The following is a 111205-nucleotide window of genomic DNA, read 5'->3' on the forward strand; positions in this document are numbered from 1 at the left end:
GGAGTTCGCTCTCAGAGCCGATCCGCTCGGTATCCTCTTCGCACTGCTGGCAAGTCTGCTGTGGCTCGTGACGAGCTTTTACAGCATCGGCTACATGCGTGGGTTGTCCGAACACCACCAGACCCGGTACTTCGCGGCGTTCGCGGGCAGTGTCTCCGCAGCGATCGGGGTCGCGTTCGCTGCCAACCTCCTCGTTCTCTTCGTCTTCTACGAGTTGCTCACGGTGGCGACCTACCCGCTCGTCGCACACGACGAGACCGCCGAGGCACGAGCAGCCGGTCGGAAGTATCTCGCGTACACCTTCGGGGGCGGCGTCGCGGTGCTTGCCGGAGCGCTACTGGTGTTCTGGGCCACCGGAACCACGGCGTTCACACCCGGGGGCATCGCCGCCCTCGCTAGTGCCGATCCGGTGGTGGCTCGCGCCGCGTTCGGTCTCCTGGCCGCGGGATTCGGCGTGAAAGCTGCGCTCATGCCGCTCCACTCGTGGCTCCCCGACGCGATGGTCGCCCCGACGCCCGTCTCGGGACTCCTGCACGCGGTTGCAGTCGTCAAATCGGGCGTGTTCGGCATCGCACGCGTCATCCTCGACGTGTACGGTCCCGACCTGGCCGCTAGCCTCGGCGTGGGAATCGCACTGGCAGCCGTCGCCACGTTCACACTCGTCGTCGCGAGCGTCATCGCACTCCGCCAGGACAACCTCAAGCGGCGGCTCGCGTTTTCGACGGTGAGTCAACTGTCCTACATCGTCCTCGGGTTGGCTGTCCTCAACCCGTTGTCGCTCGTTGGCGGCCTCCTGCACATCCCGGCACACGCGTTCATGAAACTCACCCTGTTCTTCTGCGCGGGGGCGATCCACGTCGAGACCCACACAGACGACATCAGCAACATGGCCGGTATCGGGCGGCGGATGCCGCTGACGATGGTCGCCTTCGGCGTGGCGTCGCTGGGAATGGCAGGCATTCCACTGGTTGCCGGATTCGTCAGCAAGTACTTCTTGCTCATCGGAACCATCTCGGCCGGGGACATCGTGTTCACGGCTGCGTTGCTCGTTTCGGGTGTTCTCAACATCGCGTACTTCTGGCCCGTCGTCTACACCGCGTTCTTCGAGTCTCCGGGAACAGCCGACGAGAAGCCCGTCGTTGAGAACAGCCTCGGCGGCTGGTTCGGCGGACACGACACCGCTACGGACGGCGGGGAGAGACAGACCGACCCCCAGCCCGACACCAACAGTGCTCCTGCAGAGGCCGAACGCGACGACCACGGCTACGCGGAGACACACGAGGGACAGGGCGCTGCGGACGACAGGGAGGCCGCCGAACACATCCGCCCCGAACACGGCGACGACGCCGCTCTGGCGTGGGAACACCGTCGCTGGAACGGCGAAGAGTCGACGTGGTTCATGCTGGGGCCGATTCTGTTTGCGATGACCGGTTCGATAGTCCTCGGTGTCGTCCCCGATACCGCCGTCTTCCTGCAGATCGTGCGCCTGATCGTCGAGAACGTGACGGGGGTGGTCGTCTGATGGTCGACCCCGTCGTCCCGCCGTTCGTGCCGGTCCTGTTGGCTGCTGCGGTGCTCCCGTTCCTCGGGCGGCGCGCCGGTCACGTGCTGGGTATCATCGCCACGGGCGTCGTCGTGCCGTACGTCTGGCTGACAGCCGGCGGTCAGCACCTCCAGGTGCTGCTGTTCGGATTCGAGGCAGTGCTGTACAACGTCGATCCGTTCTCGACGTTGATGGGGCTGATCTTCGGGTTCATCGGCGCAGTGGCCGTCCTCTACTCGTGGTACACCGAGGCGTCGTCACTCCAGACCGCGTTGGCACTCTCGTACGTCGGGACGAGTCTCGGTGCCGTCTTTGGCGGCGACTGGCTGACGTTGATCTTCTTCTGGGAGCTCATGGCGGTCACCAGCACGCTGCTCGTCTGGCACTACGGCGGCCGAGCGGTGCGTGCAGGATTTAGATACGCGCTGTTGCACGGTCTCGGTGGGACGCTCCTGCTGGGCGCTGTCGTCTGGCACTACGTGGAGGTCGGCTCGTTCCTGTTCTCGGCCGCGCCGGGCGGGATGGCCGGGGGGGTCGCCCCCGTCCTCGCTGCGGTCGGCATCGGGGTCAACGTCGGGTTCATCGGTCTTCACGCGTGGCTCCCGGACACGTATCCGCGCCCACACGTCGCCGCGAGCATCTTCCTGTGCGTGTTCACGACGAAGACCGGGGTCTACGGGATGTACCGCGCCTTCCCCGACGGCAACGTCGCCATCGCCTACATGGGTGGGCTGATGGCCGTCTTCGGCGCGACCTACGCGCTCTTCCAGAACGACATGCGCCGTCTCCTGTCGTATCACATCCAGTCACAGGTCGGCTACATGGTCGCCGGCGTCGGCATCGGGACGGCACTCGGTCAGGCCGGTGCGATGGCTCACGTTTTCAACCACATCCTCTACAAGGCGCTGCTGTTCATGACCGCCGGCGTCGTCATCTACCGGACCGGCAAGGAGAGTCTGAAGAAACTCGGCGGGCTCGGTCGCGAGATGCCCGTGACGGCAGCCGCGTTCACCGTCGCTGCACTCTCTATCGCGGGGTTCCCGCTCTTCAATGGCTTCGTCAGCAAGGGAATCATCATCTCGGCGAGCCACTACGACTTCCCAGCGGGTCCCGTCGCACTCGGTGACTTCCACACTCTAGAGGTGTTGTTGCTCCTCGGCGGTGTCGGTACCTTCCTCTCGTTCATCAAGTTCGGCTACTACGCGTTCTTCCACGGCGAGTACGACGATAGTGTCGCCGACGCCAACCGTGGCCAGACCGTCGCGATGGTCTCACTCGCCGTGCTCTGTATCTTCTACGGCATCTTCGACGGTGCACTGTTCGCCTTGCTCCCCTTCGACGTGACCGACGCGTCCGTCGTCTCGAACGTGTACGTGACCTACACGGTCGATCACGTCGTGGAGGGAGTGGTGCTCGCCGCAATCGGTCTCGTCGGCTTCGTGCTCATCAAGAAGCCACTGTCGTCGATCAGTCACGTTCCCGACATCGACAGTCTGTACAACCCGGCGGCGCTGTACGGGACGCGTGCGATCGTCGTCGGCATTACGGAGTTGTACGCCGTCGTTGACCGGACGGCTGCGACAGCAACAGGTCTCGTCGGCGACATACTGAGAGATCCAGAAGCAGTCCTAGAACGATTCACGGGGCGAGATAGTATCCAGCTGAGAGTGGATATTGGCACGAGCGTTGCGCTTGTGACGCTCGTTATCGTCGGTGTCCTCGTACTGATGTTCGCCTGATCCCGGACCAGACTGTCGATCGGTAGGGAGGACCACGAGACCGTGAATCCAATCCTACGGCGACACAGTTCCACGCTCAACAGGAACGGCAACTCTCACGCGGCGTGAGTGGAACCGCTCCAATTTGGGTCAGAGATGGGTATCGATTCGGAACGATCCGGGCGAATGTTCGGAATAGGCCTTTGACGACCCCGATCGATCGAATGACCGGTGGAACCACCAATGGCTTCCGAAGATACAATCGCCGAACGCATCGAAGCGGGCGAGAGCTTCGCCGACCTCGGTGAGTTCGAGTTCGACAACACAGCCCACGAACAGGACGATATCGATCGTGAGAACGAGACGACACAGGGCCTGCTTACTCGTGTTGGCAGCGCCTTGGATCGGCGATCGTTCATGAGCAACACGGCGAAAGCGGGTGTCACGGCGGTTGCGCTCGGCACGCTCGGTGCCGGCACCGCGGCAGCTGACCACCAGCCGCCCGTCTATGGTCTCACGCTCGTCCCCTCCAAGCAGGACAAAAACGAGAAGGACGCGAACATGGAACACGCGGTCGCGTTGGTCGCCGTCGAGGACGGCACCGCGAACGCGCTCGTCCCGGTCGATCTCGACTCGGGTGCGATCTACACCGATCGGAGCAGCAGGATCGACGGTGTGAGCGGCGACACCCTGCTCGTCGGGATCGATTACCGCCCGTCCGACGGCAAGCTCTACGCACTCGGTGAGGACGGCACCCTCTACACCATCGGGATGCCGAGCAAATCCGGAGATTCGGTCTCAGCCAATACTGTGGGGTCGGCGGACTACCCCGATACGGATCTCATCGACGGTATCGGATTCGACTTCAACCCGGTCGCGGACGCGATTCGGGTCGTGACGACCGACAGCGACAGTTTCGTCACGAGCGCCGACGACGGCTCGATCGTCCGGCAGGACCCCGATACGTTCTACATGGACGGCGACGACAACGCCGGCACCGCCCCACAGCTCAGCGCCGCGGGGTACACCAACAGCGTCGCGGACCCGAGCGATACGACGCTGTACGATATCGACAGCAATCTCGACGTGCTCGTCCAGCAGGACGCGAATCCGGACTCGGACACCACCAGCGGACTGATCACCATCGGCGACCTCGGGATCGATGCCAACGCCGTCAACGGCTTCGACATCTCCGGCACCGACGGAGCCGCCTACGCGCTGATCGCCGTCGACGGTGAGACCAAACTCTACCGCATCGATCTCGAAGTCGGCTCGGCGATGCCCGTTGCCAAGGAGGACGACAAAGGCGACGCGAATGGCATGGGTGACATGGGCGACGTCACCGACGTCGACATCCTGAACTTCGCGCTGGCGCTCGAACACCTCGAAGCCGCCTACTACAACGAGTTCCTCGACGAGTACTCCGAGAGCGACGTCGAGAACGCCGACGCCATCGGCAAGCAGTTCGCGAATCCGAAGCTCCGGTACGCGACCTTCCAGGAGATCAGTTCGGTTCGCGATCACGAGGAGGCCCACGTCGAGGCGCTCACCCAGACGATTCAGGATCTCGGCGGCACGCCGGTCGAACCCGCCGAGTACGAGTTCCCGTACTCGAACCTCGAGGAGTTCGTCAAGTTCTCCGCCCGCGTCGAGGCGGTCGGCACGTCGGCGTACGCCGGTGCGGGACCGCTCATCGAAAACGACGACGTGGTCGCAGCGGCGCTGTCGATCCACTCGGTCGAGGCGCGCCACACCAGCTACTTCAGGGCGCTCATTCCCGGCAGTTCGATGCCGAACGCCTTCGACATGGCACGCAACATGGACCAGGTGCTCGGTATCGTCAACCCGCTGATCGTCTCCGAGTAGTCACCTTTCTACGATTTTTATCTCGGCGCTCAGCGAGCTTTTCTCGGCTGACGCCGCCGTCGTTCGTCGCTCAGCGGTCCAATGGCGAGTCGAAGGAGACAGCCAGCTAGCGGTCGTCATCCCCACAAAACGAGCCTGACGGGCTCAGTTCAGCGTCCAGATCGCGTAGTTCAACGCCGTGGCGAAGGTGACCCACGCGAGATACGGTACTAGCAGGGCGGCGGCGCGGCGATCGACGCGCGAGAACGCGATCATGGTGGCGACGATCGCGACCCACAGCGGCACGATCACGGCGAGTCCGAGGATCGGAGATTCGAGCCCGAAGAAGGCGGGCGACCACGAGAGATTGAGCACGAACTGAACGGTGAACAATCCGAGCGCGATTCGAACGATACGGCGGTCGAGACCAGCGCGCCAGATCAACCACGCGGCGACGCCCTGGAGGGCGTAGAGCAGCGTCCAGACAGGACCAAACACCCAGCTCGGTGGGGTGAAACCCGGCTTGTCGAGAGTCGCGTACCACGTCTCGATCTGCGGGGCCGTGATCAGCCCGCCCGCCGCACCGAGCACGACGCAGGCCCCGACGACGCCCGCAATCGTGACGAGTGGTCGACGTTCGGGGAGCGCGAGCCGCCCGTCGTGGGTGGTCGACATGGGTCGTCTACGCGGGCCGAGCAGTTAGTGCTACCGTCGGGCTGGGTCACGGCTACACTCGCGAAACCGTTCGGTGAGACGACGAATCGGCGCTCCGTGAACGGTACGCAACTGTTTTAGGCGAACGCGGGTATGACGGGATACCATGAGTACGCTCGAAGCCGAGTACCGACTGGAGTACTTCGAGGAGGAGGGGTTCACCAGAAAGGAGTGTCCCGACTGTGGCGATTTCTTCTGGACACGCGACGGGGATCGCGAGACCTGTGGCGAGCCGCCCTGTGCGGAGTACGCGTTCATCGGGAACCCGAGCCTCGACGAGGAGCAGAGTCTGGAGGAGATGCGCGAGGCGTTTCTCTCCTTTTTCGAGGATCACGATCACGAGCGGATCGAGCCGTATCCGGTGGCCGCGAACCGCTGGCGCGACGACGTGCTGCTGACACAGGCGTCGATCTACGACTTCCAGCCGCTCGTAACCTCCGGCGAGACGCCGCCACCGGCGAACCCCCTCACTATCAGCCAGCCCTGTATCCGGATGCAGGACATCGACAACGTCGGGAAAACCGGCCGTCACACGATGGCGTTCGAGATGATGGCCCACCACGCGTTCAACGCGCGCGAGGACCTCGACGATCCCGACCAGTACGCCTACGAGGGTGAGGTCTACTGGAAGGATCAAACCGTACGGTACTGTGACGAGTTCTTCGCGGCGATGGGTGTCGACATCGAGGAGATCACGTATATCGAGGACCCGTGGGTCGGCGGCGGCAACGCCGGGCCCGCGATCGAGGTCATCTACCGAGGTGTCGAACTCGCCACGCTCGTGTTCATGTCGATGGAGCAAGACCCCGACGGCGAGTACGAGTTGAAAGACGGCAACACCTACTCGCCGATGGACACCTACATCGTCGATACGGGCTACGGCCTCGAACGCTGGACGTGGGTTTCCCAGGGCACGCCCACCGTGTACGAGGCGATCTACCCCGACATGATCTCGTTTCTGAAGGAAAACGCCGGGATCGATCACACCGACGAGGAGGAGGAGATCGTCACCCGGGCGGCGACGCTCGCGGGGCACATGGACATCGACGAGGCCGAGGACGCAGAACGCGCCCGCGGGACGATCGCCGAACAGATCGGCGTCGACGTCGACGAACTCCGCGAGCTGCTCGAACCGCTCGAAGCCATCTACGCCATCGCGGATCACTGCCGGACGCTGGCGTACATGCTCGGCGACGAGATCGTGCCCTCGAACGTCGGGACGGGGTATCTCGCGCGGATGGTGCTCCGACGCACGAAACGTCTGTGCGATACGGTGGGCGTGGACGCACCGCTCGACGAACTGGTGGACATGCAGGCCGAGCGGCTGGACTACGAAAACCGGGACACAGTGCGGGATATCGTCCGAACCGAGGTCGAGAAGTACCGCGAGACGCTGGAGCGCGGTGGGCGACGGGTCCGCCAGCTCGCCGAAGAGTACGCCGAACGCGACGAGGCGATCCCCACCGATGAACTGATCGAGCTGTACGACTCGCATGGTATTCAGCCCGACATGGTCGCCGAGATCGCCCACGAGAAGGGTGCCGAGGTATCGGTGCCCGACGACTTCTACAGCCTCGTGGCCGAACGACACGGTGACGAAGGGGTGGACGAGACGGCAGAGGCGGCGGTCGACGATCGAATCGCCGACCTCCCCGAAACCGAACGGCTCTACTACGACGATCAGGAGCGTACGGAGTTCGAGGCGATGGTGCTTGACACCTTCGAGCGCGACGACGGCGGGTACGACGTGGTGCTCGACCGCACGCTCTTCTACCCGGAGGGCGGCGGTCAGCCCGCCGACACCGGGTCGCTGTCGACCGACGACGTGACCGTGGAAGTCGAGGACGTCCAGCGCGAGGGCGACGTGATCGTCCATCACGCCGACGGCGATCCCGGCACTGGTGAGTTCGTCCGTGGTCGGATCGACGGCGGACGACGGCAGCAGCTCATGCGCAATCACACTGCGACCCACATCGTGATTCACGCCGCGCGACAGGTGCTCGGCGACCACATCCGTCAGGCCGGCGCACAGAAAGGTGTCGAGCGTTCACGGATCGACGTCCGCCACTACGATCGGATCGATCGTGAGCAGGCAAAGGCGATCGAACACCGCGCCAACGCGATCGTCCGGGAGAACGTCTCGGTCACCGCGGAGTGGCCCGACCGCCACGACGCCGAGGACGAGTACGGGTTCGATCTCTACCAGGGAGGGATCCCACCTGGCGAGCGGATTCGACTGATCCACGTCGCCGACGACGTCCAGGCCTGTGGGGGGACCCACGTCGCTCGTACCGGGGACATCGGTACGATCAAGCTCCTGAACACCGAGCGCGTCCAGGACGGCGTCGAGCGGCTCGCGTTCGCGGCGGGCGAGGCAGCGATCGAAGCGACACAGGACACCGAGGACGCACTCTCGGGGGCGGCCGAGGCCTTCGACGTCACGCCGAGCGAGGTGCCCGAGACCGCCGAGCGCTTCTTCACCGAGTGGAAGGAACGCGGCAAACGCATCGAGGATCTCGAGGCCCAGCTCGCCGAAGCGCGCGCAGCTGGTGACGTCGGCGAGGAGGTCGACCTCGGTGATGCGACGGCCGTGATCCAACGGATGGACGCCGATCCCGACGAGCTCCAGGCGACCGCGACTGCGATCGTCGAGAGCGGTGATGTCGCCGTCGTCGGGAGTGGGGCCGACGGCGCGCAGTTCGTCGTCGCCGTCCCGGACGGCGTTGGGATCGACGCGGGCGACGTCGTCGGCGAACTGGCTGCACGGGTCGGCGGCGGCGGTGGCGGCCCACCGGATTTCGCCCAGGGTGGCGGACCCCAGACCGAGGAGTTGGACACAGCGCTCGAGGCGGCTCCAGACGTGCTTCGCCAAGTGCTGAACGCCTGAGACGGTTGAAACCGGATTTCTGTGATCGAGTACGTGCCCAGTAGCGACACCGCCTCGGCCGCTCGTCGACCACAGTATCGTTCTTTCGAGGGAGTACCGCTCAGCACTATCGGGACTGAAAGAGGGACGCAGACCGGTCGATAAACTATTTATCGCGATACAAAATCTCCTGATCGGCCGTGAGGTTCGGCGCTTGCGTATCTACAAACCGTCCGATCGCACGAATTGGATTTTTGAGCGATCTGGAGCGGTCGGTGTAACCGACCCCACCCTCAGACGCCGACGCTGGTAACGACGAGTCGAATCCCGATGACGATCAGCATGACCAACACGAATCCGTCGATGAATCGCTCCGGCAGCAGGTGGCGGATCCGCTGGCCGCTCGCCACGCCAACGAGTCCGACGAGTGCCGCACCGACCGAAAGCCACACGAGCGCCCCCGAACCGTAGAGATCGAGCACCCATGCCGCGCCGACGCGGATCGACGAAATCCCGAGGAAAATCAGGGCGAGCACACCCACGAAGATCGACCGGTCGAGGTCGAGGCTGTCGAGATAGGCCACCATCGAGACACCGACGTTACTCGCCCCGAAGATCAGCCCGCTACCGAAGCCGATTCCGAGTTGGGCGGTCGGGTGCTGTTCGAAGGTATTCGACGTGACATACCGCCTGCCCGGAATCGGGACCACGTCCTGTGTGAACACGACGTAGCCTACCGTGAACACACCGAGCGCAAACGTGAGCAGCGCGGTCGGAATCCACTGAAGGATGGCCATCCCCACGACGGTTCCAACGGTGGCCGCAACGATGAACGGCAGAAATCGACGTCCACAGGTCCGTAACTGGTCACGACTGAGTTCGCGCACGAGAGGGATGTTCGAAACGAACACGGGGATGATCATGAGGACGACAGCCTGCTGTGGTTCGAGGACGGCTGCCGATCCGACCGTCCCGATGAGCGCATAGCCGAATCCAGTCACGCCAGTAACGGCTCCGGCGAAGAACACGACGATCGCGATGGGAACGAGAACGTCCGTCGAAACGCCGAGCACCATATCGCTACAGCGTTCCTGCTTTGACGTTTGTCGATCGACCGCACGGAGAAACAGCACGATTCCAGTGAATCGTCGGCTGTAGTGCAGAGTTACCGATCGGATCGTGTTTCGGTCGAGAAGCCGATCGCTGCGTGTGGTCCGTTCCAAGACGGTTGGGTCTGGGAACCACCACAGCGACACGGAGCGGTGGCGAGATCCCGAACCCGCGGGTCGTTCGTGGCGATCCACGGTCACTCGCCGGGGTTGAAACTCCGAGCAACCCACGGACGCACTCTCCGGCGTGAATACCTCGCTTCACGTCATCGCTGACTGCAGTTTCCTCGCCGGAGTACTGATGGCTGTCTTCGTTCATCGTGGATTCGCCTCGGTTGATATCCCTACACACAGTGTCGAGGTATCTTAACACTGGGGACAGTTTGTCCGCCACACCGCAGCAAGCAGCGCCCTATCGCTGCAAACAGCGCCACATCGCACGTTTGTGACAGAAGGATATGCGATGCAGTACGGCCATAGTGAGAGCAGTGTTCCGCGAGAACACGCCTTCAAACACCAAACGATTAGTTCCACTGCGAACATCGTTCGGCAATGGCCGACGCAGACGACTCCGACCCGGAGGCAGTTCGGGATGCCATCGAGCGATCCAGAAGCGGTGCTCCGGCAGCCGGGGCGGTCGTTCGCGATCGGTTTTCCACGGACGAAGTCTTCCAGCGAATCATCGCCGAAGCCGACGAGGAAGTCACCTCCGGCAGGCGTGAACTCTTCTTCAGCGCGCTCGCCGCCGGTTTCGCCATCACCATCACGTTCTTGCTCTACTCCTCGATGACGGCCGCGACGAACGACGACCCGGTGTTGAGCGCCCTGCTGTATCCTCTCGGATTTATCTACATCATCATCGGCGGCTATCAACTCTACACGGAGAACACGCTGCCGCCTGTTGCGCTGACCCTCGAACGGCTGACGAGCATTCCGAAACTGCTACGTCACTGGCTCATCGTCCTCGCCGGCAACTTTACCGGGGGTGCGCTCGGCGCGGTTGCGCTCACGTGGGGCGGCGTGTTCTCGCCCGAAGCGGCGCAAGCGGCCTTCGACCACGCCCAGCACGGTATCGAGACGTCGGCATGGGCCCTGTTTTTCAAAGCCGTCTTCGCCGGGTTGATCGTCGCCGGCGTCGTCTGGATCGTGTACGCCTCGCGCGATACGATCTCGCGGCTCGTGGTCGTGTACATGGCCTTTCTCGCGATCCCGCTGGGCGACCTCTTTCACGTGGTCGTCTCGTTCACCGAAATGCTGTATCTGGTGTTTGCGGGAGATCTCGGTCTCACCGTCGGAATGACGCAGTTCGTCATTCCAGTGCTGCTCGGTAACACCCTCGGCGGCATCGTGTTGGTGACCGTCGTCAATTACTTCCAGACGACCGAACACCGTCTCAAATCCGCCCGGTTCGAGGGCGCTGACCGCCAGCTCTCGATACGGGAGTGGGCGCTCGGCGGTCTCGCCGGTCGTTCGTACGTTCCGATTCTCGACACCGCGGAAGGGGCCGTGCCCGACGACGCCTCTTACCGGGTACTGGTCCCGATCGGCAACCCGCGCACCGAATCCGGAATCGTCGAGCTCGCGTGCCTCCTCGCCAGCGAGCGCGCGCCCGCAACCGTTCACGCCGTCCACATCGTCCAGACGCCACAGGCGTCGATGAGCTACGACCGCGACCAGCACGAACGCATCGTCGCCGACTCCGACGAACGAATGGAATACGTGCGCGAGACCGCGGAGTCGTACGATGTTCCCTGTGAAACCTCGACGATCGTCTCCCATCGCTCGTTCGAGGAGATCTTCGATACCGCGGCGCGCGACCACGCGAACCTCGTGGTGATGGGCTGGGGGGCCGATCGACTATGGGGAGCCGCTCGCACGGAGCGCCCGCTCAACGAACTGACCGGCCAGCTCTCCAGTGACGTCCTCGTTCTCAAGGATCGGGGTCACGACGCCTCGCGGGTTCTCCTGCCGACCGCGGGCGGGCCGCCATCCGATCTGAGCGCCGAGGTCGCGCGAGCGCTCCGCTCGAGCGCCGGTTCGGACATCACGCTGCTTCACGTCGTCGACGGTCCCGACGAGCGCGAGGCTGGCGAGGAGTTCCTCGAAGACTGGGCCGCGGACCACGACCTCACCGACGCCCTGTTCACGATCGATGACTCCGGCGACGTCGAGGGAGCAATCGGTCGTGCGGCCGTGGATCACTCACTCGTGCTCATCGGGGCGACCGAGGAAGGGTTACTCTCGCGGCTCGTGACCGACTCGCTGTACTTCGACGTCGTCGACGAGGTCGATTGCTCGGTGTTGCTCGCCGAGCGGCCGGGCGGCCGCACCGTTCTCGAACGGCTGCTCGGACGGCCGTGACTGCTGTCCCAAACGTTGTCGAAATCGATCCGGAACTTCCCAATTTGTTGCTAGATCGGTGATTCCATCCGTGATGAGCACGAACGGAGGAATGAACGTCGGGCACCGCTGTCGCTGGAGTCAGTTTCAGACACGTTCATATGGCTGTTCGGGGTGTGACAAATCTGACAAACAAATCTCTGCGTGACGAGGAGAAGTGAGTAGTCCCACCAGGACTACCTTGCAAACCTTGATAATCCAAACGTGTTTCCGGGGGTGTATGGTCGACGCCACCGACGTCCAGGGCTACCGAGACAAGTACGACGGTCAGATGGAGCGGCTCGACGAGGCCGACATCGACGATCGCGATCGCGACGCCATCGAGCGCTTCATCGTCCACTGCCGGACCAACGACTCCGACATCGACTCGCTGGGGACTGTCGTCGGTCACCTGAATCGACTCCGCCTCTCCGCCGAGCGCTCCCCGACACCGCTGGTCGAGCTCGGGAGCGTCGACGACGTCAACGCGTTCAAGCTCCACCTCGAGGACGAGCACGGACTCTCCGAAGGCACCATCCGCAACTACACGAAGGCTATTCGGAAGTTCCTCTCCTACCGCGATCTCGACTTCGCTGACGACGTTTCGGTCGGTGCGCCGCCGAAGCGCCGTCACGATCCCGACGACGAGATCGACCAAGACGAGCTCGGTGCGCTGCTCGACGCCAGCGCGAATCCGCGAGACAAGGCCATGATCGCGCTGCTCGCCGACACCGGCCTCCGGATCGGCGCGGTGCTCTCCCTCCAGATGCAACACGTCGACGTCCAGGGCCGACGTGCGACGGTCACCATCAACGAGGACGCGAACGTCAAGGGCGACGACGGGACCAAGCCGCTCACCTGGTCGCGAGGATATCTCGCGAACTGGATCGATGTCCACCCGCGGCCCGGCGATCCTGACGCCGCCCTGATCCACAAGCTGCGCCAGTGGAACGAGGATGACGACGCTGCACTCATCCAGCAGTACGCCGGCCGGATCATCACCGAGACCGCCGGCCGTGCCGGACTCGATCCCGACCGCATCGAGGCCCGGCTGTTCCGCTCGACCACGATCTCTCAGTGGATTCGCGACGACATGGGCGAGCAGGCGATCAAACACCGCACCGGCTGGGAGAAGGACTCCCGGATGTTCGAAGTCTACTCGCGCGTCACCGACGAGGAGATGAACGACGTCGTCTTCGATCACTACGGAATCGACGCCGCCGACGGCGGGGGTGAATCGGGCCCACCGCTCGAAGAGTGTCCGCAATGCCGGACACCGCTGCGCGGTGGCGAAGCGTTCTGCCCGGGGTGTGCTGCGCCGATCTCCTCGAGTGCGAGCGAAGCGACCGACGAGACGTCGTCGGCGCTGCGGGAGTTCATGGTCGAGGCCGACGATGCCGACGCTCGGGCGGCCGCGGCGAGTGCGGCCGAGACCGCGGAGAACGACCCCGCGTTCGCGAGCGCCTTGATCGACGAACTCGAAAAGCTCGAGTGAGCTACTCATCGTCCTCTCCCGCAGCGGTCTTGAGCGCCCGGAAGATCGCGCCGATCTCATCGTCGCGCTCGGCGAGGTCGTCGACGGTGTCGCCGTGCTCGTCGTAGACGTCCCCGGCGGACGGGCTGGCAGCGCGGCTCATCCGATCACCCGGATCCGGTAGACCGTGAGCACGGCCCCGACGGTCGCCGCGCCGATCATGATGCCACTCGCGGCCATCTCGCCGACGTGCATCGCGACGAACCCGAGCAGTGCGGCGACGATCGTCACCGCGTCCTGGGGGTGGATCTGTTGGTGAGTGTTCATCGCGAATCACCGCCGAAGCCCTTCCCTCCCGAAGGGGTGCGCTTGATCTCGGAGTCGAGCCGATAGACCGCGCCACGCTCAAGCTCTCCCTGGAGAACTTCCTCGACGTCATCCATCGTCGCACCCGAGATCTCGGCGACGCGCTCGACCAGCACCTGCCGGTCGAGGCCACCCGGCCGAGCGTCTGAGAGGACGTTCCCGATGACAGTCGGGAGGGCCGGCTGGTCGGTGCCCGTGGCTAGGCTCATGACGAATCACCATCACCAACCGCACGCTCGATCGGCACTCTCGCGAGCCGACCGGCTGGATACGCGTACTCCTTGCCGGTGTTGTGAACGCCCTCGACCGCCCGCGGGACGAACACGCAGTTGAGTACGCGGTCGTCCATCCGGACCGGCAGGTAGGGGTGGGCCTTGTAGTTCAGCAGGTCGAACCCCTCATCCTCGTAGTATGCCGGCAGCGACGGCGCGGCGACGCTGGTCACGAACAGCGGTTGTCGCGTCACCAGGTCGATCGCGACGTCGCCGGCCTCGAGCTCGCGGTAGTGGTCGGCGGCGTTCGTGGCAAGCGTCTCGCGGGCGTCGCGGACGGCGTCGTCGAAGGTGTTGTCGATCGCGCCCTCTGGTTCCGATTCGTTCTCGCGATCGACGTCGTCGCGTGGATCCTCGTCGGATGTCTCGGACATGCGAGATTTTCCGCCGTCGGTCATTAGCACCCCGATGTCGACGTGTTCGGCCCAGTGCCGCGACGCGATCTGCTTCGCGTGCTCGGCGATCAAGTGCGTTTTCAGCGGGTGGGCTTCGGGACGTGTCACCTCACAAAACTCGCACTTGTACTCGTCCGGATCATCGATATCGCCGAGGTCTTGGATGGGCTGGCCGCCGTCGGTCATGGCCTCCTCCTCGTTGCCGTCGTCGTGGTCACCGTGAACGTAGATCCGGACCTCCTGCGGACGAACGACCGCGTGCCCGTCGTCACGCTCGTACTCACCACACGCGTCGGGCGAGAACGGCGTGCCGTCGTCGGCGTGGATCGCCTCCGCCGCCGCGAGGATGTTCCCGCAAGCAGGACAGTAGCTCGCGTCGAGGTCCGTCATGCGCCCTCACCACCCTCTCGACCGCGGACGATCCACATCCCGTGGCGCTCGGTCTCGCCGCGTTCGATCACGAACTCGTTGGGTTGTTCCACCTCGCCGTCGACGACCTCTGCGAAGAACTGTCCGATCCGCCGCGAATCGATGCCGGTCGCCTCGGCGATCGCGTACGATTTTACGCGGATCGCATCGCCATCCCACTCGTACCGATCGCGGTAGCGTTCGCGGAGCTCGTCGACGACGACCTCGCGCACGGTGGGGACACCCGCGGCCGCGTGGATCGCCGCCCAGGGGACACCCGCGCCGTTGCGATAGTCGAGGCGGTGTCGGTCGTAGGGGCCGTAGTCAGCCGCGGTCCGCGCGCTCGGTGGGTACTCGAGATCGTTGTAGGCCCGGCGGACCTGGCGGACGACGTCCTCCAGAGGAACGTCCATGTCCGTTCGAATGGGTTGGGTTTCGGCGCTCATCGTACCATCTCCAGGTACTCCTCGGTCACCGAACGCCGGACGTTGCGGATCTGCTGCACCGGCACCGATCGCGCGGTGCCGTCGAGCTCCTGAAAGTGCAGCCAGCCAGGCTCGAACCTGGTGTGCTTCGATTTCGAGACGATCGGCGTGTTGCCCTGGCCGTGGTCGTAGATCCAGACCACGTCGACCGAGTCGCCGTCGACGAACGCCATCGGATCGTCCTCGTCGATCGCCTCGATACGCTTGGGGGGTGCTTCGCCGTTGGCGCTCGGGCCGCCACACTGGTCGGCCATCACAGGCCGGCCCCCTCGTCTTCCTCGTCGTCGCTGCCGGGCCCGAACGAGGCCTCGTCGATGCAGTCGTCGATCCGACGGGTGCCCTCCTCGGTGCCACCCCAGCCGCCGCCTGGGTAGCGATCGGGGGAGAGGTCGGCTGATTTTAGTGGGTCTGGATCGTGTTTTCGGGTGCCCTGGCTTTTCTCCAGGGTAGGCTTGAACACCCTTTCGCCGTCGCTGACAGCGGGAGTCAGCAGGCGGCGAATTTTCTGTGCAAAATTCGTTAGCGTTACGACCGGATTCGTTGTGTTAGCGGGCTTAGACGCTGTGCTGTGCCCACAACACTGATATTGCCGTGGTGCGTATGTTGTCATTGCTTGAACACCTATCGTGTCGCCTCTGGCGCACACCTGGGTTAGAGGTGGTCAAGCACGCCGTCGGGCTGCATCAACAGCCCGGCACGATTCTTCCGAACCATGCGTGACGCCCTTGACAGTCATGTTCATGAAGCCGTGGGGTAAAAAGCTTCCTGTTGTGGACTGCACAATGTTTTTAGTAGAGGAACCTCTACTGAGAGTCGAGAGCAAAGTTGCCATCCGATAGTTCACGACATATATTGGAACAACGGTAGTGTTATGCCGAAACAAATACGACAGCCGGACGATATGCGCCAGCGAGCGGGGTGGATGAAACAGCACGATGACCCTATCCTGGAGTACATCCGGGACAAGGGCGCCCTCTCCCCGCTCGCACTCTCGCGTGAGGGTATCGTCGTTCGGTTGGACATCGGCAAGCAGCACGCCAGCGATCGCTGTCGTGAACTCTGGCGCTACGGGCTGCTTATCCAAGTCGACCGCGGTCTCTACCGACTTTCTGACGCTGGCGAAGCGTATCTCGACGAAGATCTCGACGCCGTCGAGCTCGAGCGCAGCGACGAGGGCGCGATCGACGAGGACTGATCCCACTTTCGCCGCGGAGTGCATGGCCGATTACGTCAACTCACTACCGGGTGATAAGCGCAGGCGGCAATCTTCCACTTCATTGATTACACCAGTTGAATAGAGCAATCTACTATCACGAGAGTGTAATTTGACGCGACGAGCGCTGCCGCAGACTGTCTTAGTGTTTTGGTGTGTGGGATTCCGGAACTTCCGGAACTCGCCGATTGCCAATTCCAACGCCGTAGCTTTAAGACAACGCCACAACAGGATTAGACGAACCATGCTCGGCAGTCAAAGTGTTCGCGGCGTCGACCTGATGGACGGTGAGGAAGTGCTCCACGTCCAGCAACCAAGATGGCGCGATTACTTTTGGAGCACGACGATCGGGATCGTGGGTATCGCAGCGTTCGGTCTCGGTCTCCTCGTCCTCTGGTGGGTCTGGCGGCAAAAGCGTGCGAAGCGTCTGGTCATCACGAACGAACGGGTGATCCAGTCCTACACCACCCGGAAGAGCAGCGAAACCACCGAGTACCCGATCCGGAACATCGACCAGCTCGAAACCAGCGGCGAGCGCCGGAGTTGGATTGGCTCGAAGAAGGGCACGATCGCTTTCTCGGCGGGCGGCGGTGGTGAGCGCGTCGAACTCACAGGGCTCCGTGACTATGACGAGATGGCGACCACCATCAGAGAACAGCAGCGCAGGATCGCCGCGCAGTAGGTCTTCAAGAACTGCTCTTCTGGCGTAGTTTTAAGATGCCCTGACAGTATTGTAAGATGGACAATGGACAGACGAAAGTACCTTTCCGCGGCGGCACTCGCGACAGTCGGGCTGGCGGGCTGCTCAGGTGACTCAGGTGGTAACAACAGTTCGAACGGCAGCGGCGGTGGATCCAACGCGACCGAAGCAGCCACAGACACCCAGGCCGCGACGGCGACTGAGGCCGAAACCGAGATGACGACGACTGCTGGCAACGTCGAGACACAGGCGGCGACCGAAGCCGAGACGGCCGCCGGCGAAGAGACCACGATGGCGAGCAACGAGACCGAGGCCATGACGACCTCGGGCGACGAGCCCACGACCGGTGGGCCCCAGACCACCGGGAGCGCGACCAATGGGAGCGCGAACGCCACCGGGAACGCGTCGGCATCGTCTTCGGGCGGGTTCTCGGAGACCTTCTCCGGCAGCGGCACCTCGACGATCGAAGACCTCCAATTGTCACCGGGCCCAGTCACCGCAGAGTTCTCGGTCGGTAGCGAAGGCTACTACTCAGTGACCCTCGTCACGCTTGAGGGCGAGTCTTACCAGGACGTCTTCCTCGTCGACGGGATCATCTCCGGCGAGGGGTCGCAGGTCAAAACTGCTGCCGTCGGCGGGGGGTACAACCTCAACGTCGAGATCGAGGGCGACTGGGAGCTCACGATCGAGCAGCCCACCGACCTCCAACCCGAATCGCTGCCGATCGATGCGAGCGGCGATGGCATGAGTTATCTCGGCCCGTTCCAGTTCGACGGTCCGACGACGTTCCAAGGGTCACACGGCGGCGATGCGAACTTCATCGTCACGGGGATCCCCACCGACCCCTCGGGGGTGCAGGCATCAATCTTTAACAAAATGGAGAACTTCGAGGGTGAGACAACCGCCCGCGTGAGCGGCACGAAGTACATCAACGTGGTAGCGAACGGCGAGTGGTCGCTCTCGTCCGGGTAGCGCCCGCGACGCCACCGACGCTACAGCCGATCGGCCACACTCCAGTCATAGGCAGAGGGCTCGTCGAGCACTTCGATCACAATCCGATCATCAGTTTGAAATCGATTGACTTTCCGGTAGGCGAACTCCAGCGCCGCCGCCTTCGTATCCTGGCCTATTTCATGGGTTCTACGGTCATCTTTCCAGACAACACCCCATCCACCGCTCGAACGGGGGTGGACCGTGACTTTGTTTGGTGATCGGCCGAACAACCCGCGGAGTTTTTCCAACATAGATGTCTTATGGTACCGAGACGCATGAGGGTGCCGGCGGCCACTTCGAATCTCAGCGCTCACGCCTCGCGGCCGCGGCAGTCTACACAGACACCGTCTTCGAGATAGATATCAAGGACGCTGTCGCCACACTCTGTACATTCCTCGGTGATGCTATCGTCACCGGCACCATCTGTTGTCATAGTTCCTGCAATACGTGCCGGGGCTATATACATTCATTCCAGTTCCTCGGCAGTCAGCGCGTCCGCACTCGCGGCGACACTGTGGACGAGGAGCCCAAGTGTCCCGAGGAGGAGTAGCCCGAGCGCTGGGCCGACAAGCCAGAGGTCGACATCGAAGAAGGCGATCGCAGCATAGCCGATGACCCACACGACCGCGCTGATCACTCCGCCGAGGAAGAGCCCCTGCCCGACGGCGAGGCTATGGTTGTCGACCACCGTCAACACCTGGCCGTTCTCTGTAGGGCGTCCCGCATCGGCGACACTCCAGGTCGAAGTACTCCGGTTCCGGTGGGTTGTGGGTTGGCGGCGGGAAGTCGTGGCCGACCAGCGCGCATACGGCGCGGCCGGTCTTCTCAGCGAGACACGCTCGGCTAGCGGACATACTCACGCCTCCTATTGTGCGTCTAAAAAGTGTTCTGTGCCGATCAATTGTTTGGTTACTTGAACATACTCGCCGGATCGTCGGGGAGATCGAGCTGGCGCTCCTCCATCGCCTTCATGTGCCAGTGTTGCACTCGCGACTGATAGAGCTGCATTGCCATCTCGTCGATCGCGTCGGTCTCGTGGTCGCGGGCGATCTCCTCGGCATCGTCGACGCTCATCTTCATGAGCTTCTTGTAGAAATCCTTCATCGGTCGCGGGGATCCTCCACAAACTCGTAGAGCCCTCGGTTCACTTTCTTGACCCAGCCCGCGTCAACGAGACTTCCGAGCGCGTCGTTCACGCGCTGCTTTTCCATATCGGTAGCCTGGCGGATTCTGAGCGGATTCGCACGATGCTCGTCTTTGAACACGGCCAACACCTCCTCCTGTTGCCCGGTGGGATCGAAGTTCTCGTTAACCACTACTGATACGCTCATAGAGTCACCACATAGTCCTTTTCGACTTCCAGAAACAAGTAGCTAACGCAGTACAATCTAATGTCCGTTACTCCGTAACGCTTATGTCACCAGGGAATTGAGTATTCACTGTAACCCGAGACCGTCGCAGGAAGACGGCCCCGCGCCTTGAACGCGGGACCACGGGTTGCGAGGCAACCCAATGTCGACTGACGCACTCGCCGCTGATGAACCCAGCGGAACGACGGAAGCATCGACCGACGACAAGCGCGTTCTCGATCTCGACGACGTCGAACCCGCGAGCGTCCCCGGCGCGACGGTGATCTTCGCACCCGCCTACGACCGGACCGACGACGGCGCAGCGCTGGAGTACGACGGCGACGTCCCGATCGCGGCGGTCGGGGTGTACTCCGGTCGCGACGCTCGCGAAGCGCTCGCCGAGCACTACGACCCGGCGAACATCGACCGGGCGTTCCGCGTGGGCGAGTGGATGGTTCGGGAGAAGCCCCAGCGGGCGACCGCGGCGGTCAGCTGCGTCGAGAGCGCTCTCGCGACCGACGGGGGCGAGGACCGATGACGCTTCGATGCACCTGCGGTTCGGGCGCGCTCGAGATCACAAGCCAGTCCTATCACGGCGACAGCGCGTTCGAATCCTACGAGTGCCAGCACTGCGGCCGCACAGGGACCCTCGATCACGACGGAGCCACGGGGAGCACCCGCCTTTCAGGGTGTCTCCAGTGACGATCGACCAGTTTTCGGCCGGGATGAAGCTCCGCGCGACGTCGACGGGCGTGATCTACCGCGTCCAGTCGGTCGGCGACGAGCGCGTGATCGCCCGCGGCCCCTGGGGGTCGACCGGCGTTGATCGCGAGGCGCTCGAGGCGGACATCGAGACGGGAACGATCGAGATCGCGTCCTGGCCGTGAACGGTCAGGGACGAACGGACTCCGACGAGACGACGGTTCGGTGGGGCGATTCTTGCTGGCGACTTACTGACCGAGAGCCCCCTCTCGTCCGATTGGTCCGCATGTCCGACGCCGACGCGCTGCGCGCAGCTGGCGATGTGGTCTGGATACCGGAGCGCTGGACCGCCGATTGCGGCGATTTGAACGCATTCGCGGTCTGTAGATTTTCCACCGTTCGGAGACGACAATGCTGCCGCTGGTCGGCTACCTACCAGGTATAACCGGCATCCTTAGAACCGCTGAGAGCGTCCCACGATCGAACTACAGATCCGACCACCGATCGTATGGCCAGCCACCACTATGCGCTACCTGGGGATGACCTCGCACACCAGAGAGTTTTTATTTCATCCAAATAACATCGTCTCTGATGACGCATTCATACTTCCCAGGCAATTCGTCGCTGGTTCCAGCGATCGATACTGGCCTTTCAAAGCGTGGTGAAGCGTTATTACTCGCCATCGTTCTGACGGGTGGCCTGACGTTCGTCACACCGTTACTCTCGCTGTTTGTCGGCGTTCCCACACTCGCACTCGTGGCGCTGACTGGCGCGGGGTATGCGGCGCTTGCGCTGTTTCTCCGCCGGACAGTCGTCTCAATCTACGTTGCACTCATCGTCACAGTGACGTTTGCCGCGAACGTCCCGCTCGCGAGCACGGGCGAGTTCGTTGGCCACCTCGGACCGCAACTCTGGCTGGTGCAACTCCCGCTCGCGGGGGCCGTGGCGTTTCTCGTTGCCGACCTCTTCGCGGACAACCCCCGCGATTTCGACCCGTCAACCCCCGGACTTCTCTTCGGGGGGTTCGTCGTGTGGAGTTTCTTGGCGGCGATCTTCGGCGCAACCGCGCGGACCGATGCGGCGCTTTACTTCGCCTGGTTCGTCCTCCAGGGTCTCGCCGCGTTCGCTGTCACGCACCACGCCGTCAGGATTGACATCATCCGGCTGCGGACGCTCGTCGAGACGTTTCTCGTCGTCGTGGCGGCCCAGACGGCGGTCGCGGTGGTCCAGTTTTTCCACGGCGGACTGCTCGGTCTGAGCCGTCTCGGCGAGAGCGCGCACATCCCGATCTCGCCGGTCTCGCTCGGTCCACTTGGCGAGTTCGCTACCGGGACGTATGTTGCAGGGTTCACCGGGATGTCGTTCATCCTCGCGACACTCATCGTCCTCGCCGTGCCGATCGCGATCGTGCTCGCGCTCCGAACGGACGGGTGGCGTCGGTGGGGGTTGGTCGCCATTGTGATCGTGATGGCTGCTGTGTTGAGAATGACTGGCAGCGACGCCGCACGTGGGGGGATTGTCGTGGCAGCGCTCGCACTCGCCGGTCTGACTCTTGCCGTCTATGGGATGCCGCCCAAACGCAACGGGCGCGCACTGGTGAAACGATACGTCGTTATAGCCGCACTGACACTTGTGAGCGCCGCAGCGTTGTTTTATCCCTCGGCCTCGTCCGGCACAGGATCGCACCTCACCGACCTCAGCGGCAACGATGGTGGCACCGACGCGACCGGCGGAGGTGGCGGGGGTAACGCTGGCGGTGACGCGCCCACACAGCCAACTGGTGGACCGGACATCGAGGCGATACTCCGTGACCTGACAATTCCGCTGTTCGACATCGGGACGCTCGGCATTCGCCTCCAGCAGTATATCACTGGTATCGAGCTGTTCATCCAGTATCCGCTGTTCGGTATCGGCGGTGCGAACTTCCCGTACTATGCGACAGCGCGGGGTCTTCCCAAAGAAATCCCGTTGCATAACATCTACATCGCACTGCTCGCTGAGACGGGGCTTCCAGGGTTTCTCCTCTACGTCGGTGCCGTTGCGGCCGTTCTCTGGATGGGGTGGCGAGCGATCGCCTCCACGGCCGACTCGCTCGACCGAGCGCTTCTCGTGGGCGTCCTCGCCGGAATGATTGGTTATCTCGCCTTCGCCTTCTGGGATACGCTCATGCTGACGAAAGTCGCCGGGCTCTTCTCGTTCTGGATTCTCGCGGGCGGAGTGGTCGGCCACGCGCGACGACAGCCGTTCGAGTCTGAGAGAGGTTAGACCGTCCACCAGTCAGTGCCGTCGCAGACCAACTCTTCGGAGGCGTTGTTCGTGCCGATCGACGCTGAGGAGTTGCCGTCGATCGTACCGCCGCTAGGCGTCGTGATGTTGATCTGATTGCCGGCCGTCGACGACGTGTTTTTGAGGCCGACGTGACGCCCAGCAACAGCAGGAGGCAACTCTGCGGTTGCGCTATTGCTCGACGTATCGAAGAGCACGTACTCCCCATGTGACACAGTGTAGTCAGCCGTCCGCGGCCCCACGACAATCGCGCGGCGGATGGTATCGAAGGCGAAAAAGTCCGGCGACGACCCTCGCCAGTCGCTTTCGAGTCCTGCATACCCCACGGGGTGCTCGCTGTCGAGCGCGCCGTCGATCACGCCGATGTCCGCCGGTCCCGCCGAGATCCCCGGCCGGAGGTGGGGCTGGGGCAGGCGGGCGTTGCCAGCGCCGTCGCGCAGCCGGTAGATCGTGTCGATGTCGCCCGTCGTGACCGTGACGTTCGAGAGGTGCGTGGGATGGGTGCTCTGGATGTCGACGACCGTGTGCCCGCTCCCGACCACCGGCTCGGGCTCGTAGTTGAGCGAGCGGACGTCAAGGCTCGCGTTCGCGTTAATCATCGTACCCATCGTCCCCCCGCCGTTCAACTTCTTGACCGTCATCGAGATCCCGCCCGCCTCCAGTAGCGTCGACGGGCTTCCGGAGGTCGTGTCCACCGGGTAGGCGTTCACCCCCTTGAGACCGATCTCCAACCCGCCGGTGAAATGGAAGAGTGCCGGCACGTCGCCCGCGTCGACCTGCCCGACGCGGAATGGGCCGAACTGGCAGGCAAAGAGTCCGCCGTCACCCTTGAGCGCCTGTCCGCGGTGGTTGAGAATCCAGATGTTGCCGAGCTGGCCGTCGGTATAGAGCGGTCCCTGTGACGACTCGACGTGGATCGCCGGGGCGGTCGCGGCGACGTCCTCGCCAACGCCGAACACCTGAAAGCCCAAGAAGTCAGAGTTGCCCCCACCAACGACCTTGAGGATAGTCTCGCCGCTGCCGCCGTCGTAGTTGATGACTGAGCGATTCCCCCACCCGAGAATCGAGCAGTTTTTCGTGTCGGCGACGATCGTCGCGTCTTCGTGGACCGTGGAGGGTGGCAGGAGCACAGCCCCCTGACCGCCGGCCGCCTTTGCGATGTCGTAAGCGTCCTGGACGGGCGTCGTGGTCGCCGCGGGATCGATCGCGTCGCCCGACCCCAACCCCTCGCCGACGGGGACCACACGGCCGTCGAGCGAGCTCTGGACGCTCGCGTCGTCGACCGAGAGGTCGGACTCGGCGTTGACGCCCGGCTTCGAGAGCGAGGTCTCGGTGATGCCAGCGTGGGTCGGCTGCTCGCGAACTCGCACCCGGCGGATCGCCTGCCGTTCGTCGCTGGGCAACGAGGACGCCCCATTGCCCGGCACCGTAATGACCGCGACCGGCAATCCCGTGACATCCGCGAACGACCGCGGTGCGGGTCGGGCGGCGTTCCGGGGCGTTTCCTGGGTGCTCGCCACACCCTCGCCCCACGCGAGCCCTCCCTGCGTCCCGCGGAGCACGTCGACAGTCCCCGCGTCAGTGACGTACACCACGTCCCGCCGGGGCTGGCTGTCGCCGAGGTCTACGTCGACGGTCTGCTGGTTGATGTCAGACTGCTGGCCGTCGACGACCGCCGAGCCACTCGCGAGCGATAGCGCCGCGCGACCGTCGCCGAGTGTGCCGGTGTTTAGCGTGACCGTGAGTGCATCGTCCGCCGCATTCCGGGGGATATGCGTGTCTGTCCGCCGTTCTTTGATGTTCTCGACGAGCGCCCAGTCCGGTTGTTGGTTGTCAACTAAATAACTCATGCTGTCAGGGGTATGCGTTGGGATACTGCGACGAGTAGGCGTCGCGGCTGTTGCTTGCGCCGTCGCCGAACTCCGTGCCGTCGCCGAGTCGGGCGAGGCCGCGAAGCGCGAGCGGCGGGTCGTCGCGGCTCAGAAGCGTCCCGATCACGCCGTCGTCGAGCGCGCCAAAGGAGAGGGTGCGGTTGGCTTCGCCTGCGGCATAGGAATATTCCACACTCCGAAGGGGGAGGACTACTGGCGACAGCGGCTCCGGGGCCGCAGTATCAAACTCAGAGACACGGTGTGTATGCCCGGGTACGAGATCGCCGACGATCCCCGGCAGGGCGTCGATGTCACCCGAGATCTGATAGCTCCCCCGCAACTCGTCGAGTTTTGATATCGCGAACTCGCGACACGCGGCGTCGCTCGCGAGACCGGGCTTCGTGACCTCGAAAACCTTGCGCTCGCCGCCCGTGATCGCCCGGGCCTCCATGCCGGGGGCGGACGCCTCGCCGCGATACCGTCGTGCCTGCGCGGGATAGTCCGCGCCGTGGACGACGACGTCGGTGTGATAGTCTCCGGTGTCGAGCTGGGGCGAGACGCCGCCCTGCTCGGCGGTCCAGCGTGCCTCGCGGACCTGTGTGCCGGGCAAGAAAACCTCCACGAGCACGCCCGGACCGCGTTCGGAGTAGTCCACCGACCAGACCATGCCCGCATATCCACACAACTCCGCAAAGGCCGATAGCGGCGTCCCCGAGACCTCAAGCGGCGCATCGGCCGGGATGCGCGCGACCCGCTCACCCCGCACCGGCTCGGGCGGCACGACCACGACTCGGATCTCCCCGTCGGTGCGTGGGGTGATATGCTCGGCAGCGAACTCACGGATCGCGCGCCACGCCGCGATGCCCTGATAGGAGGCTTCGACACCGCCGGATTTGAGTCGCTGAAGCGGGCCGAACCCGGTAATCTGTGCCTGTTGGCTGCCCGTGTCCGCGTCGGGGGCCTCAAACTGCCCCGAGAGCACGCGATCGCCGTCGAAGCCGAGCACCCAGTTGGATTCTGCGAACCGGAACAGTCGCGGTTCGGCCGCGAACTCGACTTGGATCGACGACGCCGCGAGCGCCTCGTCGGTCGCCGAGAAACTCAGGAGTGCGCCGTCTGCGTCGCGCTCGCTGCCGGTGGTCGTGAACAGCAGGCGGTCGCTGGTCGTGCCGGGAGCGGGTGTCGGCTCCACAACGAGCCCCCACGAGTCGGTCGCCGCGAGGAGCTGGTCGGCGGACTTCTCGGTCGAGTAGAGCGCTCCCGTGACGCCGCCGTAGGTCGCCCCGGCCGGGCCGGAGAAGGTCGCGCCGCGGGCGGGCGTCGGTGTGATCTCGGTCTCAGTGCCGCCGTAGACGCTCCCGGTCGCGCCGCCGTAGGTCGCCCCCATCGCGCCGCCGAAGGTCACTCCGGTGTCGCTCATGGATCGATTTCGGCGTTATTCAGCGAGCAGCGGAAGGTGGCAGTGTAGCGGTTTGAGGAGTCGGCTGCGTTCGAGTTCTGGAATCTGAAAACCAGACGGTACGAATCGTTCTGCGGATCGGCGACTGCGATGTTGCCGGTCCCATTGGTATCGTAATCAACCGACTGGCCAGTCGAATAAACGCTGACCTGCCCAGAGCCCGTGTCGCGGACGATCTCAGCGCTAATGTCGTTCTCTACGACAGCCTGATTCGAGTTGATCGAAGATCGCCACACGACGAATCGATGATCCGGCGGCACAGTCAGAAACGACCGCTGCGGGTCGTCGGCGTTGTCGGTCCCAGGGATCGTCTCAGACTTGCCTGGAACCTGGATCGTGAGGTAGTTGCGCCGAAACTGGTTGTGAAAGGTGCCCCCGAGGTTTTGGCTGTTCTCGACGGTCGTGTCGAGCGGGTCAGCGAGGTCGACATCGAGTGCCTCGATCGACGGTTGGAGGTTGGTCTGCGCGACGAAATCCCCCGAGATGCCCTGCACGTCGTAGTTGCGGATGTCTTGAGCGGTGATACCCGTCGAGTCGCTCACGGAGGGGCGGACGTAGACGATTGCCCGGAGGACGCCGCCGACGAGCGTCCCATCGTCCGGCGCGGGCTGCCAAATGTTCGGAAACGTCCCTTCCTGACCGTCCTCGGCGTCCGTCGGGCGCTTCGGGGCTTCGTTGCCTTTCACGACTCCGACGCCGTTCGCCGTGGCCTCGATCACGTCGATCCGCGGGTTGTTCGTCGCCGGGTCAAGCTCGACTTTCTGGCTCGGGAGCGAGACGTCCTCTCCGCCGACGTTGATGGTGCCGTTGCTAACGTCGACGTAGATGCTCGACGTGTCGGTGGTGTTCGGCGTGACTTCCAGCCCACTTTTCCAGTAATCACCCCCGCTCGTGGCGGTGTAGATGCCGTTCAGGAGCAATGCGCGGATGCCGTGTGAGTTCTTAGCAACTGCTCTCATGTGTTAGATTCCTCCGTTTTCGAGGGCTTCGCGGACAGCGGCCGTATCGCTGTAGTCGCCGAGTTGCGCGAGGTACGCCAGTTCGACGTCGACGAGACACTGCTGTTCGGGCACTTCGGTCGAATCGTCGACGCCAGCAATCAGTCCCCAGACCCCGCGACCCGTACTGTCCCAGTCGGCCGGCCGGAGTGCGACGAGCAACGACCCACCCGGCGGCTGGCCATCGTGCGTCTCGGTGTACTCGACGCCTCCTCCCATCGGCTCGTGGAGAGCGTACAGCCCGGCGTAGTCCTGGTACGCAACGAGACGCTCGTAGCGGTCGATGTGGGGCTCAGTGCGGCCGTCGGGGACGAGTTTGAAACTCCAGGTGCCGGTTGTGCCAATGCTTGGTGCGGGCTGACTCTCCAGCAGGATCGACATCTCGATGACGTCGCTGCCGGCCGGGTCGATGCGCCATGCCGTCGTGTCCTGATTCTGACTCATCCTGAGTAGCTCTTCCGTTCGAGCGAGCGCTCGATCTGTTGCCACCACTCCTCGAAGGTGGTCGTCGCGATGTCATGGACGTCCTCCAGCCCGACGCCCTGGAACGCGCCGCTCTCGATCGTCTGGTCGATGTAGACGTCGCCGTTGCTCCCGCCGCTCCCCGCCGTCCCGGAGCGACCGGCACTCCCACTGGCTGCATCAGAGAGCATCTGATCAAGCCGACCGAGCGGCAGGACCGCCTCGTCGTCGCTGCCCTCGCCGATCATCGCGAACGTCGGCCCCGTCGCGATGCCACCCTCGGCGAGCTGGGGAATGTCGAAGGACTGACCGCCGATGGTCGCGCTCGGGATCTTCAACGTCCCGCCCCCGATCTTCTTGCCAGCGATCTTCTGGCTCGGGAGGCTGATCGAGTCGCCGCCGATCGTCACCTCGGGGACCGTGAGCTGATCGGGGAGCATGTCGTTGAACCCCGAGACCGCCCAGTCGGCGGCGTTCTCGAAGGCTGTCTCGATCCCGCGACCGACCTCTTCGAACGCCCCGACGACGTCGGATTTCGCGTCGTTTTTGATATACGAGGATATGTCGGAGATCAGGCCCTTGATGATCGAGTTTCCGCCGCCGATGATCTGGAAGGCAAAATTCTTGAACTCCTTCCAGACGCTGTTGAGAAGGCTGTAGGCGGCTGAGCTGAGATCGAACGTGCGGATGTACGTCGCGATCTCGTTGAACATATCGGGGATCAGTGACTGGCCGATCAATCCCTTGTAGAGCCCCTCAGCGGCTGCCATCACGGCGTCGAACAGGAACTCGCCGGCTCCCTTGAGATCGCTCCAGGCCTGATTTTTCAAGTAGGAGACGATCCCACCAACGATCCGTCCGAAGCTGTTTTTGAGCTTGGTAGCGCCGCCGGATTTCAACCAGTCGCCGATCCCGGAGATCGTGGACTTGACAGCCTGTCCAACGATCCCGCCGATCGCGAACAGCGAGAGGATGGTGAGACGAATACCCTTCCCGATCGCACGGAACCCCTGTTTGATCAGGCGAGTGCCGTTGTTCTGGAGCCAGTTGCGGATTTTCGGCAGCCCGTTCTTGACAGTTCGGCGAGCGGTGTCGATGATCGTGAGAACGGCGGGACCGATTTTGCGGCCGAGCGATCGGAACGCTCCCTTGAACAGCGTGAGGCCGCGCGTCTTGACCCACGACGTCGTCGACGAGATCGCACTGTTGATCTTCTTTTTCAGATTGAGCTGATCGAGCGCGTTTCTCGACTGTGTCGAGAGGAATCGGAACGCGCCCTGGAGCATCGGGACACCGGAGCTGCGGATCCAGCGGTTCGCTCCCCTGAGACCGCCACGCAGCTTGGGGAGAAGGTCCTTCTTGCCGAATTTGAACGCGTTCTTCCCCTGTGTCGAAAGGAACCCGATCGCACCCTTTGCCTTCTGGACGCCGGGCCCGCGAACCCACTGCCAGGCCTTGTTGAGTCCGCCCTTGATCTTCGGCAGCAGATTCTTCTTCCCGAATTTGAACGCCTGCTGTCCCTTCGTGGAAAGGAATCCGAGCGCACCCTTCGCCTTCTGAACACCGGGGCCTCGGACCCACGACCACGCCCCCTTTAGGCCACCTTTGACTTTGGGGAGCAGGTCGGATTTGGCGAACTCGAAGGCGTTCTGGCCTTGTGTGGATAAGAATCCGAGCGCGCCTTTCGCCTTGGTGACGCCCTGCGTTCGGACCCACGACCAGGCTGCGGAGAGGCCGCCGCGGATCGCCGGTACGATCTGCTCGCGACCAAATTCGAATGCATCCAGCGCCTGCGAGGCGAGGAAACCCAGGGCCTTCTTCCCGAGCTGGACGCCGCTCGTGCGGATCCACGTCCAGGCACGCCCGAGTCCCTTCCGCACCACCGGAACGATGTTCTCGCGGCCGAACTCGAACGCCGCGAGTGCCTGGGTGGCGAGGAAGGCGAGCGCCTGCTTCGCGAGACCGACGCCGTTCGATCGGACCCACGTCCAGGCCTTGCCGAGGCCCGACCGAACGGCGGGGAGAATATGCTTCTTGCCGAAGCTGAAGGCGTTGACAGCCTGGCGGCCGAGGAATCCGAGCGCCTTCTTCGCCAGTGAAACTCCCGTCGAGCGAATCCAAGTGAGCGCGCCGCGAAGGCCCGATCGGATCACGCTGTCGACACGGGAGAGTGCTCGCGAGAGGTCGCCGACCCCACCCGCCGCGGCGGCGAGATCGTAGAGGGCGACGCCGAGGCGGCCGATCCACCCCGCGAGTGGCTGGAGTTTCTGCGCAGTTCTGAACACCGCTTGCCCGAAACGGGCTACCGGGCCCGCAGCCCGCCGTCCCGCCGCAAACAGCGCCGACAGCGCCGGCACCAGATTCGTCGCGATGAAGTTGCCGAACTTCGTCATCGCCGGCAGCGCCTTTCGAGCGACCGACATGAACAGCGACACGAACTTGGGGATGATCGTGAACGCCGCGCCACCGAGCGCTCGCAGAGCGGACGTAAACGGCTTGAGATTGCCAGTCGCGTCGAGCAGCGACTTGACGAACGGGACGATCGCGTTCAGCCCATCTTTTATCAGCGGGATGAACTGGGAGCCGAACTGGACGATCAGTGGCTTCAGTTCGGCCTTCAAATCTGCGAGCGTCTTTTTCAACCCCTTCGTCTCTTCATTAAAAGCGAGGAGGCCGGAGCCGAGGATCGCCCCGAACGCCATCGCGAGCCCGCCGACCGCACCGGCGGCCAGCGAAAGTGCCGGCAAGAGCGGGGCGAGCGCGGCCGTGGCGAGCCCGGCTACGCCGATAAACCCCAGGAAACTCACCGTCAGCCCCTTGATGCTCGACGAGGCGAGCGCTCCGGCAGGACCCATCCCGAACAGCGCCGTCGTGAACAGTCCCGCCCCGCCCGATGCCGCGGCCGCTTTCGCTCCGGTTTGAGTGGCCTCGTCACCGACCGATTCGATCGAGGAGCTGGCCGCCCGCGCCGGCATGACTGTGTCGCCCATCTCGTCGGCGACATCCGAGACCTCCGACGCGAGTGTCGCCGTGGGGGGCGTGCTCGTGGCTGCCGATCCGCCGACGTCGTCGATCCCTTCGGCGGCGGCGTGCGTGCCCATCGAGAGTTCGCCGACCTCTTGGGAGAGGTCGTCCACCTGCGACGAGAGGCCCTGGACAGCCACCGAGTTCGACGCGGATACTCGGCCGAGGCTCTGGATTTCGTCGTTTGTCTCGTCGATCATCCCCTCCATCGTGTCGAACGCGCCCGCGTTCCCCAGAACGGTGCTTTCGATTCGGTCGAGCTGCCCGTCGAGGCCGCCGAGGTTCTTATCGAGCGATGACGCATCGTCGCTGGCGTCGTCCATCGCGTCGCCGGCGCTCTCCATCCCAGAGGTGAAATCCCGCTCTCCCTGGAGCACGATGTTCGCGAGGACTTCGCCTTGAGCCATTGTGGAGGGTATTCAGTTCAGTTTGGACTGGAGATCGCCAGCCTGGTCGCTGCGCTCATCGAGACGCTCGCCGAACTCCGTGACCACGAACAGCCGCTCGGCACGTCCGCACTCGCCCAGTTCGTGGGGCCACTTGCCGTAGGCACGGCAGAGTTCACCGAGAGCGGTTCCGGCGTCGCTCCGCGCGAAAGGAGAGCGCGCCTTCAGTGCGATCCTGGTAGTGGTGGTACGTCGCGAAGACCACCTCCACGCGGAACCCGTCGGGATAGTTGTCGCGGTCGGCCCACCACTCGCGATCGAGTGCGTCACCGGCAGTGATCTCGGCGAGGAACCCGTCGGCCCACGCGTCGAAGTCGTCGAGATTCTCGAACAGTTCGGCTGCCTCGTCGTCGAGTTCAGCCTTCAGCGCCTCAGCGTCCTCCGCGTCGACGTCCTCGGCGGCCTGCTCGACCTGCGCGATGAGTGTGATCCGATCCTCGACCGCTGCCTGCTGCTCCTCGGTGAGCTTGACCATCTCGACGGGGATAGTGGTCTCCTCGGCGAGCCCTTCGAACGCTTTTGCAGTCCAGGTCTCGTCGAGAGACTGCTCGATCGCAGCGAGGGTGTCTTCCTGAGTGGCGTCGTCGATCTCGTCCCAGTTGCGGACGTCGTCATCCTCGCTACCGTCAAGCGACTTCTCCTGCATCGCGTCGACGAGCGTGTCCTGCTGCTCGGGGTTGCCGAGCTCGTCCCAGGCCTCGCGATCTTTCGAAGTCTCGAAGCCCACGCCGCCGTCGCCACCCTCCGCGGCGCTCATTTAGAGCGTCCCCCCGAGGCCGAGCCGGACGGGGCGCTGGCGGAGGTGCCAGACGATCGAGATCGTCGAGTAGTCGTCGACGTTGATCTCGCCGCCGTCGTGCGCCACCACGTAGTTGCTGGCTCCGATCTGAGCTTTGTAGTCGCCCGCGTCGTAGGCGGCCTGATCGGCGTAGACCGAGATCCGGAACGCCTCGTTGCCGTCGCGGCCGGGGTCGTAGGTCCCGCGCTCTTTGTTGTCCTCGGTGAGGAGTCCGAGCGCCTGGAGCTGGGCGGGCCCAGTGAGCATGTTCGCCGCGTGGGAGATCTCCCAGGCCTCGCTCACGGGATCCTTCTGGAGGATGAAGTCGCCGTGCTCGCGGTTGTCCGCGATCTCGGCGTTCGGACTCATCTCGATCGAGTCCGTTGTGGAGCCGACAACCGTCCACGTCGGGGCGGTCGCGGTGTGGTCGTCCGTGGTCTCGATGACGATGATGTCACCGACAATGCGCTTGTTCTCCGCTACGGTGGATGTCATGGATGTGTCTACCTCGTGTCAGTACGGATGCTTCGCTTCCTTCTTCAGCCGCAGATCGATGCTGCCGACCGTCTCGTCAGTCCGTTCGGTTTCGAGCTCGAACGCCGTCGTCTCCTCGACGTACAGGTACTCGCAGGTGCCGTCGAGCGATCGATCGTCGTACAGTGACGACTGGACCGCGCCCATCTGGGCGATCGTCTTCCGGAGGTTCGACGCGTAGTCGCGGGGGTCGTTCCGGTCGAAGACCGAGACGTTGACGTTGATGTCGTGGAGTTCCTCATCGCGATCGCTTGCCGCGTCGTCGCGCACCTTCCGGAACTCCAGCACCATCGCGAGCGGGTACTCCACGCCGGCGGGTCGCTGCTGGCCCTCGATCACATACGGTTGCCCGTCCGGATCGAGACCCCACTCGATCGCCGCCGCTTCGACCTGAACGACCAGGGCGTCGAGCGTCTCCTCGTACCACGCCGCCCAGTCGAGCGGGTCGGCGGCCTGGCCGGTACCGGGCGGGTGCTCCATCGGGTTGATGTCCGCCATTCAGTCGAACACCCCCCGATTGCGGAGCACCTGCTCGGCGATGTCGTCGGCCTCGGACTGAGTCTCCCGCAACGGTTCGCTCACGAAGTCGTGAGCTTCCGTCCCGTAGCGGGCGATCGACCAGTAGATCGAGTCGAATCCGCCAGGGTAGTTGTTCCGACGCGCCCACCGCGCGAGCGCTTTGTTCTGGCTCGGATCGCTCGATCCGGGCGGGTGGGGGTCGGACCCTTTCAGGTACGGCAGGGTGTAGTCGACACCGCGCTGGCCGCCAGCGACGACGCGCATCCCGCCACTACCGCTCTCGACCACGCGGATCGTCCCCTTGAGCCGGCCAGTGTTCGTGCCGACTGCGCGTTTCATCCCGCCGACGGCGTACTCGCCGATCGCCCGCTGGACCGCCCGCGCGTGTGCGGGCATCGCATCGGCGAGGTTGTGGAACTCGTCGGCTTCTTCCTCGAGCTCGGCAGCGAGTTCGAGATCGATGCGGACGGGCATTCAGTTGCCCACCCCCACCTCACGATGAGATTTCAGCATCCCACGGATCTCGGCGTTCCAGGCGACGGGGATGTTGACCGCCATCTCGAAGCTGTCCGCCTGGACCACCATCCCCTCGCGTTTCTGGGCCATCCCGACGACCGTGTGGTCGACGAGCTTCATCTCGGCCTCCCGGACGGCGGGCGGCGGAGTCTGGTAGCCGTGGTCGAGATCGACCTCAATATTGCCGTACCCGGGCGGCCACTCCGCCTCGGCGACGTGGTTCCGGGCCGCAGCCGAGTGCCGACCGACTGCGCCGCTCGTTGCGGGGTAGTCGCTCGGCCCCGCGCGGACGGGACTCGCCCGCCCACCCGTCCGCACCAGCGAGCCCGACGCCGGCTTGACGTGCCAGGAGTCGGTGTCAATCGATGAGCCGTCGATCCGGACCTCCTGGACGTCACGCACCGGCGACGGTAGCGAGAGCACCGACGTCCCGCGCTCGCCGTCGAGCGTGACCGTCTCTCCCTCGTGGAGTTCGAAGTCGCGCCGACAGTAGTCGTCGATCCGACCCTTTGCTTTCGACTGGAGCTTTTCGAGGAAGTCCTGCCAGTCAGTGGTGCCGTCGCCGTCCTCGTCGGCCGTGGTCGAGAGCCCGAGGCTCTGTGGATCGGTCTGGATGTAGCTGGTGAGCTCGTCGGGGTTGGCGTACACCGTCTCTCCCGACGAGGTCGTCGGCACTACGCCGACCCTCCGCTATCGAGGCGTCCTTCGAGTATCGACTCTGCCGCCGCGTTCTCGTCGCGGTACGGGGTCGGACAGTCTTCGCCACCGTCCCGTTGTACCGACGTGAGGGCGTGCTGGGCGACCCACCGAGGGACCTCGACCGCGTCGTGTGCGGCGCGGGCCGAGTCACTCATCGTCATCGGCCTCCTGCCAGCCGTAGGGGTCAGCCCCCTCGGTCTGGCCCGTGATCTGTGGGTAGCCGACGAGCGCGACGCCCTCCTTGTCGAGATCGCGACCGACCTGCTCGAAGTGATAGCACTCCGGGTTCGGACACTTCAGGTCGAGACCGATGTCATGGCCGTCGACGCCGCGCCTCCGGATCCGGTGGACGAACATCGGCAAGTCGCCGTCGCAGGCGTCACACCGGAGGTCGTCGGCGAGATCGTCGCGGTCGAACTCCCCGATCGGCATCCCCGCAACCCAGAGGTTGTCGCACTCCTCGCCCGCACCGACGTGGATGCCGACTCCCCGCTCACCGAGTTCGCGGAACGCCNCCATCAGAGATGTGTATAAGAGACAGCCTCCTGGTCGCGGAGCTCGGCCAGCTGCTCACGGATCTCGTCGCCACTCTGATTCGCGGCGATCCCATGGGCCTGGGCGTAGTCCTGGAGGTCGGGCTCGTCGTCGGCCCGGTACTCCACGTCCGAGAGGTCCTCGGGGATCTCGGGACGGTCCTCGGCCGGCGCGGCGAGATCCTCGTTGCCGGCGCGGTAGTCCGCCACGATCTCGGCGACGCGGTCGTCCTCGTCCTCGAGGATCGCTTCGAGAGACTTCTCGACCACCTCGTCGGTGACTGCTTCGAGATCGGAGCGCTCGCAGTTGCGCTGGGCCGTCTGGTTCGCCGTGAGGATCAGCGCCTCGGGCGAGTCGACGACCGCGTTGCCGATCTTGTGGACGCCCTGGCCCTCGATCCAGCGGTACGGGACGCCGTGCCGAGGGCCCTCTGGCGGGAGGTAGCCCTTGACGCCGTCGACCGCCATCTCAGGGAAGCCCCGTGAGCAGCGAGGTGTACTCGTGCGCGCCGGCGTCCTGAAGCATCGTCGAGTAGCGCTTCAGGAAGAACCGGTCGGAGTCCTCGGTCTTCGCGAGGGTCTCCATCACCGTCGACGCGAGGTCGTGTACCGCGTGGAACCGCATGTCGACGGTGAGCAGGTTCCGACCACCGGGGTTCGCGCTGGCGTCGTACGCCGTGTTCGGCATGTAGTCCGAGTGGACCAGCCGGTGACCGTCGATCATCACCGACTGCGCGCCGAGGTTGATCGCCCCCGTCGGTCCGCCCATGATCTCGACCGGGTCGTGGTCGTCGAGGGCGTTCTTCAGATCAGTGATGGTTTTGAGGTCCGTGAACGAGACCGTCGTCGAGAGGTTGCCACCCTCCTCGACGGCCCGGCGGACGTTCTCGCGGACCATCTCCGGCGTGATCGTCGACCCAGCGCCGGCGTCGGGCGTGCGGTCCTGGCCGTTGTCCTTCGCCAGCGTCCGCATCCCCTTGTACGCTCGCTCGTCGGTGATCGAGCCGTCGGTGGTGCCGTTCGTGGGGTCGCCGTTCAGGACGAGGTTCTCCCCGAAGTGAGCCATCGACGTCGACTTCGCCCGCTGCTCGACGCCCATCGCGTTCCGGAACCCGCCCGACGCGAGGTTCATCGGGCCCGAGACGCTGCCGGTGACGCGGTAGTACGTCATCGACTGGGTCTTTGGCTGCGTGGTGAGATCCGAGTCAGCAGGGACGTCGCGCTCGCCACCGATCGACGGCTGGGAGAGCTCAGTCACCGAGTCTTGCTCGACGGTGTTCGAGTTGCGCGCCAGCTTCGGGAGCATGTCCCAGGCCGGCGTGTTCCGGTCGGTGAGCCACGTCAGGTCGTTGAGCGGGTAGGTCGGGAGCTGATAGTCCGCGACGTTGAGGCCCTTCGCCGCGGCGACCTGGGCCATCGCCCCGCGGAGGCTCGCGCCGTCCTGCATGAGCTCGTCGATGGCGCGGTACTCGCCCTGGTAGGCCTTCTCCAGTTCCGGCCGGGCGTCGTAGCCCTCTTCGCCGGTGATCGCACCGAGCGGGTCGGAGATGACCGTCTTGTCCGGGATGTCCCCGAACGCTGCCGAGAACTCCTTTTTCGCGTTGACGGTGTCGCTTCGCGGCGTGGCGATGAGCGCGTCACTCATTCGTCGTCACCGCCCTCGCCACCAGCGGTTCCGGCACGCTTGATTGCGGCCGCCCGATCGCCGTTCGAGACGAGGTCGGTGCCGTCGTCCTCGTCTCCGTCACCGACGCCGTCGAGCTGGGTGCCGAAGCCCTGCCGGCCGGCGACGCCGTTCGACAGCTGGTCGATCTTCTTTTCGAGCGTGGCGATCTGTTTTTCGACGCCTGTCGCAGGTGCGCCGAGGTCCTCGGCAGTCTCCTCGTCGATCACGCCAGCGTCGACCAGCTGGTCGATGGTCTCGCCGTCGAGATCTCCGTCGACGTCGGGGTCGTCACCGTCGCCCGAGCCACCGTCGCCGCCGGCGGCGATGTCGTCGGCGACGTCTCCGAGCGCGTCCTCGACCGTGTCCTCGACGATCGAGCGTACGCCTTCGGTCGTGAGGTCCTCGCCCCCACTACCGCCGCCGTCCGAGCCACCGTCGTCGGGATCGGCGTTCTCAACCGCTTCCTCCGCGGCGGTCTCGGCCGCGTCCTCGGCGGCCGCCGTCGCGTCTTTCTTGATCGATGCTTCCATGTCGTCGAGCCGCTCCTCAAGTTCGTCTTCCATTTTGGTGTCCTCTGGTTCGTTGCCGTACGCGCCGCTACCGGCCGATTTCGCCACTACAAAACTCGCCGCCTGCACCGCCGGATCGTCGACGATCGAGACGTGCGTCGCCTTCTCGAGCTCGACCGTCCACGTCTCGCCCACGGGTGCGGGCGGGAGTTCGAGCGAGGGCCCGCCGCCCGCGAAGGAGTTCGCGACCGCTGGCTGTGCGCCCGCGCCGCCCTGCTGTCCGACGGGGCGGGCGATCTCCTGGATGTCGAGCTCGTTGCCGTCGTCGTCGAGCACCCGCGCGATCGGGCCGAACACCGACAGACCCTGATACGTCCCATCGGCGACGCCGGCCCACACCTCATCGTCGGCGATCTTCGCCGAGAGCATCCACGCGCCCTGCGGGATTGTCCGGTCGGCCTCCTCGAACGTGAGATCCTGTTTGGCGACCCACGACTCGGTGGGATGGCCCACCTCACCGCCGGCGTGCATCGCGTCGATCTCGCCGGACGGCAGGAACGACTTCGCAACCTCGGCGATGTTCTCCGCACGATACTCGTGGCGCTCCCGGTCGGGCTCACCGGGCACCAGAACCGGCGCGGTCACGATACGCTGGGCGCTGTCCTTGCGGACGATCGGACCGCCAACCGTAGCCGCGCCTGTCATCACTGATGCCGAGGAACTATACCCTCCTTAGTTCAGCAAAAGTGGACGGTTGCTGTGAAACCGCAAGCAGGCGAGCGTCTACCCCGAGTAGACGGGATGAACTAAGGAAGATAGCGCGCCGACTGGCGGCTGGGTCGCAAGGCCCACCACCCTCCCCCCGCTCGGAGAGGCGGGACGAACTGGAAAACCCACGTCAAAGAGCGTGGTCGAGACCTGTACGACGGCTGCACGTCGTGGTTGGTTTGTCACCTGCACGTTCCGCGGGCGCGACGCCGTGGCGGACGCTCCGACCGCTCGGCCATCCGCGCCCTACATTTTTGTCCCGTAGAACTATCAACCAAGAGGGTGTATAGTTGCGAGCATGGGCCTCATCACTGGAGTGATCCGGCTCGCATGGTTCCTGACGGTCGGCTGGCTGCTCGGCAGCGCATACTTCCTGCTCATGCTGCTATTGAGTCCATTCGGGACGCTGTCGAGTGGGCGCGTGCTCAACAACACGCAGTCGATCATGTTCCTGAAAACGGACGGCTAACGGTCGTAGAGTCCCGAGTCGTGGAGCCAGTCGTAGAGCGTCTGCTTCGAGACGCCGAGCCGTTTCGCCGCCGCCGTGCGACTCTCGGGACCGAGTTCGGCTCGGAGCAGCACTCGGTCGATGGACTGCCCCTTCTCGGCGGCGACCTCTTCCATCCGGCGTGACGGGTCCGCAGCCCACTTCCGGACCTTCGAAACCGTGGTCTGGGGCGCGAGAGTAAAGTCGCAGCGGCACATGATCCCCCACACCGACGCGCCGGGGAACTTCTCGTCGACGGCGGGCGGGCCGCCGTCCTTCGTATAGTCGACGGTCCAGGACTCGCCCGGCCCAACGGTGACGCCATCCATGTCGCGGTGGGACGGACGCACGCGGTGGTCCGACGAGTCGATCCAGGTGCGCGCCCAGCCGCCCACCTCGTCGCCAGTCGCCTCGGCGTACTCGGTGCGACCCTCTTTGGCTGCCTTGCCCAGCTGGTCGCGGGCGAGGCGTTCGGCCTCGTAGCCAGTCCACTGCTCGGAGAGGTCCTCGATATTCTCCTCGACGGTGGTGATCCGGTGGCCCTCGGTCCACGCCGTCTGGAGAACCTCGCGGAGATCGTCCTCGAGGCGCTGGCTGATCGGCTTCGTGATCTTCAGCGTCCGGTCGCGAATCCGCTCGACCACGCGATCGCGCACCTGGTCGAGGTCGACGTCCTCGATCGAGAGGCCGGCCTGCCGGAGTTCGGAAAGAATAGACTGCTCGCCGTCGGTGATCTTCTCGACCTTGTGCTCGACGACGACGTCGCGGACGTCCTCGGCGAACCCGATGCCGATCACCTGCTTGACGAGCTTCATCAGCTCGGGGAGGTTCTTCTGGGCGGCCACCTCCTTGGGCGACTTGCCCTGGTGGTTCTCGGTGGGGTAGCGGAGTAGCTGCTGGTTGCCTTTGATCTGCCGGCGGACGTCGTCGATCGCCGACTCGTAGACGTCCTCGACGTCCTCCTGGAGGGCCTCGATCTCGCCGGGTTGGAACGAGAACTGCCGGTAGTCGTCGGTCTCCCGCAACGCCTTCTTGCTGACGACCTCGGCACCCTCGGGGAGCCAGTAGCCCTCGTCGCCGGCGTAGCTTTTCGCGGCGGCCGCGTCCTGACCGCCGTCGCTAAAACCCGTATCGCCGCCGTCGTTGGTGGGCGTCTGGTTCTGCTGGAGGCCCTCACCACCGGGCCCCTGCGAGTTCTGGTTCTCGCCCTCAGGTGTGAGCCCCCCTCCGTCGTTTCCGCTGCTTCCGCTGCTCGATCGCGTCTGGGGCGTCCCGGGCTTGTCGCCCCATTCGACCGGATCGAGCCCGCGCTCCTCACGGATCTCGTTGACCGTCGTGACGCCGCTCTCCAGTTTGAGCTTGTTCGTCTCGGCGATTTCCCGCTTCTCCATGATGTCCCGGCCGGGATCGAACTGGAGTTTGATGTCCTCGGAGAACCACCGATGAAGGTACTGCGTGGTCCAGAGCTGTTCGAGGTTGTTGATGATCGCGCCGAGTGCCCGCTTCTTGTACTTCTGACGCTGGCTGACGTCGGTCGCCCGGGTCATCTCCTCGCCGATCGCGAGCCCCGTTTCACTGATCGGCGTCCGGAACGCCGAGGCGACGAGCTTCGCGTACCACTGCTGGCGATCGAGCACCTGGAGCTCGTCGTAGGTCATGTTGAACGGGACGAAATCCGCTTTCCCGCGGGTGTAGGGGTGCTTCATCTGCTCGCCCTTGACTTCGTTCTCCCAGTAGGTCTCGAACTTCTCGTAGTCGCGATCGGACCACTCGTCGCCGATCAGCGTGATCAGCCCGGAGGGCATCCCCTCCTCGAGTTCGCGGATCTCCTTGTCGACCAGCCCGCCCATGATGTTGATGAAGCGGCTGACCATCTCCACGGGCGAGTAGCCGTAGATCCCCGCACGGGTCTGGGTGGGCTGGAAGACGCCCCACATGACGATCTCGCGATCGAGCTCCTCGGGGTTGCCCCATCGCTGCTCGGCGCGTGGGTACTGATAGAAGCGCTGGAGGATCCGATGGTTGTCCCAGTCCGCCGTGAACGTGTTCGGGTCGAGCGGCACGGCCTCGGCACGGCGGCCCTCGACCTGGAGGTTCGTCACGCTCACGCAGTTGCCGACCTCGAGGAGATCGCGCGCCAGCATCGAATTGATGTCATCGAAGGACTCCGGGTTGGGGTTCGGATCTTCGAGGGCGCGTTCGGCCTCGTCGATCACGCCGCTGGCGACGCTGGTCTCCTCGTCGATCGGCACGACCGACCACGGAACGCTTTCGAGATCGCCGAGGATCGCGGCCATGTTCGACTGGACCACGCCCGACTGTGCCAGCTGGCGCAGCGAGAGCGGGTTGTACGAGCGCTGTCGGCCCTTGATCGGGCTCTCGATGTGCTCGGGGACCGACCCGCGTCGCATCCCGTTGTCGTCCTTCGAGACGGCGACCTCGGTCCGCGACCACTCGTTTTGGCCACGGTGGTAGACCTGGCCGCCCCTGTCGTCGACGTGGCCCGCGTCCTCGACGACGTCGCCGGACCACAGTCGCTTGGCTACACCATCGCGGAGTCGTTGGATCGGGGAATTTCGTGCCATCAGAGATCCCCTCTCTGTCGGCCCAGTTCGCGCATATCCCGCGCGAACTCCTCGCCCCGGCGAGGAGTGTTTTCCACCATGAGGTTTGTTGTGTTGGCTGGCTGGGCTTGCTGGGTAACAGCGGCAGCCGCTGCAGCGCCAGCAGCGCCAGTGCCGGGCGGGCCCGGCGGGTCGGGTGGGCCGAGATCGTCGGGCCGCTCATGACCTTCGAGCGCGCCCCGCAGGTCGGTAAAACTCCGTTTCTCGTGGACTTCGTCGCGCGCGTCGAGTTGATCGCGGTGCTCGTGGTCGCGACCGATCCAGTAGCCGACCCCTGCCGCGATCACCGCGCTTCCGATCCAGCCGATCGATTTTGTTATGTAGCTCTTTAGTTTCATGGTCTACATCTCCAGAGATCCGACGCGCGAGCCCCAGTGCTCACGTTGGGCTTGCCAGGCGGCGAGGCCGACCGAGGTGAACGGCTCGCCGTGGCCCTCGTTGGTTTCGACCGCGTCGAGGTCGTTCGTCACCACTGCTAACTGTCTCTTCTGTCTACCGTCGGGAACTAAAATCAGCCGACCGCTCGACGCGTAGACGTCCAGCGCGCCCGCCATCGAGTCCTTCGAGGTTCCCGACAGGCTGACCGGCTCCATCTCGTGGGGTAGCTTGCCCTGCTCCTCGAGGCTCTCGAACTCCCCACGAGTGTCGTCGTACGCGAGCCGGCGCACACCGAACCAGTCGATCGCGCGGCGGAGGTACTCCACCTGGCGCGTGTACGCCCAGCCGTCCATCCACTTCTGATGCAGTTGGACGAGGTGACCGCCAGGCTCACAGACGAGGTCGCCGTCCTCGTTCGGGAGCCACCGCCGCAGCACAGCGAAGATCGCGCAGTGGGCCGGGTGCTTTCGCTTGCCGATGTCGTGGCCGCCCACGACGCCCGTCACCGCTGGCGAGTCGAGCCAATCGCGCAGCTCGTCGGGCATCGGGTCGGTCGCGAGCGATCGATCCTCACCCCAGTCGACGAGCTCGGGCTCGATCAGCTCGCCGAGATCCTCGTCGGTGAAAAAGGCTACCTCGCTCGACTTCGGCGAGCACATGAACTCCTGATTGAATAGCTTCTCGCCGATCTCGCGCTTCCGGCTCATCAGCGCGTCGTAGTCCATCCACTCCGGCCAGATCACGCTCTCCGTCGCGTGATCCTCGATCGCCGGCTGGACCATGTACTCGTAGTCCGCGAGCAGCTCCTCGTCGAAGGTGAAGTCCTCCTCGGTCTGAGGGGTCGTGGTGACGTGGAGCTCCTCGCCGTCCTCGGTCTTCGGGATCGACGAAACGCCCGCTCGGAACACGTTGTTGATCTTCAGGATCTTCGTCGGGTTGAGATCGTTCTCGGGGTCCTGGAACGGGTCGTCGACGTAGACGAACCCGGCGTGGATCCCCCGAACGTGGCTCATCATCCCGTGCGGCGAGAGGGTGATCTCGTGGTCGCCGTCCCACGTCCACTTGCCCTTGGTTTCAGCCGTCGGTTTGAGGTCCTCGAGGCCGGCGAAGTACGGGTTGCGCTCGATCAGGTTCTTGATCGAGTCAGACCCTTCGCCGATGTGATAGCCGGCGCTCTTCTGCTTATAACTGAAATAGTGCATCTCGAATCTGGCGGGTCCGTCGGCCCACTCGGCGTCGTCCATCCCGTTGAACCGGGCCCGCCAGATTTTCCACAGAATATGGATGTAGAAGCCGGTGCTTTTCAGGTGGTTGCGCGGGCCGATGTCACAGGTCTTGTTGCCCGACTGGAGGTGCTCGAGACGACGTCGTACCCACGACCCTCTGGTGAACTCGTCGCCGGGCTCGTCATCGGGCCCGAACGACTGGCTGAAGATCAGGTCGGCGAAGGTTGGGAGATCTCGATACGTCGCCTTGTAGATCGCCGTCCTGGTGGTCCCGTCGAGATCTTCGGGCGAGGCCGCGGCACCGGTGGCAGCGCTCATCCGAGGAGCCGGGTGAGGCCGCCGTTATTCAGCAGGCGGACCAGGCGCTCGATCGCCACCGGCCGAAAGCCGAACCCGGCGGCGAGATAGCCAGCCACCATCGCGACCATCGCGTACGCTGGTTCCCTGGCGACGTCACGCAGCTGCTTGCCCTGGGCTTCGGACTCGCCGATCGCGATGAACGCCAGCCCCAGCATCGCCTCCGGTCGAGCAGCGACGCCCGCCGCGAATCCGAGACCCAGGCCGATCCCGGCGGCGTGCCACTCACCTCTCGTCGAGAGCAGGCCGCGCCAGTCGCCCTCTTCGACCTTGGTCGGGAGAAAGTCGCGCCACTCCTGCCACGAGAACGCTTTAGTCGTCGCGAACGCGTCCGGGTCATCGGCGTGCTCGAGGCACGGGCCTGTCTCGGCACTTCGGCCCCATCCCTCGGGATGCTGGCAGGGATCGCCACTCTCGGTGTCGGTGCTCCCGCAGACCTGTTGGGGTTGTGTCGGCATGATTAGGCCTCCTCGTACCGCTTCTGGTGGTTCGCGATGCGTCGAAACGCCCAGGTGCCGCCGATCAGCCCCGTAAGATACCCCCCGCCTTCGAGCGCGAGCGAGAGCCGTGTCCCGGCGAAAAACCCGCCCGTCGCGACGAGGACGAGGATCAGCCCCACTGAGGAGATCGCGCTCGCGTACCGATCCGAGACGGTGTCGTACCGGGGTGCGCCCCGGATCGCAAAGCCGTACCCGATCAGGAGGAATCCGGCGACGATACCGAGTGCCTTGACCGCGAGTCGGAGGTCGATCACGTCAGTCCTCCCCCTCGTCGTCGGCGGGCGGCACGATGTCGAACGGGAGCAGTGCGGTGATGTCGAGCTGGAGAGTCGCCCACAGAACGACCGCGAAGATCGCAAGTGTGCGGTCGGTGATCGGGCGACCGAACCACCAGCCCCCCGCGGCCATCACCACCAGCACGACCAGCGCGAACGCGCCGACGTAGTTCTTCAGCTCTCGTCGATTCATCCATACGCGGTCCTATCGATGGTGTGAGTGTCATGATCCATTGTCCGCCTCGCCAGGTTGCTTGTTCGAGTCGGTCGATTCGCTGCCGTCCGCATCGTTATCGAGGCGGTTGTGACTCGCCCCGACCACCGCCGTCACGATCTCCTCGGGGACCGAGTGCTCCAGGTCGATCGAGCCGCCGACGTTGACGTCGAGCTCGTTGTCCTCGATCCCGAGGACCTGTGCTTTCTTCTCCAGGTGCTCGGCCTGCTCCTCGCGACGGAACGCCCGCGCCTTCTCGTTGCGGACCTCCTCGAGGCCGACGAACTCGGTGGTGTACTTCGGCTCGCCGTCGATCCCCTTGATCGGATACCGCTCGCCTGGCTGGACGATCGTCGTCCGTCCAGTGAATCGGATTAGAACATCGCGACCGGGTGTCGCCCACTCGGGCCAGTCGGCGTCGCCCGGCTCGATTTGCTCCCACTCAGTCCACTCGAAGTCAGAGACGCGATCGCGACGAACCTGCTCGGTTTCGGGAAACACCCGCTGGATCGGGACCTCCTTGTCGGCGTTCGCTTCGGCCTCGCGAGCCCGATCGTGCTTGCGCTGGAGGGACTCGGCGATCCGGAGGTCCTCTTCTGCCATCCGGTCGCGGACCTTCTCGATCGTCTCCTCGGCATCGCTATCCTTGAAATATTTCCGAACAGTTCGCGGTTTGATGTCGGCGATGCCCTCTTCCTCGAAGTGGTCGGCGATCGCCTCAGCTGACCACCCATCAAGAAAGTGCAACTTCCGAGCGATATGTGCGCGACGCTCGCGCGAAAAAGCCATCAGCCGGGCCGGGGAGTAGCGAGCGCCATACGACGTTTAGAAGAATATTCTTTAAGAGATATAAATGCCGGGGTCAGTCCTCAGCGCACCACGGGCACCTCTCGTCGCCGTTGTCCTCGTAGCGCAATTCGCAGTCGGGACAGATCTTCAGGTGGTCGTCGTTCAACGGGATCGGATCGGCGTACAGCACCGTGACGAGCACCGGCGGGCCCGAGAGCCAGTCGCGCTTGAAGACGATCACCGAGTCGGTTGGGGCGTGGAGTCGGCCGTAGTCCGGGCCTGGGATGCCGATCGGTGGTGAGCGATCGAACTCGTCGGGGAGATCCCACGGGGCCCAGCCGCGTTGCTCGCAGCACACCCGCTCGGTCCAGCGGTCGTACGCGTGTTCTGTTAAAACCGGCACGAGTCACCGCGACACCTCCAGCAGCGCCTCGTATCCGTCGCGGACCGGGACGTCCGAATCGTCCGTCTCATAGCCCTGCCGGTCGAGCGTGCCACGAACCCGACCCTCATTCTTCGCAATCAGCACCGTGACCGTCTCCTCGCCAGTCCGGCGGATCCGATACGGCAGGCAGTCGATGTCTGCCAGGACCCGGTTGACATCCGCAACCAGCGGGTGCACTCCGTCGCCGGGATCGTCACCGACGTCCGCCGCGTCGGTGTCGGCGGTGCTGCTCATAGCGCCTCCAAGCAGCGCTCGATCTCCTCGAGGTCATATCGGGTGACCTCGCTCCATTCGACGCCATCGTAATAGGTGACGTCCGCCGCGTCGCCGGCGTGGTGCTCCGAGGGGATGCGTTCGACGCGAACGTCGTTGCGCTCGACGGCGTCGTACGCCTCTCGGCAGAGGTCCTCTGTAAGACGACGTCCTTCCGCGGTCGGGTGCGGGGCGAGCGTCAGCCGGAGCGATCGAGCGAACCGGGCGAAAGTGCTCGTCATCGACTCGGCGATGTTGTCGAGAGTGCGGCCGAGGTCCTCGAAGCCCACTCAGACCACCCCCATGATCGCGAGGGCGAACGCGGCGATCATCGCGACCGCGACCAGCACCAGCGCTGCGAGTTTCACGCGGTGATCGGAGTAGTACCGCCCCATCGCTGCGACCGCCGGTCGGAACGCCAGCCGCGGGGCCTGGGTGGGACAGACGTCAAGGTGCAGCTGGACACCGTCCCACTCCGAGCGCACACGGAGCGCCTGGTTCTGTCGATTCCGGGCGGTGACCTGGATCGGCTCGGGTTCGAACCCCCCGCTATCGAAGTGTTGTTGGACGCGCGTGCGCTGCTCCTCGTCGAGATCTCCGGGGAACCGGATCGCCTGCGCGACCACGTTGAATTGTGCCGACTGCGAGGCGTGCAGCAGATCCTCGTCCTCGGTCGCCGGCATGGTTTCGTAGCCCGACTGTTGGGAGCTCATAGCTCGTTGGCGAACCGGATGCGGTTCAGCCCACTACCGAGATCGTCGGGCCGGACATCGCGATCGCTCGTGACTGGCTTCCCACCGCTCGCGAACTCGACGCCGGCGTGGACGTAGACGTCGGCGGTGTTGGCGCGGTGGATGTACGCGTTCCGCGTCGTCTCAAGCCGGACCCCCCAGTCGATGTGCAACGTACCGCTGCCGTAGAGCGCGATATCCCGGACGAAACTGTCCTGGATGCGCGCGCCGACCGGCTTCCCGCCGAACCCATCGGGGAAGCGCATGTTCCGGTGCATCGCGGGGCCGACCTGCTGCGAGCGCGACCACGTCATCCCCTGGAACCGGAGATGTTCGTCTTTCCCGGTGTGGATGATGTTGTGGTTCGCGGTTACCTTCACCTGCGAGGGATCCTCGTAGTTCCCGCAGAAGACGATCCGAGCAGCGCCGCGGTTCTGAGAGAAGGCCGCCTGGATGGTGCCCGGAGAGTAGGTCCCGTCGGCGACTGCGAACGCGTGGACTGCCTCGTAGTCCTTCGAGATCGACTCGTACGCCTCGCGGTAGTCCTCGCTCGTCCGGATGACTTCTACATCCGACGGGTCGATGTACTGCGAGTCGGCATCGCCCGCGGCTTTCTGCTTCCGCGCCTCGATCGAGGGACCACGCTGGGTGCCGCTGGATCCACCGCCGCCCGAGCTCCCGCTCGAACTCGACCCGTCGAACGCCTTCGCGCCGTAGGCCGACGCCCGTTCCCAGTTCTTGTTGTTGATCGAGATCAGCAGGTCCTCGGGATCGTCCGCCAGGATCTCCGTCTTCTGGCCCCAGTAGCGCCACTCGTCGACGCCACTGACGACCCGGCCGATAGCCGTTCGGCCGTTGTGTCCGACGTGATCGCGACCGCCGGTACCGGACTTCGCCTCGATCCCGCCGTCGACAGAGACGTTGTATTCGTTTTCGCGGTTCGATTCGCTCTTGATCCGCATCGAGTGTGGCATTGGATTTGTTCGTTGGTTTGAGATGTTCGGCCGGCCGTGCTACTCGGATGAAGATTCAGACACCATCCGGCGGTGGCTTCGACTCCTCGCCACCCTTGCGATCGGCCGGCTCATCGAACGCCGCGTAGCACGACTGGCAGTGGAAGTCGTGACTGGTTCTCGACGCAGCCTTACCGTTGTTCGCGTTGGTGCGGACGCGTACTGACCCGCACTCAGGACACTCGTACCGCCACGGTTCGGATGGATCAGGACGACGGCCGTCCTTCTCCCGCGAGCTCGGGAAGACGCTCACGACGGCACCTCCCCAGAAGGGTTAAGTAGACTGCCACAGAACAGGACAGTACCAGCCGCGGTCGTTAGCTGTTGCTTTAGGTTGGTTAGACCGTCTACCTCTCTCTTCTCCTTCGAGGAGTTTGAAGAAGAAGATGAAGATGAGTATTTCAACCCTTCATCTTCATTTACTCTCATCGATACCGCGCCTCTCGCTCGTCGGGATCCTGACCGAGATCCTCGTCCAGAACGCCGGTCCAGTCGTGCTCGTGGTCGTGGAGACCATCCTCGAAGGCGTAGTCCGGAACGTCCGGATTCCGGTCTTTCAGCTCTCGAATGACGCCCTCGGGCTCCACACCACCGGTCGCCGCTGCGCGCCCGACCTTCGGATTCTCGACGTCCAGCCGCATCCCGTCGCGCCGCAGCTGCGACTCGAGTTCTTCAAGCTTCGCGTCGTACTTGTCCTCGCGCTCGGTGATCGATCCGAGTTTCTCATCTACGGCCTGGACCTGCTCCTCGAGCGTCTCGATCTCCGCGTCGATCTCCCGGCGCTTCTCGCGAACGTCGCGAAGCCGATTCTTCAAGTCGGCACGCTGCCGTTCGAGCCGCGATCGGTGGGCTAGCTCGGGCCCGAACGCGATCTCCTCCAGGCGCTCGCGGATCTCGCGACTGAGGCCACCGTAGTCGAGTTTCTGCTTCGCGGTGTCACGGACCGACTCCGGGACTTCGACGTTGATCCGAACCGTTTCCTCGTCGTCCATCACTCGTCACCTCCCGAACCGACGAACCGGTGCCGGGAGCCGCGATCGTGCTTGAACGCGGGTGACTTGACGAGGTCCTTTACCCGACGCTTCAACGTGTCCTTGCGCCGGATGTCGGTGTGCTCGCGGTAGATCTCGGTCAGCGATCGGACGTGGAACACCTGACCCTCGCGGCCGGCAAGCGAGTCGAGTACCGACGCGTTGCGAGAGTCGAACCGACCGTCGACGGACTGCTCGGATCCGTCCGAACCGCCCTCGAGTTCCTCGACGCGATCTTCGAGATCTTCAACTCGGTCGATCAGCTGGTCGAGCTTCTCGGCGTCGACGAGAACCTCACTCATGGAGATCACTCTCCCAGTCCTCGTCGCGCTCGGCCTGGCGACCTGCCTCGTCGGCATCGCCGATGAACTTGACCTCGTCCTCGCGGCCGATCTCCTCAATCAGCCGTCGGCGCTCGACGTCGCCGCAGGTGATCGTGCCGCGCTTGGTGAGTGCGTCGCGATCGATCTCTGCTTCAACAACATCCCCACCGTCGCTGCTGTTATCGCTACTCCCGCCGCTGGTGGATCGTCGAGCTCGTGGCTGTCTCTGACTCATGACTGACCTCCCGCGTTCGCAAAGTCACTCAGCCCGCGCTGGGGCGATTCGACATCCGCGCTGAGGTCGTTCTCGAACAGCGTCGTGAGACTCTTCGGGAGCCATGCGACCCGCCCTTCGGCGGCGAACCGCCACGCCGCTTCGGAGGATTTCACACATCGGCCGAGATAGACTGCTGCCGTGCCCTCGGCCGTCGGGAGATCCTTGTCGTTGGCCCACTCCTCGATGACGAGTGCTGCCTCGACGCCGTCGCCGAACGCCGACATGATGACGTCGACCTGCCGGTTCGACAGCCCGCGTTTCGTCGCCGCGAGATCCGAGTAGTTCTCGACGACGACCTTCGCCTCGGGATCGTCGCCGACCGTTCGATCGGGGCTCACGACGTCGCACCTCCCTTATTAGTTATACTGATGCTCGCTATACCTTTCTCGTCACCTTCCTCGAAAACACGACTCCACGGGATCTGAGCGACGCGGCGGCCCGATCGCCGCGCCGTCGCAGGCGACCACGTCGTGACGAGATCGTCGACCCACCAGGCGGGTCGCATGACGAGCTCGCCGACGCCCTCGCCCTCGCGACGAACGCCGAGGACGTACTCCCCGTCCTCAGAGAGCAGCTGCTCGTGGGCGCGCTCGCGGAGCAACCACCGACCGCGTCGCGGTGTGTCGTTCGGGATGCGGTACTTCGCGACCTTGACCTCGACCGGCGTGCCAGGTTCGACGTCGCCGAACTCGCCAGCCGCGTCGATCCGCTCGCACACGCGCGCGTCATACCACCAGGGCTCGTCGGCGTCACCGGAGATCCGTTCGAGCGGCCAGCGCTCGCACGCGGCCGTCTCGGCGGTCCGACCCCAGTCGGCGTTGTCGTTGCCCTCGGGCGGATGCGTCACTCCGATCCCCCCCCGTTACCGCGGTCGAGATACCGAATCTCGGTCCGGAAGCAGGGGATAGTGCCGTTCGTCGTGGTTGTGCAGGCCCCACCCTCGGGGTTGCGCTCGAAGAGACGGTCGCAGCGCTCGCACAACTGGACCATCTACGCCGCACCTCCATGCGCAGCCGCGGCGCTATCCGTTTGGATTATGTAAGAATTTGGAGTAGTCCCACCAGGATTCGAACCTGGGTCGAAGCCCCCAGAAGGCTTCAGGATTGGCCGCTACCCCATGGGACTGCAGTCGTTGCTACCTCACCGACCTACGTAAGCGTTGCGCGTTCGGTCGGCTATCAAACTCGGTCGGTCTCAGGCGAATCATCGATCCTCACGGACCGACGTGTACTTCCGGGCGAGACGTGGAGGGCGGGTATGTACGTCGGACGGTTCATCGTCGTCGGTCACGACATCGGCGCGTATCGGGTCTCCTCGCGGTCGTTCCCCGATCGGAAGATCGTCGATCGCGACGGCAGACTCACCGTGGTCCCGACCGCCGCGGCCGACGAGACCGACAACCCCTACGTCTCGTACAACTGCGTGCGTTCGACCGACCGCGGAGCCGTGCTCGGCAACGGCTCACACGTCGATCCGATCGCCGAGAAGCTCGCCCGGGGCTACCCGCCGCGCGACGCGCTCTGTCTCGCTCTGCTCGCCCTCGACTTCGAGAAGGACGACTACGACACTCCACGGATCGCCGGAATCGTCGGTGGGCCGGCGGACGAGGCGAGCTACATCGGGATCGTCCGCCGGGACGGGATCACCGTCGAGGAAGTCACCGAGCCGACGCTGGTGGCGACCTACGAGAAGGATCGACCGGAGGCGGTGGCGTTCGATGCTGCGGACGGTGACGGATCCGAGGGTGCTGCGGCGGCAGCGACAGCGGTCTATGACTTCGAGTTCGAACATCGGGTCTGTGCAGCCGGCGTCGTCCGAACCGAGGACGGGTTCGAGACGGCCATTGAGAACGGCGATTGAAGTCGGTCGGGATCCAACACCGGGCCATGCAGGTCGGTGTCATCTCAGATATCCACGCGAACCGGGTCGCGCTCGACGCGGTGTTCGAGGACATGCTGCCCGTGGACGGCGTGGTCTGTGCGGGCGACGTCGTGGGATACAACCCGTGGCCCGGCGACTGCGTCGATCGAGTGCGCGAGCGCGAGATCCCGACCGTGATGGGCAATCACGACCGCGCGGTGGCGAGTGGAACCGCGTTCGCGTTCAACGGGATGGCCCGCGCGGGCGTCGAACACGCGCGCGAGGAACTCGGCGACGACCAGCAGGACTGGCTCGGCTCGCTGCCCGACGAGCGCACCGCGTTCGACGGCCAGGTGAAGATCGTCCACGGCCATCCAGACGACCCCGACCGCTACACGTACCCCGACCTGTTCAGTGCGGAGCTGCTCGACGACGAGGACGTGCTCGTGCTGGGTCACACCCACGTCCAGCATCACGAGAGCTACGACGCGGGGATCGTCATGAACCCGGGTAGCGTCGGCCAGCCCCGCGACGGCGATCCGCGGGCAGCCTACGCGATCGTCGATCTCGACGCGATGACTGTGGAGGAGCGCCGGGTCGAATACAACATCGAACGGGTTGAGCGCGCGGTGGAGGAGGCGGGGCTGCCCGAGGAGATCGGATCGCGGCTCAGGAAGGGGCGGTGAACGTCTCCTGTATGGCCGACAACGCGTTCTCGCGGTCGTCCCAGTCGACGAACACCGCGACCGAGGTGGCGCTCGTGATCACGTCGTTGGCTGTGATGTGTCGTTCGGCGAGCGACTCGGTCATCTCGTGGACGATACCAGTGTGGGTCGGGAGATCGCCACCGGTGACGCGGATCGCCGCGCTCTCCTCGCCGACGGTCACGCTCGACAGCGCGCCCTCCTCGATCACGGTCTCGTGGAGAACGGTCTCGGCCGTGGCGGCGTCGTCGGCATAGACGTAGAACGTGACCGAATCGAGCCCGCTCGCCACTGCGTCGATGTTGATGTCGGCTTCGGCAAGCGCGCCCGAAAGCTGTGTCATGATCCCCGGCCGGTTGCGGATCGCCCGGCCCGCGACCGTGAGACACGCGAGCGGCGTCTCCTGGAGGTCGATCAGGGTCTCAAAGGTGCCCTCGATGCTCGTTCCGCCCTGGAGAAGATCGCCGTGCTGGTAGTGGACAACCCGGACGTCGAGATCCGAATCCTTGTAGTTGAGCGCGCTCGGCGCGATGACTTCGGCTCCGCGGAAGGAGAGATTTCTGAGTTCGTCGACGCTGATCTTTCCGACGTTTCTGGCCCCTTCGACGACCCGGGGGTCGCCGGTCATTACGCCCTCGACGTCGGTGACGATCACGACCTCGTCGGCGTCCATGTAGTTGCCGAGCATCACCGCGGAGGTGTCACTCCCGCCGCGGCCGAGGGTGGTGACCGAGCCCGCGCGGTCCTCCGCGAGGAAGCCAGCGACGACCGGAACGACGCCGCCCAGTTGGTCGGCGAGGGCTCGGGCGCGACGGGTGGTCTCCTCGACATCGACCTCGCCGCGCGAGTCGGTGACCACCGGCCAGTCGTCGCTCCCGGGTTCGAGGAACACCGCGTCGACCCCGCGGGCGGCGAGGGCGGCCTTCACCATCCGGGCGGAGGTGCGCTCGCCCATGCTGACGATCTCGGCTCTGTCGGCCTCGTCGGCGTCGAACTGGATCTCTCGGAGGAGGAAGTCGGTCGTGGAGCCCATCGCGCTGACCACGACCGCGATCTCGTGGCCCGCTTCGACCGCGGCGGCAACCGAGTCGGCCGCGCGATTCACCCGGTCGCCGCTGCCGAGGCTCGTTCCACCGAACTTGGCTACGACGCGCATCGACATCCCTCGTGGTCGTCGATCGACTTCGTGCGAGATTGGCACATGGTCGGCGGGTAGTTCTGGCTGGGGATAACTGCTTCCATCCCACGCGTTGGCGCGGACGGTAGTCCGGAACCGACCGACACAGGCGAGTGAGGTTTACGTCTCCCAGCCCACGAACGGAGTATGGAGGTGCGAGAGGCCGTCGAGGCCGACGCCGGACGCCTGGCTACGCTGGCGGATGCGCCGGCCGATACGATGCGGAACCTCGTCCACGACCGAACGGTTCGGGTCGCCGACGAGGACAGTGAGATCGTCGGATTCGTCAGTTTCGACGCCCGTCGCGACGCCGTTCACGTGACCCAGCTCGACGGGACGGGCGAGGCGGCGGCACGGTTGCTCGACGAGCCGGCACGGTTCGCGCGTGCTGAAGGGATGGCCGCCGAGCTACTGGTCGAGGAGTCGCGGGACGAACTTCAGCGCGCCGCGGCGGCCGCTGGCTTCGAGCGCGCCGGCTCCGGACCGCGGTTCGAGGGCGCGCCGACCGTCCGGTTTCGACTCGAACCGTAGTTTGCCGGACAACAGCGGTCCTGGTGTCCTGCGTCCGGGGTCCGAAAATCAAAGATTTTCGTCATCACGAAACGGCTTCGCCGTTTCGAACGACGCCGCGAACGCAGGGCTCAGGAGAGCGTGCTCTCCTGGTGGACGAGAAGCGAGACTGTGAGCACTGGAAAGCGATCCGTCGCGCTGTAGAAACCGCGCTCGTCGACCGTACTCCGACGACTCTCGCCGGGTCCGGTACCTCGACATCGAGACGGACGACGGCCAGACCAACCAAGTGCCCGCGAACGCTATGGATCGACAGTAAAACGATCCACCATGAGCGAAGGACGACTCAGTATGAGTGACGGCGAAATCCCAGGTCATTGGGGATGGATCGGTCTGGAACAGGGCGACCTACAGACGCCGAAGGCGATGATATGGGACGACGAAGAGGTGTTAGAGCCCACTCGGCAACTGGACGGGTTCGAGAACCCAGCGGGAGTGCAGATCATCCAGAAAAAGCGTCGCCATCGGTCGGCCAGCGGCTCGGTGTTGGACCAGCACTGGATCGACATCGTCGACGCTGCCACCGCCGATCGGGAAATACTGTTCACCACGGCCGAGATCGACCCTCGGCAACTGAGCAGGCTCACTCGGGAATATATGACGCTCGTCGACGGTCTTCATCGAAGTAACTGACAGAGTTTGTCAAAAGACACCACTAAACCCGGAAGTCGGTTCTAGAAATCACGTATATATCCCGAAGTCATGGAAGTTGTCGTATAACACACTCTATCGAAGTATTTTTGCTGTATTTAGGATTAGGGTTCGGAGTGACGAACCATCTACAGCGAGCGTGGCGACGATATCGGTCGATACCGATCGTGTATCGCATCGCCGTCGCGTTCGTCCTCGGTTCGATCGTCGGACTCGCAGTCGGGTCGCCGGCCCAGCGCCTGCAGCCGCTCGGTGACCTGTTCGTTCGACTTCTCGAGATGATCATCGTCCCGATCATCATCTTCACGCTGATAATGGCAGCCAGAGAGCTGTCTCCAGCAAATCTCGGCAAGATCGGCGGCCAGGTCGTGTGCCTCTATCTCGCCACGACCGCCGTCGCGATCGCTATCGGGTTGGGCGTGAGCAACCTCATCGAACCCGGGTCGAGCGTGACGCTCACGAGCGGGAGCGTGAACACCCAACAAGCGCCGCCGCTCGGCGAACAGCTGTTCAGTATCGTTCCGACGAATCCGATTTCCGCGATGGCGGAGGGGAACATCCTCGCCATCATCTTCTTCACCTTGGTGTTCGGGCTCGGGATGACGATAGTGAGAGCGGAGGCCGAGCCGGATTCTGCCGTTCGGAGCGGCATCGACACGCTGTTCGAGACGGCCGAAGCGGGCGCGGAAGTGATGTTCAAGATCGTCTGGGGCATCATGGAGTACGGTGTGATCGGCGTGTTCGCCTTGATGGCGTCGCTGTTCGGCGAAATCGGTATCGAGGCCCTCAGAGCGTACGCCCTACTGGCGTTCAGTCTCGCCTTCGCCATCAGCCTCCAGATATCGATCGTCTACCTCCTCGTGATCCTCCGCGGGCTGGTGGGTGCGTCGCCGCTCGCGTTCCTCCGAGGTGTCAAGGAGGCGATGGTGACAGCGCTCAGCATCCGTTCGTCCAGCGGGACACTCCCCGTCTCGATGTCCAACGCCGACGAGAACCTCCGTATCGACGACGGTGTGTACGGCTTTTCGTTGCCGCTCGGTGCCACGATCAACATGGACGGAACGGCGATGTATCTCGGGATCGTCGCCGTCTTCGCGGCGAACATCGCCGACGTGTCGCTGACGCTCGCCCAGCAGTTCTCCATTCTGGCCACGGCGCTTCTCGCCAGTATCGGCACTGCGGGCGTTCCGAGCGCGAGTCTCGTGATGATGACTGCCGTGTTGACGCAGGTCGGCCTCCCACTCGAAGTCATCGCGATGATAGCAGGTATCGATCCCTTGCTCGACCGTCTCCGCACGATGAACAACGTCGTTGGTGATCTAGCGGTGAGTACGGTCGTCGGAAAGTGGAACGACGCCATCGACCTCACGGCCGGCGTCTGGGTCGATGATCCCAGCGAGGGCGGTAGCGTTCCGAGCGAAACGCCGACCGACTGATACTGATCGTGACTTTGACACGGCATCGTCACTCGGCTCGTCTATCGAACACAGCACGCTGAAGCACCCTTCGTCGTCGCATCTATCGAAGCGAAAGTCGAGATGGGCCTGAGCTGTCGTTCGGTACTGTCCACGGCTCAGAACTTCTGGATCGTCAGGTCGAGCGTATCGAGGTCGAGGATCGGCGCGTAGCCCACGTCGGGGTCGATGTTGACGCTTTTCTGGAAGCTGGTCTGTTCCTGCCAGCAGCCCGAGTTGATCGCGAGCACGTTGTGGTACTTGCCGTAGCCGAGTTTGTGGACGTGGCCCGTATGAAAGACGTCGGGGATCTCCTCCATCACGAGGTAGTCGCGCTCTTCGGGGGCAAGTCGGGTGTGACCGCCGTACTGAGGGGCGATGTGGCGTTTCTTGAGGAGCTGGTACATCGCCTTGTGAGGTTCGTCGTAGTTGGCCTTCTCTTCGGGGAGTTCGGCGATCACCTCGTCGAGGCTGACGCCGTGGTACATCAGGATCGTGACGCCCTCGATCGTGACCGTCGAGGGGTTGCCCGAAAAGCGCGCATCGTGGGCGCTCATGATGTTCCGGAGCTCCTCGTCGAAGCCCGGCTGAGGTTCGGCGAGTCGGACGGCGTCGTGGTTGCCAGGGATGAGGAGGATCTCCATGTCACCAGGCACCTCCTTCAGCCGCTCGGCGAACGCCTCGTACTGTTCGTAGATGTCGACGATGTCGAGTTCCTCGTCTTGATCCGGGTAGACGCCCACACCCTCGACCATGTCGCCCGCGACGAGGAGGTACTCGACCGCCGCCGCGTCCTCGGTGTGGAGCCAGTCGGCGAAGGCCGACCACGCGTCGGCCGCAAACTCCTGGCTGCCGACGTGGACGTCCGAAATCAGGGCCGCGCGGACGTGGCGGTCGGCGGTCGAGGGGCGGTACGTCCGGGGAACGTCGGGGAAGTGGAGCTCGTCGACGAACAGGATCCCACCGTCGCCCGCGAGCGTACCCTCGACAGCCACGAGTTCGTCGAGCAGGAGTTCGTCGACGACGCCGGCGATCTCGCGGTCCTTGAGGACGAGACAGGGGAACGTTCCGGTAGTGTCCTCGAGCTCGACCAGCCAGTGACCGTTCGCTGTCGACCGGATATCGGCGATCATCCCGACGATCGCGGCGTCGCTCCCGCCAGCCATCGCGTCGACCGCCTCCGTCGGTCGGTGGTTGACTCGCGAGCGCAGGAGACCTGAAAGACGCTCGTACCGGTCCCGGAAGGTCGCGACGAAGTCGGCGTACTCGCCCGTTCCGGTACTCCGACCGGTGACGTCGCCCTGCACGTCGAGCGAGCGCAGTTCCGGGTTGACCGAGCGCTCGCTCGCTCCGCCCTCTTCGTCGAGTTTGCCGTCCGCTGCTCCGATGGCCGACCCCTTCGTTTCAACTGGAGAATTCGTCGCTTCGTTGGATCCATGTGACGTGGTTCCACCCGAAACGGAGGGGTTGTCGGTCGATGTATCGGACGCTTCAGCGGTGTCAGCGGGCGGGTTTGATGATTCGAGGGCTGGGAGGGCGGTTTCGACGTCCTCGGCCGAGAGGGTGAGCGTGTCGGTCGGAGCCGACTCGGTCGCTCGTTCGATCGCGCGGTCGAGGTCGTCCGCACGCGCGAGTAGTGTCACGGCCTCGCGTTCGGCGTTGTAGCCCCGACTGGCGAGTTCGCTCACGACTCGGACCGGCGTCGGACGCGGCACGAAGCAGGGTTTCGCCGGACGGAGCAAAAGCGTAGCGGACGGGAGCGGTCATCGACGAAATTCTACGGACGGTTCGGGACGAGGCACTAGTTCACGAATGGGTATGGAAGACAAACTTGAAGCGACCGCCGGGAATACAGGAGGCAATGGGTTCCGGCGACGGCTCCGATTCGTGGTCCGATAGAGACGGCTGGGAGACCGCCGCCGACGACGGTGAAACAGAACACGGAGCTGACGGCAAACGCGAGCACGGAGGCGAACGAAGACGCGGAGAGAGTGCGGACGAAGAAGACGGGAGTGGAAACGAAGGAGGGGTGATCGCGCGTGCGCGGTGGCTGGCGACGACCGACCACGAGGCGGTGGCGTTCGTCCGGGAGGTGGCGTCGAGCCTCGCGATCGTGGCAGCCATCGGTCTCCTCCTGTTCGCCGTCAGCGGACTCTGGCCGCCGATGGTCGCGATCGAGAGCCCGAGTATGACACCGAACCTCCAAAAAGGAGACCTCGTGTTCGTGATGGAAGAGCATCGCTTCGCCGGCGAGGCGGCCCACGCCGGGACGGGCGTGGTCGGCTACCGTGCCGGGGAGCAGGCGGGCTACAAGGAATTCAACGAGTACGGCGACGTCATCGTGTACGAACGGAACGGCAACGGACGAGAGACACCGATCATCCATCGCGCTCGTTTCTGGGTGAACGACAGCGAGAACTGGTACGAGAAGGCGAATCAAGAGTATATCGGTGGTGCAGGAAGCTGTGAGGCATTGGCGAACTGTCCGGCACCACACGCCGGCTTCATCACGAAAGGCGACAACAACGGACAGTACGATCAGGTGGATGCTGGGTTCACGGGACCGATCAGCGCGCCGGTCAAGCCGTCGTGGATCACCGGCACTGCGGAGTTCCGCATCCCGTGGCTCGGCGAGATTCGGCTGCTGTTCGGGATGCTGAGTACAGGTGCGAGCGCGTTCGCGGAAACGGCAGCGACGGCAGCCACAGCCGGTGGACCGATCGTCGGTGCGCTCGCTGGCGTCGGGATATTGCAGGCTACCCGGTGATCATTGTGATATTGTGGCAGTAATCGTTGCGATGGTGGCCTGTGGCGTCGGCACGCTAACTGTCGAAACGCGCCTGGACGAACGGCTGAACGTCCTCGATATCGCCGAGTCGTGAGTCGCTGGTGAGAACGGCCTCGGTCTCGTCGATCGGCACTGAAAGGTTCATCTCCTTGGTGCGGCCGTATCGACCCTTCGAGACGACTACCGCGTTGACGATCCCGAGCATGTCGAGTTCGGAGATGAGATCCGTTACTCTTCGCTGGGTCAGCACGTCGGCGTCGATCTCGTCGCAGAGACGGCGGTAAATGTTGTAGACCTCGCCGGTGTTGATGTTCTGTGCGCCGTTGCGTTCGAGGAGGATCACGGCGAAGAGGACGACCTTCGATTGGGTCGGGAGCGTGCGGACGACTTCGACCACGCGGTCGATCTCGATCTTCTCCTGGGCCTGCCTGACGTGATCCTCGCCGACGCGCTCGGTCTGTCCCCGTTCGGCGAGTTCGCCAGCGGTCCGGAGGAGGTCAAGCGCGCGCCGGGCGTCGCCGTGTTCCTGGGCGGCGAACGCCGCACAGAGCGGGATGACGTCCTCGGAGAGGGAGTCGGGTTCGAAGGCGATGTCCGCGCGCGCGGCGAGGATGTCTCGGAGTTGAGTCGCGTCGTAAGGCGGGAAAACGATTTCTTCCTCACCGAGACTCGATTTGACGCGGGGGTCGAGGAACTCGGTGAACTTGAGATCGTTCGAGATCCCCATGATCGATACTCGGGAGTTGTCGAGTTCGGAGTTCATCCGCGAGAGGTTGTAGAGAGTGTCGTCGCCGGATTTCTCGACGAGCTTGTCGATCTCGTCGAGCATGATGACCACGACCCGTTCGTGGTAATCGACCGCGTCGAAAAACGTCGAGTACACGCGATCGGTCGGCCAACCCGTCATCGGGACGGGTTCGAACGCGTCGAGATCGGCTTCGAGCTCCGCGATCCGCTCTTCGACCGCGGCGATCGAGTCGAAGTCGGCCTCGTCGGTATCGATGGTAGTGTCAGTGGAGTTAGTAGAACTGGCCGTGTCCGATCGATCACCAACCGAGGGAACGACATCCGAACTCGTGGCGTCGGGATCGATCTCGGCGTCTTCGTTCGTGTCGGGTTCGATGTCGTCAAGAGAGGTCTGTCCGGTGTCTGCACGCTCTTTCAGCGCGCGGAGGCTGGCGAGGCGTGATTCGATGTGGCGCTCGTTGGCCTCGATGAACGTGTTGGCGAGCTGGGCGAGCACGCGGTACTGGGTGTCGGTGACCTCGCAGTTGATATACTCGACTTCGCAGGGCACGTCGTACTTCTGCGAGGTGGTTTCGAGCTCGTTGCTCACGAACTTCGCGCTCGCGGTCTTCCCGGTCCCGGTCTTGCCGTAGATCAAGATGTTCGAAGGGGTTTCCCCACGGAGCGCGCCGACGAGAATGGTCGCCATGTCGTTGATCTGATCCTGGCGATGGGGAAGCTGATCGGGCGTGTACGAGGGCCGAAGAACGTCCTTGTTCTCGAAGATAGGGTCGCCGCTGAGGAGGTCATCGAATAGCCCTCCCTGAGGCGTATCATCCTCCTGGGGAGTACCATTCTCCTGAGACGTGTCGGACATCGCGGGATCGGCCGTCGCGGACTCGTCCGTGTCGGTCGTTTGGGTCGAATCGGACGGATCAGCAGCACTGGTCGGATCGGCCGAATCGGACGACCCGCCGTCGAGATCGTCGAGCGAGAGATCGTCGATATCGATCCCGATATCGGCGGACGGAGCACTGTCTTCGGCGTCTCCCTCGTCGCGATCGTTCGACGTGGTGTCGTTTCCTCCCATGTTCGGCCTCGGCCCCACCCCCTTCTTTCGGATGGAGGATGCGTCACGCGCCGCCGAAGAGTGACGTATTCCTCCGAGAGAAGCCGTTTCGACCCGGCTGATCAACCAAAGCGCTGCCAGCCCGATCCAGAGTGGTCCAGCGGAACCAGAGGTGGGGAGTACATTAGTCTTTTTGGTTGCTGGAGCTCAACCAGTCAAAGAAATCACTGTTTCACGGAAATGGGATCGAACAAAACGAAGACGACGGTAACGAGAGAGACGATCATACTGATGAAAGAGAGTCATCATGAAAGGTGTTCAGCTGGAAGGGTGAGGATAGGCCAACACCCCCACCCCTTCGTTTCGGGTGGAGTTGGTAAAAGAGGGTGGTGGGGGGAGGGAGACGGTGGAGATTGCTGCTAGAAGAAGATAGATTTAATAGAGAGAAATACGAACCAGACCCGAGGGGTAGAGAAAAGCAAATTCGTTACAGTCACTAGTTGTTTCTAGAGTGTTTCAGCGACTTCTTCTAGGTTAGTTAAGACTTCGCGGTGAGTTTCACTGGCACTTCGCTGATCCGTCTTCGGCTGTGGCTATATAGTTTTGACTGTAGTATATTCTCCGCTTAGGGTATCCCTCATCTCAACACTTCTCTGGAGACGAGCACTCATCCACACTCGTCCTCTCGCCCCACTCCACCCGAAACGAAGGGGTGGGGGTCCATCTACCTCCGAAACCGATCATGACGGACGATGGATCATCCAGTTCGGAGTCAGATGGCAAGTCTGATACGCGTCTGACGTGGTTTTAAGTGTATGCGACGATGCTGTCCGTTCACGATTCGTCCGGCTTGCGAGGGGTGAGATACCAGGATGGGACTGCTTACGGGACTCAGAAACAGCATTGCACGGATGACAACGAGCCTCTTTTCGGGGGGCCAGCAACAGCGCCGAATCGGGATCTACGGACCGCCGAACGCTGGGAAGACTACGCTCGCGAACCGAATCGCGCGCGACTGGACCGGCGACGCGGTTGGCCCGGAGAGCCACATTCCCCACGAGACGCGGCGCGCCCGCCGGAAGGAGGACATCGAGATCGAGCGTAACGGGAAGTCGGTCTCGATCGATATCGTGGACACGCCAGGTGTGGCGACGAAGGTCGACTACACCGAGTTCCTCGAACACGATATGGAGGAAGACGACGCCGTCCGCCGGTCGCGGGAGGCGACCGAGGGCGTCGCCGAAGCGATGCACTGGCTTCGCGAGGACGTCGACGGAGTGATCTACGTGCTCGATGCGGCCGAGGACCCCTTCACCCAGGTCAACACCATGCTCGTGGGGATCATCGAGAGCCAGGACCTGCCAGTACTGATCTTTGCCAACAAGATCGACCTCGACGAGGCGAGCGTCCAGCGCATCAACAACGCCTTCCCCCAGCACGAGACGGTCCCGCTCTCGGCGCTCGAAGGTGACAACATGGACGAGGTGTACGACAAGATCGCGGAGTACTTCGGCTGATGTCCGAAGCACACGACGATCCCGGCACCGACGGCGACGGTGGTGGCAACGATGCCGACACCGAGATCGACGCCGAAAACGGTGGCGGCAACACTGGAGACGGGAGCGGCGTCCAGATCGACATGATTAGCGGCGAGCGGATGGACGGACTGACGAGCATGGAGAAGATCCGGCTGATCCTCGACGGCGTCCACGAAGGCAACATCGTTATCCTGGAAGAGGGCCTCGATCCAGACGAGGAGTCGAAGCTCATCGAGGTGACGATGACTGAGATCAGTCCCGACGAGTTCACCGGTATCGAGATCGAGACGTATCCAGGCACCGAACAGCAGCAAAACGGCGGGTTCTTCGATCGACTGTTCGGCCGGGAATCGCGGACCAAACTCACCGTCATCGGGCCGGCCAACCGACTCGAAACGCTTCACAAAGACGAAACCCTGATCAGCACGCTCGTCACCCGACGATGAGACCATGAGCGCACCCCCTCGTTTCTAATGCCCCACCAGTGTACGGAGTGCGGTCACGTCTTTCCCGACGGATCGAAGGAGATGCTGTCGGGGTGTCCGGACTGTGGCGGGAACAAGTTTCAGTTTCGACCCGCGAGCGACGCACGCGACACCCGAACCGATTCGGACCCGTCGACTGAGTCGGAACCCTCCAGCGAATCGGAACCGTCCACCGAAACCGAGCCGACAGCCCACGACACGTCAGAAACGGCATCTTCATCTCCAGACCCATCCGGTTCCGAGCCAGCCCCAACCGAGCCCGAGAAATCCGCGGCCAACGCAGGGTCGCCCTCGACCGAAGACACAGCTACGTCGGCGTCTACACCCGAAACCAGCGACGGAACCGATGCTGGACCAGCCGCCGACTCATCGCCAGATCATGATGGTTCTCCACCTGAAACGATGGGGGATAACGAAGATCACTCCGAGCAGACCGATCCAACCGAGACCGACGATTCGGAGATGGCGACGCTCCGACGCGAACTCAACGATCAGTTCGAGAGCATCAAGATCCTCGAACCGGGTCAGTACGAACTCAACTTGATGGAGCTCTACAACCGAGAGGAGCGCATCATCGCTCTACAGGAGGACGGTCAGTACGTCATCGACGTACCCGATACGTGGCTCGGTGACGACGACTCCTGAGCAGACGACGAACTCGCCGTGAACCCGGAATCGTCGTAAAACGAAGTTTCAGGCGCTCCGGCGCTCGCGTGCCTTCCGTCGGAGGTTGCCGTAGCCGCACTTTCGACAGCTCTCGGCCCGGGTAGCGTTGCGCGCGTTACACCGCATGCAGATCTGCTTCGCGAGAATGCGTTCTTCCGCCTGCTCGAATCGTGCCATGGACGAGGATGGCACGCGGCGGGTTTAACGGTTGTGAGTCACGCTCATTCCACAGCGAGGGTGTGGACCGCGTTCACTCCGCCGCGAGGTACTCCTCTTGGACCGCAACGATCTCGCTCGAATCCTCGCAGTCGGCGTACCGCCGGAGCGGTTCGTCGTTGACTTCGAGGAAAGTATGTCCCCACCGAAACTTCGCGAGCAGCCGTTCGGCGTGCTCGCGCTCGTCGAGGATACAGCACGCGCCCGCGAGCGCCTCGACCGTCGTGAGTTGAAACGGCGTGCCGTAGTTCACGGGGTTCGCCGCGACGAGGAACGGTAGCGCGCGGTGACGACCCCGGATCGCAAACTGCTCCTCGCGGGCGGTCTCCCACGAGCAATCGAGCGCGATCAGCCGCTCCGTGCGGTCGGTGTCGTCGCTGTCGGCGTCAGCGGTAGCGGAATCGTCCGTGTCGGAACCGCTGGCGTCGGAATCATCCCGACGATCGGCAGGCGAGAGCGCACGCTCGGCGTGAGGGTTCAACACCACGCCGGATGGGGTCGCGCGCGCCGATCGATGGAGTTCGGCGAGGTCGAAGCGCGCGAGCTTCCGGGCGGTGCATTTGTCGGGATCGTCGTCGCCCTCGTATCGAACGTGTACCTCCACGGGAAACGGTACGCGACGGACGAGCAAAAGCGAACCGCGTTCGAGGCCTCAGCTGATCGTTTCGTACTGGTCGGCGAGCTTGTCGGCCGCCTGGCCGAGCTGCTCGCGCTCGTACTCCGAGAGGTTCCAGTCGACGACCTCGGCCCCGTCGCTCGTGAGCTTCAGCGGGACGCCGAGACCGACGTCGTCGTGGCCGTACTCGCCGTTGAGCACGAGCGAGCCGGGCAGCACCGTCCCCGTATCGCGGATGATCGATTCGACAACGTGACCGACGCCGGTCGCCGGCCCCCATTGAGTCGCGCCCTTGCGCTCGATGACGTTCATCGCGCTCTCCTGGAGGCTCTCCAAAATATCCGTGCGCTCGTCGTCCGAAAAGTCGGGATCACGGCCATCGACGCGCACCTTCGAGAACACGGGCACCTGAGCGTCGCCGTGCTCGCCGATGATCGACGCCTCGACGTTGCCGACCTGCGTGTCGAAGCGCTCTCCGAGCACGTACCGAAAGCGCGCGGAGTCGAGCCGGCCACCGAACCCGATCACGTGCTCGCGCGGCCGATCGCCGGTCTCGTAGAGGTGACGATTCAGGAGGTCCACGGGGTTCGAGGTCGTGACCGAGACGAACTCGTCGTTGTGCTCGGCCAACGACGAGCCGATGTCCTCCATGATCGGCGCGTTGTCCTCGCCGAGGTCGAGCCGGGTCTGGCCCGGCTGGCGCGGGATTCCTGCCGTGATGACCACCACGTCCGAGCCGGCGGTGTCCTCGTAGGTGCCCTGCCGGACGGTGGTGTTCGTATCGTAGGCCACGCCGTGGTTGACGTCGGCCGCCTGGCCGATCGTGGTGTCCTCCTGATCCGGAATGTCGACGAACACGAGCTCGTCGGCGATGCCACGCAGTGCGATGTTGTACCCTGCGGCCGCACCGACCGTTCCCGCCGCACCGACCACGCTGACTTTCACCATAACACCGTGCATCACCCGCGGCACGGGTTAAAACGTGTCGAACCACCTTTTTACTCCAGTCCCATCTTTTTACTTCGTCTCCGTTCGCGCGCTTCGCGCGCTCAGGGTCCTCGCAAAAATCTGGACCAAAAACACCCGCTCACTTGGCCTCCGGCCTCGTTCGCGGTGGGATCACTGTCGCTCTCCGCGACCGCTGACTACAACCGCACCGCGACTGCCCGAGCCCTCGGCCACTCACTTCGTTCGGGCCTCGCCCTCGATCCACCGAGGTCCGCAACCGCTCCGCCTCGCACCGCCACCGCGACCGCCGGCCGGCGACCGCAGGTTGCGCCGGCACGCCGATCCGCCAAGGCACGGTGCGGTCGAACGAGGGGCCATTCGCCCCGAGCGAGCGCGTCAAGTGGCTTCGGCCCCTCCGTCGTACAATGAGTGACACCCAGTCCGGCCCGCTCCAGCCCGACCGTCCCGGGAAGGACCGTCCGTTTCGGGTGGACGCGCCGTTCGACCCCGCTGGCGACCAGCCCGACGCCATCGCACAGCTCGCCGAGGGGTTCGAGAACGGGATGGACGAACAGACCCTGCTCGGGGTCACGGGCTCCGGGAAAACGAACACCGTCTCGTGGACCATCGAGGAAATTCAGAAGCCGACCCTCGTGATCGCCCACAACAAAACCCTCGCGGCCCAGCTCTACGAGGAATTTCGCAATCTCTTCCCCGACAACGCCGTCGAGTACTTCGTTTCCTACTACGACTACTACCAGCCCGAGGCGTACGTCGAGCAGACCGACAAGTACATCGAGAAGGACGCCTCGATCAACGACGAAATCGACCGGCTGCGCCACTCCGCGACCCGATCCCTTCTCACTCGCGACGACGTGATCGTGGTCGCGTCGGTGTCGGCGATCTACGGCCTCGGTGACCCCGCGAACTACGAGGAGATGAGTCTCCGACTGGAGGTCGGCCAGACGATCGATCGCGACGAACTCCTCGGCCGACTCGTTGACCTGAACTACGAGCGCAACGACGTCGACTTCACCCAAGGCACCTTCCGCGTCCGAGGCGACACCGTCGAGATCTTCCCGATGTACGGTCGGTACGCCGTCCGGGTCGAGTTCTGGGGCGACGAGATCGATCGTCTCACCAAACTCGACCCCCTCGAAGGCGACGTCAAAGGCGAAGAGCCAGCCTCGCTCGTCCACCCTGCCGAGCACTACTCGATCCCCGAGGATCGCCTTGAAAACGCCATCGGCGAGATCGAGGACCTGATGGACGAACGCGTCTCCTACTTCGAGCGCCAGGGCGACCTGGTGGCGGCCCAGCGCATCGAGGAGCGCACCACTTTCGATCTCGAAATGCTCGAAGAGACCGGCTACTGTTCGGGGATCGAGAACTACTCGGTCCACCTCTCTGATCGCGAACCGGGCGACGCGCCCTCGACACTCCTCGATTACTTCCCCGAGGACTTCCTCACCGTACTCGACGAGTCCCATCAGACTGTGCCCCAGATTCGGGGGCAGTTCGCGGGCGACAAGTCCCGAAAGGACTCGCTGGTCGGGAACGGCTTCCGCCTCCCGACGGCCTACGACAACCGCCCGCTTCGGTATCCCGAGTTCGAGGAGCGCACGGGCCAGACCCTCTACGTCAGTGCGACGCCTGGCGACTACGAGCGCGAGCACTCCGATCAGATCGTCGAGCAGATCGTCCGCCCCACCCACCTCGTCGACCCCAACGTCGAGGTCTCGCCGGTCGACGGCCAGATCGACGACCTCCTCGAACGCATCGACGACCGCGTCGAACGCGACGAACGAATCCTCGTGACGACGCTCACCAAGCGGATGGCCGAGGACCTCACCGAGTACCTCGAAGAGGCGGGCGTCGCGGTCGAGTACATGCACGACGAGACCGACACCCTCGAACGCCACGAACTCGTCCGCGGCCTCCGGCTCGGGGAGTTCGACGTGCTCGTGGGGATCAATCTGCTGCGCGAGGGCCTCGACATCCCCGAAGTGTCGCTCGTGGCGATCCTCGACGCCGACCAGGAGGGGTTCCTGCGCTCCGAAACTACCCTCGTCCAGACGATGGGCCGCGCAGCGCGAAACGTCGCTGGCGAGGTCGTGCTCTACGCCGACGACGTGACCGATTCGATGGAAGCGGCGATCGACGAGACCCAGCGCCGCCGCGAAATCCAGCAGGCGTACAACGACGAGCACGGCTTCGAACCCCGGACCATCGAGAAGGAGGTCGGCGAGACCAACCTTCCGGGTTCGAAGACCGACACCGGCGGCACCGCGGATCTCGAACCCGACGACGCCGACGCGGCAGCGGAACTGATCGAGGAGCTCGAAGACCGGATGAACGAGGCGGCCGAGAACCTAGAATTCGAACTCGCGGCCGACATCCGTGACCGGATCCGCGATCTCCGCACTGAGTTCGATCTCGCGACCGAGGACGGCGTTCCACCCGAAGAGGGTGTGCCGCCAGAAGCCGATTTCTGATCCGTTTTCCGAGAGTCAACGGTACTATGACTTACTCGGGAATAGTCATCTACTGAGTGACGCATTTTATTCACTCATAACAAGCGAAACACAGTCGGTCATTTGCTCACTTTCTTTGGAGCCGGTTTTCTCCATGAGTACCGTTATTCTTCATCCACTACTTCAGCACCTGTTCCCCCAATAACTGGTGTAATTCGGTACGGCTTGACGATATCCATCTGTTTGTCTGAGAGGTTTCCGATACTGTACCCTCCCTCTTGCTTCCACGAATTCGTGCCCTTGATAATGTCGAGTCTCTCGCTCATCTCTGACAGTAGTTCGTCGTGTGGAATCAAGTACCAATCCCCTCTCTCCGGAAAAGCGATGTGGAGATCTTTTTCCTCGTACTTCTTTGCAAAGGTGAGCCGTCCCTTGAGCTAAATTCTGAGGAAAACATCGCTGTCCGCGCCCGCTGAGCGATGAAGTCAGCGCCCTTCCAGTCGTCAGTCAGTCGAATCGTTGAAAATCCGTAGTCTGCGAGGACGGCACAAATTTTCTGATAGTTATAATTCTCTTTCTGTGTGCCTGATAGCTCCTCGTACTCGATTGGTTCGTAGTCGAATGCCATGAGATGCCTGTGAGTGGCTCACGCTCCTTCGGTATTCATGTCAGCCAGATCGCCGTGCTCGCTTTCGCCTGCGGGTTTCGTTTCGTCAAACAATCCGCCCGCAGCGGCCTGCTCGCGCGCTATTGCGATCCCGAAGAACAGCCCCGTCGAACCGACATTGAACACGAGCAGATTGAGCGCCACATTCGTTCCGAACGAATCGAAGAGCACCGTATTCGCGCTGAACGTTGCAACGTGCACCATGACTGCGATGAAAGCCACCTGCCAGCGAGTTTGTTGCCAGTCGAGTCTCCCCGTACCTCCAGGGAGAGTAGCGGCAAATTCGATAGCGAGTCGCGTTCCGACGACGTAGACGACCCCGAGCGCGATGGCGAGTGACGGATCGCTGACGAGCCACGCGAACGTCCCGGCCCCGACGGCGATCCCGCCGACGACCGCGAGAAGCCACGCACGAACTCGATTCATGTCGGCTATTGCACTCTTCGAGTGATAACTGTTCGGTGTCGGTAATTATCGTCGGTTTGCACCGGTCACAGACATCGTGTGCTACTTTCGGCCTGCTGTCGCCCCGTTTGTCCGTCAGCGCCGGGATTTCCGGCGTTTTCCGACGTTCTCAGAGTCTCGCACGGAGCGTCGTCGCGGTCTCTTCCCCGACACCGGTGACCGTCTGCAGTTCCTCGGTGGAGGCTGCACGAACGCCGTCGACGCTGCCGAATCGCCGGAGCAGCCGCCGCCTGGTCTGCGGACCGATCCCCGGCACGTCGTCGAGCACGGTCGAGACCTCGTCGCGGACGGTTTGATGATACTGGACCGCGAACCGGTGAGCCTCGTCGCGCACCCGCTGGAGCAGGTGCCGTTCGGGTGCGTCGTCGGGCCACTCGAACGACCCATCGGCGGTGACGACCCGCTCTTCGGCCTTCGCCAGCCCGATCGCCGGCACGTCCCAGCCAACCGTGGCGAGCGCGTCGCGTGCGGCGTTCAGCTGGCCCTCACCGCCGTCGATGAGAAGTAAGTCGGGCTCCGGGCGTTCGTCCCGGCCCTCGACCGCCCGCCGGGCGCGCCACGCGACGAGCGCGCGCATGTTGGCGTAGTCGTCGTTCTCGTCGTCGAGTTTCTTCCGTCGGTAGTCGGTCTTTTCGGGATCGCCGTCGAGAAAAGTGACGTCGCTCCCCACCGCAGCCCGGCCCTGGGCGTGGCTCACGTCGAACCCCTCGATCCGGCTCGCACTCTCCAGATCGAGCGCGTCGGCGAGTGCGGCGGTGCCGTCCGCCCGGCCCCGTCCGCGACGGGCGTTCTTGAGCGCGAGTTCCACGAGGGTGGCTTCGCGCCCCGCACCCGGCACGCGTACCGCGACTGCCTCACTGTCAAGCCACGCGTCGAGTTCGTCGTCGCTGAACCGTTCGGGCAGGAGAAGCGCGTCGGGCAGCGACCGCTCGGCGTAGTACTGGACGATGAAGGCCGCGAGCACGCCACCGATCCCGTCGGTGTCGTCGTCCGGCACCGAGAGCGTGTGGCGGTCGCGCTCGACGAGCTGGCCATCCTCGCTGTGGAGGCGCGCGACGGTCGCGCGATCGCCCTCGATCACTGCGCCGAGTACGTCGATCCACCGCTCGTCGGCCGCCGACGCCACTGCTGCACCGCCACCGTCGTGAAACGATTCGACGACTTCGAGCTTGTCCCGACAGTTCGCGGCCCGCTCGAAGTTCTGCTCCTCCGTGGCGCGGTCCATCTCTCGGCGGAGCGGATCGGCGAGGACTCCCGTACTTCCCTCCAAGAACCCTTCGACCGATTCGACGTCCGCGACGTATCCGTCCCTACTGATCTCACCGGTACACGGCGCGGTGCAGAGGCCGATGTCGTGGTCGAGACACGGTCGATCCCGTCCCGCGAACTTGTGATCCGAACAGCCACGAACCCCGTAGGTCTCCCGGAGCGCCTTCACGACCGTTTCGACCCGGCCACGTTCGGTGTAGGGACCGAACGCCGTCGCGCCGGGATCCGGGTCCCGGGTGATCTCGATTCGAGGGAACTCGTGGTCGGTGAGCTGCACGAGGGGGTAGGACTTGTCGTCCTTCAGCCGGACGTTGTACCGCGGCTGGTGGCGTTTGATCAGGTTCGCCTCCAGAAGGAGCGCCTGTGTCTCGGTTTCGGTCACCGCCGGCTCGATCTCGACGCTCCGCTCGACCATCCGTTCGATCCGGCGCGAACGCGGGTCGGCGTACGATCGCACCCGATCGCGAAGGTCGACCGCCTTCCCTACATAGAGCGTCGCGTCATCGTCACGGAACTGGTAGACGCCCGGCTCGCGCGGGAGATCGTTTGCACGCTCGCGGACGCTCGCCCCGTCCATCGTGTGGACGAAGGGTCGTGACGCGCTTCAGTCTGACGCGTTCTCCTCTGCGGGTTCTTCGTGTGGGGACCGCGCGGCTTCCGGCCCGTGGCCGTCGAGGCTGACGATGTTTTCGCGACCGATCGAGAGCTTCTCGACAGTCCCTTCGTCGTTCATCGAGGAGAGTAGCCGGCTGACCTTCGCTTTCGACCAGTCGGTTTCCTCGACGATCCGTGTCTGCTTCATCCGTCCGCCATGTTCTCGGAGCAGTGTCTGTACCCGATCCTCGTCGGTCAGCGGCTCAGGCGCTGGCTCGGGAGACGGTTCCGGCTTCGCTTCCGATTCGTCGGCAGCCACGCCGTCTCCGTCGTCGGGGTCCGATGGCCCCCCGGTTTCGGTGGCTCCGCTTCCATCACGGTCGCGCCACCACCGCCGAAAGCGCGTGCCGCCGAAGACGATCGTTCCGCCGACGAGGACGACCAGCCCCACGAGCCAAACCGGTGTCAGCCCGCTCGTCGGGTTGGTGCGAAGGAGATTCAGCTCGGTGCCATCGGAGAGCCAGTCGCCGTCGGTGTCGGCGGCTGAGGGGTCGCTCCCGACTTCCAGCTCCTCGCCGTCACGGACCCCATCACCGTCGGTATCGGGGTCTTGCGGGTTCGTACCGTACCGATTCACCTCCGGACCGTCGTTCAGGCCGTCGCTGTCCATATCGGGGTTCGAGAGGTTGTACCCCTGCTCGACTTCCTGCTGGTTCGACAGCCCGTCGGCGTCGGCGTCGCCCGTTCGGGTGATGACCGTCACCGGGACCGTCTTCCGATCGAGCAGCGTCGCGTTGTACTGATTCGAGAGGCCCTGGAGTTCGACCACCAGTTCTTGCTCGCCGGTAACGTTCGACGGCCACGTGACGTTGGTGAACTCGCTCGTGCCGTTGGTCCCTGGCGAGAGCGGCTTGCGGTCGCAGTCGACGAGCTCCTGCGGTGGTGCGTCCGCCCGCTCGTAGCCGAGACAGACACGATAGTTCGTGAACTCGGGGGAGTCTTGGAAGGTCGCGCTCACGTCGATGGGTTCGTCCTGCCAGACGTAGTTTGAGTCGTTGCCGGCGACCGAACCGGTGACGACGCCGCTGCCGGTCACGCTCACGTCACCGATCCCGCCGGCGGACACCGATTGTCCACCGACCGGGAGGCCGGTGCCGACGAGCACCACCAGGCAGAGCACACCCGCCATCACGCGTGCGCGATCGCTCATTCCTCGTCCGTTGTCGTCACGCGGTCGGTATTACTCTTTGCGTCCGCGATGCGCTCCTGCTACCGGATCGCGAAGCGAGACGCTGGCGAGTCGTGCCTAAAAAATTCGTGCGCCACGGCGGCGCGTGTGGGAATATCCGAGTGGGTGAACGAACGTCGGCCGATCAGGCCTCGGTCGTCGTCATGTTGCCGGACATGTTACCCGACATGTTACCGTCCATCTCGGTCGTCATGTTGCCCGACATGTTACCGGCCATCTCGGTTTCGTTACCCATCATCTCGGTCTCCGTCTCATTGCCCATCATCTCGGTGGTTCCTTCCATTTCGGTCCCCTCCATCTCGGTGGTTTCCTCCATTTCAGTCCCCTCCATCTCGGTCGTCTCTTCCATTTCGGTCTCCTCTTCCATCGCGGTGGTTTCCTCTTCCATCGCCGCGGTGGTCTCTTCGTCCGCAGCCGCGTCCGTCGCGTTGCTTCCGTTCGTGCCGTTGTCGCCACCGCCGCCGCCCATACAGCCGGCGAACAGCAGCATTGTAGCGACGAGTCCGACCGCCAGAACGCGCTTCGACGGGAGACGTGTCCCGAGCGCGTCGAATTTGCTTGTCATGGTTTCGGCACTCGACACGGAGACACGGGGAAGGCATAAATCACCCCAGCCGTTGCGCACTGTTCCGTACCGTTACGGGTTGTTGCCTATTTTCGACCATGAAAAATACGAAAATACACACCGCAGTGTTCTTTTCACGTTGATTCGCCCAAGCGGCTGTTGGTCGCTCGCTCTGACGACGTGCTTCGTACTGATCCCAAACGTCACGTCGCGGTTTGTGCGACATCCCGTCCATCGTCGCCGGTAAAACGGCCACACGAATCGTAACAGCGGGCGTCGTCGCTATCTGGGCCTCTACGACTTCGTCCCGTTGGAACTGCTGTCGTCTACCGCCCCACCAGATGATCGACGATCGCTCGCCGCCATCAACGTCTATCAGCCCCGTGCCATTGGACTGTTTCAGCAGTGAAACGGTATATTCACTGACAGTAATAGCGAGTTACAGGACTGAAACCGAGCCAATTCGCCCGGACTACCCGAACAATGGGCAGTGTCAGCGTTCGACACCCTGCTCGGCGAGGAACGTCTCGAACTCGGCTTCGGTGAGTTCGGGGACGTCCTCGGCGGCGGCGTCGTCGCGTTTTCGCTGACCGGGGTCGTCGCCGACCACGAGATAATCCGTATTGGACGAGACGCTGCCCGTACTTCGCGCGCCGTGACGTTCGACGCGATCAGTTGCTTCTTCCCGGGTCATGGCCGAGAGTCCCCCGGTAAACACGAACGTCAGCCCGTCGAGTTCGTCGCTCGCGTCGGCTTCGACGGGCTGTGGTTCGACGCCGCGCTCGCGAAGCCCCTCGATCGTCTCTCGGTTCCGTTCGTTGTCGAAGAACTCCCTGATTTCGCTCGCGACTCGCGGCCCGACGTCGGGGACCTCGCGGAGAGCGTCCTCGTCCGCAGCCAGTAGGGTATCGACGTCGCCGAACTCGCGTGCGAGGTTCGACGCCGTCGCCGCACCCACTTCCGGCACCCCGAGCGCCGTGAGAAAGTCCGGGAGCGGCGGGTCGGTCGAGGCGTCGAGTTCGTCACGGAGGTTTGCGGCACTCGTCTCGCCCCAGCCGTCGAGCTGACCGAGATCGGCCACTCGCAGGTCGTAGAGATCCGGAAGTGACTCGACCAGCCCGGCGTCGATGAGCTGTTCGACGCGCTCCTCGCCGAGCCCCTCGATATCGAGGCCCTCGCGGCTGGCGTAGTGCTCGACTGCGCGCTGGAGCTGGGTGGGACAGGACACACCGCCGGTACAGAACGCGAGCGGCCCGTCGCGCTCGATCGGACTGTCACAGACCGGACAGCGATCCGGGAACGCGAAGATGCCTTCGCCGCCGTCCTCGACGACTTCCGAGACGTAGGGGATGACGTCGCCAGCACGCTTGAGCCGCACCTCGTCGCCGACGTTCACGCCGAGCTCCTCGACCTCACCCGGGTTGTGGAGGGTTGCGCGCGAGACTTCGACCCCGCCGACTTCGACTGGTTCGAGCAGTGCGACCGGCGTTGCCCGTCCCGTACGGCCGATCTGCACCGTGATGTCGGCGACCCGCGTGACTTCGGTCCGAGCGGGGAATTTGTAGGCGTAGGCCCACCGCGGCGCGCGTGATGTCGTTCCGAGGCGTTCACAGGCCGCGAGATCGTTGACCGAGACCACGGCCCCGTCGATCTCGTAATCGAGGTCCTCGCGATCCTCCCCCAGTCGATCGCGGTACTCGATGGCATCTTCGATCCCGTCGACGACTGCAACCCGTTCGGTGACGCGGAGTCCCCACTCGGGGAGTTTCGCGTACTGTTCCGCGTGTGTCTCGAACGCGTAGCTCGCGTCGAGAACCCCGAAAAAGAAACACGCGAGCGGGCGTTCGGCCGTGATCTTCGGGTCGAGCTGGCGGAGCGTCCCGGCGGCGGCGTTTCGGGGATTGGCGAACGGATCGTCGCCGCGCTCGACTCGCTCGCGGTTGTGGGCGGTGAAGGCCTCGCGCGGCATGTAAATCTCGCCGCGTACGGCCAGGTAGTCGGGGTGGTCGCCTCGAAGGCGCTGTGGAACTGACCCGATCGTGCGGACGTTCGCGGTCACGTCGTCACCTTCGTACCCATCGCCCCGCGTTGCGGCGCGCTCGTAAACGCCGTTCTCGTAGATCACTTCGATCGAGAGCCCGTCGAACTTCGGCTCGCAGACGTACTCGACTGCAACGTCGGCGGGATCGTCTTCACCGTCGCCTTCGCTGTCGAAATCCGCGAGCGAGCGCTGGCCCCCACCGCTGCGGGCGAGTTCGCGCCGAACTCGTGCGTCGAACTCCCGGACTTCGTCGGGATCGCCACTGGAGTCGATCGAGAGCATCGGCGCGACGTGTTCGACGGTATCGAGTTCGTCGAGCGGTTCGCCGCCGACCCGTCGTGTGGGGCTGTTCTCGGTCGGGAGGTCGAAGGCGGCTTCGAGGGCTTCGAGCCGGGAGAACAGTGTATCGTACGTCCGATCGCCGATGACGGGATCGTTTGCGACGTAGTAGCGGTGGTCGTGATATCGGAGCGCCGCGCGGAGCTGTTCGGCCTGGTCACGCGCCGTCTCCTCGCTCAGCTCCTCGACCGGCGCGAACGCCGTTTCGGGGTCGTGGGCGTAGGGATTCCCGTCGATCTCGTCGGCGGCTGCCATCGTCGCTGGTTATTCCCGCGTTCCGCTTAGGCCGTTCGCCTCGTCGTAGTCGACGCGTTCCGGCGTCGCGTTCGAGTCTTGTGCTGTCGGCCGCCGATGGCAAGATAGCGTGATACCGGCGAGGTTTATGTGAGCCGAGACGGACACTCGGGTATGACCGACGACGAGTTCCTGCTGCTCAATCCCGGGCCGGTGCCCGTGACGAGCGCAGTCCGCGAGGCAATGGACGCGCCGATGGTTTCACACCGCTCGGCCGACTTCGAGGCGGTGTACGAGCGCGCCCAGAACGGGCTCGATTACGTCTTCGAACACTCGACGCCACAGGAGCAGTCGACCAGTGCCGGCGGGACCAGTCTCGTTCTCAACGGCACGGCGACGATGGGGATGGAGGCCGCCGTCGCCAACCTCGTCGGCGAGGGCGACAAAGTGGTCGCGCTCGTCAACGGCAAGTTCGGCCGGCGCTTCGCACGGATCGCCGCACGATACGCATCGGTAACCCGGGTCGAGGTCGAGTGGGGCGACTCGCTCGATCCCGACGATGTCGCCGAGGCCGTCACCGACGACACCGATCTCGTGACGATGGTCCACAACGAAACCAGTACTGGAATACTGAACCCCGTTCCCGAGGTGGGCGAGATCGCCGCCGCCCACGACACCCGGTTCGTCGTCGACGGCGTGACCTCGATCGGCGGGGACGTCTTCCGGATCGACGACTGGAACGTCGACATCGCGATCACCGACTCACAGAAGGCGCTCGCCGCACCGCCCGGCGTCAGCGCGATGTACGTGACCGACCGTGTGGTCGAGCATCTCGACGGCGAGCGCGCACCGTTCTACGCCGACCTCGACTGGCATCTCCGGAAGGCCGACGATAACCAGACCCCCTTCACGAGCGCCGTCCCGCTCTTTCGGGCGCTCGCGGTGGCGGTCGAGGAGATCGAGTCGGAGGGAATGGAAGCCCGAATCGACCGTCACCGTCGGCAGGCGGCCGCTTTCCGATCGGGATTCGACGGGATGGGACTCGACGGGTTCCCCACGCTCGGCGACGCGAGCACCCACTCGAACACCGTGACGGCCATCTCGCTGCCCGCATCGGTTCGCGAGAATCCCGAGGAGTTCTTCGCCGCGGTCGACGAGCGCAACGTTTCGATCAGCGGTGGCCAGGCCCACCTCGGCGGCGAGATATTCCGAGTGAGCAATATGGGCCACCTCGCGGACGAACAGGTGCTTCGCGGAATTCGAACCGTGGGCGAGGCGTTTACCGACGTCGGCGTCGATGTCGATCTCGACGCGGGGCTCGACGACGCCCGCGCACAGCTCGACTGATTGCCGGCTACCGGGCGGTCGATGGGCGGCCCGACGATCGTCGATTACTCCTCGGAGCGCTCTTCGACCTCGATCTCGGTCCAGTCGGCGTCCGCCGGCGGCCCTGCGTCGGCTCCATCGGTGCCAGCGTCCTCGACCATCGCGCCGATCTCGTCGGCGAGTTCGTCGACGTCGCCGGCAGCCATCAGCCCCCGAGCCCGCTCGATGGCCGCGTTGGCGTCGCCGTGTTCGACCAGCGCCACCGCGGCCGCCTCGCCCGCCCGTCCGCCGACCTCGGTGCCGGCGGTCTCGGTCACGATCCGACCGAGCAGTCCGTTGTTGTTCACGCCCTTTGCGGCCGCACGACCGATGAGTTTGCCGAGCGTTCGGCCGAGTTGCTCGTACTCGACGGCGTCGTCGAGCGCTGCCCCCTCGGCGAGCGCGTCGATATCGAGCGCCTCCATGATGTCTTCGAGCACGTCGCTCGCGAAATACGCCGCGAGGCCCCGCTCGATCGCTTCCTCGGGTGTGTCGTCGGACATACTGATCGTCTTCTCTGCGGGACTCTCGCCGAATAGGGTTGTGGTTGGCAGGGGCAAGGCCGCTACGAACAGCCGACCAGCGGCCCCACAGGACGGGGACCGGCGACACTTGCCGTAACTCGTGGTTATAGATACGAGCAGATATATGCACCACATACATGACCGACGACGAGCAGCGAGGCTTCGGGACACGGTGTATCCATGCCGGACAGGAGTCGGATCCGGCGACAGGATCGCGCGCGCCCCCGCTGTACCAGACCACCTCCTACACCTTCGACGACGCCGACCGCGCCGCCGATCTCTACGCCCTCGAAGCAGAGGGCGACATCTACTCCCGGATCTCGAATCCGACTGTGGCCACGCTCGAACGCCGCCTTGCCGACCTCGAAGGCGGTGTGGGCGCGCTCTGTACCGCGTCGGGGATGGCCGCGCTCGATGCCGCAACCTTCCTGCTCTGCGAGGCTGGTGACAACGTGGTAAGTGCCGCCTCGATCTACGGCGGCACCCACGCCTACCTCACTCATACCGCTGCGCGCCGCGGGATCGAGGCGCGGTTCGTCGACACGCTCGATCCCGCAGCGTACGACGAAGCGATCGACGAAAACACCGCCTACGTCCACTGCGAGACCATCGGCAACCCCTCCTTGGTGACACCCGACCTCGAAGCCGTCGCCGCCGTCGCCCACGATCACGGCGTTCCACTCTTCGTCGACAACACCTTCGCCACGCCCGCGCTGTGTCGCCCACTCGAACACGGTGCGGACCTCGTCTGGGAGTCGACCACGAAGTGGATTCACGGCTCAGGAACCACCGTGGGTGGCGCGCTGATCGACGCCGGATCGTTCCCGTGGGCCGAGTACCCCGAGAAGTATCCCGAGATCGGCGGTGACAACCCCGCCTTTCACGGTCTGAACTTCGCCGAGGAGTTCGGCGACCGTGCGTTCACTGCGGCTGCCCGCCAGCGCGCGATCCGGAGCCTCGGCGATCAGCAGTCGCCGTTCGACGCATGGGTCACCCTCCAAGGGCTCGAAACTCTCGATCTCCGAATGGAACGCCACTCCGCGAACGCCCACGGCGTCGCCGAGTTCCTCGCCGACCACGACGAAGTCTCGTGGGTCGCCTACCCCGGTCTCGACGATCACGAGACCCACGACGCCGCCAGCGAGTATCTCGACGGTAGGTTCGGCGGAATGATCGCGTTCGGACTGGAGGGAGGCTACGAGGCCGGCAAGCGCCTCTGTGAGGACACCGACCTCGCGAGCTTCCTCGCGAACGTCGGCGACGCGAAGACGCTGGTGATCCATCCCGCGAGCACGACCCACGCCCAGCTCTCGGCCGAACAGCAGCGCGCCTCGGGTGTGACGCCCGATCTCGTCCGGCTCTCCGTGGGCATCGAGGACGAGGCGGACATCGTTGCCGACCTCGACGAGGCGATCGCATGACCCGCGCGACGCGCGACACCCGATCGATCGGCGCGTTCGAGTTCGAGTGCGGCGAATCGATTTCGGAGCTGGAACTCGCCTACGAGACCTACGGCGAGTTCACCGGCGACAACGCGGTCTTGGTCTGTCACGCGCTCACCGGCAGCGCCCACGTCGCCAGCGGCCCACGAGGAAGCGAGTCGAGCCCTCGATCCGGCGACGGTGGCCAACACGGTGACGCGGCGGGCCAGGCCCGCGCGTGGTGGGACGCGATCGTGGGGCCAGGCAAGGCGATCGACACCACGGAGTACTTCGTGGTCTGTGTCAACGTCCCCGGTTCGTGTTACGGATCGACGGGTCCCGCCTCGATCGATCCCGCAACCGACGAGCCCTACGGGGCCGACTTCCCGCCGGTTACGGTGACCGACTGGACCCGCGCCCAGCGCCGGCTGCTCGACGACCTCGGCGTCTCCTCGCTCCACGCCGTCGTCGGCGGCTCCGTGGGCGGGATGAACGTCCTCGAATGGGTGAAGCGCTACCCCGATCGGGTCGAGCGCGCGATCCCCGTAGCGACCGCCGCGCGGCTCGACTCCCAGTGTGTCGCCATCGACGGGATCGCCCGCCGGGCGATCACGACCGACCCCGATTGGAACGGCGGCGACTACTACGGTGGCCCCAACCCCGACGACGGCCTCGCGCTCGCGCGCCAGCTCGGCCACGTGATGTACCTCTCGAAAGAGTCGATGGCGAACAAGTTCGGCCGGCGCGCTGCGGGCCGGGACGCCGTGCGCGATACGTTCCCTGCCGATCCCGCCGCTGGCTTCTTTCCCTACCGTGATGTCGAATCGTACCTCGATTACAACGCCGACGCGTTCGTCGATCGCTTCGACGCCAACAGCTACCTGTACCTCACGCGTGCGATGGACGACTACGACCTCGCGGCGGGCCACGGATCCGACGCCGACGCGCTCGCGGGGTTCGACGGCGAAGTGCTCTGTCTCTCCTTCACCGGCGACTGGCATTTCACCACGGATCAGGCCGCAGCCCTCGCCGACGCGTTCCGGACTGCGGGCGTCGAGACTGCCCACCACGTGATCGACTCCGACCACGGCCACGACGCCTTCCTCGTCGAACCCGAGAACGTCGGCCCACCGATCGCCGATTTCCTCGCCGACGGCGTCGCCGGCCGAGCGGTGACCGACGCGCGCACCGGTACCGACCGCGAGACCGCGTTCGCACCGGTCCACGCCAGCCTGTTCGGCGACTGACGCTCAGAGAACTCCCTGTTCTTCGAGGAGGGTTTGCAGCGTGTCCATCGACGTCACGATTTCGTCACAGTGTGGCTCGACTGCAGGTTTCGGCTCGTACCCCACCGCGAACCCCGCGACCTCGAGCATCGGGAGGTCGTTCGCGCCGTCGCCGACCGCTATCGTGTCCTCGAGCGTGAGACCGGCGTTGTTGGCGACCGCCCGGAGCGCGTCGTCTTTCGTCCCCTCGATCAGCGGGCCCTCGACCTCGCCGGTGAGGTCGCCCTCGTCGTCGAAGACGAGCTGGTTGGCGACGATGGTGTCGACCGGGAGATCGTTCCGCGCGAGCGCGCTCTCGACCCCCCTGCCGAACCCCCCAGTAATAATCGCCGTAACCACGCCAGCATCGTTCAATGCGCGGATGACGTCGCCGGTCCCTGGTCGCAGCTCGACATGCTCGAAGGCTGACTCGACTGCGTCTGCCGAGAGGCCGTCGAGCAGGCCGACCCGCTCGCGGAGGCTCTCCGCGTAGCCGATCTCGTCGTTCATTGCCCGCTCGGTGATCGCCGCCATTTCGTCGGCCACCCCACGCTGTGCGCCGAGCAGGACCGTCATCTCCGAGTCCGAAAGCGTACCGTCGAAGTCGAACGCGACGAGTGTCATGACTGAGCCTTCGGCGCGCGCGGTTTCAATGTATCCGAATCCGGCGATCGCCGAGCCGGTGTGGACGAATCACTCTTCTTCGTGAGCGATGGCGAACGTCCGCGCGCTCGCGCGGTCGGTTTCGAGGAGCTCCATCGCCTCCGCCGCGGGTCTGAATGCGACGGTTCCGGCGTAGGCCATCGCGTACGCACCGGTCACCAGCCCCCGAGCATCGCCGGCTATCTCGATGGAAGCCGATCCGTCACGATGGGCGAGGTTGTTACGATCGATCCCGTACCAGACCGCTCCGCCCTCGACCGTCGACACCGCCGTGCTCGCTTCGCTCAGCGGCTGTCGTCCGTCGTCGCCGACCACATCGAGTCCTTCGATACCTCCTGGCTCGTTCCCTCCCCCGGTTGTCTTCTCAGTGGACACCCAGAGATCGAAGTGGTCGTCGGGATCGAACCCGTCGCGCGATTCGAGCCGTCCCAGTCGCTCGCGCTGTGTGCGGTGATCGGGGAAGACGAGTTCGTCGGGTGGTCGTTGTGGTTCACCGAGTTTCACATCGAACTGTCGTGAATCGCCAGCTGCGAGCCGTGTGTTCGCACGTTCGTGGCCCACACTGAACTCGTGGACGTCCGATCGCGAGCCATACAGCTCCGTCGCTGCCGGCTCCGCGAGATAGGTGCTCACGTCTTCGGGCATCGCCAGCACGGCGTCGAGACGCGCGCCGTCGCTGTCGGGGGCGGTGTCGACGGCGACTTCGAGGCTACCGTCCCGATCGAAGTGCTCGCGCGAGAGGCCCCGGAAGATCGACGTGCGTTCGGAGCTGTCGTCGTACGGGTAGTCGCCATCGACGTAGCCGTCGAAATTCCCGACGAACTGCCACTCGCCAGCTCGGGTTCGCAGCGAGAGCCGGTGCTCGTAGAAGTCGAACCCCGACCCGACGAGCCAGAGATCGAACCGATCGCTCGCGCTTGACTCCGCCGACGTATCGCGTTTTGCCCGGAGCGCGGCGTAGGCGTACTGGTAGCGGTCGCGAGCGAACGTCAGCGTGCTGGCGCATGGTCCGTCGCGCGCCGCCGGTCCGACGTTCGGAACGAAGGGATCGAACCCGTGTTTCGTCGCCTTGTACGCCGTCCTCGCGTACCAACCGACGCCCTCCGCGCCGGCCCCGAGCGCCGCCCGGAGATCCATCCATATCGCCTGCCGGCTCGGGGTGTACTGGGGGTTGATCGTGTGGGCCTCGCCGAGGTAGCTGACCGGTCGATCGTCGGTCAGCTCCCGTGCGTTCGTGACGAGACTCCGAACCGCGGCGTTCGCGGGGCCGGGACCCACGTCTTTGGCGTACCAGCCCCGATAGAAGTCGGTGAACGTGAAATCGGGCAGCGCACCCCGGGATTTCAGGTCCGTCGTGAGCGTCTCGAACGTCCCCGGCTGCTTCCCGTCGACGATGTACGGGAAGTGGACGAAGATCCCGACGTCGACGTTCGGCGCGACGTTCTCGATGCGTCGTTTCTGCGCGGCGAAGATCCGTGGGCCGAGGCGTTCGAGGTTTGCGACGGCGCGATCGTTCCACGTCCCGTCCTCGTTCCATCGCCCACCGACGGGAGCTTCCTGCCAGAGCACGATCCGACCTGTCGGGAAGAACTCTCGATAACGACGGACGACGGCTTCGAGTCCGTCGAGGTGGCGTCGGCGCTTCGCTCCATCACCGACGAACTCGCCCGGTGTGAGCTGTTTGAGCACGCCAACGTTCAGCCACGCCTCGGTGCCGTGGCGGGCGGCCGCAGCCAGGGGCTTTTCGAGTGCCGCCAGGTCATCGGCGTCGGCGTCCGCCTTCGCGATGACCACCGCGAGATCGTGACGGCCGGCGAACGCGAAGAGGTTCTCGCGCACGCGCTCGTCCTTCCAGATCTTCTGTTCGGCCCAGACGAAATCGGAATATCCGGTTTCGGCGTCAGTGGTCGTCGTCTCCCCTCGACGCGTGTCGCTGCCGGTTTCCTGGCTTTCGGTCGTGTCGCCCGGACTGTTCGTCGCGGCCCCGTCACGATCGCTCTCGCCGGAGCAGCCCGCGAGTCCGATCATCCCGGCCGCTGCGGCCGCGTCGAGGAACCGCCGACGTCTCATCGATGGGTGATGGGCGAGCACTCGAATAAGCGCTCGGGTGCAGCGACGACGCTTCGCTCGCACGTCGATATCGTCATGGCTACGAGACCCGCTCGCCGTCGCCACAGGACCATCGTTCCACGCTCGCTGTCTCCTGTCGTGATCTTTTCCAGAACGTTTATCCAACGACCGAGCGCGGCCTCGATATGTCCGACAACGATTCGTCGTCGCGGCTCGGGAGCGGTTCGATCTCGTCGTCGACGGTCGTCACACTTACCGGATCGGTGCTCGGCGTTGCTGGAGCCTATATCACGCAGACGTGGGCCGGTGGTTCGTTCCTCGCGTTCGGTGCGCTGCTGGGCGTCGGCGTCGGCGTGCCGACGCTCTATCGTGAGTGGGACATCCGGTTCTCGCTGGGACGGGCGTTCGGCTGGGCGATCGTCGCCAGCGCTATCGCGTACGGCTTCTATGCGGTCGTCTTCGTGGCACTGACTCGTCTCGGCGTGAGCAGTGGTCTCGGCGACGGACTCGCCGGCGGCGCGACGGTCGCACTTGGAATCGCGTTCTCGCTGTACCGCAACTGAGCCGGTTGGCTCCGACGCCGGCCGGCGAGTTGTGCCCGGGAAGCAAAGGTTATCCCCGCCGCGTCGCTCGCCTCGATATGAAGATACTCGTCACCGATCCCATCGCGGAGCCGGGTCTCGACCGGTTGCGCGAGGCCGGTCATACCGTCGAGACGGCCTACGACGTTGAGGGCGACGCGCTCCACGCAGCGGTCGCCGACGCGAACGCACTCGTCGTCCGCTCGGGCACCGACGTCACCGAGGAGCTGTTCGCGGCCGCCGAGGAGCTCACCATCGTCGGCCGTGCGGGGATCGGGGTCGACAACATCGACATCGACGCCGCCACCGAGGCCGGCGTGATCGTCGCCAACGCTCCTGAAGGTAACGTCCGCGCCGCCGCCGAACACACCGTCGCGATGACGTTCGCGGCCGCGCGATCGATCCCTCAGGCCCACACCCGACTGAAGGCCGGCGAGTGGGCCAAGAGCGACTATCTCGGGACGGAACTCAACGGCGCGACGCTCGGCATCGTCGGGTTTGGCCGCGTCGGCCAGGAGGTCGCGAAGAAACTCGACGGCCTCGGGATGAACCTCGTGGCGTACGACCCCTACATCTCCGAGGAGCGCGCCGCTAATCTCGGTGCGGAGCTCGTCGAACTCGACGAGTGTCTCGCGAGCGCCGACGTGCTCACGATCCACACGCCGCTCACGCCCGAGACCGAGAACCTGATCGGCGAGGACGAACTCGACAGGCTGGGGAGAGGCTACCTCGTCAACTGTGCGCGCGGTGGCGTCGTCGACGAAGCGGCGCTCGCCGCCGCAGTGGCGGACGGATCGGTCGCGGGCGCGGCGATCGACGTTTTTGCAGAGGAGCCGGTCTCGCAGGACAATCCGCTTCTGGATGTGGAAAACGCGATCGTCACCCCCCATCTCGCCGCGAGTACCCACGCCGCCCAGGAGAACGTCGCCACCTCGATCGCGGATCAGGTGCTCGCCGCGTTCGCGTCGAAACCCGTGATGAACGCGCTCAACGCCCCCTCGATGGATGCGAGTGCGTTCCCCCGGGTCCGGCCGTACCTCGATATCGCTTCGACCGCCGGCAAGATCGCGACCCAGCTCCTCGATGGGCGGATCGAGACGATCGAGGTGACCTACGAGGGCGACATCGCCGCGGAGGAGATCGATCTCGTCACCGCGAGCGCGCTGGAGGGCGTGTTCGAACCGCTCGAATGGCAGGTCAACGCGGTCAACGCCCCACGGATCGCCGAGGAGCGCGGGATCGAGGTCGTCGAGTCGAAGACCCGGACCGCGGAGGATTTCCAGAGCCTCGTCACCGTCACCGTTACGAATGGCGAGGAGGAGATCGGCGTCTGTGGCACCCTGTTCGCTGGCGAGGACCCCCGCATCGTCCGGATCGACGGGTTCCGGGTCGACGCGATCCCCGCCGGCCACATGCTGGTCGCGCGGAACGTCGACGAGCCGGGCCTGATCGGGTTCATCGGGACGGTGCTGGGCGACGCGGACGTCAACATCGCGGGGATGTTCAACGCCCGCCAGGTCATCGGCGGCGAGGCAATGACGGTATACAATCTCGACGAGCCGGTTTCCGAGGAGCTTCAGGATCGACTGGAGGACGACGACCGCGTGATCGAGACGCGCTACATCGCACTGAACGGGACCGGAACGGAATAGCGCGCTGGACCGTTTGCCCGCCGTACCGAAGCGGTGGTGCCGAATCAGACGCCGTGAGTGGTGTTCTTGATACCGACGTGTGCAAACAGCAGGAGGCTCGCGAGGAGCCAGCAGCCGATGGCTGTCCCGGTCACCACGCGCGGGACGAACCCTTCGGCCACGACAACCGTCACGACGGCACCGATCGCGAGTCCCGTCAACCACCGATAGCACCGCATGACGTTCTGCCGTGTCAGGTAGCGCCCATCGGTTTCGGCTTCTTCGGTCGCCATTGTCTCTGATATCAGGACAAGCCTCGGCGACATTTACCCTTTCCTCCGCGGTATCTACCCGCGCAGATGGTTGAGTACGCCCTCGGCGTCGGCGGGCACGGGTTCCGGCTCCGTGCCGGCCGCGGCCGCAGCGTCGGGGTCCTTCAGGAGGTGTCCGGTCGTTAGACAGACTATATCCTCGTCACTGCCGACGACGCCCGCCGTGCGGAGCTTCCGGAGGCCGGCGACGCTCGCCGCGGAGGCGGGTTCGACCCCGACGCCCTCGCTCGCGAGCGCGCGCTGGGCGTCGGTGATCGCTTCGTCCGCGACGGCGACCGCTGTCCCGCCGGTCTCGCGGATACCGGGCAGCGCCTTCCGCGCGTTCACAGGGTTCCCGATCCTGATCGCGGTGGCGCGGGTCTCGACCGACTCCCAGCGCTCGACGTCTTCGTTCCCTTCCTCGATCGCCTCAACCATCGGCGCGGCACCCTCCGCCTGGACGCCGGTAAGCTTCGGCACGTCCTCGGGGTCGAGCGCCCCGCTCGCGACGAGTTCGCGGAAAGCCTTGTAGAGCGCCGCGGTGTTGCCCGCGTTCCCCACCGGCAAAACGATCCGGTCGGGGTATCGGCCATAGTCGGTCTGGTACCGTTCGAGAATCTCGAAGCCAATGGTCTTCTGACCCTCCAGTCGGAAGGGATTGAGCGAGTTGAGGAGGTACGCCTCGCCGCGGTCGGCGAGTTCGGCGACGATGTCGAGACACGCGTCGAAGTTGCCGTCGACTTCGAGGATACGTGCCCCGTGGAGGCTCGCCTGGGCGACCTTTCCCGCAGCGACCTTCCCGGCAGGGAGGAGTACCAGTGTCTCCATCCCACCGCGACCGCCGTAGGCCGCGAGCGCCGCGCTGGTGTTGCCGGTCGAGGCGCACGCCAGGCGGCCGACACCCAGTTCAGCAGCGACCCGGACCCCGACGGTCATTCCCCGATCCTTGAAACTTCCCGTCGGGTTCATCCCCTCGTGTTTGATCCGGAGACTTCGGACGTCGATCGCATCTTCGAGTCGGGGAACGGTGTGGAGCGGCGTGTCACCCTCCGGGAGCGAAACACCGTCCTCGAAGGGCAGCGACGCGGCGTAGCGCCAGACACCACGATCCTCCCCGGCGAACGTCTCGAAGGTGGGATACTCGGCGTAGCGCGCTTCGAGGAGCCCGCCACAGTCGGGACAGCGGTAGATCGGCGCGTCGAAGGGGGCGTGTACGGTGCCGCACTCGATACACGCGAGCCACGTGCCGTCGGTCGCGGCGTCGGGCGTCGGCTCCTTGGGCGAAAGCGTGAGATCGGTCATCACGCGACGGGACTGCCCGGGCGGGCAAAAGTGGGCCGGTCCGTGGAGTTCGTACTGGCCAGATGGACGTCATTCGGTGACGAGATACTCGCAAGCACGCCACTTACCCGTCCGAAACCCCAGTCTCGGGTATGGACGACGCGCGGACGACGCGCCGGGCGTATCTCGGCGCGCTCGGGACGGCACTCACTGCCGGGCTCGCCGGCTGTGGGGGTGCACTCGGCGATCAAACCACGACCAATGCGACGACTACTTCCTCGACGACCGGCGACTCGACACCCGCCGAAACCACGGCCGGCGGCCCGACGAACGCGACGGCCGCCACCGCGGACCCGAACGCGACCGGTGACACCGCGACCGCCACCGACGGCAATGCAACCGCCCGCGACGGCAACGCGACCGCTGGCGACACACCGAGTCCGTACACGCGCGTCTACCGCCAGACAGTCGGCTCGGTCGTGCTGGTCAGCGTGACCGGTGGGATGGGACAGGGCGGACAGGGATCGGGGTTCGTCTTCCGAAACGGCTACGTGGTGACGAACGCCCACGTCGTCAGCAACGCGTCGACGGTCGAGGTGCGCTTCTCGGGGGGAGAGTGGCGTTCGGCGTCGGTCGTCGGCACCGACCCGTCGAGCGATCTCGCCGTTCTCGATGTCCAGAGCCCGCCCGACTACGCGACACCGCTCTCACTGGTCGACGACCAAGCCGCCATCGGCACCGAAGTGGTCGCGATCGGCAACCCCTACGGGCTCGAAGGCTCGGTCACGTCGGGGCTCGTCAGTGGCGTGAACCGGTCGATCCCCGCGCCGAACGGCTACACCATCCCCGACGGGATTCAGACCGGTGCGCCGGTCAACCCCGGCAACTCGGGGGGGCCGCTCGTGAACCTCGACGGCGAGGTCGTGGGCGTCATCAACTCCGGCGGCGGCGACAACCTCGCCTTCGCCATCTCGGCCGCGCTCGTCGAGCGCGTCGTGCCGTCACTCATCGAGAACGGCGAGTACGACCACGCCTATATGGGAATCGCTGATCTGCAGACCGTCACGCCGTCAGTCGCTGCGGATGTGGGGATCGATCGCTCCCGTGGTGTGCTCGTTCGCCGGGTCGACTCCGACGGGCCGTCCGCCGGTGTGCTCCAGCGCGGTGACGTCATCGTGGGGCTCGGTGGCCAGCGGATCGACAGCTTCCAGGGACTCTCGTCGTATCTCGCGCTTCAGGCGTCACCTGGTGACACGATCGACGTCACCGTGTTCCGCAACGGCGAGCGACGGACGCTCTCGCTCACGCTCGGCAGCCGCCCCGAACAGCCGGGTGGGGCCACACAGTCGACGACCACCCCGTGAGCGCTCCTCGCGGACGATTACACCGTCTCCTCGCCGAACTCGTCGATCCGTGAGTGGACGTACGCCGTCCACTCGTCGAGCGTGTCGTGCATCAGCTCTTTCGCCTCCGGCAGCGGCGTCGCGGTGTACTGATAGACGTGGCCGCCGCCGTCGAGGAGTCGGCGGCCCCGCTCGGCGAGTCCCTTCTCCCGCAGCGTCGACAGCGACCGATTGACGTTCGAGCGATCCCGCTCCAACTCCGCGGCCAACTCCTCGACCGTGCTGTCCGGCTGGTCGAGCAGCGTTCGGTAGGTCCGCGTCTCGTGACGCTGGATGTCGAACACACAGACCATCACCTGCTCGAAGCCCGGTTCGGCGTCGAGCATGAGGTCGCGGAACCGCTGGGGACTGGGGTCGGCCTCGGTCATAGTCCGGATTCGACCGCCCGGAGCATAAATCTCGGCCCTCGGTCGTGTGTGATCCACGCCATTGCGTGACGACTGTCAACTCGCCACGCGGTTATGTCGATCCGTGGTGTATCACCTCGCGCATGAGCCAAGAGACTCGATCCGAAACGGCGACGACGACCGGCACCGGGCTCGCCGACTGGCAGGCGGGCGTTATCGGCGGCCTCGTCGGCGGCGCGGTGATGGGCGCGATGATGACGATGACACTGCGGCCGGCTATCGTGGGTGCGATTCCGGCGCTGTACGGGCTCGCACCGCCGCCGAACGGCCTCGCGGGCTGGATCGTCCACATGGCCCACAGCGCGATTCTCGGGGTGGTGTTTGCCGCGATCGCAACCGGCACCGGTGTCGGTCGTGGTCTCGGGCGGTCGGCTGCTGTCGGGTTGGTTTACGGCGTCGTGCTCTGGGTGCTGCTCGCGGCGCTCGTGATGCCGCTCTGGCTGGACGCCGTGGGTGCCGGGCTCGGACCGGACTTCCCGAACTTCGCGCTGCCTGGAAGCCTTCCGAGCCACGCGGTCTACGGCCTCCTCCTCGGGGTCGTCTACTCGTTCCTCCGCTGAACCATCCGAAAAACGTCGATTTTTGACTGGGTGTGAGGACAGCGACGCCACCGTCACTTCATCGTCACGTACGTCAGGAAGACGAGCGCGACCGCTTGGAACGCCCGCATCGCCGCGATCACCCGCTGGGCGGCGGGATCCATCGCGTACAGGCTCCGCATCGTGAAGAAATAGTAGAGCGAGACGCCGTTCTCGACGAGCAACACCGCGCCGAAGGCGACCAGTCCGAGCAGCAGCGGCGTCCGGAACGTCCGGTAGTTGTTGAGCCACACCGCCGTAAGCGCGAGCAGCATCACGATGCTCACGCCGGAGAGGGTGCTGGCGATCGTCATCGTGTCGCTCATCAGGACGGTGGTTTGGAGGGGCGTCATCCGTCGGTCTCCACGTGTTGTGCTATGCGTTCGAACTCATCACGGTTTCGTTCGAACTGGTCGGTGAGGAAAAACAGCGCGGCGTAGTCCTCGTCGCTTTGTTCGACGACGTCGTGATCACAGAGCATGTCGAGATGGTGGCGAGCGGTGGTGTAGGCGATATCCAACTCCTCGGCGAGACGGTTTGCGTTTTTCGGCCGCTCGGCGAGCGCCCGGACGACGCGAACGCGGTTCGCGCCGCCACGCGTCGCCGTAAAGAGATACCACAGCGCCTTCTCCATCCTCGCTCTCGAAAGTCCTCTCGCGCCCTGGGGATATATGTTGGGTCCCCGTTTCGAGCACGAGACATCGATCGCTGTGGCAAAAAACGTGGAGCACCCTGAAACCGGCGTCGACATCGCGTTCACTGTGGCGTGATGGTCACCTCGATGACCTCGCTGGCGTCGGGGATGTCGAAGTCTGGATGGCGCTCTCTCGCCAACTGGATCGGTTCGTCCTCCTTGGGGCCGACGTCCATCGCCTCGGGGTCCTGGACGGGCTTCTGATCGGGACCGGTGCCTGGCGCGGTGTCGGCCTCGGTGCCGGCGTCGTAGACCGCGATGTGGTCGGTCACGCTGCCCGAAACCGGCTCGTCGCCGTCGAACAGCGAGAGCCCTTCGAACCCGTAGAACCAGTCGTTCGACTGGACGAACATCGTCTCCATCGTGAACTGGTCGCCCGGCGCGGCGCTGAAGCCGAACTCGACGGACTCGCCCGGTCCCAATGCAGGGGTCTCCAGCGAGCCACCAGGCGAGGGAGCGACCCCGCTGTCGGTGGTGTTCTCGGCGCTGGCCACCGTCTGAGCCAACGTCATCGGGAACCCGTCTTCGGCGACGATCTCGGTCCCCTCGTTGGCGTCCTCGCCCGGAACGAACGCGGGGTTCTCGCCGCCGGAATACACCGCCCAGACGGGCGGCGAGAGCGGTACGACGCCGTCCGCCCGATCGACGTCGAGCGTGCCTGGCGTCGAGACGTTCTCGACGGTCGCGGTGAACATCCGTCCACCGCCGCCGTCCGCGCCGGCGATGAACTGGTTGGTGATCGGGAGCACCTGGTCCATCGAGCGCGCGGGATTGAACGCGTCGGGGGATGGCCGCTGGAGGTGGAGCAGCTGGAAGTACGTCTGGTGTTCGGCTTCCACGCTGTGGATCGAGAGCGCCGGCGGGATCAGGTCGGGATTCGAGAGCAGCGGTGCCGCGCCGGCGTACGCCGAGACACCGACGGCTTCGAGCCGGTCGGCGATCGCGACGAACTCCTCCATCGTGTCGTAGGGGAACTCGTACTCGGCGGGTTCGACGGGCGTGCCGCCGAGGTCGTTGATCGTCCCGGTCAGTGCTTCGACGTGGGCCTCCTCGTGGTCCCGGACGTCCTGGATCTGCTGGTACACCGAGTACCGCAGCGTCGGTCGCGCGAAGTACTTCGCGACGTCTGAGTTCTCGACCTCGCTCTCCGTGTGGTTGTCGAGGAAGTCGTTGTAGAACGCGGCTTCGAGGTGTTCGAGCGACAACGCGTAGTTGAGGACGTCGACATCGCTGACGTCTCCGCTCCCCCTTCCGCTACCGCTATCGCCGTCACCATCGTGACCTTCGGCTGCCGCCGTTCCGCCGAGAGCCGATAGGGCCAACACGCCGCCGCCCACTGTCGCCGCGTCGGTCATGAACGATCGTCGCGAGCGCAGATACTCGCTCGCGTCCCCCAACGATGAGGGACTGTCGGTGCATTCGATGTCGTCTGGTTCGTTGCTCATTGTTCTCGTGTGCGGTGACGCACAAGCTCGAATGCCACACCGGCATAAATAGTAATTTTTCCAAGTGTTTGTCGAGTCCTGCGTGAGTCTCTCGTAACTTCCCGTTCGTATGTGTAGCTATGTGGGCGGCAAAGATAATCAAAGCTCGCGAGACTCCGTCCTCACGCGCTTCGTATCGGTCTCACAGTGCGTCGAGGAGGAAGGCGAGCAGCCCCTTCTGGGCGTGAAGTCGGTTTTCGGCTTGCTGCCACACCGCCGCACGATCGCTTTCGAGCACGTCCTCGGTGATCTCCTCACCGCGGTGGGCGGGCAGGCAGTGGAGCACGGTCGCGTCGTCGGGAAGGAGGTCGGCGTTCACTTGGAACCCACGCTCCTCGAACGCGGCGAGTTTCGTTTCGCGCTCCGCTTCTTCGCCCATGCTCACCCAGACGTCGGTGTAGACCGCGTCCCTCCCCGCGACCGCTATTTCCGGATCGGCCGTCACGTCGGGTGCGGTCCCGATCTCGCCGGCGCGATCGAGCACGCGCTCGTCGATCCCGTACCCTTCCGGTGTGGCTACCGTGAGATCGATTCCGGCGAGCGCACACCCGAGAACGAAGGATTGGGCGACGTTGTTGCCGTCGCCGACCCACGCCACCTGCGCGTCGAACCCCACCGTCTCGCGGAGCGTCAGCAAGTCCGCGAGGGTCTGACAGGGGTGAGCGTCGTCGGTCAGCCCGTTGACGATCGGGACGTCGGCATAAGCCGCGAGCTCCTCCAAGTCCGCGTGATCGAACAGTCGGACCATCGCGCAGTCGACGTACCCCGAGAGGGTGCGGGCGGTGTCCCGGAGTGGTTCGCGCTCGCCGAGGCCGATGTCGTCCGGGCCCAGGAAGATCGCGTGGCCGCCGAGCTGGGTCATCCCGGTTTCGAAGGAGATCCTGGTCCGAGCGCTCGGCTTCTCGAACACCATGCCGAGCGTTCGGCGTTCGAGCAGGGGATGTGGCTCGTCACGTTTCGTCCGCGCTTTGAGCTCCGCTGCGATGTCGAGCACCGTTTCGAGTTCGCTGATCGAGAGATCGTCGATGTCGGTGAAGTGGCGTGTCATGCGTCCCCTCCGAGCTGTTCGGCGACGTCTTCGAGCACTTTCGTCGAGCGGTCGAACTCGTCGAGCGAGAGACGTTCGTCGGGTGCGTGGTCGAGGTCCGAGTCGCCTGGTCCATAGGTGACCATCGGACAGTCCCACGCCTGGTAGATGTTCATGTCGCTCGTCCCCGTCTTGCGGAGTAGGCGCGGCTCGCCGTCCGCCCGCCGGATCGCACCGCGGAACGTCCGCGCGACTGGGTTCCGTGGGGAGGTCATGACAGGCGAGACTTCGTCGTACCAGCGCACGGTGCCGCCGTTCAGCTCGCCGTCGGCGGCCTCGCGCACCTCCTCCACGGTGAGGCTCGGCGGCACGCGGAACTGGACGTCCATCGTCGCCTCGACAGAGAGCCCGTCGTCGCTCGTTCCGCCGTGGACCTCGATGGGTTTGGGCGTCACGCGCTCGAAGACGGGCGTCCACTCGTCGCGGTCGTCGGCCACCGTGTTTCGCACCCGCTCCCACCAGTCGATTGCGTCCTCGATCGCGCTGTTCTCGGGGCGGGAGGTGTGGCCGGATTCGCTCGTGGCGACGTAGGTGCCCGCGAGCAGGCCCCGGTAGCCGAGCGTGATCCCGTTCCAACCTGAGGGCTCGCCGTTGACGACCGCGTCGGGCGCGTCGCGGGTCTCGACGAGGTGACGCGCGCCGCTCGAATCGACCTCCTCGCCCACGACACCCACGAAGCTTACTCCTGTTCGGACGGCGGCGACCGCCATCGCAACCAGGGGCCCAGTTGCGTCGACGCTACCCCGACCCCAGAGCACCTCGCTCCCCTCGCGCTCGCCGTCGCCGGGTTCGATCCGCACCGGAATGTCGCCAGGCACGGTATCGATGTGGGAGGTCAGCAGAACGGCATCGTCTGCGGGCGCACGGACGTTGCCGACCTCGTCGAGAAACGCCTCGCGGCCGTGATTCTCGAAGAAGTCGACGAGTATCTCGGCGCACGCCGCCTCTTCGCCGGTCGGCGAGGGAGTCTCCACGAGCTCGACGAGGAGATCGCGCGCCGCACTCACCGAAACGCCCGTGAGCGCTTCGCTCATTCCGACCGCCCCCCGAGCACGTCCGTGAGGGCGTCAACGACCTGATCGGCGTGGCCCTCGTCGAGGATCAGTGGCGGCAGTAGCCGGACCACCGACCGACCGGCGGGGAGCGCGAGGATCCCGTGATCGAGTGCGAGGTCTCGGAGCGCGCGGTTCGCGCCGCGCTTGACCTCGATCCCGATCATCAGCCCCTCGTCGCGCACGTCGCGGACCCGATCGCCGAGCTCGGCGTCGAGTTCGCCCGCGAGATACCCACCGATCTCGGCGGCGTTCGTGGGGATGTCCTCCTCGACCAGCGTCGAGACGGTGGCGTCGATCGCGGCGCTCACCACCGGCCCGCCGCTGAAGGTGGCGTTGTGCGAGCCGTGGTTCTCGGCGATCCAGTCGGCGCACAGCGCCGTCCCCGCGGGAAGTCCGTTCGCGAGCCCCTTCGCGGTCGTGAGGATGTCGGGCGTCACACCGGCGCGTTCGCACGCCCACAGTTCTCCTGTCCGTCCCATCCCGGTCTGGACCTCGTCGAGGATCAGCGCCGCGCCCGCCGCCTCGGTGTGTTCGTGCGCCGCCGCGAGATACCCCTCGGATGGGAGGTTGATCCCACCCTCGCCCTGGAGGGGTTCGAGGATCACGGCCGCGGTCTCGTCGTCGACCGCCTCGGCGAGCGCGTCGCCGTCCCCATACGGAACGAACTCGACGTCGCCGATCAGGGGTTCGTATGGGTCGCGATACTCGCTGTTCCACGTGGTTGCGAGCGCGCCCATCGTCCGACCGTGAAAACCCTGCATCGTCGCGATGATCTTCGAGTTCCCGGTGGCGCTCCGGGCGAACTTCAGCGCCGCCTCGTTCGCCTCCGTCCCCGAATTACAGAGCCAGACGTTCTCCAACCCGTCGGGTGCGGCGGCTTCGAGCGCCGCGTGCGCTCGGTCGCGTGCATCGACGGGATAGGAGGCCTGGACGAACGTCAGCCGCTCGACCTGGTCGGTGATCGCTGCGGTCACGTCGGGATGGGAGTGGCCGAGCGGCGCGCACGCGTAGCTCGCTCCGCAGTCGAGATACTCGGTATCGTCCTCGTCGTAGAGATGGACGCCCTCTCCCCTGTGGAGCCTGATCGGTTTCTCGTTGTGGACGAATCCGCTCATGTATCGACCTCCGCTTCGGCTTCGATCGCCCCAGGCGTGAAGTGGGTCCCACCGCCGTCGAGCGCCGCACGCACGGGCTCGTCGGCGTTCGCGTCGGCGACGACGACCGCCGCCGCACCGCCGTCGAGCGCCTCCGTCGCCGCCATCACCTTCTTGCCCATGAACCCCTCGGCGGCCGACTCCACCTGCGCGAGCGCGTCGGGCGTTTCGGCACTCCCGATCAGCGTTTCGGGATCGTCGGGATCGGCGAGCACGCCAGGGACGTCGGTCAGCACCACCAGGGTCGCGTTGAGCGCACCGGCGACCGCGGCGGCCGCCCGGTCGGCGTCGGCGTTCACGGGGGTGCCGTCGTCGGCCAGCATCGGGACCGTCACCACGGGTGTGTAGCCGTCGTCGAGCAGCCCGGTGAGGAGGTCGGCGTTCACCGACGTGATCCTGCCCGAGTGCTCGCCACGCCGGATCTTCGTTTTTCCATCTTCGACGACCTTGATGGCGGATTTCCGGGGGCCAGTCAGCAGCCCGCCGTCGACGCCCGACAGCCCAACGGCGTCCACACCGGTCTTCCGCAGTGACGCCGTGAGGTCGGTGTTGAGTTTGCCGGGGAGGACCATCTCGAAGGTCTCCATCGTGCGCTCGTCGGTGAACCGCCCGACCACCCCCTTCGGGGTCTCGACGTACTCGGGTTCCTCGCCCAGCCGTTCGAGCGTCTCGTCGACTGCTGTCGATCCGCCGTGGACGACCACGCAGTCCTCGCCCTCTCCCGTGAGCGCCGCGATGTCCGCGATTGTGCCCTCGGGATCGACTGCCCGCGCACCGCCGACCTTTACGACCGTCGTCATGGTCAGGGTGCCCCCACGGGATGGAGTCCCTGAAAGTCGAGTCCTGCCGTCTCGTCGATTCTGAGCGCGACGTTCGCGGCGTGGACCGCCTGGCCTGCTGAGCCCTTCATCATGTTGTCGATGGCCGAGAACACCACGATTCTCTCATTACCCGGATCGAGTTCGAACCCGACCTCGGCGTAGTTCGAGCCCGCGACCGCCTTCGGCTCGGGATAGCGGTACACGCCCGAGCCGCCAGCTACGAGCCGGACGAACGGCTCGTCGTCGTAGGCTTCGCGGTAGGCGCTCCAGAGGTCGGCCTTCGATACCGGTTCGTCGGGAAAAACGTGACAGGTCGCGGCCGCACCACGGATCATGTCGACCGCGTGGGCCGAGAACGCCGTCTCGCAGCCGAATGCCTGCTCGATCTCGGCCTCGTGGCGGTGGCCCGTCGGCGCGTAGGGTCTGACGACTCCCGAGCGCTCGGCGTGCGAGGACGCCTTCCCACCACCTGCTCCGCCCTCCGAGGAGCCCACCTTCACGTCGACCACGATCCGCTCGTCGCCCGCGAGGATCCCGTCGTCGAACAGCGGGCCGAGACCGACGATTGCGGCGGTCGCGTTGCAGCCGCCCGCCGCGATCAGCGACGCACCCGCGAGTTCGTCGCGGTGGCGCTCGACGAGCCCATAGACCGACTCGTCGAGCAGTTCGGGCCGGCTGTGCCCGTCGTACCACTGGTCGTACTGGTCTTCGCTATCGAGCCGGAAGTCCGCCGAGAGGTCGACGATCGTGTCCGCCGCCTCACGGAACGCGTCGATGTGCTCCATCGACACGCCGTGGGGCGTCGCGGCGAACAGCACGTCGACGCTCGCGAGATCGGTGGGCTCGCTGAACCGGAGGTCGAGCTCCCGGAGGTTGGGATGGACCGATCCGACTGTCTTGTTCGTATACTCACGGCTGGTCGCCTGGACGATCTCGAAGGCAGGATGGCCGCGGAGCAATCGGAGGAGTTCGCCGCCGGTGAACCCGCTCGCACCGACGACCGACGCGGTGTGGGTCATGGCGCAGCGACCGCGGTTTCGTCCGCCGTCTTCGCTTTGCCTTCGAGCCAGTCGACTACTTGTGCGGGCACGTCGCCGTCGGCGACGCCGTCGAGCGCCTTGAACTCGACCGTGTGATTCACCTCGTGGACCGTGTAGGAGTGGTCCGCGTCGGGATCGTCGGTCTCCATCAGGTCGACTCCCAGCAGGCCGCCGCCGACCGCCTCGCTCGCGCGCGCGACGAGATCGCGGGCCTCGTCGTCGAGTTCGAACGCCTCGGTTTCGGCCCCCTTCGCCGCGTTCGTGAGCCAGTGGTCCGACGATCGCACCATCGCTCCCACGGGTTCGCCGTCGGTAGCCAGAACCCGGATGTCGCGGCCAGGCTTCGCGACGAACTCCTGGACGTAGAACACCTTGTGCTCGTAGTGTCCCAGGGTCGATTTGTGTTCGAGGATCGCCTCCGCCGCGCTCCGGGAGTCGATCTTCGCCAGCAGCCGGCCCCACGAGCCGATCACGGGTTTCACCACGCAGGGATACCCGAACCGCTCGATCGATGCCATCGCGCTCTCCTTCGTGAAGGCGACCTCCGTCCGGGGCGTCGGCACGCCGGCCCCCGCGAGCGCGAGGCTGCACTCCGCTTTGTCCGCACACACCGCCGCAGTCTCGGGGGAGTTCACGACCGGGATGCCGTACGCCGCGAGGAAGCGGGTCGCATAGCGGCTCCGGCTGGTCGCGAGACACCGGTCCACGACGAGATCCACGTCGGCGAACGCCGCCGGCGGCTCGGTGAGATCGAAGCGCTGGTCGCGAACGTCGATCTTCGTCACCTCGTGGCCGCGCTCCCGGAGCTCACCGAGCAGGAGCTTCTCGTCGTGCCTGATCCGGGAGTAGAGGACGCCTATTTCCACTCTTACTCCCCCCAGTCCTCTTCGAGCTCGGGGGCCGTCTCGAGGACCGGCGGGGTGGTGTCGATGACTTCGAGCTCGGCGCCGCAGGTGCCACAATCGATGATCTCTCCGACTTCCGCGTCGTCGTGCAGGGACACCTCGCCCCCGCATTCGGGACAGTTCGCCATGTGCCACCCTCACCCGTGTATCCGCTTAAACCCTTCGGACTTGTTTGATAATTTACAAAACGTACTGTGGCCTCTCGGGGCCGAAATCGAGTGTTTCGCGCGTTTCGCCGCCGCCGGCGAGATGAATTCGTCCCCCTCGCGGGGGCGGTCGCTCAACGATACTCACTCACCTCCCGTTCGAGCGTTGCGGCGGCCGTGTCGAGCCGATCGCGCCGGTCGTCGCGGCGCTCCCTATCGGCCTCGATCGCCGCCCACGCCTCGTCGAGCGCCGCCTCGACCGCCTCGGGTGCGGGCCCGCCGACCGAGTCGCGACTCGTCACGCTCGCCGCGGGATCGAGCGCGTCCTCGATCGCCTCGCGCTCGACGACCGCCGAGAGCGATTGGTCGAGCACCGCATCGGTGGCCGCCTCGATAGCAGCATAATCGGCCCCCTGCTCGGCAGCCTCGGCTAATATCTCGTGCGCCGTCCGGAACGGCACGCCGTTCGCCGCGAGCAGGTCGGCGACGCCGGTCGCGGTCGCAAAGCCGTCGCCGGCCGCCGCGGTGAGCGCGTCCTCGTTCCACGTCGCGGTCGCGACCGCGCCCGCAGCAACCTCCGTCGCAGGGGTGACCGCGTCGACGGCGGCCCACGCGTGGGGGGTCGCTTCCTGAAGATCGCGATTGTACGCCCGAGGCAACCCCTTCAGTGTCGTCAGGAGGCCGTTCAACCCCGCGCTCGCGTTCCCGGCCGCCGCGCGGACGAGTTCGAGCGTGTCGGGGTTTTTCTTCTGGGGCATGATCGAGGAGGTCGAAGCGTAGTCGTCGTGAATTTCTACATACTCGTCCGCCGCGAACTCGATCAGGTCGGTCGCAAGGCCCGAGAGCGTCAGTGCGAGTGCCGACCAACCACTCGCCGCCTCGACGAGGAAATCCCGGGTCGAGACCGCGTCCATCGAATTGCCGAGTACGCTATCGAACCCCAGCAGATCGGCGGTCCGCTCGCGGTCGATGTCGAACGGCGTGCCCGCAAAGGCCGCCGCACCGAGTGGCGAGCGGTTCGTCCGGTCGTACGCCGTGACTAGGCGATCCGTGTCGCGTTCGAGCGCCTGCGCGTACGAGCACAGGAAGTGCGCGACGGTGGTCGGCTGGGCTGCCTGGCGGTGCGTGTAGCCGGGCATTACCGTTTCGACGTGCTCGCGTGCCGCCTCGACGAGCGCCTCGCGGAGGACGAGCGTCGCCTCGATCGTGTCGAGCAGCTCCTCGCGCAACCGATACCGGATGCACGTCGCCACCTCGTCGTTCCGACTGCGGGCGGTGTGCATCCGGCCACCCGACTCGCCGACGTGCTCGATCACCGCGGTCTCGATCGCGGCGTGGATGTCCTCGCCGTCGAGCGCGTCGTAGCCCGTCGCTTCGACGTCGGCGAGCGCGTCGAGGATCGCGCCTGCGCTCTCCTCGTCGACGATGCCCTGTTCGGCGAGCATCACTACGTGCGCGCGGTCGACCGCGAGGTCCGCAGCGAACAGCCGCTCGTCGTGATCCATCGAGGAGAGGAACGCGCGAGCAGGGCCGCCACTGAACCGATCGCGTCGGATCACGTCGCCGTCCTCTCCGTTCATTTCACTCGTCCCCGTCGTCCGCCGTCGCTCCGTTCTCGGTCTCGGCCGTCGTCCCGCCATCGGCGACGGGCGCTGTCGGCTCGTTCGCGGCCGCGATGACGCTTCCCGCGAGACGCGATTGGAAGCCGTGGTACTTCGCGACGCCCGTGGCGTCGGCTTGCTCGATACCGCCGCCGACGTCCGCGGTGTTGAACGAGGCTGCCGACGCGGAGTACACGCCGTACTCGCTCTCGCGACCGACTGGGCGGGCCTGGCCGCCTTCGAGTTTCACGGTGACGGTGCCGGTGACGCGCTCCTGAGTCGATGCAATGAAGCCTTCGAGTGCGTCGACCAGCGGTGCGGCGAGCAGTCCCTCGTAGGCTTTCTCCGCCCACTCGTGATCGATCTGCTTTTTGAAACTCCGCTCTTCCTTGGTGAGGACGAGCGATTCGAGCGCCTCGTGGGCGTTGAGGAGCACGGTGGCTGCGGGGTGCTCGTAGTTCTCGCGGACTTTGAGCCCGAGCATCCGGTCTTCCATCACGTCGGTGCGCCCGACGCCGTGTGCGCCCGCGACTTCGTTGAGGTGTTCGATGAGCGCGATCGGCTCGAACTCCTCACCATTGAGCGCGACTGGATATCCGTCCTCGAATTCGATGTCGAGCAGTTCGCTTTCGTTCCCGGGTGGCTGGGTCCAGTCGTAGATGTCCTCGGGGGGGACGTAGCTCGGCTCTTCGAGTTCGCTGCCCTCGACCGAGCGACTCCAGAGATTCGTATCGATGCTCCACGCGCCCCCGTCGCCGCCCTCGACAGGGAGGTCGCGCTCGGCGGCGTACTCCTGTTCGAACTCACGGGTCAGCCCGAGTTCGCGAACGGGCGCGATCACGTCGAGATCCGAGCTGCGCCACACGGTTTCGAAGCGGAGCTGATCGTTGCCCTTGCCGGTGCAGCCGTGGGCGAGCGCCGCACAGTCCTGGGCGAGCGCGACGTCGAGGATCGCCTGCGCGATCACGGGGCGCGCGAGCGCAGTACCGAGGGGATAGCCCTGATAGGTGGCGTTCGCACGAACCGAATCGAAACAGGTTGCGGCGAACGCCTCGCGCGCGTCGACCACGTGGTGTTCGAGACCGAGCGCGGTCGCGGTTTCCTCGGCCTCGGCGAACTCCGCGGCGGGCTGGCCGACGTCGACGGTGACGCCGATCACCTCGTCGAAGCCGTACTCTTCTTTCAGCAGCGGGACGCAGACGGTAGTGTCGAGCCCGCCGGAGAAGGCGAGCGCGACGCGATCGGTGGATTGGGCTGTGGATTCGGTTGGGGGTGTCATGGTGTCGTCGTTGTACGGTGTCGTCGTGAATTCGCCCAGCGGAACCCTTCGGGTGGGCGGCTGAGGAGCGAAACGAGTCGGAGAAATGGGTTTGTGCGGGCCTAACGGCCCGGTCGTCGCGGTCGAAGCGAGAGGGACGCGCCGGCAGCGCGGAGCAAGCCGGTGCGGCGTGTCCTCGTCATGTACCCGTTGCTGGGGCGGCGGGGATATTAAACCCTTCTGGGTCGGCAACGATTGCACCACTCACTCCGTGCGACCACGCCACGTGACCGTCACCGTCATCTCGTCGGCGCGTCGAGCTCGGTCGTGTACAGCCTCAACGTCCCGGTCCCCGGTGCGATCGAACGTCTCGCCGCCGAGCTCCATCCTCGGCTGGTCGGGTTCGACCGCATCCGCGAGCGCCACACGCTCGTGTGCAAGCGTTTCGAGGCCGACGATCCCGCGCCGGATCGACTGTTCGAGCGGGCGCGCCGCGCGCTCGCCGGCGCACCAGCCGTCGAGGCACGTGCGACGGGAATCGACTGGTTCGAGGCCCCGGTTCGCGGGCCTGGCCCGGTGGCGTACGTCGCGATCGAGAGCCCGGGTCTCCACGACCTCCACCGACGACTCGTCGCGGCGTTCGATCCGATCCCCGCCCTCGAAGGCGACGACTACGTTCCCCACGTGACGCTCGCCCGTGGTGGTTCAGCGGAGCGCGCTCGCGACCTCGCGACCGTCGAGATCGAACCGATCGAGTGGACCGTGACCGAGCTGGCCCTTCACGACGCACGACACGGCGAGCGCGTCAGAACGCTGTCGCTCCCACGTCGTCCGTGACGGCGGTTATCGACCAGCGGTGATCGTTTCCGACCGCGAGAAGTGCTATCGCCAGTCCGGAAGCGACGCTGCCTCGTCGAGAAGCATCGAGACCCACGCGTCGTCGCGGGAGATGTCGGCGATGACGAACCGCTCCACGCTGCCGTCATCGTCGACCGAGGCCATGACGTCGTCAGCCACGACGGGTGCCGCCGCGGCGGTCGCATCCGGCGTCATACTATGTGAGTACATACCACCGGAATATAAACGCGTCGAACCGATGCTATCGGAACACGTTTTCTCGATCGACCGATCATTGTGGAGCCTATCGGGCGGTCGCTGCTCGACGCAGTTTACCCGACCGATAGTGCGTGAAAAAGGACTGTCCGGCACGCCGTTCCAGCGATCGCGCTTCGCTGGTCTCAGATCCTGACGCCGAACGCCGTCTCCATGACGAACGACGTGCCGAGCACGAACAGGCTCCCGACGAACAGCTTCGCGGCGAGCGAGAGCCGGTCGTCGGGATCGAGTTCGTACCACCGCAGCGGCGGGATTGCCTGGACGAACGCCTGGAGTCGGGTTTCGTCGTCGCTCGACACGCGTCGCGACTCCCCATCATCGTCATCGTCGTCGTCCTTCCAGGCTCCCTTCGGGCGCATCCCAAACGATCCGATTCCGAACAGCAAGAAACCGATCACGAACAGGAGGTACTTGCTACCGCCCCAGCCGGCCCCGAGCGCGAAGCTCACGACCGTTGCGGCACAGATGATGACGACCGCCATCGTGAGGCCGTAGAGACACAGATCGAGCAGCTTGAGCACCAGCAACGGTGGCTGGTCGTGCCTCGTCGTCCCCTCGCCCGACCCCCGACGGGGGTGGTCGTCGTTCATCGATCGCCGACGGAGTGTCCCTCGAAGAACGCCGCGGGGCTCTCGTGTTCGGATTTGTGCCGGTGACAGAGACTCCGGCGACCCGCTTCGCTCACCTCGTGGTGTGTCGGTGCTTCGAGATCACACTCGCTGCCGAACGTCTCGCGCAGATGTTCGCGCGCGTCGCTCTCGCTTCCCTCGTGGGCGAGTTCGGCGGCGCGATCGAGCTCGGTTTGGACGCCAGCAGGAACGTCGACGTCGTCGAACGTTTCGGCCTCGACCTCGTCGAGATCCGAAAAGCGCGTCTCCATTCCGAGGATCTCCTTCGCACGCTCGGACAGCGACCGATCGGCACGCGCCCGTTCGCGGAGGACCTCACGGAACACCTCGATACGCTCCCAGACGTCGTCGTCGATATCTGCGTACTTCTCGGGCCGGATCTTCGCCGGACAGCGCGTGGTGAACGGACACCCGTCGGGAGGATTGCGCGGGCTGGGTGGCGTCCCACGGAGCGTGATCCGGTCTTCCATCTGCGTCGTCGGATCGGTGTCCGGAATCGCCGACAGCAGCGAGTGGGTGTAGGGGTTCGCCGGATCGGCGAACAGCTCCTCGCTCGGCCCGATCTCCATGATGTTCCCAAGATACATCACCGCGACCCGATCACAGATGTGTCGTACCACCGAGAGGTCGTGGGCGATGAACAGGTAGGTGAGCCCGAGATCGTCCTGGAGGTCCTCCAAGAGATTCAGGATCTTCGCCTGGACCGACGCATCCAACGCGCTCACGGGCTCGTCGAGCACCACGAAGTCGGGTTCGAGCGCGAGCGCACGCGCGATCCCGATCCGCTGGCGCTGGCCGCCCGAGAACTGATGCGGATACCGATAGTAGTGTTGCTGTTGGAGTCCAACGGTTTCGAGCAGTTCCTGTACCCGTTGGCGGCGTTCGCGCCGCGTGCCCCGGGCGTGGACGTCGAGCGGTTCGCGGATGATCTCGCCGACGGTCATCCGGTCGTTCAGGCTCGAATCGGGATCCTGAAACACCATCTGGGCGTTCGACCGCCACTCCTTGAGATCGCTCCCCGACAGCGTCGTGATGTCGGTGCCGTCGTAACTGACGTCGCCGGCGGTGGCACTTTCGAGCCGGACGAGCGTTCGGCCGAGCGTGGTTTTCCCACAGCCCGATTCGCCGACGAGGCCGAGGGTCTCGCCACGACGGATATCGAAACTCACGTCGTCGACGGCCTTGACCGGATCGCCGCCGAAGACCCCGCCACTCTCGTAGTAGGTCTTCAGCCCGTCGACCTCGACGAGGGCGTCCGAGCGCTGCCGTTCGTCGGTTGCAGTGATCTCCTGACTCATCGTTGTGCCTCCGTTCGTACGGGTTCGTCGTCCGTTTCCCCGCGCCCACGGTGCTCGTGGAGGGCGACCGCGTCCTCGCGCGAGCGGTCGTCGGGGTACAGCAGACAGGCCGTGGTGTGGTCGGTCGCAGACTCGGTAACCGAGACCGATTCGGGATGGACCTGCGTACAGGCGTCGAACTGCTCGGGACACCGGGGCGCGAACCGACAATCGGTCGCGGGCTGGTTCGGGGTCGGCACGTCGCCCTCGATGGTGGTGAGCCGATCGGCACCGGGATTCCGGCCCGGAATGCTTTCGAGGAGTCCCCGGGTGTAGGGGTGGGCGGGGTCGGTGAACAGCGTCTCCGCCGGCGCGGTCTCGACGATCTCGCCGGCGTACATCACGTTCACGCGGTCGGAGATCTCCGAGATCACCCCCATATCGTGAGTGATGAACACGATCCCGAGATCGCGTTCGCGCTGGAGGTCGTCGAGCAGATCGAGGATCTGGGCCTGGATCGTGACGTCGAGTGCGGTGGTTGGCTCGTCACAGATCAGCACCTCGGGATCGCAGGCCAAGGCCATCGCGATCACGATCCGCTGGCGTTGGCCGCCCGAGAACTGGTGGGGGTACTCCTTCAGCGCCATCCGTGCGTCGGGGATCCCGACGGCTTCGAGCAGCTCCGCGGCCTCGTCGGTCACATTGCGTCCACCGAGATCCCGGTGGAGATTGAGTGCCTCCTTGATCTGGTTGCCAACGGTGTAGACGGGATTGAGGCTGCTCAGCGGGTCCTGGAAGATCATGGCGATGTCGCCACCCCTGATCCGCTTGACGACCTTTTGGGGGGCGCGTGCGAGGTCGACGTAGCCGCGGGTCGTGCCCTCGCCGTCGTCGAGGACGATACAACCATCACCCTCGGGCTCGCCGTCGCCGTCACGGTACGTGACTTCCCCGGAAAACTGGTCGGCGAGGCGTTCGACGGTTTCGGGGTTGCGGTACTTGATCGAACTCCCGTCGAGGATGCGTCCCGGCGACTCGACCAGTCCCATGACCGAGCGTGCGGTGACGCTCTTGCCGGAGCCGCTCTCGCCGACGATCCCGATCGTCTCGCCCCGACGGAGGTCGAAACTCGCGCCATCGACGGCGTAGATCGTCTCCTTGTCGGTGAAGAAGGCGGTCGTGAGGTCCTCAACCGACAGGATTGTGTCTTCGCTCGTCCGCGACGCCATCGCGGTGTGCTGACTCATGCGCCACCTCCGGCAGCGGCGGCTTCTCCGCCCCCGCTCTCGCTTTCGCTTTCGGGATCGAGCGCGTCGCGGATCCCGTCACCGAGCGCGTTGAACCCGGTCACGACCAGCACGATCGCGAGTCCCGGGATGATGGAGATGTGCCACGAGGCCGTCGGGACGTACTGCTGGCCGAGCGCCACGAGGCGTCCCCACTCCGGGGTCGGCGCGGTGACGCCGAGACCGAGGTACGACAGCGCCGAGGCGACGATGATGACGCCGCCGAGGCCGAGCGACGCGTAGATGAGCAGATAGCTAACGACGTACGGCGCGACGTGTTTTCGCATCAGCGTGATCGGCGTCTGGCCGTAGCTCCGTGCCGCGTCGACCCACTCGTTTTCGACCGTCTGGAACGCGGGACCACGCACTGTCCGCCAGAGGCTCGGCCATCTGAAGATGCCCAACAGCAACGCGATCAGGAAGGCACCGTTATAGAGGTTGGCGATCCATGTCGATCGGAGTACCTGCCCGAGCATGATGAGGATCAGCAAGAACGGCAGCGACGCGAACCCGTCGCTGGTCACGACGATGATGAGGTCGGTGATCCCTTTGTAGTACGCAGACACCAGCGCGAGCGCCATTGCGATCGTACACGCCAGTCCCATGGCGAACAGGCCGATGAATAGGGATACCCGCGCCCCATACACCATCTCGGTAAACATGTCCTTGCCGTTCGTGATCGTCCCTAGTGGGTGGAATCGATCGTATTCGTCGTAACTACCCAGGCCGTAGTTCTGCCCCGGCGTTCCGGTCGACTGCGAGGCGAGGTTCGCCGTGCCGACCGAAGCAGTGGTCACTTCACCGACGTCTTCGTCGAAGTACTGTACTTCGTGACCGTAGGGGTTGATGATGTTCTTGTCGAGGGTCGTCGGACCGAGCGCCGGCGCGAACATCGCGAGCACGACGAACACGACCACGACGATGAAGCCGAACTGCCCCCACCGATGGTCGCGAAGCCGGTCGATCCGATCGTCGGTCGGCGTCCAGTTGGCGAATCGGTAGTGCCGGCGGAACGTGAGATAGCCGTACCAGAGCCACGCGAGCCACGCGAACGCGTACGCGAACACGAGTCCGACGCGCAGCGCCCACGCGTATGCTGGCGCGAGCCCGAGGAACGTTTCCTCCCACGCCCCGCTCGGGAGCTGATAGCCCGCGTTCGGGATCAGCTCCCGGCTGAGCAGCGTCGGTAGTTCGATCGTTCCGGTCCACGGGAGGGTGCTCGTGACGAGGTGAACCAGTGCGCCGAACTCGACGGCGACCAACGCGAGTGCGCCGAGCAGCCAGATGAGCGCCGGCCGTGGATTCGCCCGAAGCCGGGTAACGATCCCTTCGTCCTCTTGGGTGAGTTCCTGACTCATAGATTATTCCTCGAAGCTGACACGCGGGTCGAGAACCGTGTACAGGAAGTCTTGCATGATATTAATGATGACCAACAACAACACGAAGATGAACGCCAGCGCCGCCGCGAGCGGGATGTCACCGTTGATGATCGCCTGATAGAACAGCCGTCCGATCCCGTTGATCGAGAACACCTCTTCAACGATCAGTGACCCACCAAGAAGAATCGTCGCTTCGGCCGTGATCACCGGAACCAACGGGATGAGCGCGTTCCGGAACATGTGTTTCCAGACCAGCAGGCGGTCGCTCACGCCTTTCGCTCGCGCCATCTCGACGTAGTTCGAGTTTTTGGTCTCCAACATCGCGGTCCGACCGATTCGGAGTTCGTTCCCCAGCGATGCCGAGCCGAGTACGAACGACGCGGGCAGGATCCGCTTGAGTGCTTTGAGGAACTCGGTCGGGTTGGTGAGGTTGTTGAGCGGCGGCGCGCCGATGAGCTGTGGGGTGTCAACGATGAACGTCTTCCAGTTGAAGCCGAACAGGTACTGCTCCGAGTTCGACAGCCCCAACAGCAGGATGACCGCGAGCCAGAAGTTGGGGGCAGCGCGCCAGACGATTCCGCCGAGCGAGGCGGCGTAATCGCCCCACGAGTTCGGATTGAGGCCCGCGTAGAACCCGAGCGGGATGCCGATGAACAGTGGGATCAGGATCGCCCAGAACCCGAGCCAGACCGTCCGGGGGAAGCGCTGGGCGATGACCGCCGACACGTCCGTGTTCGGGCTGATGACCCACGACTGTCCGAGATCGAACGTGAACATGTTGATCATGAAGTCGATGTACTGTGCCCACAGCGGCTTGGTGAGTCCGAGCTGCTGTTCGATCGCCCGGATCTGATCCGCGGGCGCGTTCGCTCCGGCGATCGCCACCGCGGGGTTGATCGGGCCGGCGTACAGGATGATGTACGTCAGCGATGTGCCGAAGACGAGGACCGGCACCATCAGCGCGATCCGCTTGGCGAAGTACGTCAGCCTGCTCATAACTCGATTCCTCGTTGCGGTCGTCGTTCAGCACCGCTCCGGGACTGGTGGCTCTTCCCGTGGCGTCGCCACGCCTGTGTCCCGTCTCGGTGTCCTCCGTGATGCTCTCGTGTGCTGTATTCCATTACTGTGAACGTCGTCGGCACGTCGCTATGAAGCTATTGGCGGTAGTATTGCGGAATTCCCTGCGAACGCCGGTCCCGACGTCGAAACGCCGTTCAGGGCGGATCGGGGCCAGCGCGGTCTCGATTACGACTGGCGCTCGCCGACCTGGAACGTGTTGTGCTTGATCCGCGACGGTCCCATCGCACCGGTCCGGGGCTTGTAGAGCCACGGATACTCCATGTGTTGGGCGACGGAGTGTCTGGTCGTGATCATCGGGACGTCCTCCCAGACGGCCTCAAGCATCGACACGACTGCTTGGTTACGTGCTTGCTGGCCCGATTCAGTCGGGTTGTTCTGGATTTTCTCCCACGCCGACGCCGCACTGTTCGCCGCATCGGTGTCCATCCAGTTCAGTCCGCTGACGTTGCCGCTGCTCGACGTGTCGGTCGATGGCGGGTAGAGGAGCTTCAGGAAGTTCGTCGGCTGCGGCCAGTCGGCGATCCACCCGAGCGTGTACCCTTCGGTGTTCCCGCTGTAGGCCTGCTCGACCAGCGTCGAGAACGTGGTCTGCTTGATGCTCATGTTGATGTGAGCCTGGCGAAGCTTGTCACGCAGCAGGTTCAGGGTGCGCTTGACGATCGCGTCCGGGTAGGAGGTCATGGTGAACTCGTAGGGGTTGTTCGGCCCGTGGCCGTTCTCCTCCATGATCTGGCGAGCCTCCTCGATCTGAGTCTGCTGGTACCCGTAGGGGTACTGCTGCGCGTGCTCCTCGTAGGCCGATCGACCACCGGGGTAGATCTTCGGCGGAACGAAGTGATACGCCGCCTTCGCTGGTTTCTTTAGGAGCTGATCGATGACCTCCTGGTTGTTGTTGACGTGCGCGACCGCTTGCCGGACGTACTTCGGAACCGAACGGCAGTTGAACCCGTAGTAGAAACACGACAGCTCCTCGGTGTGGTACACGTCCGCGTCGATACCGTTCGCGAGCTGGTAGGTCCCGTACTCGTAACCGGCGTCGTCCGTTCCCTCGGCAGAGAGCTTGTTCTGGCTGTACTGTGCGGTGGGGACTGCCGGGAAGTCGGAGTTCTGGTTCGTGACGGTGTAGGCGTACTGCGCGGGGGACTTCGAGATGATCTGCCAGTGAGTGCCGGCGGTCATCGGCCCTTCACCGTGGTAGTCGTCGCGTGCGGCGATCTCTGCTTCGGTGCCGCTGTTGTACGTTTCGAGGGTGTACGGCCCCGCCCCGATGGGGTTCGACGACGCGAACTCGCTGTACTCCATTTCGCCGCTGGATCCCTCGATGTCGCCGACGATCCCTTCCGGCACCGCGGAGAAAGCGGCATAGGCGAGGATCTGTAGCGCCGCCGGGTTCGCCTGGGTGAGCTCTATAGTGAGCGTCCGCTCATCCTCGGCGCTCACGGCCATCGATCCCGGCTGGTAGCTGTCCTCGCTGTCGGTCTCGTGTTTGACACCGAGGTCGCCGAGGATGAAGCCCGCCCGCTTGGAGTTCGACGAGGCGGCGAGGCGTTCGAACGAGTACACGAAGTCCGACGCGGTGAGGGTGTCGCCGTTGCTGAACGTGACACCCTCTTTGAGCGTGAAGGTGTAGGTCTTGTCGCCGTTCGAGGTCTCGTACTCCGAAGCAAGTAGGTTCTCGACGGTTGTCGTCGCGTCGGGGTAGTTCGTCAGCGCGTCGAAGACGTTCATGACCACGTACCCGGAAGTCTCGTCGGTGGCCGCAACCGGGTCGAAGGTGGTCATCGTCCCGCTGTAATCCTGGACGGTCCGATCGGTCTCCCCGGGCCCCCCTTCCATCGGGTCTTGGCTCGATTGGTTGCCGGACGCGTTGGCGTCCTCGCTCGCGTTGCCTCCCGCGCTCTCGTTGGTCTCGGCGGGGCTGCTTTCGTTGCCGCTGCCACCACCACTGCCGTTGCCACTTCCGCTTCCGCTTCCGTTGTCGCCACCACCGCCACCGCCCGAACATCCTGCGAGGGCGGCTGCGGCGGCCGCACCACCGGTTGCTTGGAGGAAACGACGGCGTGACAGGTCGGATTCGTCCATAGTCCATCGGGCAATTCGGGTGTGTTGTGATAAGCTTTGTCGTTACCGATGGATTAATATGGCAAATTCGGCCCACAGTCGTGGGTCAAGCACCGGAATCTCCATGAGAAATGTCTTCATTCACCGTGAGTGTGGTCGACACCGTATGCTTGTTCCAGCCGAGCAATGGGTTTTACCACGTGGATGCCTCAGCTACCGCTATGCCCGAGATCGGTCCCGACACCGACCACACCGAGGCGTTCGACGCCGACACCGCTGCGCTCAAGGACGCGTGGGCGGCGACGCGCGAGGACATGAAGGCCCTTGCCTCCGAATACGAGGACGAGGGATGGGATACGCTCACGATTTCGGCGGGTGACACCGCACCCGAACCACCCGAGGCCGGCGACGAGAACCGGTTCGGCCTGGCCCACGTGATCCCGGACAACCGGGCCGAGGCGTTCACCGAGGCCCACGCCGCCGGCGAGTTCCCGCGGTACGACGTGTTCCGGAACGAGGCTGCCGGTCGGGTGTTCCTCGTGACCGTTCTCCTCGATCCAGCCAGCGAGACCGCCATCCTGCTCGCCGGGTCGTTCGAGCGCCACCTCTCGACGGAGCTCGCACAAGCGGCGAGCGAGGCCGACGAGATGTACACTCACGTCCAGACGCTCGACGGCACGCAGTTGGGGTCGTTCCGTCACGACGATCCCGAGAAGTTCTTCCCGGGAGCCGACGCCGTTCCACGAGACGACTGAACACGAAAGTGTAACGACTTAGTAGGCGGGCGGCCCAGTGGGTTCATCATGAACGTCGCCGATGCGATGACGCCCCGCGACGCGCTCGTCACCGTCTCGTTGCCGGGCACGCGCGACGACGCGCTCGAATACCTCCAGGAACGCGAGTTTTCCTCGGTCCCCGTCGTGAAAGACGAGGACGGCGAGGAGACGTTCCGTGGGCTGGTCTCGCGCCAGACGCTGATCGAACGTCCCGACGAGGACCAGCTCGCGCTGCTCGCCGAGAACGGCCCCACCACGACCGCCGACACGGCGATCGAGGACGCCGCCCACCTGATGGTTACCGAGGGCGCGCGCCGAGTGCCCGTCGTCGACGGCCGGCTGGAGGGAATCGTCACCATCACCGACGTGATCCGCGCGATCGCCGAGGGCGAGGTGGCGGGCGACACCGAGGTCGGCGACCTCGCCTCTCGAACGGTGAACACGGTCTACGTCGACACGCCGCTCACGGTGGCCGAACGCGAAATCTCCTACGCCGACGTTCCCTACGCGGTGGTGCTCGGCGACGACACCGAGATGTGCGGCGTCCTGACCGAGGTCGACATCCTCGACGTCGCACGCATCGTCGAGGGCGAGGCCGACACCGGCGAATCGATCGCGAACCAGGACGACGAGTGGATGTGGGAGGGAATCAAAGCGGTCGGTAACCGGTATCTCCCGACCCGAAACGTCGAAATCCCCGCCGAACCCGTCCGGGAGTTCATGACGAGCGACGTCGTCACCGTCGGGAAGACTCAGCCCGCACGCGAGGTCGCCCAGGCGATGCTCACTCACGACATCGAGCAGATCCCGCTCGTGAGCGGCGGCGAACTCGTCGGCGTCGTCCGGGACGCGAACCTGCTGGAGAACCTGTATGACCGATCCTGACGCTCCGCGCGATGCGGCCGACGGCGCGAAGGACGACGCGGAGGCTGCCAGCGGGGCGTCAGGGGCCGCCGACGCCGGGACGGTGGTCGAGCTCGCGAAACGCCGCGGCTTCTTCTTCCCCGCGAACGAAGCCTACGGCGGCACCAGCGGCTTCTACACCTACGGTCCCGAAGGTGCGGCGCTGAAGCGCAACCTCGAAGCCGCGTGGCGCGACCGGTTCGTAACCCGTGAGGGCCACATGGAGATCGACTCGCCCACGGTGACCCCCGAAGCGGTGTTCGAGGCGTCGGGCCACCTTGACACGTTCGACGACATGATCGTGGAGTGTCCCGAGTGTGGGGCGACTCATCGTGCCGATCATCTCGTCGAGGACAACACCGATATCGAGGAGGCCGAATCCCTCGATACCGAGCGTGTCGCCGACCTCATCGCCGAACACGCGATCGCGTGTCCCTCGTGCGGCACGGCGCTCGCTGACGAGTCGGTCGACGCGTTCAACCTGATGTTCGAGACCAACATCGGGCCGGGCTCGTCGTCACCCGGCTACCTCCGACCCGAGACCGCCCAGGGAATGTTCGTGGAGTTCCCCCGGCTCGCCGAATACGCGCGCAACCAGCTCCCCTTCGGCGTCGCCCAGATCGGTCGGGGCTACCGCAACGAGATCAGCCCCCGGCGGTCGTTGATCCGTGTCCGGGAGTTCACGATGGCCGAACTCGAACACTTCGTCGATCCCGAATCCGACGAGCCCCCGATCGAGCGGGTCGAAGACGTCTCGGTACCGCTGTACTCGGCGGCCACTCAGGACGGGGAGGACGACGGCGACGTTACGTGGACGACGATCGGCGAGGCGCTCGCCGACGGAACGATCACGAGCGAGTGGGTGGCGTACTATCTCGGGATCGCGCGGAAGTGGTACGACCGGATGGGCGTCGACATGGACCGGTTCCGGTATCGCCAGCACCTTCCCGGCGAACTTTCTCACTACGCCAGCGACTGCTGGGACGCCGAGGCCGAGATCGACGGCAACTGGATCGAGATCACCGGATTCGCCGACCGTGGCGCGTACGACCTCTCGAAACACGATACCTACTCCGACGAGGACTACTCGGTGTTCAAAGCCTACGACGAGCCACGAACGACCGAACGGCCCTCGATCGATCCCGATATGAGCGTTCTCGGACCGGAGTTCGGGGGTGCGGCCGGCGACGTCGCCGACGAACTCGCGGCGCTCGCTGCGCGCGACCCGTCGGCGTTCGAGGGGAGCGAGGTCGCGGTCGAAGTCGACGGTGAGACCCACACCGTGCCAACCGAGGCGACCGGTTTTGCAGTTCGTGAGGAGACGGAAACCGGCGAGCACGTCACCCCGAACGTCATCGAACCGGCGTTCGGCATCGGACGCGTGCTCTACACCGTCCTCGATCACGCCTACCGCGAGGACGAGGTCGAGGGCGAATCGCGGAGCTACCTCGCGCTGCCCGACGAACTCGCACCCACGTTCGTCGGCGTGTTCCCGCTGATGGACAAGGATGGATTGGGCGAGCGCGCGCGGGCGGTTGCGGCCGATCTGCGTGAAGCGGGCCTTGCAGTGACCTACGACGACTCGGGCAACATCGGCCGGCGGTACCGCCGGCAGGACGAGGTCGGGACGCCCTACTGCGTCACGGTCGATTACGAGTCCTTGGAGGAGGGGACGGTGACGGTGCGTGAACGCGATTCCACAGCACAAAAGCGGGTCGCGATCGAGGAGCTGCCGTCCCGGCTCGCGGCGTTCCGGGCGGGCGAACCGTTCGACACCTGATGAGCGAGGTCGGGCGGCGCGCGGTTCACGTCAGCGGCACTCTCCTCCCGGCGGCGTATCTCGCCGATTTCGTGACGTATCGGCAGTTCCGGTGGCTGATTCTCGCGGGGGCTGTCGTCGCGCTCTGTCTCGAAGCCGTCCGACTGTTCATCGGCCTCGATTGGCGACTGTACGACACGCTCACCCGGGAGTACGAACAGGACAATCTCGCTGGCTACGCGCTCTACATGATCGGTGCGACCGCGGTCGCGTTCGTGTTCGAACCGCGGGTCGCGCTCCCCGCAATC

General features: G+C 64.8%; 120 protein-coding genes and 1 tRNA gene (1 of these 121 cut by a window edge). 36 read left to right on the forward strand and 85 right to left on the reverse strand.

What is annotated here, in order from left to right:
* The 3 genes from C449_RS15680 to C449_RS15690 all read left to right on the forward strand — a co-directional run.
* The coding region (locus tag C449_RS15680) for a proton-conducting transporter transmembrane domain-containing protein (RefSeq protein WP_006079022.1) at positions 1–1522 on the forward strand (1522 nt) is incomplete at its 5' end.
* A complete protein-coding gene (locus C449_RS15685; RefSeq protein ID WP_006079023.1) occupies positions 1522–3282 on the forward strand; it encodes a Na(+)/H(+) antiporter subunit D in 1761 nt (586 codons plus the stop codon). The genes C449_RS15680 and C449_RS15685, both read left to right, overlap by 1 nt.
* 222 nt (positions 3283–3504) lie before the next feature.
* Positions 3505–5127 (forward strand): DUF4394 domain-containing protein, encoded by a 1623-nt coding sequence (locus C449_RS15690; protein ID WP_006079024.1) that lies wholly within the window; start codon positions 3505–3507, stop codon positions 5125–5127.
* 144 nt (positions 5128–5271) lie between these two features.
* Here the strand turns inward: C449_RS15690 and C449_RS15695 are convergent, their stop codons facing one another.
* The gene (locus C449_RS15695; protein ID WP_006079025.1) at positions 5272–5781 is read right to left on the reverse strand and encodes a TspO/MBR family protein; all 510 of its coding nucleotides are present in this window, start codon (positions 5779–5781) and stop codon (positions 5272–5274) included.
* 145 nt (positions 5782–5926) lie between these two features.
* Between C449_RS15695 and alaS the strand changes: the two genes are divergently transcribed.
* Positions 5927–8707 (forward strand): alanine--tRNA ligase, encoded by a 2781-nt coding sequence (gene alaS / locus C449_RS15700; protein WP_006079026.1) that lies wholly within the window; start codon positions 5927–5929, stop codon positions 8705–8707.
* Between the two features lie 272 nt (positions 8708–8979).
* Here alaS and C449_RS15705 read toward each other — a convergent pair whose 3' ends face one another.
* Positions 8980–9762: a sulfite exporter TauE/SafE family protein gene (locus tag C449_RS15705; RefSeq protein ID WP_152415750.1), complete on the reverse strand. Its 783-nt coding sequence runs from the start codon at positions 9760–9762 to the stop codon at positions 8980–8982.
* A gap of 585 nt (positions 9763–10347) precedes the next feature.
* Here C449_RS15705 and C449_RS15710 point away from each other — a divergent pair.
* Positions 10348–12156, forward strand: coding sequence for a formate/nitrite transporter family protein (locus C449_RS15710; RefSeq protein ID WP_006079029.1), 1809 nt, complete (start codon positions 10348–10350; stop codon positions 12154–12156).
* Between the two features lie 259 nt (positions 12157–12415).
* Complete coding sequence (locus tag C449_RS15715) at positions 12416–13669, forward strand: tyrosine-type recombinase/integrase (protein ID WP_006079030.1); 1254 nt, start codon at positions 12416–12418, stop codon at positions 13667–13669.
* A gap of 1 nt (position 13670) precedes the next feature.
* Here the strand turns inward: C449_RS15715 and C449_RS18155 are convergent, their stop codons facing one another.
* The 7 genes from C449_RS18155 to C449_RS15740 are packed head-to-tail and all read right to left on the reverse strand — an operon-like array spanning position 13671 to position 16034.
* Positions 13671–13811 carry a hypothetical protein gene (locus tag C449_RS18155; RefSeq protein WP_161606465.1) on the reverse strand — a complete coding sequence of 47 codons (141 nt, stop codon included), beginning with the start codon at positions 13809–13811 and terminating at the stop codon, positions 13671–13673.
* Entirely contained in the window at positions 13808–13975 is a 168-nt protein-coding gene (locus C449_RS18160; RefSeq protein ID WP_161606466.1) for a hypothetical protein, read from the reverse strand. Before C449_RS18160 ends, C449_RS18155 begins: the two co-directional genes overlap by 4 nt.
* Positions 13972–14223 carry a hypothetical protein gene (locus C449_RS15720; RefSeq protein WP_006079031.1) on the reverse strand — a complete coding sequence of 84 codons (252 nt, stop codon included), beginning with the start codon at positions 14221–14223 and terminating at the stop codon, positions 13972–13974. The genes C449_RS18160 and C449_RS15720 overlap by 4 nt, the downstream gene beginning before the upstream one ends.
* Positions 14220–15071, reverse strand: coding sequence for a hypothetical protein (locus tag C449_RS15725; RefSeq protein WP_006079032.1), 852 nt, complete (start codon positions 15069–15071; stop codon positions 14220–14222). The genes C449_RS15720 and C449_RS15725 overlap by 4 nt, the downstream gene beginning before the upstream one ends.
* Positions 15068–15535 (reverse strand): hypothetical protein, encoded by a 468-nt coding sequence (locus C449_RS15730; protein ID WP_241430134.1) that lies wholly within the window; start codon positions 15533–15535, stop codon positions 15068–15070. The genes C449_RS15725 and C449_RS15730 overlap by 4 nt, the downstream gene beginning before the upstream one ends.
* Positions 15532–15828: a hypothetical protein gene (locus tag C449_RS15735; protein WP_006079034.1), complete on the reverse strand. Its 297-nt coding sequence runs from the start codon at positions 15826–15828 to the stop codon at positions 15532–15534. Before C449_RS15735 ends, C449_RS15730 begins: the two co-directional genes overlap by 4 nt.
* Positions 15828–16034: a hypothetical protein gene (locus tag C449_RS15740; RefSeq protein WP_006079035.1), complete on the reverse strand. Its 207-nt coding sequence runs from the start codon at positions 16032–16034 to the stop codon at positions 15828–15830. The genes C449_RS15735 and C449_RS15740 overlap by 1 nt, the downstream gene beginning before the upstream one ends.
* Positions 16035–16475: 441 nt before the next feature.
* Between C449_RS15740 and C449_RS15745 the strand changes: the two genes are divergently transcribed.
* The 3 genes from C449_RS15745 to C449_RS15755 all read left to right on the forward strand — a co-directional run bounded on the left by C449_RS15745 (position 16476) and on the right by C449_RS15755 (position 18459).
* A complete protein-coding gene (locus C449_RS15745) occupies positions 16476–16769 on the forward strand; it encodes a hypothetical protein (RefSeq protein WP_049914369.1) in 294 nt (97 codons plus the stop codon).
* A gap of 262 nt (positions 16770–17031) precedes the next feature.
* A complete protein-coding gene (locus C449_RS15750) occupies positions 17032–17469 on the forward strand; it encodes a hypothetical protein (RefSeq protein ID WP_006079037.1) in 438 nt (145 codons plus the stop codon).
* A gap of 63 nt (positions 17470–17532) precedes the next feature.
* Entirely contained in the window at positions 17533–18459 is a 927-nt protein-coding gene (locus C449_RS15755; RefSeq protein WP_006079038.1) for a hypothetical protein, read from the forward strand.
* Between the two features lie 20 nt (positions 18460–18479).
* Here C449_RS15755 and C449_RS17945 read toward each other — a convergent pair whose 3' ends face one another.
* The 5 genes from C449_RS17945 to C449_RS15770 all read right to left on the reverse strand — a co-directional run bounded on the left by C449_RS17945 (position 18480) and on the right by C449_RS15770 (position 19796).
* Complete coding sequence (locus tag C449_RS17945) at positions 18480–18731, reverse strand: hypothetical protein (protein WP_006079039.1); 252 nt, start codon at positions 18729–18731, stop codon at positions 18480–18482.
* 59 nt (positions 18732–18790) lie between these two features.
* Entirely contained in the window at positions 18791–18913 is a 123-nt protein-coding gene (locus tag C449_RS18890; RefSeq protein ID WP_275039178.1) for a hypothetical protein, read from the reverse strand.
* Between the two features lie 33 nt (positions 18914–18946).
* Positions 18947–19168 carry a hypothetical protein gene (locus C449_RS15760; protein ID WP_152415751.1) on the reverse strand — a complete coding sequence of 74 codons (222 nt, stop codon included), beginning with the start codon at positions 19166–19168 and terminating at the stop codon, positions 18947–18949.
* A gap of 221 nt (positions 19169–19389) precedes the next feature.
* On the reverse strand, positions 19390–19584 hold the full coding sequence (locus tag C449_RS15765) for a hypothetical protein (RefSeq protein ID WP_006079041.1): 195 nt from the start codon (positions 19582–19584) through the stop codon (positions 19390–19392).
* Positions 19581–19796: a MarR family transcriptional regulator gene (locus C449_RS15770; protein WP_152415752.1), complete on the reverse strand. Its 216-nt coding sequence runs from the start codon at positions 19794–19796 to the stop codon at positions 19581–19583. The genes C449_RS15765 and C449_RS15770 overlap by 4 nt, the downstream gene beginning before the upstream one ends.
* A 196-nt stretch (positions 19797–19992) precedes the next feature.
* Between C449_RS15770 and C449_RS15775 the strand changes: the two genes are divergently transcribed.
* From C449_RS15775 to C449_RS15785, 4 genes are all read left to right on the forward strand, one after another.
* A complete protein-coding gene (locus C449_RS15775; RefSeq protein ID WP_006079043.1) occupies positions 19993–20367 on the forward strand; it encodes a hypothetical protein in 375 nt (124 codons plus the stop codon).
* Positions 20364–20531, forward strand: coding sequence for a hypothetical protein (locus C449_RS18415; protein WP_169316473.1), 168 nt, complete (start codon positions 20364–20366; stop codon positions 20529–20531). The genes C449_RS15775 and C449_RS18415 overlap by 4 nt, the downstream gene beginning before the upstream one ends.
* Complete coding sequence (locus tag C449_RS15780; protein WP_049914371.1) at positions 20528–20716, forward strand: hypothetical protein; 189 nt, start codon at positions 20528–20530, stop codon at positions 20714–20716. The genes C449_RS18415 and C449_RS15780 overlap by 4 nt, the downstream gene beginning before the upstream one ends.
* A gap of 406 nt (positions 20717–21122) precedes the next feature.
* Entirely contained in the window at positions 21123–22796 is a 1674-nt protein-coding gene (locus C449_RS15785; protein WP_006079044.1) for an O-antigen ligase family protein, read from the forward strand.
* Here the strand turns inward: C449_RS15785 and C449_RS15790 are convergent.
* The 14 genes from C449_RS15790 to C449_RS15860 form a co-directional block, all read right to left on the reverse strand.
* On the reverse strand, positions 22793–24667 hold the full coding sequence (locus tag C449_RS15790; protein WP_006079045.1) for a hypothetical protein: 1875 nt from the start codon (positions 24665–24667) through the stop codon (positions 22793–22795). The genes C449_RS15785 and C449_RS15790 overlap by 4 nt on opposite strands.
* Before the next feature lie 4 nt (positions 24668–24671).
* On the reverse strand, positions 24672–26108 hold the full coding sequence (locus C449_RS15795) for a hypothetical protein (protein ID WP_006079046.1): 1437 nt from the start codon (positions 26106–26108) through the stop codon (positions 24672–24674).
* Positions 26105–27106: a hypothetical protein gene (locus C449_RS15800; RefSeq protein WP_152415753.1), complete on the reverse strand. Its 1002-nt coding sequence runs from the start codon at positions 27104–27106 to the stop codon at positions 26105–26107. The genes C449_RS15795 and C449_RS15800 overlap by 4 nt, the downstream gene beginning before the upstream one ends.
* A 3-nt stretch (positions 27107–27109) precedes the next feature.
* A complete protein-coding gene (locus C449_RS15805; protein WP_006079048.1) occupies positions 27110–27589 on the reverse strand; it encodes a hypothetical protein in 480 nt (159 codons plus the stop codon).
* Complete coding sequence (locus C449_RS18420; protein WP_006079049.1) at positions 27586–31038, reverse strand: hypothetical protein; 3453 nt, start codon at positions 31036–31038, stop codon at positions 27586–27588. The genes C449_RS15805 and C449_RS18420 overlap by 4 nt, the downstream gene beginning before the upstream one ends.
* A 154-nt stretch (positions 31039–31192) precedes the next feature.
* Positions 31193–31834: a hypothetical protein gene (locus C449_RS15815; RefSeq protein WP_006079050.1), complete on the reverse strand. Its 642-nt coding sequence runs from the start codon at positions 31832–31834 to the stop codon at positions 31193–31195.
* Entirely contained in the window at positions 31835–32350 is a 516-nt protein-coding gene (locus tag C449_RS15820; protein ID WP_006079051.1) for a hypothetical protein, read from the reverse strand.
* An 18-nt stretch (positions 32351–32368) separates the two neighbouring features.
* Positions 32369–32887 (reverse strand): hypothetical protein, encoded by a 519-nt coding sequence (locus C449_RS15825; RefSeq protein WP_006079053.1) that lies wholly within the window; start codon positions 32885–32887, stop codon positions 32369–32371.
* Positions 32888–33382 (reverse strand): hypothetical protein, encoded by a 495-nt coding sequence (locus C449_RS15830; protein ID WP_006079054.1) that lies wholly within the window; start codon positions 33380–33382, stop codon positions 32888–32890.
* Positions 33383–34099: a hypothetical protein gene (locus C449_RS15835; protein ID WP_006079055.1), complete on the reverse strand. Its 717-nt coding sequence runs from the start codon at positions 34097–34099 to the stop codon at positions 33383–33385.
* Positions 34099–34278, reverse strand: coding sequence for a hypothetical protein (locus C449_RS15840; protein WP_049914373.1), 180 nt, complete (start codon positions 34276–34278; stop codon positions 34099–34101). Before C449_RS15840 ends, C449_RS15835 begins: the two co-directional genes overlap by 1 nt.
* 363 nt (positions 34279–34641) lie before the next feature.
* Entirely contained in the window at positions 34642–35124 is a 483-nt protein-coding gene (locus tag C449_RS15850) for a hypothetical protein (RefSeq protein ID WP_006079057.1), read from the reverse strand.
* A gap of 1 nt (position 35125) precedes the next feature.
* Positions 35126–36301, reverse strand: coding sequence for an SU10 major capsid protein (locus C449_RS15855; RefSeq protein WP_006079059.1), 1176 nt, complete (start codon positions 36299–36301; stop codon positions 35126–35128).
* The gene (locus C449_RS15860) at positions 36298–37536 is read right to left on the reverse strand and encodes an XkdF-like putative serine protease domain-containing protein (RefSeq protein ID WP_006079060.1); all 1239 of its coding nucleotides are present in this window, start codon (positions 37534–37536) and stop codon (positions 36298–36300) included. The genes C449_RS15855 and C449_RS15860 overlap by 4 nt, the downstream gene beginning before the upstream one ends.
* A gap of 361 nt (positions 37537–37897) precedes the next feature.
* Between C449_RS15860 and C449_RS18165 the strand changes: the two genes are divergently transcribed.
* A complete protein-coding gene (locus tag C449_RS18165) occupies positions 37898–38068 on the forward strand; it encodes a hypothetical protein (protein ID WP_161606467.1) in 171 nt (56 codons plus the stop codon).
* Here the strand turns inward: C449_RS18165 and C449_RS15865 are convergent.
* The 19 genes from C449_RS15865 to C449_RS15950 form a co-directional block, all read right to left on the reverse strand.
* Positions 38065–40671 (reverse strand): phage portal protein, encoded by a 2607-nt coding sequence (locus tag C449_RS15865; RefSeq protein WP_006079061.1) that lies wholly within the window; start codon positions 40669–40671, stop codon positions 38065–38067. The two genes, C449_RS18165 and C449_RS15865, sit on opposite strands and share 4 nt — an antisense overlap.
* Positions 40671–41048, reverse strand: a complete 378-nt coding sequence (locus tag C449_RS15870; RefSeq protein ID WP_006079062.1) for a hypothetical protein — start codon at positions 41046–41048, stop codon at positions 40671–40673. Before C449_RS15870 ends, C449_RS15865 begins: the two co-directional genes overlap by 1 nt.
* Before the next feature lie 3 nt (positions 41049–41051).
* The gene (locus C449_RS15875; protein WP_006079063.1) at positions 41052–42632 is read right to left on the reverse strand and encodes a hypothetical protein; all 1581 of its coding nucleotides are present in this window, start codon (positions 42630–42632) and stop codon (positions 41052–41054) included.
* Positions 42629–43129 (reverse strand): hypothetical protein, encoded by a 501-nt coding sequence (locus C449_RS15880; RefSeq protein WP_006079064.1) that lies wholly within the window; start codon positions 43127–43129, stop codon positions 42629–42631. The genes C449_RS15875 and C449_RS15880 overlap by 4 nt, the downstream gene beginning before the upstream one ends.
* A 2-nt stretch (positions 43130–43131) precedes the next feature.
* Positions 43132–43425 carry a hypothetical protein gene (locus C449_RS15885; protein WP_006079065.1) on the reverse strand — a complete coding sequence of 98 codons (294 nt, stop codon included), beginning with the start codon at positions 43423–43425 and terminating at the stop codon, positions 43132–43134.
* Between the two features lies 1 nt (position 43426).
* Positions 43427–43639 carry a hypothetical protein gene (locus C449_RS15890; RefSeq protein ID WP_006079066.1) on the reverse strand — a complete coding sequence of 71 codons (213 nt, stop codon included), beginning with the start codon at positions 43637–43639 and terminating at the stop codon, positions 43427–43429.
* Between the two features lie 30 nt (positions 43640–43669).
* Positions 43670–44449, reverse strand: a complete 780-nt coding sequence (locus C449_RS15895) for a hypothetical protein (RefSeq protein ID WP_006079067.1) — start codon at positions 44447–44449, stop codon at positions 43670–43672.
* 73 nt (positions 44450–44522) lie between these two features.
* Entirely contained in the window at positions 44523–44852 is a 330-nt protein-coding gene (locus C449_RS15900; protein WP_049914376.1) for a hypothetical protein, read from the reverse strand.
* A gap of 3 nt (positions 44853–44855) precedes the next feature.
* The gene (locus C449_RS15905; protein ID WP_006079069.1) at positions 44856–45128 is read right to left on the reverse strand and encodes a hypothetical protein; all 273 of its coding nucleotides are present in this window, start codon (positions 45126–45128) and stop codon (positions 44856–44858) included.
* Positions 45125–45436 carry a hypothetical protein gene (locus C449_RS15910; protein WP_006079070.1) on the reverse strand — a complete coding sequence of 104 codons (312 nt, stop codon included), beginning with the start codon at positions 45434–45436 and terminating at the stop codon, positions 45125–45127. Before C449_RS15910 ends, C449_RS15905 begins: the two co-directional genes overlap by 4 nt.
* Positions 45437–45859: a hypothetical protein gene (locus tag C449_RS15915; protein WP_006079071.1), complete on the reverse strand. Its 423-nt coding sequence runs from the start codon at positions 45857–45859 to the stop codon at positions 45437–45439.
* Entirely contained in the window at positions 45856–46851 is a 996-nt protein-coding gene (locus tag C449_RS15920) for a hypothetical protein (RefSeq protein ID WP_006079072.1), read from the reverse strand. Before C449_RS15920 ends, C449_RS15915 begins: the two co-directional genes overlap by 4 nt.
* A 55-nt stretch (positions 46852–46906) precedes the next feature.
* Complete coding sequence (locus C449_RS17950; RefSeq protein WP_152415755.1) at positions 46907–47143, reverse strand: hypothetical protein; 237 nt, start codon at positions 47141–47143, stop codon at positions 46907–46909.
* Between the two features lie 172 nt (positions 47144–47315).
* Positions 47316–47882, reverse strand: a complete 567-nt coding sequence (locus C449_RS15925) for a hypothetical protein (RefSeq protein WP_006079073.1) — start codon at positions 47880–47882, stop codon at positions 47316–47318.
* The gene (locus C449_RS15930; RefSeq protein WP_006079074.1) at positions 47882–48223 is read right to left on the reverse strand and encodes a hypothetical protein; all 342 of its coding nucleotides are present in this window, start codon (positions 48221–48223) and stop codon (positions 47882–47884) included. The genes C449_RS15925 and C449_RS15930 overlap by 1 nt, the downstream gene beginning before the upstream one ends.
* Positions 48216–48479 carry a hypothetical protein gene (locus C449_RS17955; RefSeq protein WP_152415756.1) on the reverse strand — a complete coding sequence of 88 codons (264 nt, stop codon included), beginning with the start codon at positions 48477–48479 and terminating at the stop codon, positions 48216–48218. The genes C449_RS15930 and C449_RS17955 overlap by 8 nt, the downstream gene beginning before the upstream one ends.
* Positions 48476–48859, reverse strand: coding sequence for a hypothetical protein (locus tag C449_RS15940; RefSeq protein ID WP_006079076.1), 384 nt, complete (start codon positions 48857–48859; stop codon positions 48476–48478). The genes C449_RS17955 and C449_RS15940 overlap by 4 nt, the downstream gene beginning before the upstream one ends.
* The gene (locus C449_RS15945) at positions 48856–49368 is read right to left on the reverse strand and encodes a hypothetical protein (protein ID WP_006079077.1); all 513 of its coding nucleotides are present in this window, start codon (positions 49366–49368) and stop codon (positions 48856–48858) included. The genes C449_RS15940 and C449_RS15945 overlap by 4 nt, the downstream gene beginning before the upstream one ends.
* 205 nt (positions 49369–49573) lie before the next feature.
* Positions 49574–49646: transfer RNA gene (locus C449_RS15950), tRNA-Gln, on the reverse strand.
* A gap of 132 nt (positions 49647–49778) precedes the next feature.
* Here C449_RS15950 and C449_RS15955 point away from each other — a divergent pair.
* On the forward strand, positions 49779–50381 hold the full coding sequence (locus C449_RS15955) for an IMP cyclohydrolase (RefSeq protein WP_006079080.1): 603 nt from the start codon (positions 49779–49781) through the stop codon (positions 50379–50381).
* Between the two features lie 26 nt (positions 50382–50407).
* Positions 50408–51067, forward strand: a complete 660-nt coding sequence (locus C449_RS15960) for a metallophosphoesterase family protein (protein WP_006079081.1) — start codon at positions 50408–50410, stop codon at positions 51065–51067.
* Here the strand turns inward: C449_RS15960 and C449_RS15965 are convergent.
* Entirely contained in the window at positions 51051–52241 is a 1191-nt protein-coding gene (locus C449_RS15965; protein WP_006079082.1) for an aspartate kinase, read from the reverse strand. The genes C449_RS15960 and C449_RS15965 overlap by 17 nt on opposite strands.
* 168 nt (positions 52242–52409) lie before the next feature.
* Here C449_RS15965 and C449_RS15970 point away from each other — a divergent pair, with 168 nt between their 5' ends.
* From C449_RS15970 to C449_RS15980, 3 genes are all read left to right on the forward strand, one after another.
* Positions 52410–52793: a hypothetical protein gene (locus tag C449_RS15970; RefSeq protein ID WP_006079083.1), complete on the forward strand. Its 384-nt coding sequence runs from the start codon at positions 52410–52412 to the stop codon at positions 52791–52793.
* A 330-nt stretch (positions 52794–53123) separates the two neighbouring features.
* A complete protein-coding gene (locus tag C449_RS15975) occupies positions 53124–53465 on the forward strand; it encodes a hypothetical protein (protein WP_152415757.1) in 342 nt (113 codons plus the stop codon).
* Between the two features lie 185 nt (positions 53466–53650).
* Positions 53651–54919 (forward strand): dicarboxylate/amino acid:cation symporter, encoded by a 1269-nt coding sequence (locus C449_RS15980; protein ID WP_006079085.1) that lies wholly within the window; start codon positions 53651–53653, stop codon positions 54917–54919.
* 137 nt (positions 54920–55056) lie between these two features.
* On the opposite strand, the gene C449_RS15985 is transcribed toward C449_RS15980, so the two are convergent.
* Positions 55057–56652 (reverse strand): DNA-directed DNA polymerase II small subunit, encoded by a 1596-nt coding sequence (locus C449_RS15985; RefSeq protein WP_006079086.1) that lies wholly within the window; start codon positions 56650–56652, stop codon positions 55057–55059.
* A 146-nt stretch (positions 56653–56798) separates the two neighbouring features.
* On the opposite strand from C449_RS15985, the gene C449_RS15990 reads away from it, so the two are divergent.
* A complete protein-coding gene (locus tag C449_RS15990) occupies positions 56799–57704 on the forward strand; it encodes a S26 family signal peptidase (protein WP_006079087.1) in 906 nt (301 codons plus the stop codon).
* A gap of 55 nt (positions 57705–57759) precedes the next feature.
* Here C449_RS15990 and C449_RS15995 read toward each other — a convergent pair whose 3' ends face one another.
* Positions 57760–59541 (reverse strand): Cdc6/Cdc18 family protein, encoded by a 1782-nt coding sequence (locus C449_RS15995; RefSeq protein WP_006079088.1) that lies wholly within the window; start codon positions 59539–59541, stop codon positions 57760–57762.
* Positions 59542–60392: 851 nt separating this feature from the next.
* Here C449_RS15995 and C449_RS16000 point away from each other — a divergent pair.
* The 3 genes from C449_RS16000 to C449_RS16010 are packed head-to-tail and all read left to right on the forward strand — an operon-like array spanning position 60393 to position 62188.
* Positions 60393–61037 (forward strand): Era-like GTP-binding protein, encoded by a 645-nt coding sequence (locus C449_RS16000; protein ID WP_006079089.1) that lies wholly within the window; start codon positions 60393–60395, stop codon positions 61035–61037.
* A complete protein-coding gene (locus C449_RS16005; protein WP_006079090.1) occupies positions 61037–61504 on the forward strand; it encodes a DUF2073 domain-containing protein in 468 nt (155 codons plus the stop codon). The genes C449_RS16000 and C449_RS16005 overlap by 1 nt, the downstream gene beginning before the upstream one ends.
* A 27-nt stretch (positions 61505–61531) precedes the next feature.
* Positions 61532–62188 (forward strand): OapC/ArvC family zinc-ribbon domain-containing protein, encoded by a 657-nt coding sequence (locus C449_RS16010; protein WP_006079091.1) that lies wholly within the window; start codon positions 61532–61534, stop codon positions 62186–62188.
* A gap of 48 nt (positions 62189–62236) precedes the next feature.
* Here C449_RS16010 and C449_RS16015 read toward each other — a convergent pair whose 3' ends face one another.
* The 3 genes from C449_RS16015 to mdh all read right to left on the reverse strand — a co-directional run bounded on the left by C449_RS16015 (position 62237) and on the right by mdh (position 63989).
* Positions 62237–62386: a 50S ribosomal protein L40e gene (locus C449_RS16015; RefSeq protein ID WP_006079092.1), complete on the reverse strand. Its 150-nt coding sequence runs from the start codon at positions 62384–62386 to the stop codon at positions 62237–62239.
* Positions 62387–62459: 73 nt separating this feature from the next.
* A complete protein-coding gene (locus C449_RS16020; RefSeq protein WP_049914379.1) occupies positions 62460–63029 on the reverse strand; it encodes a DUF367 family protein in 570 nt (189 codons plus the stop codon).
* Positions 63030–63077: 48 nt separating this feature from the next.
* Complete coding sequence (mdh, locus tag C449_RS16025; protein WP_006079094.1) at positions 63078–63989, reverse strand: malate dehydrogenase; 912 nt, start codon at positions 63987–63989, stop codon at positions 63078–63080.
* A 425-nt stretch (positions 63990–64414) separates the two neighbouring features.
* On the opposite strand from mdh, the gene uvrB reads away from it, so the two are divergent.
* Entirely contained in the window at positions 64415–66484 is a 2070-nt protein-coding gene (gene uvrB, locus C449_RS16030; protein WP_006079095.1) for an excinuclease ABC subunit UvrB, read from the forward strand.
* 143 nt (positions 66485–66627) lie between these two features.
* On the opposite strand, the gene C449_RS18170 is transcribed toward uvrB, so the two are convergent.
* From C449_RS18170 to ligA, 7 genes are all read right to left on the reverse strand, one after another.
* Complete coding sequence (locus C449_RS18170; RefSeq protein WP_161606469.1) at positions 66628–66789, reverse strand: hypothetical protein; 162 nt, start codon at positions 66787–66789, stop codon at positions 66628–66630.
* A 26-nt stretch (positions 66790–66815) separates the two neighbouring features.
* Entirely contained in the window at positions 66816–67091 is a 276-nt protein-coding gene (locus tag C449_RS16035; protein WP_049914380.1) for a hypothetical protein, read from the reverse strand.
* An 18-nt stretch (positions 67092–67109) separates the two neighbouring features.
* Entirely contained in the window at positions 67110–67556 is a 447-nt protein-coding gene (locus C449_RS16040; protein ID WP_006079096.1) for a hypothetical protein, read from the reverse strand.
* 148 nt (positions 67557–67704) lie between these two features.
* Positions 67705–69441, reverse strand: coding sequence for an excinuclease ABC subunit C (locus C449_RS16045; protein ID WP_006079097.1), 1737 nt, complete (start codon positions 69439–69441; stop codon positions 67705–67707).
* Positions 69442–69468: 27 nt separating this feature from the next.
* Positions 69469–70668, reverse strand: coding sequence for a helix-turn-helix transcriptional regulator (locus tag C449_RS16050; protein ID WP_006079098.1), 1200 nt, complete (start codon positions 70666–70668; stop codon positions 69469–69471).
* Positions 70669–70831: 163 nt separating this feature from the next.
* On the reverse strand, positions 70832–71272 hold the full coding sequence (locus C449_RS16055) for a hypothetical protein (protein ID WP_006079099.1): 441 nt from the start codon (positions 71270–71272) through the stop codon (positions 70832–70834).
* A 493-nt stretch (positions 71273–71765) separates the two neighbouring features.
* Positions 71766–73907 carry an NAD-dependent DNA ligase LigA gene (gene ligA / locus C449_RS16060; protein WP_006079100.1) on the reverse strand — a complete coding sequence of 714 codons (2142 nt, stop codon included), beginning with the start codon at positions 73905–73907 and terminating at the stop codon, positions 71766–71768.
* Positions 73908–74060: 153 nt separating this feature from the next.
* Here ligA and C449_RS16065 point away from each other — a divergent pair, with 153 nt between their 5' ends.
* Complete coding sequence (locus C449_RS16065; RefSeq protein WP_006079101.1) at positions 74061–75233, forward strand: pyridoxal-phosphate-dependent aminotransferase family protein; 1173 nt, start codon at positions 74061–74063, stop codon at positions 75231–75233.
* 44 nt (positions 75234–75277) lie between these two features.
* Here C449_RS16065 and C449_RS16070 read toward each other — a convergent pair whose 3' ends face one another.
* Positions 75278–75754 (reverse strand): hypothetical protein, encoded by a 477-nt coding sequence (locus tag C449_RS16070; protein WP_006079102.1) that lies wholly within the window; start codon positions 75752–75754, stop codon positions 75278–75280.
* A gap of 158 nt (positions 75755–75912) precedes the next feature.
* Here C449_RS16070 and C449_RS16075 point away from each other — a divergent pair, with 158 nt between their 5' ends.
* Positions 75913–77196, forward strand: a complete 1284-nt coding sequence (locus C449_RS16075; RefSeq protein ID WP_006079103.1) for an O-acetylhomoserine aminocarboxypropyltransferase/cysteine synthase family protein — start codon at positions 75913–75915, stop codon at positions 77194–77196.
* A complete protein-coding gene (gene metX / locus C449_RS16080; RefSeq protein ID WP_006079104.1) occupies positions 77193–78443 on the forward strand; it encodes a homoserine O-acetyltransferase MetX in 1251 nt (416 codons plus the stop codon). Before C449_RS16075 ends, metX begins: the two co-directional genes overlap by 4 nt.
* Before the next feature lie 3 nt (positions 78444–78446).
* On the opposite strand, the gene serB is transcribed toward metX, so the two are convergent.
* On the reverse strand, positions 78447–79085 hold the full coding sequence (gene serB / locus C449_RS16085; protein ID WP_006079105.1) for a phosphoserine phosphatase SerB: 639 nt from the start codon (positions 79083–79085) through the stop codon (positions 78447–78449).
* 69 nt (positions 79086–79154) lie between these two features.
* The gene (locus C449_RS16090) at positions 79155–81194 is read right to left on the reverse strand and encodes a hypothetical protein (RefSeq protein WP_006079106.1); all 2040 of its coding nucleotides are present in this window, start codon (positions 81192–81194) and stop codon (positions 79155–79157) included.
* A gap of 185 nt (positions 81195–81379) precedes the next feature.
* Between C449_RS16090 and C449_RS16095 the strand changes: the two genes are divergently transcribed.
* Together C449_RS16095 and serA are read left to right on the forward strand one after the other, a co-directional pair.
* Positions 81380–81757, forward strand: coding sequence for a hypothetical protein (locus tag C449_RS16095; protein WP_006079107.1), 378 nt, complete (start codon positions 81380–81382; stop codon positions 81755–81757).
* 77 nt (positions 81758–81834) lie between these two features.
* A complete protein-coding gene (serA, locus tag C449_RS16100) occupies positions 81835–83427 on the forward strand; it encodes a phosphoglycerate dehydrogenase (RefSeq protein WP_006079108.1) in 1593 nt (530 codons plus the stop codon).
* Between the two features lie 44 nt (positions 83428–83471).
* On the opposite strand, the gene C449_RS16105 is transcribed toward serA, so the two are convergent.
* A complete protein-coding gene (locus tag C449_RS16105) occupies positions 83472–83699 on the reverse strand; it encodes a hypothetical protein (protein ID WP_006079109.1) in 228 nt (75 codons plus the stop codon).
* A gap of 54 nt (positions 83700–83753) precedes the next feature.
* Positions 83754–85019 (reverse strand): threonine synthase, encoded by a 1266-nt coding sequence (gene thrC, locus C449_RS16110; RefSeq protein ID WP_006079110.1) that lies wholly within the window; start codon positions 85017–85019, stop codon positions 83754–83756.
* A gap of 131 nt (positions 85020–85150) precedes the next feature.
* Here thrC and C449_RS16115 point away from each other — a divergent pair, with 131 nt between their 5' ends.
* Complete coding sequence (locus tag C449_RS16115; protein ID WP_006079111.1) at positions 85151–86362, forward strand: S1C family serine protease; 1212 nt, start codon at positions 85151–85153, stop codon at positions 86360–86362.
* Between the two features lie 17 nt (positions 86363–86379).
* Here C449_RS16115 and C449_RS16120 read toward each other — a convergent pair whose 3' ends face one another.
* Complete coding sequence (locus C449_RS16120) at positions 86380–86769, reverse strand: helix-turn-helix domain-containing protein (protein ID WP_006079112.1); 390 nt, start codon at positions 86767–86769, stop codon at positions 86380–86382.
* A gap of 122 nt (positions 86770–86891) precedes the next feature.
* Here C449_RS16120 and C449_RS16125 point away from each other — a divergent pair, with 122 nt between their 5' ends.
* Positions 86892–87368: a DUF6789 family protein gene (locus C449_RS16125; RefSeq protein ID WP_006079113.1), complete on the forward strand. Its 477-nt coding sequence runs from the start codon at positions 86892–86894 to the stop codon at positions 87366–87368.
* Between the two features lie 53 nt (positions 87369–87421).
* On the opposite strand, the gene C449_RS16130 is transcribed toward C449_RS16125, so the two are convergent.
* From C449_RS16130 to C449_RS16185, 12 genes are all read right to left on the reverse strand, one after another.
* Positions 87422–87739 (reverse strand): hypothetical protein, encoded by a 318-nt coding sequence (locus tag C449_RS16130; RefSeq protein ID WP_006079114.1) that lies wholly within the window; start codon positions 87737–87739, stop codon positions 87422–87424.
* Complete coding sequence (locus C449_RS16135) at positions 87736–88020, reverse strand: winged helix-turn-helix domain-containing protein (RefSeq protein WP_006079115.1); 285 nt, start codon at positions 88018–88020, stop codon at positions 87736–87738. The genes C449_RS16130 and C449_RS16135 overlap by 4 nt, the downstream gene beginning before the upstream one ends.
* 122 nt (positions 88021–88142) lie before the next feature.
* The gene (locus tag C449_RS16140; RefSeq protein WP_006079116.1) at positions 88143–89525 is read right to left on the reverse strand and encodes a spondin domain-containing protein; all 1383 of its coding nucleotides are present in this window, start codon (positions 89523–89525) and stop codon (positions 88143–88145) included.
* Between the two features lie 181 nt (positions 89526–89706).
* Entirely contained in the window at positions 89707–90612 is a 906-nt protein-coding gene (gene argF / locus C449_RS16145; protein WP_006079117.1) for an ornithine carbamoyltransferase, read from the reverse strand.
* Positions 90609–91685, reverse strand: a complete 1077-nt coding sequence (locus C449_RS16150) for a [LysW]-lysine hydrolase (protein WP_006079118.1) — start codon at positions 91683–91685, stop codon at positions 90609–90611. The genes argF and C449_RS16150 overlap by 4 nt, the downstream gene beginning before the upstream one ends.
* The gene (locus C449_RS16155; protein ID WP_006079119.1) at positions 91682–92821 is read right to left on the reverse strand and encodes an aspartate aminotransferase family protein; all 1140 of its coding nucleotides are present in this window, start codon (positions 92819–92821) and stop codon (positions 91682–91684) included. Before C449_RS16155 ends, C449_RS16150 begins: the two co-directional genes overlap by 4 nt.
* A complete protein-coding gene (locus tag C449_RS16160) occupies positions 92818–93660 on the reverse strand; it encodes an acetylglutamate/acetylaminoadipate kinase (protein WP_006079120.1) in 843 nt (280 codons plus the stop codon). The genes C449_RS16155 and C449_RS16160 overlap by 4 nt, the downstream gene beginning before the upstream one ends.
* Positions 93661–93662: 2 nt before the next feature.
* The gene (argC, locus tag C449_RS16165) at positions 93663–94700 is read right to left on the reverse strand and encodes an N-acetyl-gamma-glutamyl-phosphate reductase (protein WP_006079121.1); all 1038 of its coding nucleotides are present in this window, start codon (positions 94698–94700) and stop codon (positions 93663–93665) included.
* A complete protein-coding gene (gene lysX / locus C449_RS16170) occupies positions 94697–95587 on the reverse strand; it encodes a lysine biosynthesis protein LysX (protein WP_006079122.1) in 891 nt (296 codons plus the stop codon). The genes argC and lysX overlap by 4 nt, the downstream gene beginning before the upstream one ends.
* A gap of 2 nt (positions 95588–95589) precedes the next feature.
* Positions 95590–95754: a lysine biosynthesis protein LysW gene (lysW, locus tag C449_RS16175; protein WP_005039974.1), complete on the reverse strand. Its 165-nt coding sequence runs from the start codon at positions 95752–95754 to the stop codon at positions 95590–95592.
* Positions 95755–95906: 152 nt separating this feature from the next.
* A complete protein-coding gene (gene argH, locus C449_RS16180; RefSeq protein WP_006079123.1) occupies positions 95907–97352 on the reverse strand; it encodes an argininosuccinate lyase in 1446 nt (481 codons plus the stop codon).
* A gap of 1 nt (position 97353) precedes the next feature.
* The gene (locus C449_RS16185) at positions 97354–98652 is read right to left on the reverse strand and encodes an argininosuccinate synthase (protein ID WP_006079124.1); all 1299 of its coding nucleotides are present in this window, start codon (positions 98650–98652) and stop codon (positions 97354–97356) included.
* A gap of 306 nt (positions 98653–98958) precedes the next feature.
* Between C449_RS16185 and C449_RS16190 the strand changes: the two genes are divergently transcribed.
* Positions 98959–99468: a 2'-5' RNA ligase family protein gene (locus C449_RS16190; RefSeq protein ID WP_049914401.1), complete on the forward strand. Its 510-nt coding sequence runs from the start codon at positions 98959–98961 to the stop codon at positions 99466–99468.
* A 45-nt stretch (positions 99469–99513) separates the two neighbouring features.
* Here C449_RS16190 and C449_RS18425 read toward each other — a convergent pair whose 3' ends face one another.
* The 7 genes from C449_RS18425 to C449_RS16220 form a co-directional block, all read right to left on the reverse strand.
* The gene (locus C449_RS18425; RefSeq protein WP_006079126.1) at positions 99514–99684 is read right to left on the reverse strand and encodes a DUF7556 family protein; all 171 of its coding nucleotides are present in this window, start codon (positions 99682–99684) and stop codon (positions 99514–99516) included.
* Positions 99685–99869: 185 nt separating this feature from the next.
* A complete protein-coding gene (locus tag C449_RS16195) occupies positions 99870–100337 on the reverse strand; it encodes a DUF7555 family protein (protein WP_006079127.1) in 468 nt (155 codons plus the stop codon).
* Positions 100334–101674 carry an ABC transporter ATP-binding protein gene (locus C449_RS16200; RefSeq protein WP_006079128.1) on the reverse strand — a complete coding sequence of 447 codons (1341 nt, stop codon included), beginning with the start codon at positions 101672–101674 and terminating at the stop codon, positions 100334–100336. The genes C449_RS16195 and C449_RS16200 overlap by 4 nt, the downstream gene beginning before the upstream one ends.
* Positions 101671–102900, reverse strand: coding sequence for an ABC transporter ATP-binding protein (locus C449_RS16205; RefSeq protein ID WP_006079129.1), 1230 nt, complete (start codon positions 102898–102900; stop codon positions 101671–101673). The genes C449_RS16200 and C449_RS16205 overlap by 4 nt, the downstream gene beginning before the upstream one ends.
* The gene (locus tag C449_RS16210) at positions 102897–104297 is read right to left on the reverse strand and encodes an ABC transporter permease (protein WP_006079130.1); all 1401 of its coding nucleotides are present in this window, start codon (positions 104295–104297) and stop codon (positions 102897–102899) included. Before C449_RS16210 ends, C449_RS16205 begins: the two co-directional genes overlap by 4 nt.
* Before the next feature lie 3 nt (positions 104298–104300).
* Complete coding sequence (locus C449_RS16215; RefSeq protein ID WP_006079131.1) at positions 104301–105314, reverse strand: ABC transporter permease; 1014 nt, start codon at positions 105312–105314, stop codon at positions 104301–104303.
* A gap of 249 nt (positions 105315–105563) precedes the next feature.
* Positions 105564–107480, reverse strand: coding sequence for an ABC transporter substrate-binding protein (locus tag C449_RS16220; RefSeq protein ID WP_006079132.1), 1917 nt, complete (start codon positions 107478–107480; stop codon positions 105564–105566).
* A gap of 200 nt (positions 107481–107680) precedes the next feature.
* Between C449_RS16220 and C449_RS16225 the strand changes: the two genes are divergently transcribed.
* The 4 genes in view from C449_RS16225 to C449_RS16240 are tightly spaced (at most 48 nt apart) and all read left to right on the forward strand, a layout consistent with a single transcriptional unit that may run on beyond the window.
* On the forward strand, positions 107681–108214 hold the full coding sequence (locus C449_RS16225; protein ID WP_006079133.1) for a DUF7529 family protein: 534 nt from the start codon (positions 107681–107683) through the stop codon (positions 108212–108214).
* Positions 108215–108262: 48 nt separating this feature from the next.
* A complete protein-coding gene (locus C449_RS16230; protein WP_006079134.1) occupies positions 108263–109120 on the forward strand; it encodes a CBS domain-containing protein in 858 nt (285 codons plus the stop codon).
* A complete protein-coding gene (gene glyS, locus C449_RS16235) occupies positions 109107–110918 on the forward strand; it encodes a glycine--tRNA ligase (protein WP_006079135.1) in 1812 nt (603 codons plus the stop codon). Before C449_RS16230 ends, glyS begins: the two co-directional genes overlap by 14 nt.
* On the forward strand, positions 110918–111205 hold the beginning of the coding sequence (locus C449_RS16240) for a hypothetical protein (protein ID WP_006079136.1). Its footprint extends 312 nt past the window's final position; 288 of the gene's 600 nt are visible here — the first part of the coding sequence; the start codon lies at positions 110918–110920; its stop codon lies beyond the right edge, outside the window. Before glyS ends, C449_RS16240 begins: the two co-directional genes overlap by 1 nt.

The sequence above is a fragment of the Halococcus saccharolyticus DSM 5350 genome, assembly GCF_000336915.1.
Taxonomy (GTDB): domain Archaea; phylum Halobacteriota; class Halobacteria; order Halobacteriales; family Halococcaceae; genus Halococcus; species Halococcus saccharolyticus.

What these genes read in the sequence shown, in the direction of transcription:
- C449_RS18420 (WP_006079049.1), bottom strand. Translation starts at nt 31,038, where the DNA reads ATGGCTCAAGGCGAAGTCCTCGCGAACATCGTGCTCCAGGGAGAGCGG.
- C449_RS16000 (WP_006079089.1), top strand. Translation starts at nt 60,393, where the DNA reads ATGGGACTGCTTACGGGACTCAGAAACAGCATTGCACGGATGACAACG.
- C449_RS16220 (WP_006079132.1), bottom strand. Translation starts at nt 107,480, where the DNA reads ATGGACGAATCCGACCTGTCACGCCGTCGTTTCCTCCAAGCAACCGGT.
- C449_RS15915 (WP_006079071.1), bottom strand. Translation starts at nt 45,859, where the DNA reads ATGAGCTCCCAACAGTCGGGCTACGAAACCATGCCGGCGACCGAGGAC.
- C449_RS15955 (WP_006079080.1), top strand. Translation starts at nt 49,779, where the DNA reads ATGTACGTCGGACGGTTCATCGTCGTCGGTCACGACATCGGCGCGTAT.
- C449_RS15995 (WP_006079088.1), bottom strand. Translation starts at nt 59,541, where the DNA reads ATGGGAGGAAACGACACCACGTCGAACGATCGCGACGAGGGAGACGCC.
- C449_RS18170 (WP_161606469.1), bottom strand. Translation starts at nt 66,789, where the DNA reads ATGAGCGAGAGACTCGACATTATCAAGGGCACGAATTCGTGGAAGCAA.
- C449_RS15800 (WP_152415753.1), bottom strand. Translation starts at nt 27,106, where the DNA reads ATGAGAGCAGTTGCTAAGAACTCACACGGCATCCGCGCATTGCTCCTG.
- C449_RS15820 (WP_006079051.1), bottom strand. Translation starts at nt 32,350, where the DNA reads ATGACATCCACCGTAGCGGAGAACAAGCGCATTGTCGGTGACATCATC.
- C449_RS15715 (WP_006079030.1), top strand. Translation starts at nt 12,416, where the DNA reads ATGGTCGACGCCACCGACGTCCAGGGCTACCGAGACAAGTACGACGGT.
- C449_RS15920 (WP_006079072.1), bottom strand. Translation starts at nt 46,851, where the DNA reads ATGCCACACTCGATGCGGATCAAGAGCGAATCGAACCGCGAAAACGAA.
- C449_RS15990 (WP_006079087.1), top strand. Translation starts at nt 56,799, where the DNA reads ATGGGTTCCGGCGACGGCTCCGATTCGTGGTCCGATAGAGACGGCTGG.
- argH (WP_006079123.1), bottom strand. Translation starts at nt 97,352, where the DNA reads ATGAACGGAGAGGACGGCGACGTGATCCGACGCGATCGGTTCAGTGGC.
- C449_RS17945 (WP_006079039.1), bottom strand. Translation starts at nt 18,731, where the DNA reads ATGTTGGAAAAACTCCGCGGGTTGTTCGGCCGATCACCAAACAAAGTC.
- C449_RS15730 (WP_241430134.1), bottom strand. Translation starts at nt 15,535, where the DNA reads ATGAGCGCCGAAACCCAACCCATTCGAACGGACATGGACGTTCCTCTG.
- C449_RS15895 (WP_006079067.1), bottom strand. Translation starts at nt 44,449, where the DNA reads ATGGCTTTTTCGCGCGAGCGTCGCGCACATATCGCTCGGAAGTTGCAC.
- C449_RS15750 (WP_006079037.1), top strand. Translation starts at nt 17,032, where the DNA reads ATGCTCGGCAGTCAAAGTGTTCGCGGCGTCGACCTGATGGACGGTGAG.
- serB (WP_006079105.1), bottom strand. Translation starts at nt 79,085, where the DNA reads ATGACACTCGTCGCGTTCGACTTCGACGGTACGCTTTCGGACTCGGAG.
- C449_RS16150 (WP_006079118.1), bottom strand. Translation starts at nt 91,685, where the DNA reads ATGAGCGAAGCGCTCACGGGCGTTTCGGTGAGTGCGGCGCGCGATCTC.
- serA (WP_006079108.1), top strand. Translation starts at nt 81,835, where the DNA reads ATGAAGATACTCGTCACCGATCCCATCGCGGAGCCGGGTCTCGACCGG.
- uvrB (WP_006079095.1), top strand. Translation starts at nt 64,415, where the DNA reads ATGAGTGACACCCAGTCCGGCCCGCTCCAGCCCGACCGTCCCGGGAAG.
- C449_RS16015 (WP_006079092.1), bottom strand. Translation starts at nt 62,386, where the DNA reads ATGGCACGATTCGAGCAGGCGGAAGAACGCATTCTCGCGAAGCAGATC.
- C449_RS18155 (WP_161606465.1), bottom strand. Translation starts at nt 13,811, where the DNA reads ATGAGCCGCGCTGCCAGCCCGTCCGCCGGGGACGTCTACGACGAGCAC.
- C449_RS16130 (WP_006079114.1), bottom strand. Translation starts at nt 87,739, where the DNA reads ATGACGCCCCTCCAAACCACCGTCCTGATGAGCGACACGATGACGATC.
- C449_RS15840 (WP_049914373.1), bottom strand. Translation starts at nt 34,278, where the DNA reads ATGAGTGACTCGGCCCGCGCCGCACACGACGCGGTCGAGGTCCCTCGG.
- C449_RS16135 (WP_006079115.1), bottom strand. Translation starts at nt 88,020, where the DNA reads ATGGAGAAGGCGCTGTGGTATCTCTTTACGGCGACGCGTGGCGGCGCG.
- C449_RS15710 (WP_006079029.1), top strand. Translation starts at nt 10,348, where the DNA reads ATGGCCGACGCAGACGACTCCGACCCGGAGGCAGTTCGGGATGCCATC.
- C449_RS16045 (WP_006079097.1), bottom strand. Translation starts at nt 69,441, where the DNA reads ATGGACGGGGCGAGCGTCCGCGAGCGTGCAAACGATCTCCCGCGCGAG.
- metX (WP_006079104.1), top strand. Translation starts at nt 77,193, where the DNA reads ATGACCCGCGCGACGCGCGACACCCGATCGATCGGCGCGTTCGAGTTC.
- C449_RS15765 (WP_006079041.1), bottom strand. Translation starts at nt 19,584, where the DNA reads ATGAAGGATTTCTACAAGAAGCTCATGAAGATGAGCGTCGACGATGCC.
- C449_RS16230 (WP_006079134.1), top strand. Translation starts at nt 108,263, where the DNA reads ATGAACGTCGCCGATGCGATGACGCCCCGCGACGCGCTCGTCACCGTC.
- C449_RS15875 (WP_006079063.1), bottom strand. Translation starts at nt 42,632, where the DNA reads ATGAGCGCTGCCACCGGTGCCGCGGCCTCGCCCGAAGATCTCGACGGG.
- lysW (WP_005039974.1), bottom strand. Translation starts at nt 95,754, where the DNA reads ATGGCGAACTGTCCCGAATGCGGGGGCGAGGTGTCCCTGCACGACGAC.
- C449_RS16105 (WP_006079109.1), bottom strand. Translation starts at nt 83,699, where the DNA reads ATGGCGACCGAAGAAGCCGAAACCGATGGGCGCTACCTGACACGGCAG.
- C449_RS16200 (WP_006079128.1), bottom strand. Translation starts at nt 101,674, where the DNA reads ATGAGTCAGGAGATCACTGCAACCGACGAACGGCAGCGCTCGGACGCC.
- C449_RS16070 (WP_006079102.1), bottom strand. Translation starts at nt 75,754, where the DNA reads ATGTCCGACGACACACCCGAGGAAGCGATCGAGCGGGGCCTCGCGGCG.
- C449_RS15685 (WP_006079023.1), top strand. Translation starts at nt 1,522, where the DNA reads ATGGTCGACCCCGTCGTCCCGCCGTTCGTGCCGGTCCTGTTGGCTGCT.
- C449_RS16090 (WP_006079106.1), bottom strand. Translation starts at nt 81,194, where the DNA reads ATGAGACGTCGGCGGTTCCTCGACGCGGCCGCAGCGGCCGGGATGATC.
- C449_RS15785 (WP_006079044.1), top strand. Translation starts at nt 21,123, where the DNA reads ATGACGCATTCATACTTCCCAGGCAATTCGTCGCTGGTTCCAGCGATC.
- C449_RS15880 (WP_006079064.1), bottom strand. Translation starts at nt 43,129, where the DNA reads ATGCCGACACAACCCCAACAGGTCTGCGGGAGCACCGACACCGAGAGT.
- C449_RS15790 (WP_006079045.1), bottom strand. Translation starts at nt 24,667, where the DNA reads ATGAGTTATTTAGTTGACAACCAACAACCGGACTGGGCGCTCGTCGAG.
- C449_RS15825 (WP_006079053.1), bottom strand. Translation starts at nt 32,887, where the DNA reads ATGGCGGACATCAACCCGATGGAGCACCCGCCCGGTACCGGCCAGGCC.
- C449_RS15775 (WP_006079043.1), top strand. Translation starts at nt 19,993, where the DNA reads ATGTCGACTGACGCACTCGCCGCTGATGAACCCAGCGGAACGACGGAA.
- C449_RS18160 (WP_161606466.1), bottom strand. Translation starts at nt 13,975, where the DNA reads ATGAACACTCACCAACAGATCCACCCCCAGGACGCGGTGACGATCGTC.
- thrC (WP_006079110.1), bottom strand. Translation starts at nt 85,019, where the DNA reads ATGACCGATCTCACGCTTTCGCCCAAGGAGCCGACGCCCGACGCCGCG.
- C449_RS16035 (WP_049914380.1), bottom strand. Translation starts at nt 67,091, where the DNA reads ATGGCATTCGACTACGAACCAATCGAGTACGAGGAGCTATCAGGCACA.
- C449_RS16010 (WP_006079091.1), top strand. Translation starts at nt 61,532, where the DNA reads ATGCCCCACCAGTGTACGGAGTGCGGTCACGTCTTTCCCGACGGATCG.
- mdh (WP_006079094.1), bottom strand. Translation starts at nt 63,989, where the DNA reads ATGGTGAAAGTCAGCGTGGTCGGTGCGGCGGGAACGGTCGGTGCGGCC.
- C449_RS15805 (WP_006079048.1), bottom strand. Translation starts at nt 27,589, where the DNA reads ATGAGTCAGAATCAGGACACGACGGCATGGCGCATCGACCCGGCCGGC.
- C449_RS16040 (WP_006079096.1), bottom strand. Translation starts at nt 67,556, where the DNA reads ATGAATCGAGTTCGTGCGTGGCTTCTCGCGGTCGTCGGCGGGATCGCC.
- C449_RS15850 (WP_006079057.1), bottom strand. Translation starts at nt 35,124, where the DNA reads ATGGCGGTCGACGGCGTCAAGGGCTACCTCCCGCCAGAGGGCCCTCGG.
- C449_RS15905 (WP_006079069.1), bottom strand. Translation starts at nt 45,128, where the DNA reads ATGAGCAGCACCGCCGACACCGACGCGGCGGACGTCGGTGACGATCCC.
- C449_RS18165 (WP_161606467.1), top strand. Translation starts at nt 37,898, where the DNA reads ATGGGCCTCATCACTGGAGTGATCCGGCTCGCATGGTTCCTGACGGTC.
- C449_RS16195 (WP_006079127.1), bottom strand. Translation starts at nt 100,337, where the DNA reads ATGAACGACGACCACCCCCGTCGGGGGTCGGGCGAGGGGACGACGAGG.
- C449_RS16185 (WP_006079124.1), bottom strand. Translation starts at nt 98,652, where the DNA reads ATGACACCCCCAACCGAATCCACAGCCCAATCCACCGATCGCGTCGCG.
- C449_RS16160 (WP_006079120.1), bottom strand. Translation starts at nt 93,660, where the DNA reads ATGACGACGGTCGTAAAGGTCGGCGGTGCGCGGGCAGTCGATCCCGAG.
- C449_RS16055 (WP_006079099.1), bottom strand. Translation starts at nt 71,272, where the DNA reads ATGACAAGCAAATTCGACGCGCTCGGGACACGTCTCCCGTCGAAGCGC.
- C449_RS16065 (WP_006079101.1), top strand. Translation starts at nt 74,061, where the DNA reads ATGACCGACGACGAGTTCCTGCTGCTCAATCCCGGGCCGGTGCCCGTG.
- C449_RS15725 (WP_006079032.1), bottom strand. Translation starts at nt 15,071, where the DNA reads ATGACGGACCTCGACGCGAGCTACTGTCCTGCTTGCGGGAACATCCTC.
- C449_RS16225 (WP_006079133.1), top strand. Translation starts at nt 107,681, where the DNA reads ATGCCCGAGATCGGTCCCGACACCGACCACACCGAGGCGTTCGACGCC.
- C449_RS16125 (WP_006079113.1), top strand. Translation starts at nt 86,892, where the DNA reads ATGAGCCAAGAGACTCGATCCGAAACGGCGACGACGACCGGCACCGGG.
- ligA (WP_006079100.1), bottom strand. Translation starts at nt 73,907, where the DNA reads ATGGCAGCCGCCGACGAGATCGACGGGAATCCCTACGCCCACGACCCC.
- C449_RS16050 (WP_006079098.1), bottom strand. Translation starts at nt 70,668, where the DNA reads ATGAGCGATCGCGCACGCGTGATGGCGGGTGTGCTCTGCCTGGTGGTG.
- C449_RS15815 (WP_006079050.1), bottom strand. Translation starts at nt 31,834, where the DNA reads ATGAGCGCCGCGGAGGGTGGCGACGGCGGCGTGGGCTTCGAGACTTCG.
- C449_RS16215 (WP_006079131.1), bottom strand. Translation starts at nt 105,314, where the DNA reads ATGAGCAGGCTGACGTACTTCGCCAAGCGGATCGCGCTGATGGTGCCG.
- C449_RS18425 (WP_006079126.1), bottom strand. Translation starts at nt 99,684, where the DNA reads ATGACGCCGGATGCGACCGCCGCGGCGGCACCCGTCGTGGCTGACGAC.
- C449_RS16205 (WP_006079129.1), bottom strand. Translation starts at nt 102,900, where the DNA reads ATGAGTCAGCACACCGCGATGGCGTCGCGGACGAGCGAAGACACAATC.
- C449_RS16005 (WP_006079090.1), top strand. Translation starts at nt 61,037, where the DNA reads ATGTCCGAAGCACACGACGATCCCGGCACCGACGGCGACGGTGGTGGC.
- C449_RS15705 (WP_152415750.1), bottom strand. Translation starts at nt 9,762, where the DNA reads ATGGTGCTCGGCGTTTCGACGGACGTTCTCGTTCCCATCGCGATCGTC.
- C449_RS16115 (WP_006079111.1), top strand. Translation starts at nt 85,151, where the DNA reads ATGGACGACGCGCGGACGACGCGCCGGGCGTATCTCGGCGCGCTCGGG.
- C449_RS16210 (WP_006079130.1), bottom strand. Translation starts at nt 104,297, where the DNA reads ATGAGTCAGGAACTCACCCAAGAGGACGAAGGGATCGTTACCCGGCTT.
- C449_RS15925 (WP_006079073.1), bottom strand. Translation starts at nt 47,882, where the DNA reads ATGGACGACGAGGAAACGGTTCGGATCAACGTCGAAGTCCCGGAGTCG.
- C449_RS15695 (WP_006079025.1), bottom strand. Translation starts at nt 5,781, where the DNA reads ATGTCGACCACCCACGACGGGCGGCTCGCGCTCCCCGAACGTCGACCA.
- argC (WP_006079121.1), bottom strand. Translation starts at nt 94,700, where the DNA reads ATGACCCACACCGCGTCGGTCGTCGGTGCGAGCGGGTTCACCGGCGGC.
- argF (WP_006079117.1), bottom strand. Translation starts at nt 90,612, where the DNA reads ATGACACGCCACTTCACCGACATCGACGATCTCTCGATCAGCGAACTC.
- C449_RS15720 (WP_006079031.1), bottom strand. Translation starts at nt 14,223, where the DNA reads ATGAGCCTAGCCACGGGCACCGACCAGCCGGCCCTCCCGACTGTCATC.
- C449_RS18890 (WP_275039178.1), bottom strand. Translation starts at nt 18,913, where the DNA reads ATGACAACAGATGGTGCCGGTGACGATAGCATCACCGAGGAATGTACA.
- C449_RS15860 (WP_006079060.1), bottom strand. Translation starts at nt 37,536, where the DNA reads ATGACAGGCGCGGCTACGGTTGGCGGTCCGATCGTCCGCAAGGACAGC.
- C449_RS16155 (WP_006079119.1), bottom strand. Translation starts at nt 92,821, where the DNA reads ATGAGCGGATTCGTCCACAACGAGAAACCGATCAGGCTCCACAGGGGA.
- C449_RS15830 (WP_006079054.1), bottom strand. Translation starts at nt 33,382, where the DNA reads ATGCCCGTCCGCATCGATCTCGAACTCGCTGCCGAGCTCGAGGAAGAA.
- C449_RS15735 (WP_006079034.1), bottom strand. Translation starts at nt 15,828, where the DNA reads ATGGCCGACCAGTGTGGCGGCCCGAGCGCCAACGGCGAAGCACCCCCC.
- glyS (WP_006079135.1), top strand. Translation starts at nt 109,107, where the DNA reads ATGACCGATCCTGACGCTCCGCGCGATGCGGCCGACGGCGCGAAGGAC.
- C449_RS15755 (WP_006079038.1), top strand. Translation starts at nt 17,533, where the DNA reads ATGGACAGACGAAAGTACCTTTCCGCGGCGGCACTCGCGACAGTCGGG.
- C449_RS15890 (WP_006079066.1), bottom strand. Translation starts at nt 43,639, where the DNA reads ATGAATCGACGAGAGCTGAAGAACTACGTCGGCGCGTTCGCGCTGGTC.
- C449_RS15865 (WP_006079061.1), bottom strand. Translation starts at nt 40,671, where the DNA reads ATGGCACGAAATTCCCCGATCCAACGACTCCGCGATGGTGTAGCCAAG.
- C449_RS16140 (WP_006079116.1), bottom strand. Translation starts at nt 89,525, where the DNA reads ATGAGCAACGAACCAGACGACATCGAATGCACCGACAGTCCCTCATCG.
- C449_RS15855 (WP_006079059.1), bottom strand. Translation starts at nt 36,301, where the DNA reads ATGAGTGACGCGCTCATCGCCACGCCGCGAAGCGACACCGTCAACGCG.
- C449_RS18415 (WP_169316473.1), top strand. Translation starts at nt 20,364, where the DNA reads ATGACGCTTCGATGCACCTGCGGTTCGGGCGCGCTCGAGATCACAAGC.
- C449_RS15975 (WP_152415757.1), top strand. Translation starts at nt 53,124, where the DNA reads ATGAGTGACGGCGAAATCCCAGGTCATTGGGGATGGATCGGTCTGGAA.
- C449_RS15690 (WP_006079024.1), top strand. Translation starts at nt 3,505, where the DNA reads ATGGCTTCCGAAGATACAATCGCCGAACGCATCGAAGCGGGCGAGAGC.
- C449_RS15795 (WP_006079046.1), bottom strand. Translation starts at nt 26,108, where the DNA reads ATGAGCGACACCGGAGTGACCTTCGGCGGCGCGATGGGGGCGACCTAC.
- alaS (WP_006079026.1), top strand. Translation starts at nt 5,927, where the DNA reads ATGAGTACGCTCGAAGCCGAGTACCGACTGGAGTACTTCGAGGAGGAG.
- C449_RS15870 (WP_006079062.1), bottom strand. Translation starts at nt 41,048, where the DNA reads ATGAAACTAAAGAGCTACATAACAAAATCGATCGGCTGGATCGGAAGC.
- C449_RS15970 (WP_006079083.1), top strand. Translation starts at nt 52,410, where the DNA reads ATGGAGGTGCGAGAGGCCGTCGAGGCCGACGCCGGACGCCTGGCTACG.
- C449_RS15930 (WP_006079074.1), bottom strand. Translation starts at nt 48,223, where the DNA reads ATGAGTGAGGTTCTCGTCGACGCCGAGAAGCTCGACCAGCTGATCGAC.
- C449_RS17955 (WP_152415756.1), bottom strand. Translation starts at nt 48,479, where the DNA reads ATGAGTCAGAGACAGCCACGAGCTCGACGATCCACCAGCGGCGGGAGT.
- C449_RS15960 (WP_006079081.1), top strand. Translation starts at nt 50,408, where the DNA reads ATGCAGGTCGGTGTCATCTCAGATATCCACGCGAACCGGGTCGCGCTC.
- C449_RS16075 (WP_006079103.1), top strand. Translation starts at nt 75,913, where the DNA reads ATGACCGACGACGAGCAGCGAGGCTTCGGGACACGGTGTATCCATGCC.
- C449_RS16120 (WP_006079112.1), bottom strand. Translation starts at nt 86,769, where the DNA reads ATGACCGAGGCCGACCCCAGTCCCCAGCGGTTCCGCGACCTCATGCTC.
- C449_RS15745 (WP_049914369.1), top strand. Translation starts at nt 16,476, where the DNA reads ATGCGCCAGCGAGCGGGGTGGATGAAACAGCACGATGACCCTATCCTG.
- C449_RS15965 (WP_006079082.1), bottom strand. Translation starts at nt 52,241, where the DNA reads ATGCGCGTCGTAGCCAAGTTCGGTGGAACGAGCCTCGGCAGCGGCGAC.
- C449_RS16095 (WP_006079107.1), top strand. Translation starts at nt 81,380, where the DNA reads ATGTCCGACAACGATTCGTCGTCGCGGCTCGGGAGCGGTTCGATCTCG.